General features: G+C 68.0%; 115 protein-coding genes, 1 tRNA gene and 1 riboswitch (2 of these 117 cut by a window edge). Of the genes, 54 read left to right on the top strand and 62 right to left on the bottom strand.

Annotation, left to right across the window (positions count from 1 at the left end; genetic code table 11):
- Together recQ and ASE75_RS09800 are read right to left on the bottom strand one after the other, a co-directional pair.
- Positions 1-1652 carry the 5' portion of a DNA helicase RecQ gene (gene recQ, locus ASE75_RS09805; RefSeq protein WP_055932680.1) on the bottom strand. 115 nt of this gene lie to the left of the window's left edge, so only the first 1652 of its 1767 coding nucleotides appear in the window; it begins with the start codon at positions 1650-1652; its stop codon lies off the left edge, out of view.
- A gap of 57 nt (positions 1653-1709) precedes the next feature.
- Positions 1710-3527 (bottom strand): ABCB family ABC transporter ATP-binding protein/permease, encoded by a 1818-nt coding sequence (locus ASE75_RS09800; RefSeq protein WP_055932677.1) that lies wholly within the window; start codon positions 3525-3527, stop codon positions 1710-1712.
- Positions 3528-3682: 155 nt separating this feature from the next.
- On the opposite strand from ASE75_RS09800, the gene ASE75_RS09795 reads away from it, so the two are divergent.
- The gene (locus ASE75_RS09795) at positions 3683-3916 is read left to right on the top strand and encodes a hypothetical protein (RefSeq protein WP_055932673.1); all 234 of its coding nucleotides are present in this window, start codon (positions 3683-3685) and stop codon (positions 3914-3916) included.
- 191 nt (positions 3917-4107) lie between these two features.
- Here the strand turns inward: ASE75_RS09795 and ASE75_RS09790 are convergent, their stop codons facing one another.
- The 5 genes from ASE75_RS09790 to crtY are packed head-to-tail and all read right to left on the bottom strand — an operon-like array spanning position 4108 to position 8701.
- Positions 4108-5070 (bottom strand): phytoene/squalene synthase family protein, encoded by a 963-nt coding sequence (locus ASE75_RS09790; RefSeq protein ID WP_055932670.1) that lies wholly within the window; start codon positions 5068-5070, stop codon positions 4108-4110.
- A gap of 10 nt (positions 5071-5080) precedes the next feature.
- Positions 5081-5662 (bottom strand): TIGR00730 family Rossman fold protein, encoded by a 582-nt coding sequence (locus tag ASE75_RS09785; RefSeq protein WP_055932667.1) that lies wholly within the window; start codon positions 5660-5662, stop codon positions 5081-5083.
- Positions 5663-5721: 59 nt separating this feature from the next.
- Complete coding sequence (locus tag ASE75_RS09780) at positions 5722-6033, bottom strand: hypothetical protein (protein WP_055932664.1); 312 nt, start codon at positions 6031-6033, stop codon at positions 5722-5724.
- A gap of 6 nt (positions 6034-6039) precedes the next feature.
- The gene (locus ASE75_RS09775; RefSeq protein WP_055932661.1) at positions 6040-7512 is read right to left on the bottom strand and encodes a phytoene desaturase; all 1473 of its coding nucleotides are present in this window, start codon (positions 7510-7512) and stop codon (positions 6040-6042) included.
- A 10-nt stretch (positions 7513-7522) separates the two neighbouring features.
- Positions 7523-8701, bottom strand: a complete 1179-nt coding sequence (gene crtY / locus ASE75_RS09770) for a lycopene beta-cyclase CrtY (RefSeq protein ID WP_055932658.1) — start codon at positions 8699-8701, stop codon at positions 7523-7525.
- 89 nt (positions 8702-8790) lie between these two features.
- Here crtY and ASE75_RS09765 point away from each other — a divergent pair, with 89 nt between their 5' ends.
- The 9 genes from ASE75_RS09765 (at position 8791) to ASE75_RS09725 (ending at position 16884) form a co-directional block, all read left to right on the top strand.
- Positions 8791-9363, top strand: a complete 573-nt coding sequence (locus ASE75_RS09765) for a GNAT family N-acetyltransferase (protein ID WP_055932655.1) — start codon at positions 8791-8793, stop codon at positions 9361-9363.
- Positions 9364-9435: 72 nt separating this feature from the next.
- Positions 9436-9765, top strand: coding sequence for a hypothetical protein (locus ASE75_RS09760; RefSeq protein ID WP_156340369.1), 330 nt, complete (start codon positions 9436-9438; stop codon positions 9763-9765).
- Positions 9766-9852: 87 nt separating this feature from the next.
- Positions 9853-10677 (top strand): sterol desaturase family protein, encoded by an 825-nt coding sequence (locus ASE75_RS09755; RefSeq protein ID WP_055933320.1) that lies wholly within the window; start codon positions 9853-9855, stop codon positions 10675-10677.
- A complete protein-coding gene (locus ASE75_RS09750; RefSeq protein ID WP_443025321.1) occupies positions 10634-11032 on the top strand; it encodes a DUF2141 domain-containing protein in 399 nt (132 codons plus the stop codon). The genes ASE75_RS09755 and ASE75_RS09750 overlap by 44 nt, the downstream gene beginning before the upstream one ends.
- Positions 11033-11139: 107 nt before the next feature.
- A complete protein-coding gene (locus ASE75_RS09745) occupies positions 11140-12003 on the top strand; it encodes a MipA/OmpV family protein (RefSeq protein WP_235512629.1) in 864 nt (287 codons plus the stop codon).
- 217 nt (positions 12004-12220) lie between these two features.
- Complete coding sequence (locus ASE75_RS09740; RefSeq protein WP_055932651.1) at positions 12221-13192, top strand: ferritin-like domain-containing protein; 972 nt, start codon at positions 12221-12223, stop codon at positions 13190-13192.
- A 32-nt stretch (positions 13193-13224) separates the two neighbouring features.
- Entirely contained in the window at positions 13225-14226 is a 1002-nt protein-coding gene (locus ASE75_RS09735; RefSeq protein WP_055932648.1) for a ferritin-like domain-containing protein, read from the top strand.
- 100 nt (positions 14227-14326) lie between these two features.
- A riboswitch (TPP riboswitch) is annotated at positions 14327-14438 on the top strand.
- 43 nt (positions 14439-14481) lie between these two features.
- Positions 14482-16326 (top strand): phosphomethylpyrimidine synthase ThiC, encoded by a 1845-nt coding sequence (gene thiC, locus ASE75_RS09730; protein WP_055932644.1) that lies wholly within the window; start codon positions 14482-14484, stop codon positions 16324-16326.
- Between the two features lie 12 nt (positions 16327-16338).
- Entirely contained in the window at positions 16339-16884 is a 546-nt protein-coding gene (locus ASE75_RS09725) for an HNH endonuclease (protein ID WP_082463902.1), read from the top strand.
- 58 nt (positions 16885-16942) lie between these two features.
- Here ASE75_RS09725 and ASE75_RS09720 read toward each other — a convergent pair whose 3' ends face one another.
- Positions 16943-17209, bottom strand: a complete 267-nt coding sequence (locus ASE75_RS09720; RefSeq protein WP_055932638.1) for a type II toxin-antitoxin system RelE family toxin — start codon at positions 17207-17209, stop codon at positions 16943-16945.
- On the bottom strand, positions 17193-17411 hold the full coding sequence (gene relB / locus ASE75_RS09715; protein ID WP_055932637.1) for a type II toxin-antitoxin system RelB family antitoxin: 219 nt from the start codon (positions 17409-17411) through the stop codon (positions 17193-17195). The genes ASE75_RS09720 and relB overlap by 17 nt, the downstream gene beginning before the upstream one ends.
- A gap of 101 nt (positions 17412-17512) precedes the next feature.
- Between relB and ASE75_RS09710 the strand changes: the two genes are divergently transcribed.
- The 4 genes from ASE75_RS09710 (at position 17513) to ASE75_RS09695 (ending at position 22046) form a co-directional block, all read left to right on the top strand.
- The gene (locus tag ASE75_RS09710) at positions 17513-18634 is read left to right on the top strand and encodes an 8-amino-7-oxononanoate synthase (RefSeq protein ID WP_055932634.1); all 1122 of its coding nucleotides are present in this window, start codon (positions 17513-17515) and stop codon (positions 18632-18634) included.
- A complete protein-coding gene (gene bioD, locus ASE75_RS09705) occupies positions 18631-19257 on the top strand; it encodes a dethiobiotin synthase (protein WP_055932631.1) in 627 nt (208 codons plus the stop codon). Before ASE75_RS09710 ends, bioD begins: the two co-directional genes overlap by 4 nt.
- Positions 19254-20513, top strand: a complete 1260-nt coding sequence (locus tag ASE75_RS09700; RefSeq protein ID WP_055932628.1) for an adenosylmethionine--8-amino-7-oxononanoate transaminase — start codon at positions 19254-19256, stop codon at positions 20511-20513. Before bioD ends, ASE75_RS09700 begins: the two co-directional genes overlap by 4 nt.
- Positions 20514-20633: 120 nt before the next feature.
- Positions 20634-22046, top strand: a complete 1413-nt coding sequence (locus tag ASE75_RS09695) for a sugar porter family MFS transporter (RefSeq protein WP_055932625.1) — start codon at positions 20634-20636, stop codon at positions 22044-22046.
- A gap of 13 nt (positions 22047-22059) precedes the next feature.
- On the opposite strand, the gene ASE75_RS09690 is transcribed toward ASE75_RS09695, so the two are convergent.
- Positions 22060-22998: a polysaccharide deacetylase family protein gene (locus ASE75_RS09690; RefSeq protein WP_235512627.1), complete on the bottom strand. Its 939-nt coding sequence runs from the start codon at positions 22996-22998 to the stop codon at positions 22060-22062.
- 104 nt (positions 22999-23102) lie between these two features.
- Between ASE75_RS09690 and ASE75_RS09685 the strand changes: the two genes are divergently transcribed.
- The gene (locus ASE75_RS09685) at positions 23103-24137 is read left to right on the top strand and encodes a cupin-like domain-containing protein (protein ID WP_055932622.1); all 1035 of its coding nucleotides are present in this window, start codon (positions 23103-23105) and stop codon (positions 24135-24137) included.
- Positions 24138-24153: 16 nt separating this feature from the next.
- On the opposite strand, the gene ASE75_RS09680 is transcribed toward ASE75_RS09685, so the two are convergent.
- Together ASE75_RS09680 and ASE75_RS09675 are read right to left on the bottom strand one after the other, a co-directional pair.
- Positions 24154-25962 carry a glycoside hydrolase family 9 protein gene (locus ASE75_RS09680; RefSeq protein WP_055932619.1) on the bottom strand — a complete coding sequence of 603 codons (1809 nt, stop codon included), beginning with the start codon at positions 25960-25962 and terminating at the stop codon, positions 24154-24156.
- A 61-nt stretch (positions 25963-26023) separates the two neighbouring features.
- Positions 26024-26635, bottom strand: a complete 612-nt coding sequence (locus tag ASE75_RS09675) for a hypothetical protein (RefSeq protein ID WP_156340367.1) — start codon at positions 26633-26635, stop codon at positions 26024-26026.
- Between the two features lie 372 nt (positions 26636-27007).
- On the opposite strand from ASE75_RS09675, the gene ASE75_RS09670 reads away from it, so the two are divergent.
- Positions 27008-27823 carry a shikimate 5-dehydrogenase gene (locus ASE75_RS09670; protein WP_055932616.1) on the top strand — a complete coding sequence of 272 codons (816 nt, stop codon included), beginning with the start codon at positions 27008-27010 and terminating at the stop codon, positions 27821-27823.
- A gap of 92 nt (positions 27824-27915) precedes the next feature.
- The gene (locus tag ASE75_RS09665; RefSeq protein WP_055932613.1) at positions 27916-29217 is read left to right on the top strand and encodes an Hsp70 family protein; all 1302 of its coding nucleotides are present in this window, start codon (positions 27916-27918) and stop codon (positions 29215-29217) included.
- Positions 29218-29331: 114 nt separating this feature from the next.
- Here ASE75_RS09665 and ASE75_RS09660 read toward each other — a convergent pair whose 3' ends face one another.
- The 4 genes from ASE75_RS09660 to mgtE form a co-directional block, all read right to left on the bottom strand.
- Positions 29332-30510 (bottom strand): NAD(P)/FAD-dependent oxidoreductase, encoded by a 1179-nt coding sequence (locus ASE75_RS09660; RefSeq protein ID WP_055932610.1) that lies wholly within the window; start codon positions 30508-30510, stop codon positions 29332-29334.
- 69 nt (positions 30511-30579) lie between these two features.
- A complete protein-coding gene (locus ASE75_RS09655; protein ID WP_055932607.1) occupies positions 30580-31707 on the bottom strand; it encodes a GGDEF domain-containing protein in 1128 nt (375 codons plus the stop codon).
- Positions 31708-31797: 90 nt separating this feature from the next.
- A complete protein-coding gene (locus ASE75_RS09650) occupies positions 31798-32211 on the bottom strand; it encodes a DUF1489 family protein (RefSeq protein WP_055932604.1) in 414 nt (137 codons plus the stop codon).
- Positions 32212-32252: 41 nt separating this feature from the next.
- Positions 32253-33650, bottom strand: a complete 1398-nt coding sequence (gene mgtE / locus ASE75_RS09645) for a magnesium transporter (RefSeq protein WP_055932600.1) — start codon at positions 33648-33650, stop codon at positions 32253-32255.
- A 109-nt stretch (positions 33651-33759) separates the two neighbouring features.
- On the opposite strand from mgtE, the gene ASE75_RS09640 reads away from it, so the two are divergent.
- Positions 33760-34218, top strand: coding sequence for a peptidylprolyl isomerase (locus ASE75_RS09640; RefSeq protein ID WP_055932597.1), 459 nt, complete (start codon positions 33760-33762; stop codon positions 34216-34218).
- A 106-nt stretch (positions 34219-34324) separates the two neighbouring features.
- On the opposite strand, the gene ASE75_RS09635 is transcribed toward ASE75_RS09640, so the two are convergent.
- Entirely contained in the window at positions 34325-35209 is an 885-nt protein-coding gene (locus tag ASE75_RS09635) for a LysR substrate-binding domain-containing protein (protein ID WP_055932594.1), read from the bottom strand.
- 295 nt (positions 35210-35504) lie between these two features.
- On the opposite strand from ASE75_RS09635, the gene ASE75_RS09630 reads away from it, so the two are divergent.
- Positions 35505-37802 (top strand): CDC48 family AAA ATPase, encoded by a 2298-nt coding sequence (locus tag ASE75_RS09630; protein WP_055932591.1) that lies wholly within the window; start codon positions 35505-35507, stop codon positions 37800-37802.
- 108 nt (positions 37803-37910) lie between these two features.
- Here ASE75_RS09630 and ASE75_RS09625 read toward each other — a convergent pair whose 3' ends face one another.
- On the bottom strand, positions 37911-39221 hold the full coding sequence (locus ASE75_RS09625; RefSeq protein ID WP_055932588.1) for an MFS transporter: 1311 nt from the start codon (positions 39219-39221) through the stop codon (positions 37911-37913).
- 47 nt (positions 39222-39268) lie between these two features.
- Positions 39269-39541, bottom strand: a complete 273-nt coding sequence (locus ASE75_RS09620) for an antibiotic biosynthesis monooxygenase family protein (protein ID WP_055932585.1) — start codon at positions 39539-39541, stop codon at positions 39269-39271.
- Positions 39542-39795: 254 nt separating this feature from the next.
- Here ASE75_RS09620 and ASE75_RS09615 point away from each other — a divergent pair, with 254 nt between their 5' ends.
- Entirely contained in the window at positions 39796-40422 is a 627-nt protein-coding gene (locus ASE75_RS09615; RefSeq protein ID WP_156340366.1) for a hypothetical protein, read from the top strand.
- A gap of 258 nt (positions 40423-40680) precedes the next feature.
- Positions 40681-41295: a class I SAM-dependent methyltransferase gene (locus tag ASE75_RS09610; RefSeq protein WP_055932579.1), complete on the top strand. Its 615-nt coding sequence runs from the start codon at positions 40681-40683 to the stop codon at positions 41293-41295.
- 73 nt (positions 41296-41368) lie between these two features.
- On the opposite strand, the gene ASE75_RS09605 is transcribed toward ASE75_RS09610, so the two are convergent.
- On the bottom strand, positions 41369-42535 hold the full coding sequence (locus ASE75_RS09605) for a phospholipase D-like domain-containing protein (protein WP_055932576.1): 1167 nt from the start codon (positions 42533-42535) through the stop codon (positions 41369-41371).
- Positions 42536-42653: 118 nt separating this feature from the next.
- Between ASE75_RS09605 and rpoZ the strand changes: the two genes are divergently transcribed.
- Positions 42654-42998 (top strand): DNA-directed RNA polymerase subunit omega, encoded by a 345-nt coding sequence (gene rpoZ, locus ASE75_RS09600; RefSeq protein WP_055932573.1) that lies wholly within the window; start codon positions 42654-42656, stop codon positions 42996-42998.
- Positions 42999-43162: 164 nt separating this feature from the next.
- On the opposite strand, the gene ASE75_RS09595 is transcribed toward rpoZ, so the two are convergent.
- Together ASE75_RS09595 and ASE75_RS09590 are read right to left on the bottom strand one after the other, a co-directional pair.
- Positions 43163-43423 (bottom strand): hypothetical protein, encoded by a 261-nt coding sequence (locus ASE75_RS09595; RefSeq protein WP_055932570.1) that lies wholly within the window; start codon positions 43421-43423, stop codon positions 43163-43165.
- Positions 43424-43445: 22 nt separating this feature from the next.
- Positions 43446-44060, bottom strand: coding sequence for a TlpA family protein disulfide reductase (locus tag ASE75_RS09590; protein ID WP_055932567.1), 615 nt, complete (start codon positions 44058-44060; stop codon positions 43446-43448).
- Positions 44061-44076: 16 nt separating this feature from the next.
- Between ASE75_RS09590 and argH the strand changes: the two genes are divergently transcribed.
- The 5 genes from argH (at position 44077) to ASE75_RS09565 (ending at position 48828) form a co-directional block, all read left to right on the top strand.
- A complete protein-coding gene (gene argH / locus ASE75_RS09585) occupies positions 44077-45441 on the top strand; it encodes an argininosuccinate lyase (RefSeq protein WP_082463923.1) in 1365 nt (454 codons plus the stop codon).
- Positions 45441-45680, top strand: coding sequence for a hypothetical protein (locus ASE75_RS09580; RefSeq protein ID WP_082463922.1), 240 nt, complete (start codon positions 45441-45443; stop codon positions 45678-45680). The genes argH and ASE75_RS09580 overlap by 1 nt, the downstream gene beginning before the upstream one ends.
- Entirely contained in the window at positions 45680-46942 is a 1263-nt protein-coding gene (lysA, locus tag ASE75_RS09575; protein WP_055932561.1) for a diaminopimelate decarboxylase, read from the top strand. Before ASE75_RS09580 ends, lysA begins: the two co-directional genes overlap by 1 nt.
- Positions 46943-47116: 174 nt before the next feature.
- Complete coding sequence (locus ASE75_RS09570; RefSeq protein ID WP_055932558.1) at positions 47117-47878, top strand: precorrin-2 dehydrogenase/sirohydrochlorin ferrochelatase family protein; 762 nt, start codon at positions 47117-47119, stop codon at positions 47876-47878.
- Positions 47875-48828 (top strand): zinc transporter ZntB, encoded by a 954-nt coding sequence (locus ASE75_RS09565; protein ID WP_055932555.1) that lies wholly within the window; start codon positions 47875-47877, stop codon positions 48826-48828. The genes ASE75_RS09570 and ASE75_RS09565 overlap by 4 nt, the downstream gene beginning before the upstream one ends.
- Before the next feature lie 374 nt (positions 48829-49202).
- Here the strand turns inward: ASE75_RS09565 and fghA are convergent, their stop codons facing one another.
- Genes fghA through ASE75_RS09550 form a run of 3 tightly spaced genes read right to left on the bottom strand, consistent with a single transcriptional unit; the run spans position 49203 to position 51543 of the window.
- The gene (fghA, locus tag ASE75_RS09560) at positions 49203-50030 is read right to left on the bottom strand and encodes an S-formylglutathione hydrolase (RefSeq protein ID WP_055933305.1); all 828 of its coding nucleotides are present in this window, start codon (positions 50028-50030) and stop codon (positions 49203-49205) included.
- Positions 50031-50035: 5 nt separating this feature from the next.
- The gene (locus tag ASE75_RS09555; RefSeq protein WP_055932552.1) at positions 50036-50419 is read right to left on the bottom strand and encodes a VOC family protein; all 384 of its coding nucleotides are present in this window, start codon (positions 50417-50419) and stop codon (positions 50036-50038) included.
- A 14-nt stretch (positions 50420-50433) separates the two neighbouring features.
- The gene (locus ASE75_RS09550) at positions 50434-51543 is read right to left on the bottom strand and encodes an S-(hydroxymethyl)glutathione dehydrogenase/class III alcohol dehydrogenase (protein ID WP_055932550.1); all 1110 of its coding nucleotides are present in this window, start codon (positions 51541-51543) and stop codon (positions 50434-50436) included.
- 245 nt (positions 51544-51788) lie between these two features.
- Here ASE75_RS09550 and ASE75_RS09545 point away from each other — a divergent pair, with 245 nt between their 5' ends.
- Positions 51789-54551 carry a hypothetical protein gene (locus tag ASE75_RS09545; protein WP_055933302.1) on the top strand — a complete coding sequence of 921 codons (2763 nt, stop codon included), beginning with the start codon at positions 51789-51791 and terminating at the stop codon, positions 54549-54551.
- A 108-nt stretch (positions 54552-54659) separates the two neighbouring features.
- On the opposite strand, the gene ASE75_RS09540 is transcribed toward ASE75_RS09545, so the two are convergent.
- Both ASE75_RS09540 and ASE75_RS09535 read right to left on the bottom strand, forming a co-directional pair.
- The gene (locus ASE75_RS09540; protein WP_443025336.1) at positions 54660-56177 is read right to left on the bottom strand and encodes an ABC transporter permease/substrate-binding protein; all 1518 of its coding nucleotides are present in this window, start codon (positions 56175-56177) and stop codon (positions 54660-54662) included.
- Between the two features lie 17 nt (positions 56178-56194).
- Positions 56195-56959 (bottom strand): ATP-binding cassette domain-containing protein, encoded by a 765-nt coding sequence (locus ASE75_RS09535; RefSeq protein ID WP_055932545.1) that lies wholly within the window; start codon positions 56957-56959, stop codon positions 56195-56197.
- Positions 56960-57006: 47 nt separating this feature from the next.
- On the opposite strand from ASE75_RS09535, the gene ASE75_RS09530 reads away from it, so the two are divergent.
- Positions 57007-57810: an SDR family oxidoreductase gene (locus tag ASE75_RS09530; protein ID WP_235512616.1), complete on the top strand. Its 804-nt coding sequence runs from the start codon at positions 57007-57009 to the stop codon at positions 57808-57810.
- Between the two features lie 4 nt (positions 57811-57814).
- Here the strand turns inward: ASE75_RS09530 and ASE75_RS09525 are convergent, their stop codons facing one another.
- Both ASE75_RS09525 and ASE75_RS09520 read right to left on the bottom strand, forming a co-directional pair.
- Entirely contained in the window at positions 57815-59173 is a 1359-nt protein-coding gene (locus ASE75_RS09525; protein ID WP_055932542.1) for a S41 family peptidase, read from the bottom strand.
- Entirely contained in the window at positions 59173-59466 is a 294-nt protein-coding gene (locus ASE75_RS09520; protein ID WP_055932540.1) for a 4a-hydroxytetrahydrobiopterin dehydratase, read from the bottom strand. Before ASE75_RS09520 ends, ASE75_RS09525 begins: the two co-directional genes overlap by 1 nt.
- Before the next feature lie 51 nt (positions 59467-59517).
- On the opposite strand from ASE75_RS09520, the gene ASE75_RS09515 reads away from it, so the two are divergent.
- The 3 genes from ASE75_RS09515 to ASE75_RS09505 are packed head-to-tail and all read left to right on the top strand — an operon-like array spanning position 59518 to position 61159.
- On the top strand, positions 59518-59961 hold the full coding sequence (locus ASE75_RS09515; protein ID WP_055932537.1) for a metallopeptidase family protein: 444 nt from the start codon (positions 59518-59520) through the stop codon (positions 59959-59961).
- Positions 59958-60518, top strand: a complete 561-nt coding sequence (gene ccmA / locus ASE75_RS09510) for a heme ABC exporter ATP-binding protein CcmA (protein ID WP_055932534.1) — start codon at positions 59958-59960, stop codon at positions 60516-60518. Before ASE75_RS09515 ends, ccmA begins: the two co-directional genes overlap by 4 nt.
- Positions 60515-61159, top strand: a complete 645-nt coding sequence (locus ASE75_RS09505) for a heme exporter protein CcmB (RefSeq protein WP_055932531.1) — start codon at positions 60515-60517, stop codon at positions 61157-61159. The genes ccmA and ASE75_RS09505 overlap by 4 nt, the downstream gene beginning before the upstream one ends.
- A gap of 141 nt (positions 61160-61300) precedes the next feature.
- Here the strand turns inward: ASE75_RS09505 and ASE75_RS09500 are convergent, their stop codons facing one another.
- From ASE75_RS09500 to thrC, 3 genes are all read right to left on the bottom strand, one after another.
- Complete coding sequence (locus tag ASE75_RS09500) at positions 61301-61678, bottom strand: hypothetical protein (RefSeq protein WP_156340364.1); 378 nt, start codon at positions 61676-61678, stop codon at positions 61301-61303.
- Between the two features lie 80 nt (positions 61679-61758).
- On the bottom strand, positions 61759-62628 hold the full coding sequence (locus ASE75_RS09495) for a class I SAM-dependent methyltransferase (RefSeq protein WP_055932524.1): 870 nt from the start codon (positions 62626-62628) through the stop codon (positions 61759-61761).
- Complete coding sequence (gene thrC, locus ASE75_RS09490) at positions 62625-64028, bottom strand: threonine synthase (RefSeq protein WP_055932521.1); 1404 nt, start codon at positions 64026-64028, stop codon at positions 62625-62627. The genes ASE75_RS09495 and thrC overlap by 4 nt, the downstream gene beginning before the upstream one ends.
- Positions 64029-64171: 143 nt before the next feature.
- Here thrC and ASE75_RS09485 point away from each other — a divergent pair, with 143 nt between their 5' ends.
- Positions 64172-65938, top strand: coding sequence for a hypothetical protein (locus ASE75_RS09485; protein ID WP_055932518.1), 1767 nt, complete (start codon positions 64172-64174; stop codon positions 65936-65938).
- 10 nt (positions 65939-65948) lie between these two features.
- Here ASE75_RS09485 and ASE75_RS09480 read toward each other — a convergent pair whose 3' ends face one another.
- The 9 genes from ASE75_RS09480 to coxB all read right to left on the bottom strand — a co-directional run bounded on the left by ASE75_RS09480 (position 65949) and on the right by coxB (position 73721).
- A complete protein-coding gene (locus ASE75_RS09480) occupies positions 65949-66563 on the bottom strand; it encodes an SURF1 family cytochrome oxidase biogenesis protein (protein WP_055932515.1) in 615 nt (204 codons plus the stop codon).
- A 13-nt stretch (positions 66564-66576) separates the two neighbouring features.
- Positions 66577-66930, bottom strand: coding sequence for a DUF983 domain-containing protein (locus ASE75_RS09475; protein ID WP_055933296.1), 354 nt, complete (start codon positions 66928-66930; stop codon positions 66577-66579).
- A 50-nt stretch (positions 66931-66980) separates the two neighbouring features.
- Entirely contained in the window at positions 66981-67892 is a 912-nt protein-coding gene (locus ASE75_RS09470) for a cytochrome c oxidase subunit 3 (RefSeq protein ID WP_055932512.1), read from the bottom strand.
- A 41-nt stretch (positions 67893-67933) separates the two neighbouring features.
- A complete protein-coding gene (locus ASE75_RS09465; protein ID WP_055932509.1) occupies positions 67934-68485 on the bottom strand; it encodes a cytochrome c oxidase assembly protein in 552 nt (183 codons plus the stop codon).
- Positions 68485-68625 carry a hypothetical protein gene (locus ASE75_RS15745; protein WP_200922342.1) on the bottom strand — a complete coding sequence of 47 codons (141 nt, stop codon included), beginning with the start codon at positions 68623-68625 and terminating at the stop codon, positions 68485-68487. The genes ASE75_RS09465 and ASE75_RS15745 overlap by 1 nt, the downstream gene beginning before the upstream one ends.
- Positions 68622-69533, bottom strand: coding sequence for a heme o synthase (locus ASE75_RS09460; protein WP_055933294.1), 912 nt, complete (start codon positions 69531-69533; stop codon positions 68622-68624). Before ASE75_RS09460 ends, ASE75_RS15745 begins: the two co-directional genes overlap by 4 nt.
- Positions 69534-69616: 83 nt before the next feature.
- Positions 69617-70579: a hypothetical protein gene (locus ASE75_RS09455; protein ID WP_055932506.1), complete on the bottom strand. Its 963-nt coding sequence runs from the start codon at positions 70577-70579 to the stop codon at positions 69617-69619.
- Between the two features lie 291 nt (positions 70580-70870).
- Positions 70871-72550: a cytochrome c oxidase subunit I gene (gene ctaD / locus ASE75_RS09450; protein ID WP_055932503.1), complete on the bottom strand. Its 1680-nt coding sequence runs from the start codon at positions 72548-72550 to the stop codon at positions 70871-70873.
- A 1-nt stretch (position 72551) separates the two neighbouring features.
- Positions 72552-73721, bottom strand: a complete 1170-nt coding sequence (coxB, locus tag ASE75_RS09445) for a cytochrome c oxidase subunit II (protein ID WP_055932501.1) — start codon at positions 73719-73721, stop codon at positions 72552-72554.
- Positions 73722-73941: 220 nt separating this feature from the next.
- Between coxB and pyrE the strand changes: the two genes are divergently transcribed.
- From pyrE to maiA, 6 genes are read left to right on the top strand one after another with little or no spacing between them, the layout of a single operon-like run.
- Complete coding sequence (pyrE, locus tag ASE75_RS09440) at positions 73942-74526, top strand: orotate phosphoribosyltransferase (protein ID WP_055932498.1); 585 nt, start codon at positions 73942-73944, stop codon at positions 74524-74526.
- Positions 74523-75275 carry a pyridoxine 5'-phosphate synthase gene (locus ASE75_RS09435; protein WP_055932495.1) on the top strand — a complete coding sequence of 251 codons (753 nt, stop codon included), beginning with the start codon at positions 74523-74525 and terminating at the stop codon, positions 75273-75275. The genes pyrE and ASE75_RS09435 overlap by 4 nt, the downstream gene beginning before the upstream one ends.
- Before the next feature lie 10 nt (positions 75276-75285).
- On the top strand, positions 75286-75705 hold the full coding sequence (gene acpS / locus ASE75_RS09430) for a holo-ACP synthase (protein WP_055933291.1): 420 nt from the start codon (positions 75286-75288) through the stop codon (positions 75703-75705).
- 8 nt (positions 75706-75713) lie between these two features.
- Positions 75714-76640, top strand: a complete 927-nt coding sequence (lepB, locus tag ASE75_RS09425; RefSeq protein WP_055933289.1) for a signal peptidase I — start codon at positions 75714-75716, stop codon at positions 76638-76640.
- Between the two features lies 1 nt (position 76641).
- A complete protein-coding gene (locus ASE75_RS09420; RefSeq protein ID WP_055932492.1) occupies positions 76642-77736 on the top strand; it encodes an AI-2E family transporter in 1095 nt (364 codons plus the stop codon).
- Complete coding sequence (maiA, locus tag ASE75_RS09415; RefSeq protein WP_055932489.1) at positions 77720-78361, top strand: maleylacetoacetate isomerase; 642 nt, start codon at positions 77720-77722, stop codon at positions 78359-78361. The genes ASE75_RS09420 and maiA overlap by 17 nt, the downstream gene beginning before the upstream one ends.
- A 19-nt stretch (positions 78362-78380) precedes the next feature.
- Here the strand turns inward: maiA and ASE75_RS09410 are convergent, their stop codons facing one another.
- From ASE75_RS09410 to ASE75_RS09395, 4 genes are all read right to left on the bottom strand, one after another.
- Positions 78381-79103, bottom strand: coding sequence for a CPBP family intramembrane glutamic endopeptidase (locus tag ASE75_RS09410; RefSeq protein ID WP_055932486.1), 723 nt, complete (start codon positions 79101-79103; stop codon positions 78381-78383).
- Positions 79104-79153: 50 nt separating this feature from the next.
- Positions 79154-80125, bottom strand: coding sequence for a class II fructose-bisphosphatase (glpX, locus tag ASE75_RS09405; RefSeq protein WP_055932485.1), 972 nt, complete (start codon positions 80123-80125; stop codon positions 79154-79156).
- Positions 80126-80224: 99 nt separating this feature from the next.
- Positions 80225-81115, bottom strand: a complete 891-nt coding sequence (locus ASE75_RS09400) for a sulfotransferase family protein (protein WP_055932483.1) — start codon at positions 81113-81115, stop codon at positions 80225-80227.
- 145 nt (positions 81116-81260) lie between these two features.
- Positions 81261-81731: a DUF6456 domain-containing protein gene (locus ASE75_RS09395; protein ID WP_055932480.1), complete on the bottom strand. Its 471-nt coding sequence runs from the start codon at positions 81729-81731 to the stop codon at positions 81261-81263.
- A gap of 100 nt (positions 81732-81831) precedes the next feature.
- On the opposite strand from ASE75_RS09395, the gene ASE75_RS09390 reads away from it, so the two are divergent.
- Positions 81832-82398, top strand: coding sequence for a helix-turn-helix domain-containing protein (locus tag ASE75_RS09390; RefSeq protein WP_055932477.1), 567 nt, complete (start codon positions 81832-81834; stop codon positions 82396-82398).
- 17 nt (positions 82399-82415) lie between these two features.
- Here the strand turns inward: ASE75_RS09390 and ASE75_RS09385 are convergent.
- From ASE75_RS09385 to ASE75_RS15150, 7 genes are all read right to left on the bottom strand, one after another.
- Positions 82416-82491: transfer RNA gene (locus ASE75_RS09385), tRNA-Val, on the bottom strand.
- A gap of 63 nt (positions 82492-82554) precedes the next feature.
- Entirely contained in the window at positions 82555-83454 is a 900-nt protein-coding gene (locus tag ASE75_RS09380; protein WP_156340362.1) for a MarR family winged helix-turn-helix transcriptional regulator, read from the bottom strand.
- Between the two features lie 28 nt (positions 83455-83482).
- Positions 83483-84961, bottom strand: a complete 1479-nt coding sequence (locus ASE75_RS09375; RefSeq protein WP_055932471.1) for an NAD(P)(+) transhydrogenase (Re/Si-specific) subunit beta — start codon at positions 84959-84961, stop codon at positions 83483-83485.
- A 40-nt stretch (positions 84962-85001) separates the two neighbouring features.
- Positions 85002-85307: an NAD(P) transhydrogenase subunit alpha gene (locus ASE75_RS09370; RefSeq protein ID WP_055932468.1), complete on the bottom strand. Its 306-nt coding sequence runs from the start codon at positions 85305-85307 to the stop codon at positions 85002-85004.
- 2 nt (positions 85308-85309) lie between these two features.
- On the bottom strand, positions 85310-85654 hold the full coding sequence (locus tag ASE75_RS09365; RefSeq protein WP_235512613.1) for an endonuclease domain-containing protein: 345 nt from the start codon (positions 85652-85654) through the stop codon (positions 85310-85312).
- A 101-nt stretch (positions 85655-85755) separates the two neighbouring features.
- Positions 85756-86886 carry an NAD(P) transhydrogenase subunit alpha gene (locus ASE75_RS09360; RefSeq protein ID WP_055932462.1) on the bottom strand — a complete coding sequence of 377 codons (1131 nt, stop codon included), beginning with the start codon at positions 86884-86886 and terminating at the stop codon, positions 85756-85758.
- A gap of 5 nt (positions 86887-86891) precedes the next feature.
- Positions 86892-87029, bottom strand: a complete 138-nt coding sequence (locus tag ASE75_RS15150; RefSeq protein ID WP_443025317.1) for an aa3-type cytochrome c oxidase subunit IV — start codon at positions 87027-87029, stop codon at positions 86892-86894.
- Between the two features lie 164 nt (positions 87030-87193).
- Between ASE75_RS15150 and ASE75_RS09355 the strand changes: the two genes are divergently transcribed.
- The 3 genes from ASE75_RS09355 (at position 87194) to ASE75_RS09345 (ending at position 89944) form a co-directional block, all read left to right on the top strand.
- A complete protein-coding gene (locus ASE75_RS09355) occupies positions 87194-88606 on the top strand; it encodes a sigma-54-dependent transcriptional regulator (protein WP_055932459.1) in 1413 nt (470 codons plus the stop codon).
- 105 nt (positions 88607-88711) lie between these two features.
- Positions 88712-89098 carry an EF-hand domain-containing protein gene (locus ASE75_RS09350; protein WP_055932456.1) on the top strand — a complete coding sequence of 129 codons (387 nt, stop codon included), beginning with the start codon at positions 88712-88714 and terminating at the stop codon, positions 89096-89098.
- A 99-nt stretch (positions 89099-89197) separates the two neighbouring features.
- A complete protein-coding gene (locus tag ASE75_RS09345; protein WP_055932453.1) occupies positions 89198-89944 on the top strand; it encodes an HAD-IIB family hydrolase in 747 nt (248 codons plus the stop codon).
- Between the two features lie 95 nt (positions 89945-90039).
- Here ASE75_RS09345 and ASE75_RS09340 read toward each other — a convergent pair whose 3' ends face one another.
- Complete coding sequence (locus ASE75_RS09340; RefSeq protein ID WP_055932450.1) at positions 90040-91038, bottom strand: LLM class flavin-dependent oxidoreductase; 999 nt, start codon at positions 91036-91038, stop codon at positions 90040-90042.
- Positions 91039-91122: 84 nt separating this feature from the next.
- Here ASE75_RS09340 and ASE75_RS09335 point away from each other — a divergent pair, with 84 nt between their 5' ends.
- From ASE75_RS09335 to ASE75_RS09320, 4 genes are all read left to right on the top strand, one after another.
- The gene (locus tag ASE75_RS09335; RefSeq protein ID WP_055932447.1) at positions 91123-91788 is read left to right on the top strand and encodes a pyrimidine 5'-nucleotidase; all 666 of its coding nucleotides are present in this window, start codon (positions 91123-91125) and stop codon (positions 91786-91788) included.
- Complete coding sequence (gene dapD, locus ASE75_RS09330; protein WP_055932444.1) at positions 91785-92606, top strand: 2,3,4,5-tetrahydropyridine-2,6-dicarboxylate N-succinyltransferase; 822 nt, start codon at positions 91785-91787, stop codon at positions 92604-92606. The genes ASE75_RS09335 and dapD overlap by 4 nt, the downstream gene beginning before the upstream one ends.
- A 139-nt stretch (positions 92607-92745) precedes the next feature.
- Positions 92746-93117 carry a hypothetical protein gene (locus ASE75_RS09325; protein ID WP_055932441.1) on the top strand — a complete coding sequence of 124 codons (372 nt, stop codon included), beginning with the start codon at positions 92746-92748 and terminating at the stop codon, positions 93115-93117.
- A gap of 88 nt (positions 93118-93205) precedes the next feature.
- Positions 93206-93484, top strand: coding sequence for a DUF3297 family protein (locus tag ASE75_RS09320; RefSeq protein WP_055932438.1), 279 nt, complete (start codon positions 93206-93208; stop codon positions 93482-93484).
- Here the strand turns inward: ASE75_RS09320 and ASE75_RS09315 are convergent.
- Both ASE75_RS09315 and ASE75_RS09310 read right to left on the bottom strand, forming a co-directional pair.
- A complete protein-coding gene (locus ASE75_RS09315; protein ID WP_055932436.1) occupies positions 93481-94878 on the bottom strand; it encodes a sensor histidine kinase in 1398 nt (465 codons plus the stop codon). The two genes, ASE75_RS09320 and ASE75_RS09315, sit on opposite strands and share 4 nt — an antisense overlap.
- Positions 94875-95543, bottom strand: a complete 669-nt coding sequence (locus ASE75_RS09310) for a response regulator (protein ID WP_055932434.1) — start codon at positions 95541-95543, stop codon at positions 94875-94877. The genes ASE75_RS09315 and ASE75_RS09310 overlap by 4 nt, the downstream gene beginning before the upstream one ends.
- 136 nt (positions 95544-95679) lie before the next feature.
- Between ASE75_RS09310 and ASE75_RS15475 the strand changes: the two genes are divergently transcribed.
- On the top strand, positions 95680-96375 hold the full coding sequence (locus ASE75_RS15475; RefSeq protein ID WP_443025316.1) for a hypothetical protein: 696 nt from the start codon (positions 95680-95682) through the stop codon (positions 96373-96375).
- A 69-nt stretch (positions 96376-96444) separates the two neighbouring features.
- Here the strand turns inward: ASE75_RS15475 and ASE75_RS09300 are convergent, their stop codons facing one another.
- Entirely contained in the window at positions 96445-97125 is a 681-nt protein-coding gene (locus ASE75_RS09300) for an RBBP9/YdeN family alpha/beta hydrolase (RefSeq protein ID WP_055932432.1), read from the bottom strand.
- A gap of 186 nt (positions 97126-97311) precedes the next feature.
- Here ASE75_RS09300 and ASE75_RS09295 point away from each other — a divergent pair, with 186 nt between their 5' ends.
- Together ASE75_RS09295 and ASE75_RS09290 are read left to right on the top strand one after the other, a co-directional pair.
- Positions 97312-98835, top strand: coding sequence for a fumarate hydratase (locus ASE75_RS09295; protein WP_055932429.1), 1524 nt, complete (start codon positions 97312-97314; stop codon positions 98833-98835).
- Positions 98836-98872: 37 nt separating this feature from the next.
- A complete protein-coding gene (locus ASE75_RS09290) occupies positions 98873-99343 on the top strand; it encodes a YjjA family protein (RefSeq protein ID WP_156340360.1) in 471 nt (156 codons plus the stop codon).
- Between the two features lie 30 nt (positions 99344-99373).
- On the opposite strand, the gene ASE75_RS16105 is transcribed toward ASE75_RS09290, so the two are convergent.
- Together ASE75_RS16105 and ASE75_RS09280 are read right to left on the bottom strand one after the other, a co-directional pair.
- The gene (locus ASE75_RS16105; protein WP_327196312.1) at positions 99374-100669 is read right to left on the bottom strand and encodes a methyl-accepting chemotaxis protein; all 1296 of its coding nucleotides are present in this window, start codon (positions 100667-100669) and stop codon (positions 99374-99376) included.
- Positions 100670-101193: 524 nt separating this feature from the next.
- Complete coding sequence (locus tag ASE75_RS09280) at positions 101194-101751, bottom strand: hypothetical protein (RefSeq protein ID WP_235512609.1); 558 nt, start codon at positions 101749-101751, stop codon at positions 101194-101196.
- 109 nt (positions 101752-101860) lie between these two features.
- On the opposite strand from ASE75_RS09280, the gene ASE75_RS09275 reads away from it, so the two are divergent.
- Positions 101861-102235, top strand: coding sequence for a PRC-barrel domain-containing protein (locus ASE75_RS09275; protein WP_200922341.1), 375 nt, complete (start codon positions 101861-101863; stop codon positions 102233-102235).
- Between the two features lie 52 nt (positions 102236-102287).
- Here ASE75_RS09275 and uvrB read toward each other — a convergent pair whose 3' ends face one another.
- Positions 102288-104477, bottom strand: a complete 2190-nt coding sequence (gene uvrB, locus ASE75_RS09270; RefSeq protein ID WP_055932424.1) for an excinuclease ABC subunit UvrB — start codon at positions 104475-104477, stop codon at positions 102288-102290.
- Between the two features lie 68 nt (positions 104478-104545).
- Between uvrB and ASE75_RS09265 the strand changes: the two genes are divergently transcribed.
- Positions 104546-105091, top strand: a complete 546-nt coding sequence (locus ASE75_RS09265) for a DUF3617 domain-containing protein (protein WP_162233723.1) — start codon at positions 104546-104548, stop codon at positions 105089-105091.
- A gap of 1 nt (position 105092) precedes the next feature.
- On the opposite strand, the gene ASE75_RS09260 is transcribed toward ASE75_RS09265, so the two are convergent.
- Positions 105093-106256 (bottom strand): MBL fold metallo-hydrolase, encoded by a 1164-nt coding sequence (locus ASE75_RS09260; protein WP_055933275.1) that lies wholly within the window; start codon positions 106254-106256, stop codon positions 105093-105095.
- Between the two features lie 123 nt (positions 106257-106379).
- Between ASE75_RS09260 and ASE75_RS09255 the strand changes: the two genes are divergently transcribed.
- Positions 106380-107939, top strand: a complete 1560-nt coding sequence (locus ASE75_RS09255; protein WP_235512607.1) for an amidase — start codon at positions 106380-106382, stop codon at positions 107937-107939.
- Between the two features lie 10 nt (positions 107940-107949).
- Here ASE75_RS09255 and ASE75_RS09250 read toward each other — a convergent pair whose 3' ends face one another.
- Both ASE75_RS09250 and ASE75_RS09245 read right to left on the bottom strand, forming a co-directional pair.
- A complete protein-coding gene (locus tag ASE75_RS09250) occupies positions 107950-108339 on the bottom strand; it encodes a DUF4345 domain-containing protein (protein ID WP_055932418.1) in 390 nt (129 codons plus the stop codon).
- The gene (locus ASE75_RS09245) at positions 108336-108791 is read right to left on the bottom strand and encodes a DUF2721 domain-containing protein (RefSeq protein WP_055932415.1); all 456 of its coding nucleotides are present in this window, start codon (positions 108789-108791) and stop codon (positions 108336-108338) included. The genes ASE75_RS09250 and ASE75_RS09245 overlap by 4 nt, the downstream gene beginning before the upstream one ends.
- 97 nt (positions 108792-108888) lie before the next feature.
- On the opposite strand from ASE75_RS09245, the gene ASE75_RS09240 reads away from it, so the two are divergent.
- A protein-coding gene (locus ASE75_RS09240; RefSeq protein ID WP_055933270.1) for a GNAT family N-acetyltransferase crosses the window boundary here: on the top strand, positions 108889-109551 show its 5' portion. Its footprint extends 429 nt past the window's final position; only the first 663 of its 1092 coding nucleotides appear in the window; its start codon is at positions 108889-108891; its stop codon lies off the right edge, out of view.

Below are 109551 nucleotides of genomic sequence, written 5' to 3'. Positions count from 1 at the left end.
TCGCGCAGCACCGAATCGTGGAAGATGACGTAAGGCGGCACGCCGCCGGCCTTGGCGAGTTCGCGCCGGCATTCGCGCAACGCCTCGAACAGCGGGTTGTCGGCGGCGTTGCCCGCCGCCGGGGCTGCGCCACGCCTGCGCGCCACGCGCTTGGGCGGCACGACGATCGCCAGCCGGTCCTCGCCCTTCAGCAGTCCGCGCGCGGCCGGCCCGAACTCCAGCCCGCCATGCGCGTTCGTCCGCACCGCGTCGCGCAGCGCCAGCGCGCGCGCCACCGGCTTGATGAGTGCGGCCTCCTCGCCCTCGACGATGCCCCAGACAGAGAGTGATTCATGCCCGTTGGTCATGCTGCGTTCGGTCGACTGGGCCAGCAGCACCTGTTCGATATAGGTCGCGCCAAACATCTGTCCGGTGCGGAACACCGCCGACAGGAATTTCCGCGCGGTTTCGGTCGCGTCGACCGCGTCGGGGGATCCGAGGCAATTGTCGCAATTGCCGCAATCCTCCTGCAGCACATCGCCGAAATGCTTCAGCAGGATGCGGCGGCGGCATCCCGCCGTCTCGACCAGCGCGCCCAGCGCCGCCAGCCGCGTGCGCTCGCCCGGCTGGCGCTCCGGCTCGACCTCGGCGATCCGCTGGCGGGCGCGGGCGAAATCTTCCGCACCCCAGAACAGGTGGGCGATCGCCGGGTCGCCGTCACGCCCCGCACGCCCGGTTTCCTGATAATAGGCCTCGATCGACTTGGGCAGGCCGGCATGCGCGACGAACCGCACGTCGGGCTTGTCGATGCCCATGCCGAACGCGACCGTGGCGCAGATCACCATGTCCTCACTCGCCACGAAATCGGCCTGGTTCTTCTGGCGGATATGCGGGTCGAGGCCGGCGTGATAGGCGCGCACCGGTCGTCCCATCCGGCCAAGCTGTTCGGCCAGCTTCTCGGTTGCCGCGCGGGTCTGGGCATAGACGATGCCGGGGCCTGGCTGGCTGGCGACGACGTCGGCGATCTGCTTGGTCGTGTTCGCCTTGGGGCTGATGAGATAGCGGATGTTCGGCCGGTCGAAACCCGACACGATCAGCCCGTCCTGCGGGATGCCGAGCTGGTCGAGGATGTCGGCCCGCGTATGCGCGTCGGCGGTCGCGGTCAGCGCGAGGCGCGGCACGTCCGGAAAGGTGTCGAGCAGCGGTCGCAGCAGCCGGTAGTCGGGGCGGAAATCATGCCCCCATTCGCTGACGCAGTGGGCCTCGTCGATCGCGAACAGGCTGAGCCTGGCCTGCCCCAGCAGGTCGCGAAAGCCGCTGCCCGACGCACGTTCGGGCGCGATGTAGAGCAGGTCGAGGTTGCCGGCGCGAAACCGCTCGATCGTCTCCGCGCGGTTCTGGTCGACGCTGGTCAGGGTGGCGGCGCGGATGCCGACCGCCTCGGCCGCGCGCAACTGGTCGTGCATCAGCGCGATCAGCGGCGAGACGACGACGCAGCACCCGTCCATGATGACCGACGGCAATTGATAGCACAGCGACTTGCCGGCCCCCGTCGGCATCACCGCCAGCGTCCGCTCCCCCTCCAGCACGCGCGAGACGACATCGGCCTGGACACCGCGGAAATCGGGAAAGCCGAACACGCGTTGCAGGGTGGGGCGGGGGTCGGCATGCATCGGCGTGGACCTAAGGCGCGGGGACGTGGTCCGCAATGGGCGGTGGGCGGCGATGGGTCAGGCCGCCACGTCCTCCGCCGCCTTTTCCTGTGCCTGCCGCGCCCACATTTCCGCATACAGCCCGCCCATGCGCAGCAGTTCGGCGTGGGTGCCGCGTTCCGCCACCGTACCGGCGTCGAGGACGACGATCTGGTCGGCGTTGACGATGGTCGACAGGCGATGGGCGATGACGATGGTGGTGCGGCCGCGCTCGATCGCCTCCAGCGTTTCCATGATCTCCGCCTCGGTCCGGCTGTCGAGCGCGCTGGTGGCTTCGTCGAGGATCAGGATCGGCGGGTTCTTCAGCAACGTGCGGGCGATGGCCACGCGCTGCTTCTCGCCGCCCGACAGTTTCAGGCCGCGTTCGCCGACGCGGGTGTTGTAGCCGTCAGGCTGGCGTTCGATGAAGCCGGCGATGGCCGCGCCGCGCGCCGCATCCGCAATCTCGGCCGGGCCGGCTCCCTCGCGGCCATAGGCGATGTTGTAGCCGATGGTGTCGTTGAACAGCACGGTGTCCTGCGGCACGATGCCGATCGCGCTGCGCAGGGAGCTTTGCGTGACCCGCGCGATATCCTGTCCGTCTACGGTGATCCTTCCGGCGGTCAGATCCCAGAACCGGTACATCAGCCGCGCGAGCGTCGATTTGCCAGCGCCCGACGGCCCGACCACCGCGCAGGTGGTGCCGGGCAAAATGTCCAGGTCGATACCCTTCAGGATGTCGCGGCCCGGATCATAGCCGAAACGGACGCCCTCGAACCGGATATGCCCGCCGCCGACGGCCAGAGTCGTCGCACCGGCCACGTCGACCACCTCGGCCGGGGTGTCGATCAGGTCGAACATCGCGGCCATGTCGATCGCGCCCTGGCGGATCGTGCGATAGACCATGCCGAGCAAGTCGAGCGGGCGGAACAGCTGGCTGAGCAGGGTCGAGACGAACACGACGTCGCCGGCGGAAAACCGGCCATTGCCCCATCCCCACGCGACGACGCCCATGCCGATCGCCAGCATCGTCGCGGTCAGGAACGACTGACCGACATTCAGCCAGGCGAGCGAGTTCTCGTTCTTGATCGCGGCATTGGCATAGGCGGCAATGGCCTGGTCGTAACGTTTCGCCTCGCGCTCCTCCGCGCCGAAATATTTCACCGTCTCGAAGTTCAGCAGCGAATCCACCGCGTGCGCGACCGCGCCGGTGTCGAGATCGTTCATCGCCGCGCGCAGGGCGTTGCGCCAGTCGGTAACCTTCTGCGTGAACACGATGTAGAGCACGACCATCGCAACCGTCGCCGCGACCAGCCATGCGCCGAAACTGGTCCAGAAGATGCCGATCACCAGCCCCAGTTCGAGGATCGTCGGGGCGATGTTGAACAGCAGGAAGTACAGCATCGTGTCGATGCTCTTGGTGCCGCGCTCGACCACCTTGGTGACGGCACCGGTGCGGCGTTCGAGATGGAAGCGCAGCGACAGCTGGTGCAGGTGGCGGAAGACGCTGGCGGCCAGCCGGCGCGTCGCATCCTGGCCGACGCGTTCGAAAATGGCGTTGCGCAAGTTGTCGAACAGCGTGCCGGCGAACCGGGCATAGGCATAGGCGACGACAAGCCCGATGACGATCGGCGTCAGGCTGCGGTCGTTGGCCGCCATCCGGTCGACCGCGAATTTCAGCGTGTAGGCTGCGCCGAATACCTGCGTCAGCTTCGATGCGATGACGAGCAGCATCGAGCCGACGACGCGCAGCTTCAGGCCCGGCTCGCCCGCCGGCCAGAGATAGGGCAGGAACCGGCGCAGCGTGGGCAGCAGGGGGCGGTCGGGGCGGGTGGCGCTGGTAAAATCAGGGGGCATGCCGGCCCCATGTCGGCGTATCGGCGGACGACTTCAATGGCCGATGGGACCGGTGCAGCCCTTGGGGTCAGGAAGGCGGTGTCAATAGTATAATTTACAGTACAGGAACCGTTCGTCGCAGCGACGGGTTGATATGGCGTGAGAGGGAGCGACGTATGGAACCGATGTTTTTCGTGATGGCGATTCTGGGATGTGGCGATGGCAACATCGCCTGCACCGAAGCCCGCGTCGAACCGGCACGCTATGAGACGCTCGCCCAGTGCCGCGCGGACCTGCCCGCCGCCCTGTCACGCAACACCGACTTGTCGTTTCCGGTCATCAATGCGGATTGCCGCGCGCAGGGCGTTCGGATTGTGACCAAGGGCACGAACGCCGCAACGCGCGGGTAACGTGCCAAACGCCGGGGATCGGGAAGGGTAGTCTGAACCAAAGCCCGGTGCATATCGACCTGGACTCCGTTTGAACCCGCTCCCGCACAATCGACGGCCTTCAGGTTTTTACCTGAAGTCGAAAGCAAGCAAGTTTGTCGCTTGTGGCTGTGGATGCCGGGTCACTGCCGACATGGTGGCGGACCTTCTATTCAGCGTGGGCGTTGCCAAAGGCCCTCCTGGCGCGGCTGGCGCGGGTATAACACTTCCCGCCGCATCGCTTGTCGACCAGCGGCCGCAATAAAGCGCACCTTCTCGACCTTCGTCGTCGTTACCCGCTGGCTGAACGCCTTTTCCCCCTTTGTGGCGACACGCCGCCCGATCGCACCGTAGATGTTGGCCGCCGCCAGCACCGCCCAGGCCGACCGGCCCGGCAGTGCAGGTGTCCCCTCGCGCGCACTGGCCTCGAACTGTACCGATCGCGCCGCCAGACGGCTGGCCAGCACGGCGAGACGCGGGCGATAGGGGGGCTTCATGTGCTCGCCCGGCGGAATATCCATTTCCACCAGCCATTCGACCGGCAGGTAGCAGCGGCCGACCGTATCGTCCTCGGCGATGTCGCGGGCGATGTTCGACAGCTGGAAGGCCATGCCAAGGTCGCAGGCACGGTCCAGCGTGTCGTCGTCATCCGGATCGACGCCCATGGCGACCGCCATCATGCAGCCGACGACGCCGGCGACGTGGTAGCAATAGCGATAAAGGTCGTCCTCGCTGCGCGGTCGCCAGTCCTCGGCATCCAGCGCGAAGCCGGCGATCAGGTCGTGCGCGAACCGGTGCGGCATTCCTGTTTCGGCGGCGACGATGCGCAGCGCGTCGAACGCCGGATCGCCGACGACCCGCCCCGCCAGCGCCGCATCGGTCATCGCTGACAGCTGGATCAGGCGCGCGGGCGCATCGTCGACCCGGGTCATGCCATGGCCGTGGTCCTGCCCGTCGGCGATGTCGTCGCATTTGCGGCACCACGCGTAGAGCAGCCATGCCCGCTCGCGCGTCCGGCGGTCGAACAGCCGGCTGGCGGCGGCGAAGCTCTTGGATCCGCGCGCGATCGATTCCTGTGCGGTCGCGACGATCGCATCGCGGGTGGGCAGTTCGCGGGCGGGCGGGGCGTCGCTCATCGGCCAGCCATCACAGGTCGGACGCGGCCATCTTCACGATCGGCTGCGTCGGCACATGCGCGGCCATCCGGTCGAGCAGCACGTCCAGCGTATCGGCGACGATGAGCAGGTCGCGGTGTTGCGGGCGCAGGAACCCCACGTCGCCCATCTTGTCCCAGAACGCGATCAGATGGTCGTAATAGCCCGCCGTGTTGAGCAGCCCGACCGGGTCGGCGTGATAGCCAAGCTGTGCCCAGCTCAGCGCCTCCCACAATTCGTCCATCGTGCCGGTGCCGCCAGGGATAGTGACGAACCCGTCGGACAGGTCGGTGAACAGGGCTTTGCGCTGATGCATGCCGCTGACGACGTGGAGTTCGCTCAGCCCGCGATGCGCGACCTCGGCATCGACCAATGCCTGCGGAATCACGCCGATCACCTCGCCGCCGGCCGCCAGCGCGCTGTCGGCGATCGCGCCCATCAGGCCAAGGCGTCCGCCGCCATAGACGACGCCGATGCCGCGTTCCGCAAGGGTCCGGCCGACCAGGCGGGCGGCGTCGATGTACGTGGTGTCGGCCGGTGTGGCCGACCCGCAATAGATGGCAAGACGTTTCATGGCGTCAGTCGCTACGCGAGCGATACGGGTGGAGCAAGGCACACCGGACCGTTTGCGGTTCAGTCCGGGCCGGTGGTCTGGCGGTCGAACGCGACGACCCATTGCGGGTGTCCGCCCGCCGTCCTGACGGTGTCGGGACGGCCAACAGGATCGCTGCCGGTCTCGATCCAGCCGGCCCCCTGGCACCGGTCGCAGATGGTGCGCTTGCACCGGAAGCTGACGAGATCGAGTTCAGCATTCCACTGCCCCCGGCCCTGACAGACCGGGCACAGCGCATCGAGCGTGCCGTGCCGGGGCAGTACGGGGACGTTGTCGAAAGCGTGCGGGCTGTCCGGCCCGGTGCAAAGCACGATGTCGCTGGCGTGGGGCATGAACGCTTATTGCTCCAGCATCAGCTTGGCGGTTGCCTTGGCACTGCCGACGACGCCGGGGATGCCGGCACCCGGATGCGTGCCCGCGCCGACGAAGTACAGGTTCGGGATGTGGTCGTCGCGGTTGTGGACGCGGAACCATGCGCTCTGCACCAGCGTCGGCTCCAGCGAGAAGGCGGAGCCGAGATGCGCGTTCAGGTCGGTCGCGAAGTCGCTTGGCGCATAGGAGAACTTCGTCACGATCCGTTCGTGGATGTCGGGGATCAGCCGGCGGCCGACCTCGTCGAGGATGCGCTTTTCCAGGATCGGCGTGATCTCGTCCCAGTTGACCGGGAACTTGCCCATGTGCGGCACCGGGGCCAGCACATAGAAGGTCGACATGCCCTCCGGTGCCAGCGCAGGATCCGTCACGGTCGGGTGATGCAGGTAGAGCGAGAAATCCTCCGCCAGCACGCCGTGATCGTAGATGTCGGTCAGCAGGCCCTTATAGCGCGGGCCGAACAGGATCATGTGGTGCGGGATGCCCGGCCACGTCCCCTTGATGCCGAAATGGGTGACGAACAGCGACGGCGAATAGCTTTTCTTTTCCAGCCGCACCTTGGTCCGTTGCGCGCTGCGCGAGGTGGACAGCAGGTCGCGGTAGGTATGCATGATATCGGAATTGGCGGCGACCATGTCGGCCGGGCTGGACCAGCCGCTTTTCGTCACCACGCCGGTCGCGCGGTCGCCCAGCGTCTCGATCTGCACGACCGGATCGTTCAGGCGCAGGACACCGCCGATCCGCTCGAACTGCGTGACCATGGCCGCCACCAGCCGGTTGGTGCCGCCGCGCGCGAACCAGACGCCGCCGTCCTTTTCCAGCTTGTGGATCAGGGCATAGATCGCGCTGGTCGTGAACGGATTGCCGCCGACCAGCAGCGTATGAAAACTCAACGCCTCGCGCAGCTTTTCCGATTTCACATAGGACGACACGATCGAATAAACCGACCGCCACGCCTGATATTTGGCCAGCGCCGGTGCTGCCTTTATCATCGACGCGAAGTCGAGGAAGGCGACATGGCCGAGCTTTTCATACCCCTCGCGGAACACGCCGGCGGAATATTCGAGGAACTTCGCGTAGCCCGCAACGTCGTCCGGGTTCAGCTTGGCAATTTCGGCGTTCAGCACCGCCTCGTCATTGGTGTAGTCGAAATTGGTGCCGTCGGGCCAGTTGAGGCGATAGAAGGGGGTGACCGGATCGAGCGTCACGTCCTTGGCCATGTCATGGCCGGACAGCGCCCATAACTCGCGCAGGCAGTCGGGATCGGTGATGACGGTCGGCCCGGCGTCGAAGATGAAGCCGTCCTTTTCCCAGTAATAGCCACGCCCGCCGGGCTTGTCGCGCGACTCGACGATGGTCGTCTGTACGCCGGCCGATTGCAGGCGGATGGCAAGCGCGAGGCCGCCAAAGCCTGCGCCGATGACGATCGCGGTCTTCATGCGCCAGACTTCATGCGGGTGTTCCTGTACGGTGTGTGTCGCGGATCGCGCGGATCGCGCGGGTGATGGGCACGGGCGGCTTGCCCATCAGGATGCGAGCCTTGTCGCGCATGGTCGAATGTCCTGCATAGAAACGGCCGATCAGCCGCGGGTCCAGCGTGTAGAAGCGTTCCAGCACCCGGTAGCGTTCCTCGGGATCGGCCGCACGGAACAACATGGTGTCGAGCAGGCGATAGAAACCGCGCGCGTCCCAGGTCTTTCGGGCGTGGGCATGAGTCGCCTCGTGCAGGGCGGCGCCGGTGAAATCGGTGCGGTCGGCGATCATCGCGGCGCTGCGGATCGCATCGGGCAGCGAATAGCCTGTGGTCGGGTGGAACAGGCCGGCGCGCATCCCCGCCTTGGCCACGCGCGCGCCGCCCGACCGCCAGTACGCCTCGAAATCGCCGCCCATCGCCACCGGCAGCACGCCCGATTCCTCGCGCGCGGCCTGCGCCACCTGCCAGCCACGCGCGTCGGCATAGGCGTGGATGCGTTTGGTCAGCACCTCGGTATCCAGGTCGGGGGTGTCGCTGTAATAGGTGTCCTCGACGAACATCCGGTCGTCGGCGAAGGGCAGGCAGTAGACGAAGCGATAGCCGTCCAGTTGCGCGACGCTGGCGTCCATCACCATCGGTCGGGGCGATCCATGGGCCGTGGACAGGGTCAGTTCGCGGCCGACGAACTTCTGCCAGCCGAGATCCAGCGTCGACAGGTCACCGGTGCCGCGCGTGTCGACGACGCCCCTGGCTTCCATCCGGTCGCCGTCCGCGAAGACCACGGCGGTCGCCGACGCGCCCGATACCTTGCGGCCGAGCATCAGCGCGTGTGCCGGCAGCGTGCGCCGCACGACCCGGTCCAGCCGCTCGCTTTCGATTGAATAATAGGTCGCGTCGATCGTGCGCGCATGGGCCGGGAAATGGACGTCGTATCCGCGCCACGCATGGGCGACGAGCGGCGCGACGATCCAGCGGTCCTGCTGCGCCACGTCGCTGCCGAAGAACGACCAGAGGTGGTTGCCGCCGACGACCGCCGCGGCGTCGATCAGCCGCACGTCGAGTGTCGGATGCCGGCCCTTCAGCGCCAGCGCCAGTAGCCCGCCGGCCAGTCCAGCGCCGACGATCGCGACGTCACAGGTTTCAGTCGATGCCATTGCCGGATGGCGTAGTACAAACCGGACGACGCGAGAACCGCCGTCGCGCCACTTGCGACATTTTGTCCATCGTCTGTAACCCATGTTGCATGACCGCGATCCGCCCCGCCATCGACCCCGCCATCCCCGGGACACCGACCATCGTCACCGACCGGCTTACCCTGTCACCCTACGGCCCCGCCGACCTGGACGACTATGCCGCGATGCTCGCCGATCCCGTCGTGTGCCGTCACGTCGGCGGCCGGACCTTCACGCGTGAGGAAACGTGGCACCGCATCCTGCGCTATATCGGGCATTGGCAGGTGGTGGGCCATGGCAACTGGGCGGTGCGCGACACCGCGACCGGCCGGTATCTGGGCGACGTCGGACTGATGGATTCGCGCCGCGCCACCGACCCCGGCTACGAAGGCACGCTCGAGGCCGGCTGGATGTTCACCACCGCAGCACAAGGGCGCGGGATCGCGGGCGAGGCGGTGGCGGCGATGCTCGGCTGGGCGGACGGGCAGGGGATGGCGCGAACCGTCTGCATCATCGCGCCTGGCAACGCCGCGTCGATCCGGCTGGCCACGCGGATGGGCTATGCGCTGGTTGCGGCGGGCACCTACAAGGCCGAACCGACCCTTGTGTTCGAGCGCCCGAGACGATCCGGATCCGTCGCGTGAGGCCGTGCATCTCCCGTTCATCCCGCTTATATAGGATACCGTATAAGTAAACGATCCAAGTGAGACCCTGTGATGAAGATCATGATCCTGACACTTCTGGGTGCCGTCGTTGCCCTGCCCGCGTCGGCGCAGGATGTGCCGTCCTCGCCGCAATGGCCGCTTGAAGGCCCGGTAAAGACCCCGTCCAAGGCCCTGCAGGTTCCGACGAAGCTGGACCCGGTCAACCAGTCGCTGACCGACATTTTGAACAGCGGTGGCAGGATCGTCAGTTCCTACATCGGCCGGACCGGTCCGGTCGTGACGGTGATGGCCAAGGGCAAATACACCGTTTGCGTCCTGGTCGGGCAGAACCCGCAGACCGATCAGAACGTCGCCACCTCGGAATGCTACGCGCTGAACTGAGGGTCGCCGGTCGGGCTGTGGCGCAAGGCGACGCCCGATCGCGCATTCCCCCGGCGGCCGTGATCCGCTACACGGGCCGTCGTGACCATCCTGCTTGCCATCCTCGCCTCCGCCGCCGCGATGACGGTGATCGTCGGCGTCCGCTATCTGATCGTGTCGGGCGCGTTCGCCGCGGCGACGCGGGTGCGGCATCCGGGTCTGTACCGCGGGCTGGACGCACAGATGCGGCGTGAACTGTGGTGGAGCCTGGCATCGGCGGCGATCTATGGCGTTCCCGCCGGAATCGTTGCCTGGGGCTGGCAGAACCGGGGCTGGACGCGGATCTATACAGATGTCGCCGACTATCCGTTGTGGTACCTGCCGGTGTCGGTGCTGCTGTACCTGTTCGCGCACGATACCTGGTTCTACTGGACGCATCGCTGGATGCACCGGTCCGGGCCGTTCAGGCTGGCCCACGCCGTCCACCACGCCAGCAAGCCGCCGACCGCCTGGGCGGCGATGGCGTTCCATCCGATCGAGGCGTTGACCGGGGCTGTGGCCATTCCGCTACTGGTGTTCGCGATTCCGATCCATGTCGGCGCGCTTGGTTTGGTATTGACGGTCATGACCGTTATGGGAGTGACCAATCACATGGGGTGGGAGATTTTCCCCCGGTTCATGTGGAGTGGCCGATTGGGCGGCTGGCTGATTACCGCCAGCCATCACCAGCGGCATCACGACCAGTATAGGTGTAATTATGGGCTGTATTTCCGCTTCTGGGACCGGGTATGCGGCACCGATCGGGGCATCGGCGATTTCGCCCGCGCCCATGCTAGGGCGGCCGGGCGCCCGCTGGCTGAACGTCCGGCGGCTGGCCGGCCTGACGGCCGTGCTGGCGACCCTCATCGGGGCAACGCCGGTCGCACGGCTTGATGTCGATGTCACCGGCATGCGGTCGGCCAAGGGCAGCCTGCGCGTCTGCCTGACAGCGGATCCCGACAATTTCCCGGCCTGTGTCGACGATGCCAATGCGGTCACGCGCACGGTGGCCGCCGGTGTCCATGCGATCGACTTCACCGGACTGCCGCCGGGTGGCTATGCCGTCGCGGTGATCCACGACGAGAACAACAACGCCAGGCTGGACACGTTCGCCGGCATTCCGAAGGAGGGCTTCGGGTTTTCCCGCAATCCCGTGATCCGGTTCGGTCCGCCCAAGTTTGCCGCCGCCCGTTTCACCATCGCCGGTGATGCCAATGTGCAACAGGTGACGATGCGTTACATCCTGTGATGACGTTGTAACGGACCCAAAACGATGGGTCCGGCGTTGCCAGATTAACTTGCCGATCAATTTTCCCCGACATTCCCCCGATATTCCGGAGCCGTCCCTTGCGCGTATTGACCCTTTCCCTGACCGCCGCCGCCGCGATGGCCCTGGCCACACCGGCTTTGGCACAGACGTCGGAGCCGAATACCGCGCCTGCGACGCCCGCGCCGGATGCGCCCGCGGACACCAGCCGTGTCACGGTCGGCATCGGTGTCGCCACTCTGCCCGATTACGAGGGTGCCGACAGCAATTCCATCACCCCCGGCGCGGTCGCGATCGGCAAGGTCAAGGGATTCGATTTCTTCACGCGCGGTACGCAATTGTACGTCAACCTGATCCCCAATGCGGGCGGTGTCGGCATCAATTACGAACTGGGTGTGATCGGCGGCGTTCGGCTGGACCGTACCAACCGCGTCGACAATGCGCAGGTGCGGGCGCTGGGCAAGCTGGACACCGCCTATGAACTTGGCGGCTATGTCGGCATCGGCAAGACCGGCGTCATCACCAGCGATTATGACACCGTGACCGCGCGCGTTGCCTTCGTCCACGACGTGTCGGGTGCTTATGACAGCTATGTCATCACGCCCCAGCTGAATTACACGACGCCGCTGTCCTACACGACATTGGTATCGCTTGGCGCGTCGGCCGATTATGTCGGCAAGGGTTATGGCCGCACCTATTTCGGCGTGACACCGATCGGCGCGTTGTCCAGCGGGTTGCGCGTCTACGATATCGACGACAGCGGCTTCAAGCGCGTGAACCTGTCGTTCTTCGCGTTGCAGAGCCTGTCGGGCGATCTGCGGCGGGGCTTTGGCGTCGGTGCCGGCGTCCTCTACGGAAAGATGCTCGGCAAGTACAAGGACAGCCCGATCGTCTCCGACGTGGGCGATGCCGACCAGTGGGCTGGTGCCGTCGGCCTGACCTACACCTTCTGATCCCTGCTCCGGCCGCTCCCCTCTCATGGGAAGGCGGTTCGGGATTGCGAGAAAAAAAACCATGCATCGGTGCATCCGGTGCGTGGTTTTTTGCGTAGCTGCGGCTGGAAGGACGCCGGTCGACGGACGACACGGGCCATTTTGTCGAGAAAGTTCAGGAACTTTCCTTGGCTGGGCGGTTTGGGCGTTAGAGTAAAACCATAAGGGGATGCCAGACATGACCGAAAGCGCACACCTGATCGAGGCTCTCGATTCCCGCGTTCGGCGACGCGACGAGCGCCGCGACTTCTTCAAGGCAGCACTGGGCGCGGCAGCGGTCGGCGCGACGGCCTTGTCCTTCTCCTCCTCTGCCCGTGCGCAGTCGGTGACTGATGCCGACGTCCTGAATTTCGCGCTGAACCTCGAGTATCTCGAAGCGCAGTTCTATTCCTACGCCGCATTCGGCACCGGCCTTGCCAACAACCTGCTGACCGGTACGGGCACGCAAGGCGCCGTGACCGGCGGTCGCCGTGTCAACTTTACCGACCCGGTCGTTGCCGCCTATGCCAAGGAAATCGCCAACGACGAGATCGCGCACGTCGCGTTCCTGCGCACGGCGCTCGGCACCTCGGCCGTGGCCCAGCCGGCGATCGACGTCAGTGCCAACGCGAACGGTGCCTTCAGCGCCGCCGCACGCGCGGCCGGTCTTGTCGGTGCCGGACAGGCGTTCGACCCCTATGCAAGCGACGAGGCATTCCTGCTGGGCGCGTTCATCTTCGAGGACGTGGGCGTCACCGCCTACAAGGGTGCGGCCCCGCTGCTGACCAACAAGACCTTCCTGGAGGCCGCCGCCGGCCTGCTGGCGGTCGAGGCGTATCACGCCGCGCTGGTCCGCACGACGCTGTACGGCAAGGGCATCGCCACGCCGTCGCTGCGTACATCGGCCGACGCCATCTCCAACGCGCGTGACTCGCTGGATGGCACGACCGATCTGGATCAGGGCATTTCGGCCACGACCACGACGATCAACGGCGGTACGGCCACCGCCACCGCGTCCAACATCGTGCCGCTGGATGCGAACGGCATCGCATACAGCCGCTCGGTCGGTCAGGTTCTCAACATCGTCTACCTGACCAACACAGCAGCCAGCATGGGCGGATTCTTCCCGGCGGGCGTCAACGGCAACATTCGGACCAGCACGGCCAATTGAGCCAGATGCCAGTTTTCAGGGGAGACAGTCTCATGAACGATATCGACACACAGACCCAGGTTCTCGACGCGATCGACAAGCGCCGGACCGATCGCCGCCGGTTCCTGAACCTCGCCGGCACCACCACGCTGGCCGTCGGCGGCCTCTCGCTGCTCGCGGCGTGCGGCGACGATGGCAACGACACGCCGGCACCCACGCCGACGCCGACGCCCGATGGCGCGGCAACGGCGGCACAGACCGACATCGACGTGCTGAACTATGCGCTGAACCTCGAATATCTCGAAGCGCAGTTCTATCTGTTCGCAGTCACCGGGTCGGGCCTGACCGCCAGCCAGACATCGGGCCTCGGCCTTGCCGGCGGCGTTACCGGCGGACGTCAGGTGACCTTCACCGACCCCGTCGTTCGCGAATATGCGCGGGAGATCGCGGCCGACGAACTGGCGCACGTTCTGTTCCTGCGGTCGGCGCTTGGCTCTGCGGCCTTTGCCATGCCGGCGATCAACATCGACGGCGGCGCGACGGGTGCCTTCACCGCGGCGGCCCGCGCCGCCGGGGTGGTCGGGGCGACCGGCACGTTCGACCCCTATTCGTCGGACGAGAACTTCCTGCTGGGCGCGTACATCTTCGAGGACGTGGGCGTGTCGGCCTACAAAGGCGCGTCGCCGCTCATCACCAACAAGACCTTCCTGGAGGCAGCGGCCGGTATCCTGGCGGCCGAGGCCTATCATGCCGGTCTGGTTCGTACCGTCCTGTACCGCAAGGGTATCGCGACGCCGGCCCTGATTACCGCCGCAGGGCAGATCAGCAACGCCCGCGACAGCCTGGATGGTACGTCGGATATCGACCAGGGGCTGACGATCGGAACGGACGCCAACATCGTCCCGACCGACTCGAACGGCCTGGCCTACAGCCGGAGCATCGCGCAGGTGCACAACATCGCGTACCTGACGAACACGGCGCGCATCGGCGGCGGCTTCTTCCCCAACGGGACGAACAACCGGACCGACGCGTTGCGGACCAGCGGCGCGAACTGAGCCGCGCATCATTCCCGTCCCCCCGGGGAAGGAAGGGGTCGTACAGTTGTCTGTACGGCCCCTTTTTCGTTGGCGCTCGGCGCGCGAGGGGCGTATCATGGCCGCATCCCCGGGGGACCGCTGATGCGCGGTTGAGAGGTGGCCAGTTCAGGCCACGACCCGCTGAACCTGATCCGGTTGACACCGGCGGAGGGAGGGAGCGGCTTTCGCCTTAGGAAACCGTGCCCGCACTCCGTACCTCCTGGAGTGCATGATATGGCCGACATCCCCGCCCGTACCGAAATCGGTGTGACCACCGGCCCGATCCGGGGCAGCAAGAAGATTCATGTCGGCCCGCTGAAGGTTGCGATGCGTGCGGTGCATCTGGATCCGTCGAGCGGCGAGCCGCCGCTGAACATCTACGACACGTCCGGCCCGTACACGGACCCGGACGCCGTCATCGACATCGACGCCGGCCTGCCGCAGTTGCGCCGCGACTGGATTGTCGCACGCGGTGATGTGGAAGAGTACGACGCGCGCGATTTGAAGCCCGAGGATAACGGCCAGCTCGGCCCTGACCGGTCGGGCGGTGTGAAGCCCTTTCCGAACGTCATCCGCCGCCCGCTTCGCGCGAAGGCCGGCGCGAACGTCAGCCAGATGCACTATGCCCGGCGCGGCATCATCACGCCCGAAATGGAATATGTCGCCACGCGCGAGAATATCGGTCGTGAGATGATCGCCAACCACATTCGCGACGGCGAGGATTTCGGCGCGGAAATCCCCGATTTCGTCACGCCCGAGTTCGTCCGCAGCGAGATCGCGCGCGGCCGGGCGATCATCCCCAACAACATCAACCACCCCGAATCCGAACCGATGGCGATCGGCCGTAACTTCCTGGTCAAGATCAACGCCAATATCGGCAACAGCGCGGTCGCCAGCAACGTCGCGGCCGAGGTCGACAAACTCGTCTGGTCGATCCGCTGGGGCGCGGACACGGTCATGGACCTGTCGACCGGCCGCAACATCCACGACACGCGCGAATGGATCATCCGCAACTCGCCGGTGCCGATCGGCACGGTGCCGATCTATCAGGCGCTGGAAAAGGTCGGCGGCATCGCCGAGGACCTGACGTGGGAGATCTTCCGCGACACGCTGATCGAACAGGCCGAACAGGGCGTCGATTACTTCACGATCCACGCCGGCGTCCGCCTCGCCTATATCCCGATGACCGCGAAGCGCGTGACCGGCATCGTCTCGCGCGGCGGGTCGATCATGGCGAAATGGTGCCTGAGCCATCACAAGGAATCGTTCCTCTACGAACGCTTCGACGAGATCACCGAGATCATGAAGGCGTATGACATCGCCTATTCGCTCGGCGACGGCCTGCGCCCCGGCTCGATCGCCGATGCCAATGACGAGGCGCAGTTCAGCGAGCTGTACACGCTGGGCGAACTGACCAAGCGTGCCTGGGAACAGGACGTGCAGGTGATGATCGAAGGCCCCGGCCATGTGCCGATGCACAAGATCAAGGTGAACATGGAAAAGCAGCTGGAGTCGTGCGGCGAAGCGCCGTTCTACACGCTCGGGCCGCTCACCACCGACATCGCGCCGGGATACGACCACATCACCAGCGGCATCGGCGCAGCGATGATCGGCTGGTTCGGCTGCGCGATGCTCTGCTACGTCACGCCCAAGGAGCATCTGGGCCTGCCCGACCGCGACGACGTGAAGGTCGGCGTGGTGACCTACAAGCTGGCCGCCCACGCCGCCGATCTGGCCAAGGGGCACCCGGCCGCGAAACTGCGGGACGACGCGCTCAGCCGCGCCCGCTTCGACTTCCGCTGGCGCGACCAGTTCAACCTGTCGCTCGACCCCGACACGGCGGAGGACTATCACGACCAGACCCTTCCGGCCGAAGGCGCCAAGACCGCGCATTTCTGTTCGATGTGCGGCCCGAAGTTCTGCTCGATGAAGATCACGGCGGAGGTCCGCGAATTCGCGGCCAAGCAGAACGCGCCGGCGGACACGTTCATCGCGGCGGGTGACGCGGAGAAGGGCATGGCGGAAATGAGTGACAAGTTCCGCGAGAAGGGCGGGGAGATTTATCTGCCGGCGGAGTGAAAAGGGCCGGGCATGCCTGATCCGAGACTCAATACGCTGCGTGAAGCATTGGCTTGGTCCTACGCGAACCTTGCCTGCACACACTCGGCGTTGAAAGCCGGTCATATCAAGCATGCCCAAATCGACTGGATCATCAGGGCCAAACTTTTTCGCGGTTTAAAAACCGGAGAGATGCAGCTTGGTAGCTTGTTCGATGACGAGCGCCTGACGCTTATTGCACAGCCTAACTGCGTCTATTGCGGTGTCGATGGTGCGCTATCGATCGATCACATTGTTCCGCGCGGGGCGGGAGGTGGGCATGAGGCCCATAATCTGGTTCGTGCGTGCCGACCTTGCAACAGCAGCAAAGGAAAGCGCGACCTGCTGGAGTGGTTCAACCAGCAAGGGCGCTTTCCGCCCATACTGCTTCTGCGGCGCTATTTGAAATTGCTCGACCTTTATGCGTGTGCCGCCGGGCTTTTGGATTATGCTCTAACGGACGACCGATTGATGGAGCTGCCGTTCGCGATCGATCGGCTGCCAGGCAAGTTCCCCGATCTTCGGGAGCTTCGGCTTTAGATGCATCCATTTGTTGATGGCGTACCCGAAGACCGAAGTCGGTCGATCGGCAAGCTATTCAACGATAAACCTCTCGTCGGTGGGCGACGCGCACTACCAAAATCGTGATCCACTCATCCTCGATCCGCGCGACGACGCGATAGTCTCCGACCCGCCATCGCCATAACCCGGCACGATCGCCGACCAGCGCGCTGCCGATCGCGCGCGGGTCATCGAGCGGTGCGATCCGGTCTTCCAGCGTCTTGATGATCCGCGCTGCGGCCGTGCGATCGAGCTTGCGCAGTTCCTTCGCCGCATCGGGCAGGAACTCAATCGCCCAGACCAAGCTCGGCCTTCAGGTCTGCGAGGGGGATGGCGTCGCCTGCGCGAAAATTGCGCAGACGTTCTTCGGCGAGATAGAAATCCTCAAGGTCGTCGAGATGCGCCTCAATCGCTTCACGGGCGTAAAAGGTCTTCGTCCGCCCGGTTCGCGCCGCCAGGGCGTCGAGCCGTTGTTCCGTGTCGCTGTCCAGTCTGATCGCAAGCATATCGACCTCCTGCTATACAGATATAGCGCGATCTTCACAGACGTTCAATCGGCACGCCATCCTCGCTCGCCCCGCCCGCCAAACCGCGCTAGGGCGCGGGCATGTCGGGATTTGCCTTTCATGCCGCGCATCTGGACGGGCTGGCCGCCGTTGATCGGTTGCGACGGCTGCGCCCGCGGGATGGCGTGGATTTCGCGTCGAACGATTATCTGGGGTTCGCACATGGGCGCGCGCTGGTCGCGGCGGCGCGGGCGGCGCTGGATCGCGGCGTGGCGGTCGGGTCGGGGGGATCGCGGCTGCTGCGCGGCAACGACCCCGAGCATGAGGCGCTGGAGGCCGAGGCGGCCGCCGTGTTCGGGAGCGAGAGCGCGCTGTATTTCTCCAGCGGATACGCCGCCAATGTGGCGCTGTTCGCGACCCTGCCGCAGCCGGGCGACCTGATCGTGCATGACGCGCTGGTCCATGCCAGCGCGCATGAAGGGATGCGGCTGGCGCGGTGCGATGCGGTCGGTGTCGCGCATAACGATGCGGCGGCGTTCGACGCGGCCATCGTCCGCTGGCGCGGGGGCGGTGGACGCGGGCGGCCCTGGCTGGCGGTCGAGAGCCTGTACAGCATGGATGGCGACAGCGCGCCGCTCGATGATCTGGTGGCGGTTGCCGCGCGGCACGACGGCGTCCTGCTGGTGGACGAGGCGCATGCGACCGGCGTGTTCGGCGCGGCTGGGCGCGGCCTGTCGGCGCATGACGGGCGGGGCGACGTCATCACGCTGCGGACGCTCGGCAAGGCGCTGGGGTGCGAGGGTGCGCTGGTGTTCGCGCCGACCGTGATCCGGGACTTCCTGGTCAATCGCGCGCGCGGACTGATCTTTTCGACCGCGCCGTCGCCGTTGATGGCGGCGGTCGGTCGCGCGGCGCTGGTGCTGAACGGGCACGCCGATGCGACGCGCGAGCGGTTGCATACGCTGGTGGATTACGCCGCCACCCGGCTGGCGCGGCACGGCGTGGTGGCGACGGGGTCGCAGATCCTGCCGCTGGTGCTGGGCGACGACGCGCGGACGATGACGGTGGCGGGCGCCCTGGCGGTGGCGGGCTGCGACGTGCGCGGCATCCGCCCGCCGACGGTCGCGCCGGGTACGTCGCGGCTGCGGATCAGCATCACCGCCACTATCGACGAAGCGGCGATCGACCGACTCGACGCCGCCTTGGGAGACGCGCTTCGATGACCCGCATTATCGTGACCGGGACCGATACCGATGTCGGCAAGACGGTGTTCGCCGCTGCCCTGACCGGCGCGCTGGACGGCTGCTACTGGAAGCCGGTGCAGGCCGGGCTGGATGGGGGCGGCGACCGCGCCAGCGTCGCGCGGCTGGCGGGCATCGCCCCCGACCGGGTGCTGCCCGAGGCGTATCGGCTGACGACACCCTGTTCGCCGCACCTGGCCGCCGAGATCGACGGCGTGACGATCGACCCTGCGGCGCTGTCCCCCCCCGGTTGCGACCGGCCGCTGGTGATCGAGGGGGCGGGCGGCGCGCTGGTCCCGCTGACCCGCAACCTGCTCTACGCGGACGTGTTCGCACGGTGGCGCGCGCCGGTGGTCATCGTCGCGCGCACCGCGCTCGGCACGATCAACCACAGCCTGCTGACGGTCGAGGCGTTGCGGCACCGCGGCGTGCCGATCCTCGGCCTCGCCTTCGTCGGGGAGGCGATGCCCGACAGCGGGGACACGATCTGCGCCGTCGGCTGCGTGAAGCGACTGGGGCGGTTGCCGGTGCTGCCCGACCTCACGCCCGCGACGCTGGCCGCCGCCTTCGCCGACAATTTCCGCATCACGGATTTCACCGCATGACCTCGCCCGTCTGGCATCCCTTCACCCAGCATGGCCTGAACGAACCGATTCCGCAGGTCGCGCGGGGCGAGGGCGCGGTGCTGTGGACCGGGGACGGGCGGCGGGTGATCGACGCGATTTCGTCCTGGTGGGTGACGACGCACGGGCATGGCCACCCGCGCATCATGGCGGCGATCGCCGATCAGGCGCAGCGGCTGGATCAGGTCATCTTCGCCGGCTGGACGCACGAACCCGCCGAGACGCTGGCGCGCGGGCTGGTCGACATCATGCCGCCCGCGCTGGCGCATGTGTTCTTTTCCGACAGTGGGTCGACCGCGGTCGAGGTCGCGCTGAAGATGGCGCTGGGTTTCTGGGCCAATACCGGACATGCGCGCGATCGCATCGTGGTGATGGAGGACAGCTATCACGGCGACACGATCGGCGGCATGTCAGTCGGCGCGCGCGGCGTGTTCAACCGCCCCTATGCGCCGTTGCTGTTTGACGTCGACACCTTGCCCTTCCCGGTGCCGGGGGCCGAGCAGGCGACGCTGGATGCGCTGACCCGGCTTGCACGGTCGCCGGTGCCGCCGGCCGCGCTGATCGTCGAGCCGCTGGTGCTGGGCGCGGGCGGGATGCGCTTCTACCCGGCATGGGTGCTGGCGGAAATGCGGGCGATCTGCGCGCGCGCGGATATCCTGTTCATCGCCGACGAGGTGATGACCGGATGGGGTCGCACCGGCACGTTGCTGGCGTGCGAGCAGGCGGGCGTCGTGCCCGACATCCTGTGCCTGTCCAAGGGGCTGACCGGGGGCGCGATGCCGCTGGCGGTGACGATGGCGACGTCCGCGATTTTCGAGGCACACCGGTCGACCGATCGCGCGCGGATGTTCTTCCATTCCTCCAGCTATACCGCCAACCCGATCGCCTGCGCCGCGGCCAACGCGAACCTCGCCATCTGGCGCGACGAGCCGGTGCGCGGGCGGATCGACATGCTGGCGCAGGCACAGGCACGGCATCTGGAGGCCCTGCGCGATCAGCCGGCGATTACCAATATTCGCCAGATGGGGACGATCGCCGCGCTGGATTTCGCCGGTGAAGGCACGGGCTATCTGTCCGACCTGGCACCCCGGTTGCTCGCGTTCTTCGCCGCACGGAACGTGCTGCTGCGGCCGCTGGGCGATACCGTCTATGTCATGCCGCCCTATTGCATCGACGCGGACGATCTGGCGGCGGTCTATGACGCAATCGACGAGGCGGTGACGACGTTCGGTCGATAGCGGCAGGCCGACCTAGTCCGACAAAAGGCTTGACGCGACGGGTCGGCGTGTCATGTTACCGCTAACAGACATGGGTCTATCCGGCCGCAGAGCTGGAACGACCACAGGAGGGACGCAAGGATGACCAAGGTGCGCGACGACCGCGTCAATTACGCTTTCATCGCCGCGATCGTCGCGGTCGCGACGATCGGCGGATTCATGTTCGGCTATGACAGCGGCGTCATCAACGGCACGCAGAAGGGGCTGGAATCGGCGTTCGCACTCGGCAAGCTGGGCGTCGGCGTGAATGTCGGCGCGATCCTCGTCGGATCGTCGATCGGCGCGTTCGGGGCGGGCCGGCTGGCCGACCGGATCGGCCGGCGGTCGGTGATGATGCTGGCGGCGGTCCTGTTCCTGGTCAGCGCGGTGCTGGCGGGTGCGGCGAGCAGCTCGGCGGTGTTCATCATCGCGCGCATCATCGGTGGGCTGGGGGTGGGCGCGGCCAGCGTCATTTCGCCGGTGTACATCTCCGAAGTCACCCCGGCGGCGATCCGCGGGCGGTTGTCCAGCGTGCAGCAGGTGATGATTATCTCCGGCCTGACCGGCGCGTTCGTCGCGAACTTCGCGCTGGCGCGCTATGCCGGCGGGTCGACCGCCGATTTCTGGTGGGGCTATTCGGCCTGGCGCTGGATGTTCTGGCTTCAGGCGATCCCCGCGCTGATCTATCTCGCGGCCCTGCTCATCATCCCCGAAAGCCCGCGCTATCTGGTCGCCAAGGGCCGCAAGGCCGAGGCCGAGGCCGTGCTGACCCGCCTGCTCGGCCCTACGGAGGCCGCGCGGAAGGTGGAGGAGATAGACCGGTCGCTGGCGGGCGACCACCACCGCCCGAAACTGTCCGACCTGGTCGACAGGACCACCGGCAAAATCCGCCCGATCCTGTGGGCCGGTATCGGCCTTGCCGTGTTCCAGCAGCTCGTCGGGATCAACGTCGTGTTCTATTACGGCGCGACCCTGTGGGAGGCGGTCGGCTTTACCGAGGACAACGCGCTGCAGATCAACATCCTGTCGGGCGTGCTGTCGATCGGCGCGTGCCTGCTCACGATCGCGGTGGTCGACAAGGTCGGGCGCAAGCCGTTGCTGCTCGTCGGGTCGGCCGGCATGGCGGTGACGCTGGCGATCGTCGCCTATGCGTTCTCGACCGCGGTCACCGGGGCCGATGGCGCGGTGACACTGCCGGGCAACAACGGCCTGATCGCGCTGGTATCGGCCAATCTGTACGTCATTTTCTTCAACCTCAGCTGGGGACCGATCATGTGGGTCATGCTCGGCGAGATGTTCCCCAACCAGATCCGTGGATCGGGGCTGGCGGTCGCCGGCTTCGCGCAGTGGATCGCCAATGCCGCGATCTCGGTCAGCTTCCCGTCGCTGGCGGTGTCGCCCGGCCTCGCGATGACCTATTTCGGCTATGCCTTCTTTGCGCTGGTGTCGTTCTTCTTCGTGCAGAAGATGGTGGTCGAGACCAAGGGCCGCGAACTGGAAGACATGCCCGGCTGAGGGGCCGCCGCCGTCAGCTACACAGGCTGGCGGCGGGTTCGGCGACGGCGGGTTTCGGCACGGCAATGCCCCTGGCCGCCGCCGCGCGTTCCAGCGAGGGCGACAGGTCGGCGAGACCCAGGTCGTTGGCGGTGACGTAGAACGGATCGGCCTGCGCGGTGGCGAGATCCACGAAGCGGAAGCCCATGTCGCGGTACAGCGCGATCATCCGCGCCATCACCCGCGCGTCCAGCGCACCGGCGTGCATCAGCAGGACATAGGGCACGTCGCGCCCCAGCGTCGCCCGTGACAGCGTCCGGGCGCGGATCGCCGCATCGCGCGCCGCCGCCAGATAGGTGTCCTCCAGCGATGCGACCGCCGCCATGTCGCCCTTTGCCATGCAGCGCGCAAAAGGCGGGTTCCAGGCATAGTCGGCAAAGCCCATCGTCACCGCCGCCACACGGTAGCCGCGCGCCTTCAGCCCGGCGCGGACCGTATCGCGGGTCGCGGCGGTCGCGCCTTCCGCCAGGAAGGGATAGCGGAACCAGCGCGCCGACCCCGCCGGCACGAAGGGTTCGTTGCGGTCGATATCGGCGAGGAACGCGGCCGGCGTGCCGGCGTCGATGTTGCCGTGCGAGAAACTGTGGTTGCCCAGCGGCAGGCCGGCGGCGTGCCACGCGGCGAGAACGCCGGGCGATTGCGGGTGGTCGGCACCGAACCCGCCGTTCACGAATCCCTGCGCGGGCACGTTGGCGGCCCGCAGCGCGGCGATGATCGTGTCGATCACCTGACGGCGGTCGGTGCCCGGCGGCAGCGGCCCGTGCGCGGGCAGGTCGTCGATGGTGATCGCGATCATCGGCCCGTCCGGGGCGGCCGGCGTCGACGCGGCCGGCGTGGTACAGCCGCCCAGCGCACCGGCCAGCGCCACCGCGCCCAGCATCGGCCCCGCCATCATCCCGTATCGTGCCCGCATGTCGCTCGCTCCCCTTGGCGTCCGATCCCGTCTTACCGGGCCGATGGCACCGCCGAAACCGGAAACACTGGTGCGATCCGGCGCCGGGCGATAGGTTGCGGGCAATGTTCACCGACCATCCCGCCGCCACCACGACCCGCGTTGCCGAACGTCCGGCCGTGGATGCCGCGACCTTCCGCCGCGAGATCGCCGGCGGCTTCGAACCCGTCATCCTGCGCGGACAGGTCGCCGACTGGCCCGCCGTCGTTGCCGGGCGCGGGGGCGTGCGACCCATGGCGCGGTATCTGGCCGAGATGGGCGGCGATGCACCGCTCGACGTCCGGATCGGCGCGCCCGACATTGGCGGGCGCTTCTTTTACAATCACGATCTGAGCGGGTTCAATTTCGCGAAGCAGAAGGTGGTGCTGACCGCGCTGCTGACCGAACTGGTGCGGCTGGCGGAGGACAAGGTGTCCGATCCGCACGCGCTGTACGCCGATGCGGCGGCGGCGGCGCGGCACATGCCCGGATGGGCGGCGGCCAACCCGCTCGACCTGCCGCCGCCCGATGCGTTGCCGCGGCTGTGGATCGGCAACAAAACCGTCGTGGCGACGCATTACGACGGGTCGCCGAACCTCGCCTGCGTGGTGGCGGGGCACCGGCGGTTCACGCTGTTTCCGCCCGAACAGCTCGCCAACCTGTATGCCGGCCCGCTCGACAACACCATCGCCGGCCCGCCGGTCAGCATGGTCGACCCGGAAGCCCCCGACATGGCCCGTTATCCCCGCTTCGCCGAGGCGCTGGCCCATGCGCAGGTGGCGGAACTGGGACCGGGCGACGCGCTGTTCATGCCGGCGATCTGGTGGCACCATGTCCGCGCGTTCGGGCCGCTGAACGTGCTGGTCAATTACTGGTGGGCGCAGGACGCAACGTCGACGCCGTTCCTGGCGATGGTCCATGCGCTGGGCAGCGTCCGTGACCTGCCGCCGGCCGAAAAGGCGGCGTGGAAGATGTGGTTCGACCATTATGTCTTCGCCGACACCGCCGCCGACGTCGCCGCGCATCTGCCGGTGGCGGCGCGCGGCGTGCTGGGGGCGGCCAGCCCGGCGCGGACCGCGCGGATCCGCGCCTATCTGCTCGGCAAATTGCAGGGGCGCTGAAGGACAGGGGGACCGATCAGCGTGCCATCGCCAGATCGGCCGCGATCCACAGCAGCGGCGCGTTCCAGTTGATCGTCACCTCGTTCAGCTCATAGGCGTCGATCGAATCGCGCCAGCAGCGTTGCGGCGCGCAGCCCTTCAGTCTGGCCCCAAGCCCGTCCGCCGACGCGCCCGAGTTCGGCCCGCCCGACACGACCCCCGGTGGCGGACCGGGCAGGCGCGGATCCTTTTCGTGCGCCCAGAACCGGTGATGCGGATTGCGCAAGGGTTTCCAGCCGAAGCCCGAGACATAGGACTGGTCGATCGGATTGCGGCCCAGCACATAGTCCATCGCGTCAATCTCGGCGGTGCGATACGCCGGCTTGCTGGTGAACCGCGCCGCCAGCCCGAGGATCATCGCCCGGTTCAGGATCGCCGAGTTCGATCCCCAGTCGTATTTCAGCGATGCATAGGGCAGGCGATAGCCGGTCTGCGCGGCTTCGGCGACATAGCGGTCGGCCGCCGCCACGATCAGCGCGCGCTGCTTCGCCTGTTCGGCCGGGGCCAGCGCGGTGGGCACGGTCGCCAGCGTGATCGTGCCAAGCGCGGCGACGCCGCCCCAGCCGGGTTCGGACACCGGATCGGCAAAGGGCGGCAGGCGCTTCAGCGCGGCCAGGATCTGCGCGTCGCCGGTGGTCGCGAACAGCTCCGCCGTCGCCCAGTAGAATTCATCGCCCAGCGCCGTGTCGCCATAGCTGCCGCTGCCGGTGAACGTCTCCGGCGCATAGACGCGCGGGTTGCGCAGGGCGGCGGCATAGGCGCGCTTGGCCGCCTCCAGACAGCGGGTAGAATAGGCTGGGTCGATCGTCTTCCACACCCGCGCGCCTTGCGCCGCCGTCGCCGCCAGGTTCAGCGTGGCGGCGGTCGTCGGCGGGTACAGCAGCCGGTCCTCGCGGTCCTCGGCCGGGATCGTCGGAATGCCGGTCCAGTTGCGGTCGGCAACCTTGTGATGGGCCATGCCCGATGCGTCGATGGCGGTCATGGTCAGCTTCTGGCCCGCCGGCTGCGGCCCGACCGGCACCTGCGCGCGCGCGCCGTCGGGGGCCTGCATCGCCAGCAGGAAGTCCATTTCCCACCGCGCTTCGTCCAGCAGGTCGTTGATGTCGTTGCCCGCCTCCGGCAGCTTCGCCGTTCCGTCGGCGAAGGGCGGACGCGCGGCGTTCAGCTCGTACAGGTTCAGCAGCGTCCACAGCGATATGCCGCCGTTGACGACATACTTCCCCTGGTCGCCCGCATCGTACCAGCCGCCGGTGACATTGCGGGTGTAGTTGCAGCCTGGCCAGACATTGCCCTTCGTGTCCGCGCCGGAAAAGCACGGCACGATCTCGTTCGGGTGGCCCGCCGCGCGCGCCCACTGTTTGCCGCCGGCATGGCGCGCCTCGATCGCGATGCCGGCGCGGGTCTGGTAGAAATAGTTGAGCGCGGCGGATGCGAGCGGTGCGTAGAGGTCGGCGGCGACCGCGAACGGCCGGCTGGTCGTGCCGCCCACGCGCAGCCGGTAGGTGCCGGGGGCCGTCACGCGGTCGAAGCCGACCTGATGAAGGTGGTCGCCCGACGCGGCGTCGTCACCGGTGACGACCGTCTCGCCTGTCGCGACCACCCCGCCACCGGCGTCCAGCACGACCCACGGCAGCGGCGTCGTCGCCGGATCGGTCACCACCGCACGCTTGGGTCCGTCGGGCAGGAATCCGATCTGGTTCAGATGAATGGCGGGCGCGGCGTCGGCGGCGGCACCGGTGACAATCAGCGCGAGGGCGGCAAGGCGTGTCGGGACAGGGCGGCGCATGGTCACTCCGGCAACGTGGCGGGACAGGGTCGGATCGGGCCGCGAGGGACGGCCCGGTCGGTCAGTTCTTCGGCAGCTTGGCGGGGTCATGGCCTTGCCCGAAATCGAGGACGAAGACGGGGCCGAGATCAACGACGTGTTTCGCCGCGGCAAGGTGCAGCGTCACGCGCGCGGTGCCCGGCGCAAAGACCTTCGGGGCCTTGCCCGAGGCATAATATAGTTTCCACTGGTTGCCGATGTCGACCGACGTGTTGGCGATCGGCGCATAGGGTTCGACCGAATCGGTCGCGCCGAGGAAGGCGATCGGCGTCGTCTCGCCGTCCTTCAGCATCGGCGCGCGCAGGTACACCGCGACCAGGATCGTATCCCCGGCGGCGATGCCCTTCTGGACCGGCGACGATCCACCGACGTCCCAGGCGTTCGCGCCCTTTTCCTTCACGGTCACCCGGACCGCCTGTCCACCGGGGACACCGTCCGACTTCACCGCCTTGCTGGTCTGGGTCGCGCCGTAGAAGGACCAGTTCGCGCCGGGCACGTTGATCGCCTTTTGCAGGATGTCGGGCGCGGCCGCCGCCGGTTTGGCGGGCGCGGGCGCAGGAGGGGCCGTCTGCGCCAGGGCGGGGGGCGACGCCAGCAGGACGAATCCGGCGGCGATGCGTGCAATATTCCTCATCATGCTCTCCCTTTTCGACCGCGCTGACGGCGGCCTTGTTGAAAACCGTGTCGGATCAGGCCGCGCGGCGGCGGTCAGCGCACCGGCTTCGGCCCGGAACCGCGCGTCATCGGGGCAGGGGCGGCGGCGTGGCCGGTCGGCGCGGCCAGACCGGTCGCGGTGACGCGCGGCCAGCGTCAGCCCCTTGCGTCGCGTCCAGTCCTCCATGCCCCCCGCTCTCCCGCCGGTCATGCAGGGCTGCCCCTGTCGTTGTTCCGGTTGCCTGTTAGCGCTATCGTGGCGCGGGCCTGCGTCAGCGTCAACGGGGTTGGTCGCCCGTCGTCAAAGCCGGTACAGGGGGCAGGATAGTCCTCTGATGGCGAAAGACCCCGCATGAAACCTCCGATCGGTCGCGACACCCGGCTGTGCATGTCGCTGGCTGCGCGCCCCGGCAATTTCGGGTCGCGGTTCCACAACCGGCTCTACGAGCTGCTGGGACTCGATTATGTCTACAAGGCGTTCACCACCACCGACCTGACCGCCGCGATCGGTGGCATCCGCGCGCTGGGGATTCGCGGCTGCGCGATCTCGATGCCGTTCAAGGAAGCGGTGATCCCGTTGCTCGACGGACTCGATCCGTCGGCGGCGGCGATCGACAGCGTCAACACCATCGTCAACGACGACGGCGTCCTGACCGGCCACAATACCGATTACAGCGCGGTCCGCGACCTGCTGGCGGCGAGCGACGCCGACCGTGCCGCGCCGTTCATCCTGCGCGGATCGGGTGGCATGGCCAAGGCGGTGGCGGCCGCCCTGCGCGATTCCGGCTTCGCGACCGGCACCATCGTCGCGCGCAACGAGGGAGCCGGTCGCGCGCTCGCCGGGCTGTACGGGTATGACTGGGCGGCGGACGTGGCCGGGCTGACCGCGCCATTGCTGGTCAACGTCACCCCGATCGGCATGGCCGGAGCCGATGCAGACGCGCTCGCGTTCCCGCCCGAGGCGATCGCCGCCTGCGCCACCGCGTTCGATGTCGTGGCGATCCCGGCCGAAACGCCGTTCCTGATCGCGGCGCGCGCGGCCGGCAAGCCGGTCGTCACCGGCGAACAGGTCGCGACGTTGCAGGCGCTGGCGCAGTTCGTCCTCTACACCGGCGTGACCCCGACCAAGGCCCAGGTGGCCGACGCCGCCGCCTTCGCGCGGGGCTGAAGTTCCGCCGGCTGTCATCGGCGTCTGGCCCTTGCGCCGGGGGCGGGGCCTGCGCATAGCCCGGCCCGACGTCTCCGATAAGGCCAACGACCATGACCAGCATCGCAGACGGCCCGGTTCTGGGCCTTGATTTCGGCACCACCAACAGCGTCGTCGCCCGGCTGGACGCGGGCGGCGTGCCGCAGATGGTGGCGTTCGACGCGCCGGAGGGCGTGGATACCGTGTTCCGCTCCGCCCTGTGCTTCTGGCAGGACGATGCGGTGAAGGGCGGCCTTGCGGTCGATGCCGGACCGTGGGGCATCGCCGAATATCTCGCCTATCCTCAGGACAGCCGCTTCATCCAGTCGTTCAAGTCGGTCGCGGCCAGCGCCACGTTCGAGCACGCCTCGATCTTCGACAAGCGTTACCGGTTCGAGGAACTGGGGCGGATGTTCCTCGACAAGTTGCGCGCGCGCAGCGGCAGCGCGATGACGCCGGCCCCGTCGCGGATCATCGTCGGCCGCCCGGTTGAATATGCCGGGTCGCGTCCCGATCCCGACCTTGCCCGCCGGCGGTACGACCTGATGTTTGCGGGCGTGGGCGCGGAAATCCATTACGTCTACGAGCCGCTTGGCGCGGCTTTCAGCTATGCGTCGCGGCTGGATGCGCCGGCGACGATTCTGGTCGCCGATTTCGGTGGCGGCACCAGCGATTTCTCGGTGGTACGGGTGGCAGAGCCGGGCGCGGCCACCCGCTGCGTGCCGCTGGGCCATGCCGGTATCGGCATCGCCGGCGACCGGTTCGACTACCGCATCGTCGACCGGCTGGTCCTGCCGATGCTGGGCAAGGGCGGGCTGTACCGCTCGTTCGGCAAGGAGCTGGAGATTCCGCGCAGCTATTTCGCCGACTTCGCCGACTGGTCGCGCCTTGCGCTGATGCGCAACCGGCGGACGCTGGCCGAGCTCGACAAGCTGGCGCGCGCCGCGCTGGATCCGGCGGCGATCGAACGGATGATCGCGGTGATCGACCAGGAACTGGGCTATCCGCTCTACGCGGCGGTCGGCGAATTGAAGCGGGCGCTGTCCGCCGACGACGCCGCGCATTTCCACTTCGCCGGGGCCGACCTGACGATCGAGGCCGACGTGACCCGCGCCGAGTTCGAAGGCTGGATCGCCGATGACGTCGCGCGCATCGCCGCCACCGTCGACACCGCGCTGACGGCGGCGGGCGTGGCCGATGGTGCCATCGACCGGGTGTTCCTGACCGGCGGCACCTCGCTCACCCCGGCGGTCCGCGCGATCTTCACCGCCCGCTTCGGCGAAGACCGGATCGCCAGCGGCGGCGAACTGACCTCGATCGCACACGGCCTGGCGCTGATCGGCGCGGAGCCGGACGTGGCGGCGTGGGCTGTGTGATCCTCCATAATCCGTCATTGCGAGCGTAGCGAAGCAACCCAGGGCGTTACGCGAGACTCTGGATTGCTTCGCTGCGCTCGTGATGACGGGAATGCGGCGTGTCGGGTTGCTGCCCTACAACGCCTGTCCCGCCGCCCAGCCGCTCGCCCACGCCCACTGGAAATTATACCCGCCCAGCCAGCCGGTGACGTCGACCGCCTCGCCCAGCGCGTACAGGCCCGGCATCTTGCGCGCCTCCATCGTCCGTGACGACAGGCCGTCGACGGCGATGCCGCCTGCCGTCACCTCGGCCTTGGCGAAGCCTTCGGTGCCCGACGGCGTGAACGGCCAGTCGGCCAGCTGCGCGCCCGCCGCCGCCAGCGCCTTGTCGGGCAGGTTCGCCAACTCGCCGGTCAGCGCAAGCCGCTCGGACAGCACCTCGGCCAGCCGGGCGGGCAGGGCGCCGCCCAGCACCGACCGGATGCCGGCGCGCGGTCGTACCCGCTTTTCCTGCACCAGCCAGTCGGGCGCGTGGGCTGGCACGAAGTCGATGCCGATCGGCTGGCCGTGCCGCCAATAGGACGACACCTGCAAAATCGCCGGGCCGGACAGGCCCCGGTGCGTGAACAGCGCCGCCTCGCGAAACGCCACCTTGCCACAGCGCGCGGCAACCGGCGCGGCGACGCCCGACAGCGACCGGAACAGCGTCTGCTCGCCGCCCAGCGTCAGCGGAACCAGTGCCGGGCGCGGCTCGACGACTTTCAGCCCGAAGCGGCGCGCCACGTCGAACGCGAAGCCGGTCGCGCCCATCTGCGGAATGGCGGGGCCGCCGGTCGCCAGCACCAGTGCGGGCGCGACCAGCGTGCGGTTGCCGACCGTCACCCGGTACAGCCCGTCGGCATGGTCGATCGCGCCGACCGGGCTGCCCAGCAGCCAGTCGACCCGGTCGGGCGGACATTCGGCGACCAGCATCGCCACGATCTGCCTGGCCGACCCGTCGCAGAACAACTGCCCCAGCGTCTTTTCGTGCCAGGCGATGCCATGCCGGTCGACCAGGTCGATGAAATCCTGCGCGGTGTAGCGGCCCAGCGCGGATTTGGCGAAATGCGGGTTGGCCGACAGGTATCGGTCGGGTGCTGTGTGGATGTTGGTGAAGTTGCAGCGCCCGCCGCCCGAAATCAGGATCTTCTTGCCCGGCGCATCGGCGTGATCGACCAGCGCGATGCGCCGCCCGCGCTGGCCGGCGACGGCGGCGGCCATCATCCCCGCCGCGCCGGCCCCCAGAATGATCGCGTCATGCGTGATGTTGGTCATGGGGCCGCCCCATGCCACGCACGGGGGGCGGCGCAAACCCGGCGTGGTCGTCCGTCTGCGATCGACGGATCAGGCCGCGATCCTGTTGCGCCCGCCGTTCTTGGCCAGATACAGCGCCGCATCGGCGCGCTCGATCACATCAAGGATGGCCGTGTCGCCGTCCCGCGCATGGGCGATGCCGACACTGATGGTGAACGGAATTGCGTCGTCCTTCCACCGGGACGGCAGCGCCTCGATCTGGCGGCGCAGCGATTCCGCCGTGCGGAGCGCGTCCGCCGGCGTCGATCGGGCCAGCACGACCGCAAACTCCTCCCCGCCATACCGCGCCACGAAATCACGCCGATCGGTCAGTTGCGCCCGACTGCGGCGGACGAAGTCGACCAGCACGGCATCGCCGGCGGAATGGCCGTGGCGGTCGTTGATCGCCTTGAAGTGGTCGAGATCGACCAGCAGCACCGCAACCGCACCCGCGGGGTTCGCCAGCGATTCATCGCCGCGCGCGATCAGTCCGCGCCGATTGACCGCGTCGGTCAGGGGATCGGTGAAACTCAGCCTCTGCAATTCAAGGCGATGGCGATCGTTGGCGGTGACCATCAGGCCGAAGAAGGTCAGGACGGTCAGCACCGGGTCACCGGCATAGGGCAGCAGCGAGAACGTCTCCGCCAGAAGACCGCCGGGGACCACGTTCGGCAGCAGATAGCCGCTGAAATAGCACGGGATGCTGCCCGCGATGGCCCACCCCGCCAGCCGCCGGGCGATGCTGCCGTCACATCCCTTCAGCACGGCGAACGCGGCCACGCCGACCAGGGCCAGCCATGCCAGGTCGCTCGCCACCCTTCCCACCGTCGGGTCGATGGCGTCGCCGATCGTCAGCATGATGCCGGGTGCGACGAACATCGCAGCGGGTATCCAGATCCGCACGGGCCGATCATCGAAACGGCGGATGCCGACCCACAGCAGGATGATGGCGAGACCGGTGACGGAAAAATAGGCCGGTCGCCCGATCGCCGCCGTCACCAGCGTGTCCTGGCACATCAGGACGAAGTTGATCGCGTTCCACCCGACGCTGGCCGACCAGTACAGGAAATGGATGTCGTCGCGCCGGCCGCCCCACGCCAGCGCAAGGGCGACGCACAGCGAGAAGTTCATCAGCACGCCGAACAGGACGAGCGTCGTCAGATCAATAATCTGTGGCATACGATCTCGCGCGGACAACGGAACACGACGCCGACCTAACCGCGAAGTCTTAAAAATCGGTCGTATCCCGGGCATGGTGCCCGGGGCGGTTCAGATCAGCGCCAGTTCCGCCAGCCGGCCGACCAGCGCGGGCGGCATGTCCGCCAGTCCGCTCGCGGCACCGCCCAGATCGACAGGCGCGTCGGCATCCTCCAGATACCGCCAGCCCTGGTGCGCCCGCTTGGGTCGTGCCTGCACCAGCACCAGCTTGGGGTCGATGTGAATGGCGACCCGGCCGCCCTCCGCCTCGCCAAAGCCGAGGATCGGCGAACGGGCGATCAGCTGGTGTTTCAGGATCCAGTACATCGACCCCTGACCCGCAACCTCCGCATGCCGCTTGGGCAGGTAGCGGGTGGTCAGGAACACCGGGCCTTCCTCGCCGCGCACCCGCAGGCGCTCGGCCAGCGCCTCGACGCTCTCCGCGCCGAACGCGACCTTGGTCAGATGCAATGCCACGGCGTCCATGTGGGGCCGGGCGGTGCCGGATCAAGTCAGCCGGCCGGCCGTCACCCACTAAGTCCAGCCAGCGTCGCCAGCCCCAGGAACGAGAAGAACCCCATGCAGTCGGTCATCATCGTCACGAACACCGCCGACGACACCGCCGGGTCGACGCCCGACCGCTCCAGCGTCACCGGCACCAGCACGCCGGCCGTGCCCGCGACCAGATTGTTGATGAGGATCGCGGCCCCGAACACCAGGCTCAGCGTCGGATTGCCATAGATCAGCAGCGTGCCGATACCGATCAGCGTGCCCAGCACCAGCCCGTTGGTGCCCGCGATGCGGAACTCGCGCACGATCATGCGCAGCGTGTTGGAACTGGTCAGCTGGTTGGTCGCCATCGCGCGCACGACCACGGCCAGCGTCTGCGTCCCCGCGTTGCCGCCCATGCCCGACACGATGCCCATCAGCGCGGAGAGCAATGCGAACTTGGCGATCGTGCCCTCAAACAGGCCGACGACCGACGCGGCCAGCATCGCAGTGCCCAGATTGACGACCAGCCAGGTCAGGCGGGTGCGCACCGTCAGCCGGATCGGTTCGTTGATGTCGCCTTCGCCGGCACCCGACAGGCGCAATATGTCCTCGCCCGCTTCCTCGGAAATGATGTGGACGATGTCGTCGACCGTTATCATGCCGACCAGCCGCCCGCCCTGGTCGACCACCGCAGCCGAGATCAGCGCGTATTTCTGGAAGCGGAGCGCAACCTCCTCCTGGTCCATGTCGACCGGGATCAGCGTCTGTTCGCGCTTCATCACATCGGCCATCGCGATCCCGCGCGGGGTGCGCAGCATCCACGACAGCTGGCAGGTGCCGATCGGCTTGTGCGCGGGGTCGACGATGAAGATTTCCCAGAAATCGGTCGTCAGTTCCTCATGCCCGCGCAGGAAGTCGATCGCGTCGCCGACGGTCCAGTGTTCGGGCACCGCGATCAGCTCGCGCTGCATCAGACGACCGGCGGACTCCTCGGGGTAGGACAGTGCCTCCTCGATCGCCGCGCGATCGTCGGGGTCGAGCGCGCGCAGCACCGCGCGCTGCTCGTCCTCGTCCATGTCCTCGATGATCGCGACCGCGTCGTCGGTGTCCAGCTCCGACGCGATGTCGGCGACCTCGTGCGGTTCCAGCGCGTCGATCAGCGTTTCGCGGACGTAATCGTTCATCTCGGCGAACACGTCGCCGTCGAGCAGGTCGGTGATCGCCAGCGCCAGGCCCGCGCGCTGGTCGGCGGGCGTCAGCTCGAACAGATCGGCGATGTCGGCGGGGTGCAGCGGTTCGACCAGCGAGCGTGCGCCTTCGGGATCGCCATCCTCGACCGCGTCCAGCACCGCGCGGACGAACTCGGGCTTCAGCCGGTCGTCCTCATCGAGCTGGGTTTCGCCCTCGACCTCTGGAAGTTCCGTTTCGCTCACTCGCCGGCCTCCCATGCTGCGCCGCAAACGCCCTAACCCGGCGTGGACCGGTTTGCCAGCGGGCCAGTGGCTCCCTATCTGCACCCCATCAATATCCAGGAGACCGATTATGGCCGATACCCCCGAGACGCTGACGATGACGCTGGACAGCGGCGACGTGACCATCAAGCTGCGCCCCGACCTTGCGCCAAAGCATGTCGAGCGGATCGTCGAGCTGGCGAACGAGGGCTTCTATGACGGCGTGCCGTTCCACCGCGTCATCCCCGGCTTCATGGCGCAGGGCGGCGACGGCGGGCGCGGCGACGGCACCGGGGGTTCGTCCAAGCCTAACCTGAAGGCCGAGTTCAACGCCGAGCCGCATGTCCGCGGCGTCTGCTCGATGGCACGCACCAACCAGCCCGACACGGCGAACTCGCAGTTCTTCATCGTGTTCGACGACGCGCGCTTCCTCGACAAGCAGTACACCGTCTGGGGCCAGGTCACCGACGGCATGGACCTGATCGACGCGCTGCCCAAGGGTGAGCCGCCGCGCAATCCCGGCAAGATCGTCAAGATGCGCGCCGCCTGAGCCTGTGCCCCTCCCGCCCGGCGGGAGGGGCGGGGGAGGGGGCGACCGCCAAAGGGATGCCCCCCCGACCCCTTTTTTACGTTTTTCGGGACGGAAACGGTCGCGGTTACCCCGCGCCCAGCGTCGCGATCAGCCAGTCGTGGAACAGCCGCACCGGCCTGGTCTGGAGCGCACGCGGGCGGCAGACGAACCAGTAGCTGTACGGGCTTTCGACATCGATATCGAACAGCCGGACCAGCCGGTCGTCGTTCGCATCCTCGAAATGGCTTTCCAGCATGAAGGCGATGCCAAGGCCTTGCGCTGCCGCCTCCAGCATCAGCGCGCCCGAATCGAAATGGTCGATCGCGATCGGTTCGATATTTTCCAGTCCCGCCGCCTGACGCCATGCGGTGAAGGTGTCGGGCATGTCGCGGTGCAGCAACGCCGTGAGTTGTGACAATTGCGCCGGCCGCGTCACCGGATCGGGGCGTTCCAGCAGCGATCGGGCGCCGATCACATAGACGCGGTTGCGGTCCAGCCGCCGCGCATACAGGCCGGGATCGATCTCGCGCGCCAGCACGATCGCCACGTCCAGCCCCTCGCCCAGCCGCGAGACGCCGTGGCCGGCGGTGTCGATGTCGAGATGCAGTTCGGGATGCGCGGCGCGCAACCGCCCGAGTTGCGGGAACAGCCGCTGTGACGCGAACAGCGGCAGGATGCCGAGTCGCAGGCGCAGCACCTCGGTCCCGCTGGTCAGCGATTCGACCGCGTCGGACAACTGGTCGAGCACCGGCGCGATCTGCGTCAGCAGGCGGTCGCCATCGGCATTGGGCACCATCGCCTGATGCCGCCGGTCGAACAGGGGCTTGCCGATGAAGCGTTCCAGCGACTGGACCCGGCGGCTGAGCGCGGGCGCGGACAGCGCCAGTTCCTGCGCGGCGGTTTTCACCGATCCCAGCCGGGCGACCGCGACGAACGCCTCGATCGCGCCGAGCGGTGGCAGCCTACGCATCGTTCTGGCCCCTCATCGCGTTCCCTCCCCCTCGTTGCACCCCTCCGACGCCATTATCTAAAATGGATTGCAATAATTGCAATCGTTGTCACTCTTTTCGCACTTGCAACATATTCTGCACCGCCGCAAAAGGAACCCGCCTTTCAGGCATCCTCTCCTAAAAACTTTTACGGCCGGTCCCTTGGGATCGGCCTTTTTTTTGGGTTTCGTCCAGCGCCATCGGCACGGTTCCCCTCGCATATCGCTGACCTGTGCCTATCTCGTCCGCTTCGAGGTTTTACGCAAAGGATGGTTCATGGCCGACGGCGCCGATGAGGAAGGTCGCAAGATCCAGGTGGCGAATGCCCGCCCGGAGGATAGCGGCCGGGGTCTGGCCCATGTCCCGCGCGCGCTGATGGCGGCGTTGCAGATCGCCGAGGGCGACGTGATCGAGATCGTCGGCAAGAAAATCACGCCCGCGCGCGCGGTCGGCCCCTATGCCGAGGACGAGGGCCTCGACCTGTTGCGCATCGACGGGTTGCAGCGCGCCAATGCCGGCGTCGGATCGGGCGATTTCGTCGCGATCCGCAAGATCGAATCGAAGCCCGCGACTCGCGTCGTCTTCGCGCCCGCCCAGCAGAACCTGCGGTTGCAGGGATCGAGCGTCGCGTTGAAGCGCGTCTTCATCGGTCGCCCGCTGTGCCAGGGCGATATCGTCGCCACCGCCGGCCACCAGCGCGTGGATCAGATGAACCCCGGCATCCAGCGGTTCGTGCAGGCCCCGGCCTATGCGCTGCAGGAGGTCCGTCTGGTCGTCGTGTCGGCCAGCCCCAAGGGCGTCGTCCATATCGACGAATCGACCGAGGTCGAGCTGCGCCCCGAATATGAGGAGCCGCAGGCCGCGCGCCGCGCCGACGTCACCTATGACGATATCGGCGGCATGGCCCAGACGATCGACCAGCTGCGCGAGATGGTCGAGCTGCCGTTGCGCTATCCCGAACTGTTCCAGCGGCTTGGCGTCGATCCGCCCAAGGGGGTTCTGCTGCATGGTCCTCCCGGCACCGGCAAGACGCGCCTCGCGCGCGCGGTCGCCAATGAATCGGATGCGCAGTTCTTCCTCATCAACGGGCCCGAGATCATGGGATCGGCCTATGGCGAGTCGGAAGGCCGTCTGCGCGAAGTGTTCGAGGAGGCGGCCAAGGCCGCGCCGTCGATCGTCTTCATCGACGAAATCGATTCGATCGCGCCCAAGCGGGGTCAGGTGTCGGGCGAGGCGGAAAAGCGGCTCGTCGCGCAGTTGCTGACGCTGATGGACGGGCTGGAGGCGCGCGCGAACCTTGTGGTGATCGCCGCGACCAATCGGCCCGAGGCGATCGACGAGGCGCTGCGACGGCCCGGCCGGTTCGACCGTGAAATCGTCGTCGGCGTCCCCGACGAGCGCGGCCGGCGCGAGATCCTCGGCATCCACGCGCGCGGCATGCCGCTGGGCGAGGGGGTCGACCTCGACGAGCTGGCGCGCACCACCTTCGGCTTCGTCGGCGCGGATCTGGCGGCGCTGGCGCGCGAGGCCGCGATCGAGGCGGTGCGGCGGATCATGCCGCGCCTGAACCTGGAGGAGCGGACGATTCCCGCCGACGTGCTCGACACGCTGTCGGTCACGCGCGAGGATTTCCTCGGCGCGCTGAAGCGGGTTCAGCCCTCGGCGATGCGCGAGGTGATGGTGCAGGCCCCGAACGTCGGCTGGGGCGATGTCGGCGGGCTGGACGATGCGCAGATGCGGCTGAAGGAGGGCGTCGAACTGCCGCTGAAGGATCCGGACGCGTTTCGCCGCCTCGGCATCCGTCCGGCCAAGGGCTTCCTGCTCTACGGCCCGCCCGGCACCGGCAAGACCCTGCTCGCCAAGGCGGTCGCGCGCGAGGCGGAGGCGAACTTCATCGCCACCAAGTCGAGCGACCTCCTGTCCAAATGGTATGGCGAGAGCGAGCAGCAGATCACCCGGCTGTTCGCGCGCGCACGACAGGTCGCGCCCTGCGTCATCTTCATCGACGAACTCGATTCGCTGGTGCCCGCGCGTGGCAGCGGGGCGGGCGAGCCGCATGTGACCGACCGGGTGGTCAACACCATCCTGGCCGAAATGGACGGGCTGGAGGATCTGCAGGCGGTCGTCGTGATCGGCGCGACCAATCGCCCGAACATGATCGACCCGGCGTTGCTGCGGCCCGGCCGGTTCGACGAGTTGGTCTATGTCGGCGTGCCCGACAAGCCGGGTCGCCGCCGTATCCTGTCGATCCAGACGCAGAAGATGCCGCTGGACGCGGACGTCGATCTCGATTCGGTCGCCGCGCGGACCGACCGGTTCACCGGGGCCGACCTGGAGGACGTGGTGCGCCGCGCAGGACTGGTCGCGCTGCGCCGGTCGCTGGCGGTGCAGGCGGTGACGATGGCCGATTTCGACAAGGCGCTGACCGAATCGCGCGCCTCGGTCACGCCCGAACTGGAACGCGACTATGCGCAGATGGCCTCACGGCTGAAGCAGGACGCCAACGCTGTCCAGCCGATCGGCTTCATCTCGCCCGGCCAGTTGCAGCCGCGTGGGCCGAAGGGGACGGATTGAGGGGAGGGGGCGCCCCCGCGATCTCCAAAACCTTTTCCTCGGCCTCCGCCGGGGAAGACGCGAGTTGGAGGCCAGTGCACCGTTGGGCGATGCATGAGACCATATGGTTCAGCGCGATGATGCCCCCACATCCCGCAACGCGCCCCACGCATAGCCCAGCAACACCACCAGCCCCGCCCCCGCGATCACATAGGGCAACCGGTGGTCGACTTCGTACAACCCCACGCCGATCGACGGCCCCAGCACGAACGACGCGCCGTTGACCGACGTGATCTTGCCCGCCACCGACCCCTGCGCCGCCGGTCCCACCGCCAGCGACGCGCCGGCGGTATAGCCCGGCCGGCTGAATCCGAACCCCAGGCTGGCCAGCGCATAGGCCGTCGCGATGCCGTATAGCGAATCGGCAAGGCCGGTCAGCGCGCATCCCACCGCCGACATCGCCACCCCGGCAAGGATCAGCGCGCGCGGCTTCAGGTTCAGCAGCGGGATGATACCCCATTGCGCCAGCAGGGCCGCACCCGCGCCCATCATCAGGACGATGCCGGTCGGCTGCAACGCGTCGGCCGGCGCGACGCGCAGCCGGTCGATCACCAGAAAGCCGATCGCCTGGCCGGTCATCGCCTGCGCATGGCCGACGACGAGGCCGACGATCACCCACGCCCTGATCCGCCGGTCGAGATAGCCGACCGGCTCGACATGGCTCTGCGTCGACGCGGCGACCGTCGCCCCGGTCGGCTGCCCGCCGATGGAAGGATAGGCGCTGGCGGTGCCGTGCGCCTCGCCCTGCGGCACCCGGTCGTCGGGCAGCATCCGCCGTACCGCGATCCACACCGCCACCCCGAATGCGGCGGCGAAGAAGGCGGGGCCGGCCAGCCCGATCGTCACGCCGCCGACGCTGCCCAAGATCAGGTACGGCGCGATCGCCGGCCCCAGGATGGTGCCAAGCCCGAACGCGCTGGCCAGCAGCGTCAGCGCGCGCGTCCGCTCCTCGCGCGTCGTCTCGCCCGCGACCAGCGCCTGTACGGCGGGCGGCGCGGCGGATCCGAACGCGCCATAGATCAGCCGCCCGGCGATGAACGCCAGGAACGCGGCGCTGCCGCCAATCCAGCCATTGATCCCCGCCGCCAGGAACACCCCGCACAGCAGCAGCGACACGGTAAAGCCGCCCAGCCCCAGCAGGATCATCGTCCGTCGCCCGTGCCGGTCCGACCGGTTGGCCCAGAACGGGGCCGCGATCACCCACAACAGCGCGGACACCGAAAACGCGGCCGCGACCCCACTGTCCGCCACCCCCAGCGACCGCCCGAGCGCGGGCAGCACCGATTGCAGCGCGGTGTTGCCCGCCGCGATGGTCAGCATCACCAGGAACAGCAGCACGAACCGCCGGTCGACGCCTTCGCCGGTCCCCGCCGCGTTCATGCCCGCGTCCAGCCATAGCCGCGCGTGACGGTCGCGATCGTCATCGTTTAGGACCGGTACCAGCGGTCGCGCCCGGCGTCGCGAATTGCCGCATGATCGGGCTGGTCGCGCCACGCGACCGCCGCCGCATCGTCGACCCAATAGCTGACCGTGATCCCGACGCCGTCACCACCGCGAACACTGTCCACGCCGCGATACCCCAGCTGTGCAGAGGCCAGCGCCGCCATCGCGTCGGCTGCGGCGGCATAGCCGGCCGCGTCGTCCTCAGCGCGCTCGGACAGGAAAATGACGGCCGTCTGGCCCCGGCGATCGTCGTGCATGGGCACGGTGTACCGGGGCGGCGGGGGGAGGCAAGGGGCGTGGTTTTGATCGGGGGGCTTTGTAGGGGGTGTCGCCATTCATCCATGTGCTGTGCGGTCCCGTCCACGTCATGCCTGACTTGTGCATCGGAGTTCTGCATCAACAAAATGCTTGAAATCCGCCCGTCTTTCGTTCGATGCACAACCTGTGATTTTTGCATCACGGACGCGAAAAGTTCGTGGAAAGCAGGCGTTGCCGCGGTAGCAATGTCTGCATGAGCGACACATACAGCAGGATCATCGCTGCCGCCGCGAAAACCGAGCTAGCTTCGCTCGGTTTTCGGCAGAAGGGTCAATCTCGACTGTGGCTTGCAGATCGTGGCTCGTGGCTCAACGTGGTGGAGTTCACGCCAAGCAGATGGTCCAAAAGCGTATCTCTGATGAACGCGGCTCACTGGCTCTGGGTGGGTGCTGGTTTCATGAGCTTCAATGAGGCCGTCTCATCGAACTGCTATGCGGAGTTTGAGACCGAAGACCAGTTTAGAAGTGCGGCCGGCGAGATCGCCAAGACAGGGCGCGCAAATGCCCTGGCGATGGATGAGCAGTTTGCATCCTTCGAGATGATCGCCGATTTCGTCATCGAACGTGCCCGAAGTAGCCCTGAGAGGATGGCACCGAGCTGGTGGGGTTACGAAGCCGGAATCGCCTCGGGACTGATCGGCAGTTTCGAAGAAGCAGGCACCTTCCTGCATGGCCTGACTGATGACAGGGTCACCGGACGTGCCGCGCCTCTGTTGGCGCTCATTGCCAATCCCGAGGGATTCAGGGGCAAGGTGAACGATGTCGTTGCGCAAGAGCGTACAAGACTGAAGCTCAAGGCGCTGGCGCGTCCAGCGTTCTGACGCCCGTAAATTGCAGTCAGCCAATCGTCGCTGCCTGATGCAAAACTTCTAAGTTTTGCATCATGGCACGCGGTTGTCATTGGGCAGGGGAAATGGCGTGGTCGAGCGCAGGGATGTGTGTCAGCACCCCATCCCCGCATACAGCCCACACCCTCGCATTTCGTCGCAATGCAACCGGCGCGCTTGAACAACGTTCGGTAAACGTGCGACGGGGGGAATCCCGCGTCCGCGCGGAAAACAGGAACGTGAAGGATCCCGATGCCCGTCTCGACCAGCGCCGCGCGGCGTGTGCGTAACCGCCCGGCCGGCATGCCATCGCCATGGGGCATGTTCCTGCAAGGGTTCTTCAAGCATCCGGTGATGGTCGGCTCGGTCGTGCCGTCGTCCGACCGGCTGATCCGCAAGATGCTGGGTCCGGTCGACTGGGCGAACTGCAAGCTGTTCGTGGAATATGGTCCCGGCGTCGGCACCTTCTGCCGCCCGATCCTCGATCGCATGGCCCCCGACGCCAAGCTGATCGTGATCGACACCAATCCCGATTTTATCCGCTATCTGCGCCACACGATTACCGACCCGCGCTTCGCCGCGGTCAGCGGGTCGGCCGCCGACGTGCAGCAGATCATTGCCGATCACGGGTTCGAATCGGCCGACTATGTCCTGTCCGGGCTGCCGTTCTCGACCCTGCCGGCCGGCGTCGGCCCGGCGATCGCGGCGGCGACCAAGGCGGTGCTGCGGCCCGGCGGCGCGTTCCTGGTCTATCAGTTCTCGCCCAAGGTGCGCGTGTTCCTCGACCCGCATTTCCCGCGCATGGACCATGCGATGGAATGGTGGAACGTGCCGCCGGCGCAGCTCTACTGGGGCTGGAAGGACTAGTACGAAACCATAACGGTATCGAAACGAACCACGGGTCACCCCCCCCTGCGGGCGTAACCTTTGACACCTTCCGCTATTCCTCCGGCGTCTCGATCCCGAAATTCAGCCCGCGCGACAGGCCGGGGTCGAGTACCGCGACGATGAAATAGGCGACGAACTGCCGCACGCGCTGCACCCAGTTGGTGCGCGCCTTGTACAGCGCCGGCGTGATCGCCTCCGACTGCGCGATCTCGCCGTCGATATAGCCGCGGACATGCGCGGCGAAGGCGGCGTCTTCGATCCGCACCATCAGTTCCATGTTCAGGAACAGGCTGCGCATGTCGAAATTGGCCGACCCGACATGGACGATATCGTCCATTACATAGAGTTTGGTGTGCAGCTTGGTCGGCTGGTATTCGAACAGGCGGACGCCTTTTCGCAACAGGCCGGCATAGGTGAAGCGGGCCGCCGCGATCGTCGCGTTGTTGTCGGATTTGGCGGCGGTCACGATCCGCACGGCGGCACCGACCCGGCCCGCCTTGTCCAGCCGCCGCAACAGGCCGGGGCTTGGCGTGAAATAGGCGGCGATGATGTCGATCCGCCGCGCCGACCGCATGTCGTCGCGCACCGTCCGCGCCCAGGGCGACAGTTTTCGCGTGGGGCCACCGACCAGCCAGTGGACGGGGCCGACCGGCTCGCTCCACTGCGCCAGCGACTTGCGCAGTTTTCGCAGGCGCGGCGGGTTGTCATGCGTCCATTTGGCCAGCGCGTCGAAATAGGGCGCGATCCGGCCCGCCGCCGGCCCCTCGATCAACAGGCCCAGGTCGCGCCAGGCCTGGTTTGCCGGCGTGCCGAAATAATCATCCTCCACGTTGAAGCCGCCGACGATGATCCGCGTGTCGTCGGCCAGGGCCAGCTTCTGGTGGTTGCGCAACAGGAAGCGGCGGCCGAACCGGGGCAGGAACCGGCACATCGCGATACCGGCATCCTCCAGCGGCTGGAAGAACGCGGCGTCGGCCGCGTCGCTGCCGAACCCGTCGACGATCACCGCGGTCCGCACGCCGCGCCGCGCCGCCGCGATCAGTGCCGCATTGACCCGCTGACCCGATGTGTCGTCGGCGTAGATATAGTACAGGATCCGCAGGGACGTCTGCGCGCCGTCGATCAGGTCGATCAGCGCCTGCAACCGGCCCGGACCCGTGTCGAGCAGGGTCAGGCGATTGCCGTCGACGGTGAAGCTGGGCTGGTCGGGTACGGTCATGGCGGCGGGAATGACGGCTCGCGGGCGGGGCGGCAAGCCACAATCCTTGACTTTCCGCGCCGTGGCGGGTAGTGGCCGCAACTTACTTTCATCGTCGCTCTATCCAAGGAAGCGTTGCATGGCGCGTGTCACTGTCGAGGATTGCGTCGACAAGATCCCGAACCGGTTCGATCTGGTTCTCTTCGCCGCCCAGCGCGCGCGCCAGATTTCGGGTGGGGCCGACCTGACGGTCGATCGTGACCGCGACAAGAACCCGGTCGTCGCGCTGCGCGAGATCGCCGAGGAGCGGGTGAAGCCGAAGCATTTGCAGGAGTCGGTCATCTCCGGCCTGCAGCGCGTGCAGATCGACGACGAGGACGAGGCGGACGCCATCGGCTCGCTGTCGGCATCGGCAGAGGCGCTGCGCCTCACCGCCGCCGCGCCGCCGCGCAACCAGAATCTGGGTGCCGACTACGACGGCTGAGCCTTCGCTGGTTTGCCGGGTATGAACACGCCGCCGGACCTTTGGGTTTCGGCGGCGTTTTCGTGTCCGCCGATCCGCCGCCATCCGGGCGAAAGCCGCAATCCATAGACGCAAAGATTGCTCGTGGCTCTGGATTCCGGATCAGGTCCGGTATGACGGACTATTCACTCCGCCATCCCGCGCATCGCCCCCAGATACGCCACCGCATTGCGGCGCAGGTCCGGCTCCTTGGCGAACGCATCCTCCGGCCGGGGCGCGCAGTCGAGCGCGTCCATCATGACCCACAGGGCGAAGCGCCGACCGGGATCGCGCTCGATCGCGAAATCCAGGATCAGCCGATCGCGCCCGTCGGCAAACGCATCGGGACCACGCTCATGCGGATCGTCCGATCCGAAATAATGGTGCAGCAGGTGGTCGAGATCCATGTCGGGTACGCCTTTTGGGCCGTTACTTGGCCTCCGCGATCAACGTGGCGGCGGCGGGCGTGTTCCACTCGTAACCCCCTGTCATCCGCCAGACTTCCTTGCCGGCCGAATCGTACAGGATCGTCGTCGGCAGGTTCGCGCCATAGGCGGTGCTCAAGCCGATCTTTGGGTCGAGATAGGGTTGCAGCGTCGTGAACTGGCGCGCGGCGAAGAACGGCGCGACCTTGGCCTTGCCCTCCAGATCCTGGCTGACCGCGACGACGCGGACCGTGCCGGCCAGCGATTTCGCGGCGGCGTCCAGCGTCGGCATCTCGGCCACGCACGGCCCGCACCACGTCGCCCACAGGTTCAGCAGCAGCGGCTTGCCCTTGAACGCGGCGATCGTGACGGGCTTGCCGTCGGGGGCCTCGAACGCGGCGGTCGGCGCGGCCTCGCCCTTGTGGCTGCGGTCCAGCGTGCCGCCCGCCGGCGGGGCCATGGGGGCAGGGGCGGCGGTCACCTCGTCCGGCGATGCGGCGGGGGCGGCGGCGGCGTCCGTGTTCGCGGTCGCTTGCTCCGGCGCGGCGCTTTGCCTATCGCAGCCAGCGACCAGCAGGTTGATCCCGAGGAGAAGTACGATCGCCGAGCGCGAGGACATGGGCAGTTCCAATGCGATGTGGGGTGGACGGTTCGCCGAAGGACCAGCCGCCGTCATGCGGGAGATAAATGCCTCCATCCCCTTCGACAAGCGATTGTGGCGACAGGATGTCGCCGGATCGAAGGCGCACGTCGCGATGCTGGGTGCGACCGGCATCGTCGCAGCCGATGACGCCGCCGCCATCGCGGCGGGACTCGACCAGGTCGCCGCGTATTACGAAGCGAACGGCGTGGCCGAGGACATGGTCCTCGAAGACATCCACATGCAGACCGAGGCGCGGCTGGCCGACGCCATCGGGCCGGTCGCCGGCCGCCTGCACACCGCGCGCAGCCGGAACGATCAGGTCGCGACCGATTTCCGCCTGTGGGTGCGCGACGCGATCGACCAGGTGCTGGGCGCGCTTGGGGCCCTGCGCGAGGCCCTGCTGACCCGCGCCGAGGAACACGCCGCCAGCGTCATGCCGGGCTTCACCCATCTGCAAAGCGCGCAGCCGGTGACCTTGGGCCATCACCTGATGGCCTATGTCGAAATGACGATGCGCGACATCAGCCGCTTTGCCGATGCGCGGGTGCGGATGAACCGCTGCCCGCTGGGGTCCGCCGCGCTGGCCGGCACTGGCTTCCCCGTAGACCGCGACGCGACCGCTTCGGCGCTTGGTTTCGACGGGCCGACGCGCAATTCGCTGGACGCGGTCAGCGACCGGGACTTCGCGATGGATTACCTGATGGCGGCGGCGCAATGCTCGCTGCACCTCAGCCGGCTGGCCGAGGAGTTCGTGCTGTGGGCGTCGCAGCCCTTCGGCTTCGTCTCGCTCAGCGACCAATGGTCGACCGGCAGCTCGATCATGCCGCAGAAGCGCAACCCCGATGCGGCCGAGTTGGTGCGTGGGCACAGCGGCCGGATCACCGGCTGCCTCGTCGCGCTGATGGTGACGATGAAGGGCCTGCCGCTGGCCTATTCCAAGGACATGCAGGACGACAAGCCGCCGGTATTCGAGGCGCACGACCTGCTGGGCCTGTCGATCGCGGCGATGACCGGCATGATCGAAAGCGCCACCTTCCGCACCGACCGGATGCGGCAGGTGGCGGAGGCCGGTTTCTCGACCGCGACCGACCTGGCCGACTGGCTGGTGCGCGAGGCCAACCTGCCGTTCCGCGAGGCGCACCACGTAACGGGCCGCGCGGTGAAGCTGGCGGAAGGTCGCGGCGTCGCACTGGATGCGTTGTCGCTCGACGATCTGCGCGCCATTGATGACCGGATCGACGCGCGGGTCTACGGCGTGCTGTCGGTCGATGCCTCGGTCGCCAGCCGCACCAGTTTCGGCGGCACCGCGCCCGCCAATGTCCGCGCGGCGATCGCCGCGGCACGGGAGACGACATGATGACGCGGTGGATACCCGTGTTTGCCACGACGCTGGCACTGGCCGGCTGCGGATCGGCGGGGCAGTTGAAGCCGGCAAAGGGCGACACCCTGCCGGTCGCCCCTTACGGCGCGCGGGCCACGCCGACCCCGGCGCAGTTGCTGACGCCGACGACGCAGCAGCGCCCGACGCGCAGCGACGAACTCCTGAAGAACTCGACCGAGCGCCGCCCGGACGATTTCGACCTGCCGCCAAACTGATGGATCATTTTCACACGCAGAACGGCGTTCTCCACTGCGAGGACGTCGCGCTCCCCACCATCGCCGACGCGGTCGGCACGCCGGTCTATGTCTATTCGGCCAACACGTTCCGTCGCCACGCGCAGGTGTTTCGCGAGGGACTGAAGGATTGCGGCCGGGTGCATCTGGCCTATGCGATCAAGGCCAATCCGAACCTTGCCGTCCTGCGCGTGCTGGCCGACGAGGGATATGGCGCGGATGTCGTGTCGGCCGGCGAGATGGCGCGCGCGCTCGCCGCCGGTATCCCCGCGATGGACATCGTGTTTTCGGGCGTCGGCAAGACCCGCGACGAGCTGACCGCGGCGCTGGCCGCCGGCATCGGCCAGTTCAACCTTGAGCTGGAGGAGGAGGGCGAGGTTCTCGCCGACATCGCCGCCGCGCAAGGACTGGTCGCGCCCGCGGTGCTGCGCGTGAACCCGGACGTCGACGCCGGCACCCATGCCAAGATCTCGACGGGCCGCGCCGAGAACAAGTTCGGCATCGCCATCGACCAGGCGCTGGCCATGTTCGACCGGCTCGCCGGACGCCCGGGCCTGAACCTGCGTGGTGTCGCGATCCACATCGGCAGCCAGCTGGCCGATCTGGCCCCGCTGGAGGCCGCCTACAGCCGCATCGGCCGTCTGGTGGCGGATCTGCGCGCGGCGGGGCATATGATCGACCGGGTGGACCTTGGCGGCGGTCTGGGCGTGCCCTATCGCCCCGACGACGTGATGCCGTCGCCCGCCGACTATGGTGCGATGGTCGCGCGGGTGACGAAGGGCTGGGACGTCGAGCTGATGTTCGAGCCGGGCCGGGTCATCGCCGGCAATGCGGGCGTGCTGCTGACCAAGGTCATCTGGGTGAAGCCCGGCGTGACCAGCCCTTACGTCATCGTCGATGCGGCGATGAACGATCTGGCGCGCGTGGCGATGTACGACGCCTATCATGATTTCGTCGCGGTGGAGCCGACCGGCGCGCGGATGATGGCCAACATCGCCGGGCCGGTGTGCGAGACGGGGGACACCTTCGCGATGGGCCGCGATATCGACGTGGTGGCGTCGGGCGATCTCGGCGTGTTCCGTACCGCCGGCGCGTACGGCGCGACGATGGCCAGCACCTACAACAGCCGCGCGCTGGTGCCCGAGGTGATGGTCGACGGCGGCCGTTACGCGATCGTTGCCGACCGGATTTTGCCGGAAACGATTCTGGCCGCCGAGCGCGTGCCGGAGTGGCTGGATACGTGAGGGGCGCGGGCCTTGGCACGGTTCCAGCCCCTTCCTGTTTCCCCGCGAAGGCGGGGATCCAGGGTCAGGCAATAACACGGCTGTTGGCGCTTCTGGCTCTGGACCCCCGCCTGCGCGGGGGAACGGCAGGGGGCGTCGTAACGGCGGGGGGCGAGATATCGTGAGCCACGCCCGATGACCCTGCACAGCATCCCCATCTTCGTCCGGCTTGCCGGTCGCCCGGTCATGCTGCTGGGTGAGGGCGAGGCGGCGGATGCCAAGCGGCGGATCCTCGAACGCGGCGGCGCGGTGATCGTCGGCGAGGACGCGACCGCCGCGCTGGCGATCATCGCGATCGAGGAGGAGGACGCGGCCGTCGCCGCCGTCGGCCGGCTGCGCGCGCGCGGGCTTCTGGTCAACGCGGTCGACCGGCCGGCCTTGTGCGACTTCACCCTGCCGGCGATCGTCGACCGCGCGCCGCTGTTGCTGGCGATCGGCACCGGCGGTGCATCGGCGGGGATGGCGGCGGCGGTGCGTCAGCGGCTGGAGGCGTTGCTGCCCGCCGATCTGGGCGCGCGGGCCGACGCGCTGTTCGCCGCGCGGGGGGCGTTGAAGGCGCGGTTTCCCGATGGCGGCGAGCGGCGGCGGGCGCTGGCGGCGGCGATGGCGGCGGGCGGTGCGCTCGACCCGCTGGCCGATGCGGTCGACGTTGCTGGCTGGATCGCGGGGACGGGTGCTGCCACCGGCTTGGGCATGCACATCGTGTTGCGCAGCGGCGACCCGGACGACCTGACCATCCGCGAGACACGCGCGCTGGCCAGCGCGGACTGCGTCTGGCACCGCGCCGACGTGCCGCTGGCGATCCTGACGCGCGCGCGGGCCGACGCCGCGCGGATGCCGTGCGACGCGGCTCCACCGATCGAGCCGGGCACGGTCTTTCTGGAGATGGGGGTTTGAGCGGCTTTGCGTACCGGCTGAAGGACGGCCAGGCCGAACGCGTCGATCTGGCCGCCGCGCTGGCGGATGGCGCGGACATGGTCTGGGCGCATCTGAACACCAACGAGGCGCGCGCGCAGGCATGGCTGCGCGACCGGGCCAAACTGACCGACTATGCGATCGATTCGCTGACCGCGGCCGAGACGCGCCCGCGCTGCGACGCGGTCGGCAACGCCGCGTTCCTGAACCTTCGCGGCCGGTCGAAGGACGAGACGACCTCCACCGACCCGCTGTCGTCGGTCCGCATCTGGGCGACGAAGGGCCGGGTGTTCTCGGTCACACGCCAGCCGCTGTTCGCGCTCGACGCGGTGGTGTCGGCGGTCGAGGGCGGACAGATCCGCGATCCCGGCGACCTGATCGCGCAGTTCGCCGCCGCGATCACCAGCGACCTCGACCCGCAGGTCGCGGCGCTGGGCGATGAACTGGACGATTGCGAGGAACGGCTGGACCCGAACCGGGTGTTCGAACTGCGCCACGCGGTCACGCAGGTCCGGGTCGCGGCGATCGGCTACCGGCGGTTCCTGTCGCCGCAGCGGCAGGCGCTGGAAAAGCTCGCCGCGCTGCCCGGCGACTGGTTGCAGGACGACGACCGCCTGCACCTGGCCGCCGCCGCCGACCGCGCCGCGCGCATGGCCGAGGAGCTTGAGGCGATCCGCGAACGATCCTCGCTGATGCACGAGGCGCTGACCGACCTGCGCGCCGAGCAGATCGACCAGCGGTCGCTGCTGATCTCGATCGTCGCTATGGTGTTCCTGCCGTTGACCTTCCTGACCGGCCTGTACGGCATGAACGTCGAGGGGCTGCCGTTCGCCAAGGAACCCTGGGCCTTTGCGATGGTGGCGGGGATGTGCGTGGTCATCACCATCGGTATCGTCGGCTATTTCGTGAAGCGGCACTGGTTCACGCGGTAGGCGTCAGTCGTAGGCGCGATGGGGGCGCTTTCGGCCGATCGTTGTTGCGTTCTCAGTGACGGGGCACCTTGCACGACCCCCGTTCCCCCGCGCAGGCGGGGGGCCAGGGCGGCATGTTCCAAGGCGTGTTGTGTTGCTTGGCTCTGGATCCCCGCCTGCGCGGGGAAACGGGGTGGCTTGGCGGGTTAATGGAGCGAGCGATGCGTTGGTCGGATCATGGTCTTCCTCCCTCCCACAACCTCCCCGGCGGAGGCCGGGGTCCAGTTGGGTTGAGGTGGGTATGATTTTACTGCCGCCTGCCCGACTGGACCCCGACCTCCGCCGGGGAGGTACGATAGGACGTTTGTCCTTCCTGCCCGGCATACCGCGCGCCCCTAAACCCGCGCGGCGTGCCAGCGCAAATGGTCCGCCATGAAGGTCGAGATGAAGTAGTAACTGTGGTCGTACCCCGGCTGCATCCGCAGTGTCAGGTCGATGCCGGCATCGGCGCAGGCCTTCTCCAGTAGTTCCGGTTTCAACTGTTCGGCAAGGAACTGGTCGGCATCGCCCTGATCGACCAGCAGGGCCGGGACGCGCGCGCCATCCTCGATCAGCGCGACCGCGTCATGGGCGCGCCATGCCGCCCGGTCGTCGCCGAGATAGCCGCCGAGCGCCTTGTGCCCCCACGGCACCTGACCGGGCGCGACGATCGGCGCGAAGGCGGACACCGCCTTGTACCGGTCGGGGAAGGTCAGGCCGATGGTCAGCGCGCCGTGGCCGCCCATCGAATGGCCCATGATCGACTGGCGATCCATGTCGGCGGGGAAGTGCCCGGCGATCAGCGCGGGCAGTTCCTGCGTGATGTAGGACCACATCCGGTAATGCCCGGCGAACGGGCTTTGCGTCGCGTCGACGTAGAAGCCTGCGCCCTTGCCGAAGTCGTACGCATCATCGTCGGCCACGCCGTCGCCGCGCGGCGAGGTGTCGGGCGCGACGAGAATCAGCCCCAGTTCGGCGCAGGTCGCGCGAAACTCGCCCTTGTCGGTGACGTTGGCATGGGTGCAGGTCAGGCCCGACAGATACCAGACGACCGGCAGCGTGGCGCCGGCCTCATGCGGGGGGACATAGACCGAGAAGGTCATGTCCGTGCCGGTCGCGTCGGAGGCATGGGTGTATACGCCCTGCGTCCCGCCATGCGCGACATTGGTCGATACCGTCTTCATGCCGGTCACGCGGCCGCGCGGTGCATGGCGCACAGCTTGTTGCCGTCGGGATCGCGCAGATAGGCGAGGTACAGGTCGCCCATCGGCGTGGAGCGGACGCCCGGCGCATCCTCGATCGCGGTGCCGCCGGCGGCGACGCCGGCGGCATGCCACGCATCACCCTGCTCGGGGCCGTCGACCGCGAAGCCGATCGTCGCGCCATTGGCCGGGGTGGCCGGCTGGCCGTCGATCGGGGTGGTGACCAGAAAGACGCTGCCGGCGTGCAGGTACAGCAGCCGCCCCCTTGGATCGACCCGCCCCGGCCGACCGCCCAGCGCGGTGAACAGCGCGTCGTAGAACGTCTTCGAGCGATCCAGGTCGTTGCTGCCGACCATCATGTGACTGAACATGCTACTATCTCCGATCAGTATACGACGACGCTGCGGATGCTCTCGCCCGCATGCATCAGGTCGAAGCCTTTGTTGATCTCGTCCAGCTTCAGGACGTGGGTAATCATCGGGTCGATCTCGATCTTGCCGTTCATGTACCAGTCGACGATCTTGGGCACGTCGGTGCGGCCCTTGGCCCCGCCGAACGCGGTGCCGCGCCAGTTGCGCCCGGTCACCAGCTGGAACGGCCGCGTGCTGATCTCCTTGCCCGCCTCGGCCACGCCGATGACGATGCTGGTGCCCCAGCCGCGATGGCACGCCTCCAGCGCCTGGCGCATGACGGTCGTGTTGCCGGTGCAGTCGAACGTATAGTCCGCGCCGCCATCGGTCAGCGCGACCAGGTGCGCGACGATATCGCCGCTCACGTCCTTGGGGTTGACGAAATGGGTCATGCCGAACCGGCGGCCCCACTCCTCGCGGTCGGGGTTGATGTCGACGCCGACGATCATGCTCGCGCCCGCCATCCGCGCGCCCTGCAACACGTTCAGGCCGATGCCGCCGAGGCCGAAGACGATGACGGTGTCGCCGACCTGCACCTTGGCGGTGTTGACCACCGCGCCGACGCCGGTCGTCACGCCGCAACCGACATAGCAGCTCGTCTGGAACGGCGCGTCCTCGCGGATCTTGGCGACCGCGATTTCGGGCACGACCGTGAAGTTCGAGAAGGTCGAGCAGCCCATGTAATGGAAGATCGGCTGCCCCTTGTAGCTGAATCGGGTCGTGCCGTCGGGCAGCAGGCCTTTCCCTTGCGTCGCGCGGATCGCGGTGCACAGGTTGGTCTTGCCGGACAGGCACGACTTACACTGGCGACATTCGGGGGTGTAGAGCGGGATCACATGGTCGCCGACCGCGACCGAGGTGACACCGGCGCCGATCTCGCGGACGATGCCTGCGCCTTCATGGCCCAGCACGCTGGGAAACAGCCCCTCGCTGTCGAGACCGTCGAGCGTATAGGCGTCAGTGTGGCAGATGCCGGTCGCCATGATCTCGATCAGCACCTCGCCCGCCTTCGGGCCTTCGAGGTCGAGTTCGACGATTTCGAGCGGCTTCTTCGCCTCGAACGCGACGGCGGCGCGGGTCTTCATGGTCGGGTTTCTCCGGGAGAATGATCGTATGCCCGCCAACCTAGACGGTCGGCCGCACCGCGATAAGCCTTGTTTTCGCCGAAACCGCCGTCGGCGTGGGCGATTGGTGCGAACCCATCTTCGTTCAGACAAAGTTTTGCGACAAATCGGCAATAGGGAAGGGTTACAGGCATATCGCCTGTGCCCCGTGCCGATTCGCCCGCCGACCGATGTGCCCCTTCTTTCAGATCTGGATGACTGTCCCCATGCGTAAAACCGCTCTCGGTCTGGTGCTGACCCTTGGTGCCGCACCGGCCTTTGCGCAGACGGCGACGCCAGCCGCCCCAGCGCCTACCACCACGTCCCCCCAGGCGACGCCGTCGGAGCTGGAGGAAGACGAAGGCCCCGAGATCGTCGTCACCGGATCGCGGCGACAGCCGGGCGCGGTGGTCGGCGACATTCCGCCCGAACTGCAACTGACCCCGGCCGATATCCGCTCCTACGGCGTCAGCTCGGTCGCCGACCTGCTGACCGAACTCGCGCCGCAGACCGGCAGCGGGCGTGGCAGCGGCGGCGCGCCGGTCGTGCTGCTGAACGGGCGGCGCATTTCCAGCTTCGCCGAAATCCGCGACCTGCCGACCGAGGCGATCCAGCGCGTCGACATCCTGCCCGAGGAAGTCGCGCTGAAATATGGCTACCGCGCCGACCAGCGCGTGGTGAACTTCGTCCTGCGCCGCCGTTTCCGCGCGACCACGGTCGAACTGGTTGACCGGTTCGCGACCGAGGGCGGGCGCAACACGCCGCAGGGGCAGCTCGACCTGCTGTCGATCCGCGGCACCGGCCGGTTCAACCTGCACGTCGATTACCAGCAATCCTCCGCGCTGACCGAGAACGAGCGCGGGGTGGTCGGCCAGGCCAGCCCGTTCGCGATCGGCGGCAACGTCGTCGGCGTGAACGGCGGCGCGATCGACCCGGCGCTCAGCGCGGCCGCCGGTTCCGCCGTGACGATCGCCGGGGTGCCCGCCGGCGTGACCGCACCGACCTTTGCCAATTTCGTCGGCACGGCGGGGCAGGCTAACAGCAGCGACGTCAGCCGGTTCCGCACGCTGCTGAACGAAACCCAGTCGCTGTCGACCAACCTCGTCTATGCCCGCAACATTTTCGGGAATATCGGCGCGACCTTCAACGCACGCGGCGAGGCGACGAGCAGCCGGGGGTTGCAGGGTCTGGCGACGGGTGCACTGACGCTGGCGGCGGGCAATCCGTTCAACCCGTTCGCCAGTACCGTGGTCGTCGACCGCGCGTTCGACCAGCTGCTGCCGCTGCAACAGCGGACGTCGGGGCTGACCGGGCATCTCGGCACCAGCTTCAACGGGACGCTGGGCAAGTGGCAATGGTCGCTGAACGGCAATTACGACCGGGTCGAGAGCAAGACCGTCACCGATACCGGCATCGACCTGACCGATCTTCAGTCGCGGCTGAACGCGGGCGATCCGACCGCCAATCCGTTCGCGGTACCGGCCCCCGGCAGCCTCGTCGGATTGCCGGCGAACCGCGCCAATTCCACCTCGTCGATCGGTGCGGTGGACGCGCTGGTCAACGGGACGCTGTTCGCGCTGCCAGCGGGCAATGTGTCGACCAGCATCCGCGTCGGCGCATCGACCAGCAGCTTCGACAGCCGCTCCGACCGCGCCGGCCTGACCCAGCGCGGGAACGTCGCGCGCGACATCGTCAACGGCCAGGTCAATCTCGACCTGCCGGTGGCGGACCGGTCGTCGGGCGTGCTGCCGTTCCTGGGTGACCTGTCGGTCAACGGCAACGTCGCGGTGGAGGACTATTCGGACTTCGGCACGCTGACGACGGTCGGCTATGGCGCGAACTGGGAGCCGCTGAGCGGGTTCCGGCTGATCGCCTCGACCACCCATTCGGAGGATGCGCCGAGCGCGCAGCAGCTGGGCAACCCGGTCGTCACCAACCTGAACGTCCGCGTGTTCGACTATGTGCAGGGAACGACCGCCACCGTCTCGACGATCAGCGGCGGCAACCCGAACCTGATCGCCAACAACCAGCGCGTGACGAAACTGGGCGCGACCTTCAAGCCGTTGAAGGACAAGGATCTGACGATCACCGCCAATTACGTCACGGCGACCGTGCGCGACCCGATCGCCGGTTTCCCGACCGCGACGGCGGCGATCGAGGCGGCGTTCCCCGACCGGTTCACCCGCGATGCGGCGGGCAACCTGCAACGGATCGACCTGCGCCCGATCAATTACGACCGGACCGACCGGTCCGAGCTGCGCACCGGCATCAACTTCTCGATGCCGCTAAAGTCGAAGATCCAGCGCGATCTGGAGGCGTTTCGCGCCGGCACCGGGCCGAACCCGTTCGCCGGACTGCGTCCCCCCGGTGGCGGCGATCGGCCGGGCGGTGGTGCCGGCCGGCGTGGCGACGGGGCGGGAGCCGGGGCCGGCGGGCCGGGTGGTCCCGGTGGCGGCGGACGGGGCGGCTTTGGCGGCGGCGGCGGGCGCGGCGGCCCTGCCGGTGGGCGGCTGCAATTCGCGCTGTACCATACCTATCACTTCACCGATTCGGTGACGGTGTTGTCGGGCGGGCAGAAGCTCGACCTGCTGAACGGTGATGCGATCGGGGCGAATGGTGGTCAGGCGCGGCACGAGCTGGAGGCGCAGGCGGGCTATTTCAACAACGGCCTCGGCGCGCGGCTGTCGGCGAATTACCAGAGCGGGACGACCGTGAATGGTGGAACGGCGGCGGCCCCGGAGACGCTGAACTTCGGCAGCCTCGCCACCGCCAACCTGCGGCTGTTCGCCGATTTCGGCGGACGGATCGACCTGGTCCGCAAGGCGCCGTGGTTGCGCGGGATGCGGGTCACCGCCTCGGTCGACAATCTGTTCAACACGCGCCAGCGGGTGACGGACGGGACGGGTGCCGTACCGATCAGCTATCAGCCGGCCTATCTCGATGCGCTGGGCCGGACGGTACGGATTTCGGTTCGGAAACTGTTCTTTTAATCCGCCGTCATTGCGAGCGTAGCGAAGCAATCCAGCGCGTCCTGTTTGGCCCCTGGATTGCCTCGTTTGCGCTCGCAATGACGGAGCAGAGCGGCGAGACGGTCAGGCCTACAACCCGATTCGCTTGGCCAGCCACGCCGCCGCCGCTTGCGGGGTCGCCTTGTCGGCCTCGCGATCGACCTGATAATTGGCCGCGCGCATCGCATCGACCGGCACGCGGCCGACCAGCGGTTTCAATGCAGCGAGGAACCGCGCATCCTTCGCGCGATCCGGCGCGACCAGCAGGATCGCGTCATATCCGGGGATCGCGCGGCGCGGATCGGCCAGCACCGTCAGTTTCTCCGCCGCGATCCGCCCGTCCGACGAAAAGGCGGAGATGACGTCGACGCGTCCGCTGGCCAGCGCCTGATACATGAAGGTCGGGCTGTACGGCGTCGTCGCCTTGAACCGCAGCGGATAGGCGCGCTTGACCGCGGCCCATTCCGGTCGCTCCAGAAATTCCAGGTCGCTGCCCAATGTCAGGCGCGGCGCGACCCGGACCAGATCGTCGAGCGTCTTCACGCCTGCCTGTGCGGCATCCCGCCCGCGCATCGCAAAGGCATAGGCGTTCTCGAACCCCAGCGCACCGACCAGCCCGACCCCGTGCTTCTCGCGCGCCCAGTCACCGATCGCCGCGACCATCGCCAGCCGCGCGGGCGCCTCGCCGCGCTTCATTGCGTTGGTCCAGATCGTGCCGGCATAATCGACATAGACGTCGACGTCGCCGCCGGCGACCGCGCCGAAGATCACCGCCGACCCCAGCCCGTCGCGATACTCGACGCGGTAACCGGCGCGTTCCAGCCGGTCGCCGATCAGCCTTGCGAGGATATATTGCTCGGCAAAGTTCTTCGCGCCCACCACGACGGTTCGCTCATCGCCGCCGCGCGGCCAGAGCGGCGCGGTCGCCGCCGCCATGCCGATCGCCAGCACCGCCGCCGCCGCGATGACCAGCCAGCGGCGGCGACGTTTCAGCCCCGTCTCGATCCCGCCGATCAGCAGGTCGACCAGAATCGCCAGCGCCGCCGCCGACGCGCAGCCGGCCAGCACCAGCGCCCAGTTCTGCGTCTGCAAGCCGGCAAAGATCAGGTCGCCAAGGCTCGGCTGGCCGACCGTGGTCGACAAAGTCGCCGCGCCGATCGTCCAGACCGCCGCGGTGCGGATGCCGGCAATCAGGACCGGCGCGACTAGCGGGGCCTCGACCAGCCGCAGTTTCTGCGCGGGCGTCATGCCGACACCGTCCGCCGCCTCGATCACCGCCGGGTCGATGCCGTCCAGCCCGGCGACGCCGTTGCGCAGGATCGGCAGCAGCGCATAGAGCGTCAGGGCGATCAGCGAGGGCAGGAAGCCAAGCGCGGGAATGCCGCCGCCGACCAGCGCCGACAGGCTGAGCAGTACCGGATAGAACAGCGCGAGCAGCGCAAGGCTCGGGATCGTCTGGACGAGGCTGGCGAAGCCCAAGGCGATCCGCCCGACGGTGCGGTTGCGCGCGGACCACACGCCAAGCGGCAGGCTGATGACGATGCCGATCGCAAGGGCGGTAAAGCTGAGCAGGACATGCTGCGCGAGCAGCGGCGGCACCCGGCCCATTGCCTCCCAGAACGCGCTCACGACGCGAGCCTCCGCAACCGCTCGGCCTGATCGCGCGGCACCGCGACCAGCGCCTGCGCCTCGCGCCCGCCCTTGCCGGCGAGCAATTCGGCCGGGGTCGCGTCGGCGACGATCCGCCCGGCGGCCATCACCAGCACCCGGTCGGCCAGCAGCAACGCCTCCGCCATGTCATGCGTGACCAGGATGCTGGTCAGGCCAAGCCGGTCGTGCAAAGCGCGGATCGCGGTGCCAAGCGCATCGCGCGTGACCGGATCGAGCGCGCCGAACGCCTCGTCCATCAGCAGCAGTTTCGGTTCGGTCGCCAATGCGCGCGCGACGCCGACCCGCTGGCGCTGGCCACCCGACAGCGCGTCGGGCATCCGGTCGGCCAGCGAGCGCGGCAGATCGACAAGGTCGAGCAGGTCGCCGACACGCGCGCCTGCCGCACGTCCGGCGATACGCAGGCCGATGGCAATGTTCTGCGCGACCGTCATGTGCGGGAACAGGCCGGTGTTCTGGAATACATAGCCTATCCGCCGGCGCAGCAGCGGCGCGGGGCCGGCGGTGATGTCCGCGCCGTCGATCAGCACCCGGCCATCGCTTGGCTCGATCAGCCGGTTGACCATCTTCAGCAGGGTCGACTTGCCCGATCCCGACCCGCCGACGAGCGCGACGAAGCTGCCGGCGGCGATGGTCCGGTCAACGGCGTCGACCGCGACCGTCCCGTCGGCGAAGCGTTTCGAGACATGCTCGAACGTCAGGGCGGGCGATTGTGCTGGCATTGTGGCCGGTGATGCGGGACGTTGACGCAAACGTCAAACGAGGAAAAATGACGATGGGAGAGGTGCCTGTGGGCGAACGCCGTGCGATCTTCATTACCGGTGGCGGATCGGGCATCGGCCGCGCGATCGCGATCCTGTTCGCGGGGCGCGACTGGCAGGTCGGGCTGGGCGATGTCGACGCGCGCGGAATGGCCGAAACGGCGGCGCTGCTGCCCGGCGGAGCGATGACCTGGGTTCTCGACGTGTGCGACCGGCCGGCATGGGCGCGGGTGCTTGGTGATTTCGTGCAGAAGGCCGGGCGGCTCGACGTGCTGGTCAACAATGCCGGGATCGCGACCGGCGGCGCGCTGGCCAGCATGAGCGAGTCCGATATCGACCGGGTGATCGCGATCAACTTTACCGGCGTCGTCAACGGCGCGCGTGCTGGCCACGCGTTCCTGAAGGCGACGCCCGGGTCGGTCCTGCTCAACGTCGCGTCGGCGTCGGCAATCTGGGGGTCACCGGGCCTGTCGGTGTACTCGGCGACCAAGTTTGCGGTACGCGGACTGACCGAGGCGCTGGACGGTGAATGGACGGCGGACGGGATCAAGGTCGCGTCGCTGATGCCGGGCTTCATCGACACGCCGTTGCTGCGGGTCAACGTCTCGGGATCGAACCGCACCGCGCGCGACGGGGTGGTCGCCGGCGGCTTCGAGTTCACGCCCGTCGAGCGGGTGGCGGAAGCGGCGTGGGACGCGGTACACGGCGACCGGCTGCACACACCGGTCGGGCCGACCGCCAAACGGCTGACCTTCGCCGCGCGCTGGCTGCCGGGCAAGCTGCGCCGGCAGATGAAGGCGCGGCGGCGGTAGAACGTCACTGGTTCAGGCGGCGGGCGGCCTCCACGATCATCGCTGTGTGGTCGGGCGCAAAGGCGGGGATCGGTTCGGCGGGGGTGATGCCGATACCCTCCTGCGATTGGCCGGCGGGGTCGCGGTAGCGTTCGGCCGGCAGCGTCAGCGTCCAGCCGTTGGGCAGTGGCTTGGCCAGTTGATCGGACAGGGCGCCGCGCGTGGTCGCACCCATGTGCCGCACAGTGGGCAGGGCGCGCATCGCCAGCGTGAAGGTCTCGCCGGCACTGACGGTAATGTCGCTGGTCAGCAGCGCGACCGGCCCGGTGTAGCGCGGGCGGGGCGAGGGGGTGACGGCGAACCGCTGGTCGGCCCCGGCTACCCCTGCCGGTCGTTTGATAAAGGCCGGCCGCGTGCGATCTGCGAACCGGCCGGCAATGTGCAGGCTGATGCTGTCATAGCCGCCCCGGTTGTTGGTCACGTCGACGATCACGCCGGGCAGGTCCCGGAACGCGGCGATCGCGCCGTCGAGGGCGGTATCGAGCGCCGTCGTATCGTCCGGGCCTGCGTCCGGGTCGAAGGCGCCCATCGCGACGATGTTGATATAGCCGATCCGCCCGATCCGGCCCCACAGGATGCGCCGGTTGGCAACGGTCTGCGCGCTGTCGCCGAGCAGGTCGAGAATGCCCTGCCGATAGGCGGTCGACCAGCGCTTCTCGCGCATGGCGGGATCGTCGCCCAGCCGGGGATCGGCGCGGGCGGCCAGGATCGTCGGGGCCTCGCCGCCCTCGAAACTGCGGTCCTCGCCGTCGATCGACGCCTCCAGCCCGACATGCGCGTCGTCCAGCCGGCCCAGCGCGGTAGTGAGGCGCGCGTACAGCGCCGCATCGGTCGGGGATTTGCCGGCATCGGTCAGGGCCGCCGTCAATTCCGGCACGGTCCGCCCGCGGGGACCGAAGCCGGGATACAGGTCGGCGAAGGTCGCGGCGACGACGTCGGCGATCGCCTGCCGGCTCCAGTCGCGCGGCGTGGCGCAGGCGGCGGGCAGCGCGCCGATCCGGTCGAACGCATAGTCCGTCGTGCCCGGCGCGACGGTGAAGGCGATGCGGTCGCGGTTCGTGACCGAGACCAGCCTGTAGCTTTCATCCTTGCCCGCGTCGGGCGACGGGTCGCGGTAACACTGGGTGCCGGCGACATGGTACACGCGCGGTACGCCGCGCGCGATCGTCAGGATATGGCCATAGCCGCGCGACCGCCACACGCCGTCGATCCGCGCGCCGGCCGAGGCGGTCGGCACCCAGTCGCGCGCCACCACCGGCGATGCGGCCAGCGCACCCGCCACCAGCATCGGGATCGCCCGTGTCGCCGTGAGCATGGCCCGCATCAGTCCCCCAGAATGGCGTCTATGCGTTCGGCCAGTTCGATGTCGCGCGGTGACAGGCCGCCGGCATCGTGGGTGGTCAGCAGGATTTCGACCCGGTTCCAGACGTTCTTCCATTCAGGGTGATGATCCGCCTTTTCGGCGATCAGCGCGACCTGCGTCATGAAACCGAACGCCTCGGCGAAATCCTCGAACACGATCGAGCGGGTGATCGCGTCGCGGCCGTCGTCATAATCCCAGTCGGGCAGGCCATCGAGCGCCTCGGCCCGTTCGGTCTCGTTCAGCGCCTCGATCATGGCCTTGCTCCCATCGTCGTAGTTTCTTGCCGGTTCAGGACCGGGAGGGGTATGGCGGTCGCGATGGAGCGGCAAGAGACAATCGGCCCCGGGCGGGAGGCGACCTTCGGTACGGCACCCGATGCCGACTGGATCGAGGGGGTCGCGCGCGCGACGATCGCCAGATTGCCGGCGGCGTTTGCCGCGCACCTGGGCGACGTGCTGCTGCTGGTCGAGGAGTTTGCCGACGACGAGACGCTGGCCGCGGTCGGACTGGAGCATCCGCTCGACCTGACCGGCCTGTATCACGGGCGACCGGTCGGCGAGAAATCGTCGATGGATACAGCGACGATGCCGGACCGGATCCATCTGTATCGCCGGGCGATCCTGGAGGAATGGATCGAAACCGGCGTGCGGCTCGACGATCTGGTCGCGCATGTGACGGTGCACGAGATCGGCCATCATTTCGGCCTGAGCGACGACGACATGCATGCGCTGGAGGACGCGGTCGCGTGACCGCAGGACTGGCGTTCGACCGGGTCGCGTGCCTGCGCGGCGGGCGGATGCTGTTCGAGGAGCTGTCGTTCGCGCTGCAACCCGGCGACGCGGCGCTGGTGACCGGCCCGAACGGCGTCGGCAAGTCGAGCCTGGTGCGGATCGCCGCCGGACTGCTCGCACCGACCCAGGGCAGGGTCACGCGGTGCGGCGGTATCGCCCTGCTGGGGGAGGCGCACGCGCTGGACCCGGAACGGCGGCTGGGCGATGCGCTGGGTTTCTGGGCGGGGCTGGACGGGGGCGCGGCGGTGCTGGAACCGCTTGGGTTGGCCGATCTGGCGGCGGTACCGGTGCGGCTGCTGTCGACCGGCCAGCGGCGGCGCGCGGGGCTGGCGCGGGTGCTCGGCAGTGGCGCGGGCGTGTGGTTGCTGGACGAGCCGGCCAACGGGCTGGACAGCGATGCCGTTGCGATGCTGGAGGCGCTGGTCTCCGATCACCGGGCCGGCGGTGGTATCGCGCTGGTCGCGACGCATACGTCGGTCGCATTGCCCGGCGCGGTACGGGTGGCGCTGGCATGAGCATCGTTGCGGCGCTGGTGATCCGCGACGCTCGCCGCGCCTATGCCGGTGGCGGGGTGGTGTGGCCGGTCGCCTTCTTCCTGCTGGTCGCCACGCTGTTTCCCTTTGCGATCGGGCCGGATGCGGGCGTGCTGGCGCGGGTCGGTGGCGGGGTGATCTGGGCCGCCGCGCTGCTCGCCGCGCTGCTGCCGGTCGAGCGGCTGGTCGCGCCGGACCTAGAGGCGGGGGTGATCGACCAGCTGGCGGTACGCGGCGTGTCGCTGACGCTGGTCGCGGCGGGAAAGATGGTCGCGCACTGGATCGCGTTCGCGCCGCCGCTGATGGCGGCGGCGGTGGTCGCGGGCGGCCTGCTCGGACTGTCGAGCCGGACGCTGGCGGCGGTCGAGTTGGGGTTGCTGATCGGTACGCCGGGGCTGGCCGCGCTGGCGGTGGCGACGGCGGCGCTGGTCGCGGGGTTGCGCGGTGCGGGCGCGATCGCGGGGTTGCTGATGTTGCCGCTGGCGGTGCCGCTGCTGATCTTCGGGGCCGGGTCGATCGAGGGGGGGGCAGGGGCGCTCAAGCTGCTCGGCGCGGTCACCCTGCTGCTGGTCGCCGGCACCCCGTTCGTGGCGGCGGCGGCGATGCGGGCGGGGATGGACTAGCGCGGAAAGTGCCAAAGGTTACACCGGCACGGGGGGGGGGATATTTGGTTTCCTATTGAAACCGAATGTCGTAATAGCGCCTGTTCCGAATGTCTTGCAGGCGATGCGGGCGCTGACCGGACGCGGGATGATCCGGCTAAATCACCGCATCCGTCCGCTGCCACGCAGGCGCTGCACGTTCACCTGATCGCGCAACACGGTCGCGCGGGTGTCGAGTTCGGCGCGTTCCGACGTGGACAGGCCATCCCGGCCATAGCGGTCGGCCAGCCTTTCGACCTGGTGCACGTCACGCCGGTACGACCGGGCGTCGCGTCGGGAAAGCGTGCCCGCGTCGCGCCCGTCGTCGATCCGCGCGCGGATATCGGCAAGATCGCGTCCGACGTCCGGCGCGCGGGGCACGCTGCCCGGGCGATAGGGGGCGGGTGGACGCCCCTCATTTGGGGGGGAGGACGGCACGAACTGCGCGGTGGCGATGCCGGAAACCAGGGCGAGCAGCGCAGCGGTCAGTCTCCGGTACATCGACGATCCCCATCGCAGGATTTTTGGCGCAGAGTTTCAGCGCAGGGATCGCCCGCCGGCACTGAACCGCTGGTGAACGGCTATCGGCTCCAGCGCGCCCAGATTGCGGTCGGCAGGACAAGGCCGCGGGCCTCCTCGCGGACGCCCAGTTCGCCCGCCTCGACCGTGCCGGGCAGGTCGGCGAACGCCTGTTTCAGCATCTCGCCGATCGCCAGCGCCGACATGCGGACCGCATAGACGGTCAGGAACAGGAACCGCGAATCGGCGTCGAGCAACCGGCGGCAATTGGCGATCAGGCCGGGCAGATCCTCCTCCAGCCGCCAGACCTCGCCCTCCGGCCCGCGCCCGTATTTCGGCGGATCGAGCAGGATACCGTCATAGCGGCGTTCGCGCCGGACCTCGCGCGCGACGAACTTGGCGGCGTCGTCGACGATCCAGCGGACTGGGGCCTGTCCCATGCCCGACAGCGCGGCGTTGGCGCGTGCGGCCTCGACCGATTTCTTCGACGCGTCGACATGGACCATCTTCGCGCCCTTGCTTGCCATCGCCAGCGTGCCGACGCCGGTATAGCCGAACAGGTTCATGCAATCGGGCGTGTCGACGCCGTCAATCTGCTGGTGGATCCAGTCCCACACAGGGGCCATGTCCGGGAAAAAGCCCAGATGGCGGAACGGCGTGGTCTGCGCGGAAAAGGTGACGTCGCGCCACTTCAGCGGCCAGCCGTCGCGCGGGGTCGCCTCGTTATAGATCCACTTGCCGCCGCCATCCTCGTCCGCGCCGGGAATGAACTCGCCGGTCGCGCGCCAGTCGGTGCTGTGCGGCGCCCAGAGCGCCTGCGGTTCGGGGCGGATGAAGCGGAACCGGCCATAGCGTTCCAGCTTGCGACCGTTGCCCGAATCGACCAGCCCGTAATCCGCCCACGGTTCGCCGATCAGCGTATCGAGTTTCATGCGCGAACCGCCGCCGGCGTGGCGTGCTCGGCGATATAGGCGGTTACCGCGTCGAACGTGCCGGGCAGGCTGACATAGCGTTCCTCGCGCTCGAACAGGTCGCCGACCCGCGCGGGCAGGGGCGATCCTTGCCCCGTCGCGCGCTCCACCGCGTCGCGAAACTTGGCCGGGTGGGCGGTGGCCAGCGTCACCATCGGCGTATTCCCGCCAGCCCGGCGCGCGGCCGCCAGCGCGATGGCGGTATGCGGGTCGATGATCTGCCCGGCGCGCTCGTGCGCCCAGCGCATCGCCAGCGCCATGTCGTCCAGGTCGACCCGGTCGCTGACGAACAGCCCGGCCGCACCCTGGCTCTGCGCGTTGGTCAGCCGCATCGCGCCGGTCGATTCGAACCCCGCCATCTGCGCCGCCAGCGCGTGCCCGTCGCGCCCGCCGAGATCGAACAGGAGCCGTTCGAAATTGGAGCTGACCTGAATGTCCATCGACGGAGTCGGCGTCTGCTGCACCTGCCCCTTGGAATAGTCGCCGAGCGTCAGCGCGCGGTGGAGGATGTCGTTGACGTTGGTCGCGACGATCAGCTTGGCGATCGGCAGGCCCATCCTCGCCGCGACATAGCCGGCGAACACGTCGCCGAAATTGCCGGTCGGGACCGAGAAGGCGACCGGCCGGTCGGGTCCGCCGAGCCGCACGGCGGCGTAGAAATAATAGACCACCTGCGCCATCAGCCGCGCCCAGTTGATCGAATTGACCGCCGACAGCGCGAACCGGTCGGAAAAGGCGGGGTCGTTGAACATCGCCTTCACCAGCGCCTGCGCGTCGTCGAAACTGCCGTCGATGGCGATGTTGTAGACGTTGGGGGCAAGGACCGTCGTCATCTGACGCCGCTGCACGTCGGACACGCGGCCCGCCGGGTGGAGCATGAAGATGTCGACCCCGTCGCGCCCCGCCAGCGCGTCGATCGCGGCCGACCCGGTATCGCCGCTGGTCGCGCCGACCACGGTCAGCCGGTCGCTGCGCCCTTTCAGGAATTTTTCGAAGAACAGGCCCAGCGCCTGCAACGCCACGTCCTTGAACGCCAGCGTCGGCCCGTGGAACAGTTCCAGCAGCCACTGGTCATGATCCAGCTGCACCAGCGGCGTGACGGCGGCGTGCGAAAACCGGCCATAGGCGGTGGTGCATAGCTCGCGCAGTTCGTCGGTGGTCAGCGCGTCGCCGACGAACGGCGTCATCACCGTGACCGCGGTCTCGACATAGGATTTGCCGGCCAGCCCGCGGATCGTGTCGAGGTCCAGCTTTGGCCAGGATTCGGGCAGGTACAGGCCGCCATCACCGGCAAGGCCGGCGAGCGTGACGGCGGCGAAATCCAGGACCGGCGCGGTCCCACGGGTACTGACATAGCGCATGGGCACGCGGGGTAGCCCGGTCGCCCGGTCGGCACAACCATGGATGGCGGCAGCTTTATGGCGTGCAATTGAATCTTTGCGCCCGAATCGTACAAGGGTGGACCGAACGACCCGTATTTTCCGTAACGACAGGACAGACCCCCGTGACCATTCAGCGCGCCGCCGCGATCGTTCAGCGCGTGGGGCCATGCCGGATCCTGATCGACGCCGACCAGCACGGCGACCTCGCGCGTGAACTGGCGCTGATGGGGTGCGTGACGGGGGCGGGGGCGGGCGCGCGCCCGGCCCTGGGCCGCGCGGTCGCGGTCATCGCGCTGCCGGACAAGGTGACGCCGGTGACGCTGGGCGCACGGCTGGCCCCGATCGAAAAGGCCGGGGCCGGGACGCTGGTCCTGCTGGCGACCGGACAGGCGCGCGCGCCAGTGGAGGCGGCGCTGTTCGCGCGCGGCTGGCGGCGGCACCCCGGCGGCATGACGACCGGGGAGTATGCGCCGCGCGACCAGCCCGCGCTTGCGCCGCTGACCTTCTACGACCGTACCCATGGCGGGGCCGGGCTGCGCGGCGTGGACGATCCGCTCAGGCGTGGCGACGGGGCGGCGGACGCGCATCTGGCGTTGCTGGCGCTGGCGGCGGAGCGGATCCGGCATGGCGACCGGGTGCTGGTCTGCGGCGACGGACAGGCGGCCGACGCGGATGTGCTGATGACGCAGTCGCGCTGTCATTCGGTGGAGGTGCTGGCGCGGGGTGGGCTGGACGCGCTGGCCCCGCACAGCTTCGATTTCGTGCTGGCGCTGGACGGCGATGTCACCGGGCTGGACTGGGCAGCGCAACTGGCGGTGTTCGCCGCGCTGCTGCGGCCCGATGGCCGGATCATGACCGGCTGGTCGCAGGATGGACCGGCGGCCCCGCGCGATTGGGCGGCGCTGGTCGACGCGCTGGCGACCCGGTTTCTGGTCGAGGCGCGGTTCGTGCTGGCCGCCCCCGGCAACCCGACGCCGACCGCGCCGCGGGTGATCTATGGCGTGTCGACCGAGGGCGACCACGCGTCGGGCTGGCTGATCGCGCTGGCGTCGTGCAATCCGCTGGCGGCGGCGGGCCGTGAGGACGACGGGGCGGTGCCGTTCGCCCATCCGGCGTTTCCGCTGCCCGCCGGCGACGCGCCGCCGGTGGTCGATTTCGGCGCGGCCTATGACAATCCGTGGTTGTACCGGACGATGGTACAGATGGGCGAGCGGCTGACCGACGACGTGCTGCTGGCGCGACTGGCCGAGGTGGTGGTCAGCGATTCCGACCCCGCGTCGGCGGATCGCGGCGCGGCGCTGGCGGTGCTGGGTTACCGCGTGATCGAATTGCGCATGACCGGCGCGCTGGCCGGGCTGATGCCGCTGATCGACGCCTATTGCGCGCAAGCCGCCACCGCGCCGCACGTCGTGCGCTGGCAGATCTCGCTGGCGTTCCTGGCCGGGCGGTTGCGCGAACTGGCGGGCGATCCGGCGGCGGCTTTGGACTGGTATGCACGCGCGGCGGCGGGCGACTACGCCGCGTTTTCGCCGATTCTGGCAACCAAGGTGGTGGCGGCCTGCTTCCATGCCGCGCGGCTGCATCTGGCGCTGGGCGATGTGGCGGCGGCGGCGGACCGGTTCCGGCGCGGCGTCGCGGTCGCGCTGGCGGCGGCGGCGGCCCCGCATGCCGCGCAGATGGGCGATCCCGACCGACCCACGCCCTTCTACCTGACCGAACTGGCCGAGGTGATGGACATGGGGTCGCAATGCGCCAACGCGCTCGCGCACCTGCCGCTGTGGGAACGGGATCCCGGGCTGTTCTGGCGACAGGTCGATATCCGCCGGTTCGGGCTGGCCTCCTGGGCGCGCGATCTGGAGCAGGAGAACCGGCGGCTTGCCGGGGGATGAGGGGAGCGGTCTACGCTTGCGGCCTGACCGGCCTGACCGGCCTGCGCCACAGCACCGCCAGCGCATAGATGATCGTGGCGATTGCGGCGAACGCGAACCACTGGACACCATACGCCAGATGATTGTTCGGAACCGCCGACAGGTCCGGCCGCGCGTTCGCTGACAGCCCGGCGGGGGGCGTATCGGCGACCAGGATCATCGGTGCCGCGCCCGATGCGGCAAACGCCGCGCCGATCACCGACTGGCCGGTCGGCGCATGGCTGAGATAGCCGGTAACCATGCCGCCGGCCCACGCGATCTGCGCGGTCGGATCGCGGGTCGTGCCAAGCTGGACGGTCATGTCCGACCCGCTGCAATCGGCGATGATCCGATAGCCGGCGGACCCGGCACCGGCCCGGCGGGTCGTGACCGGCGGCCGGCATTCCCCGGTCGCGCGGCGGAACAGCAGCCGGTCGTCGGGGGTCGCCGGAAAGGCGATCGGCGGCTTGGCCGGGTTGGCGGCTAGCTGCGCCAGATACGCTTCCTTGCGCGGCAGCCGGTCGAAGATCTGCCACCAGCCAAGACCGATCATGATCGCGACCGCGATGGCGACGACGAGGGTGGGGAGGACGGGGACGCGCTTCATGGCGATGTCCGGGTCATTCGGGCCTCTGGTCGATCCGCCCCTCGCGCGCGGCATTGCGGTACTCGGCGGCCATCAGTGCGCCCTTCGCCAGCCGCAGACAGCCGATCACGCCGATGGCGGTAAACGGAATCCAGATGAGCATGTGCAGCCACAGCGGCGGGTGCATCGTCAGTTCCAGCATGATCGCCAGTGCCACCACGACCGCGCCCAGGATCAGCGTCAGGAAAGCGGCCGGCCCGTCGCCGACGTTGAACCCGGAAAAGTTCAGGCCGCAGGCGGGGCAGGTGTCGGCAAAGCGCAACATGCCCGCGAACAGCGTCCTGGCGCCACAACGCGGGCACAGCCCGCCAAGCCCGCACTGGACAATCGTGGGCGACGATGCGGGGACGGGCGGGGTCGCCGCCCCCGGATCGTCGGTCAACCGCCGTGGACCGGCGCGCCCCAGCCGCCCCAGACATAGACGGTGACGAACAGGAACAGCCACACGACGTCGACGAAATGCCAGTACCAGGCCGCCGCCTCGAACCCGAAATGCTGGCGCGGGGTGAAGTCGCCGCGATAGGCGCGCACCAGGCAGACGATCAGGAAGATCGTGCCGATCAGGACGTGGAAGCCGTGGAACCCGGTCGCCATGAAGAAGGCGGAGGTATAGTTGATCCCCTTGAACGGGAATGGCGCGTGGGCGTATTCATATGCCTGGATGCTGCTGAACAGCACGCCGAGGATGACCGTCAGCCACAGGCCCTTGAGCACGCCGTCGCGATTTCCCACGCCCAGCAGACCCCACAGGCCCGTTTTCTCGCCGCCACGCTCGTTGTGGATCAGCGCATGGTGCGCCCAGGTGACGGTGGTGCCCGAGGTCAGCAGGATCAGCGTGTTGAGCAGCGGCAGCTCGAACGCGTTGATGACGGTCAGGCCCTTGGGTGGCCAGGACGCGGCGATCGCTGCGGCCCCTTCGGCCGCGCGCTCGACCTGTCCATCGACGATCTGCATCGCGGTGGGGAACAGGGAAAAGTCGAAGAACGCCCAGAACCAGCCGACGAAGAACATCACCTCCGACGCGATGAACAGGATCATGCCATAGCGGAAATGGAGCTGGACGACGGGCGTATGGTCGCCCGAATGCGCCTCGCGCACGACATCGGCCCACCAGCTGTACATCGTGAACAGCACGCCGGCGAGACCGGCCAGGAAGATCCAGCCACCACCGGCCGCCTCGTGCATCCACATGATGCCGCCCGCCGCCATCGCCAGCGACGACATCGACCCCATCAGAGGCCAGATGCTGGGTGGCAGGATATGGTAATCGTGGTTCTTGGCACCGGCCATGGTCGCTCCCCTGTATTTTTCGACCCGTATTTTGGTGCAGCTTAGCTCGGGGTCGCGGCGGAATCCACCGGGTAAAACGTATAGCTGAGCGTGATGGTCTGGATATCGCGCGCGTCCGGATCCTGCGCGATCTTGGGATCGACGAAGAAGATGACCGGCATCCGCGCGGTTTCGCCCGCCTTCAGCGTCTGCTGGGTGAAGCAGAAACACTGGATCTTGGTGAAATACTTGCCCGCCTGCGCCGGGGTCACGTTGAACGTGGCGGTGCCGGTGACGGGCTTGTCCGACCGGTTGGTGGCGGTGAAGAACACCATGTCGCGCGCGCCGATATCGACCGTCTCCGAAGGGTTTTCCGGGCGGAAGGTCCAGGGCAGCTTCGGGTTCACGTTCGCGTCGAAATCGACCCGCACCTGACCGCCGGCCGCGCCGGGAGCCTGCAACCCGCGCTGGGTCGTGCCGTTCAGGCCGGTCACCTGGCAGAACAGGCGGTACAGCGGCACGCTGGCCCAGGCGAGGCCGGTCATGAAGCAGATGCCGAGAACCGCCAGCAATGCGGTGCGTGTGGTGCGTTCCATCGCCCGGCGCGCGGCCATCAGTGCATCGCCAGACGGATCTTGGCGATCGAGATCGCGAAGATCAGGATCACCAGCCCGCCGAGCAGCAGGGCCAGCACCAGCGCCCGGCTTTTCTGGCGGCGACGGATGAGCCGGAGGTCGCTTTCGGGATCGGTCATGACAGCCACCGGTCGACGACCAGCGCGCCGAAAAGAAGGAACAGGTACAGGATGGAGTATTTGAACAACCGCTTTTCCGGCTTCATCGCGTCGGCATCGCCGGCCCGCGTGCGCAGGGTGACGACCAGCGCCATCCAGCCGAACAGTGCGGTGCCAAGCGTGGCGATGATGCCGTAGATCGCGCCGGTCAGCCCCACCGGCCACGGCGCTATCGCCACCGCCGCCATCGGGATCGTGTACAGGCCGATCTGGGTCCGCGTCATCCGCTCGCCCGCGACGACGGGAAGCATCGGCACCCCGGCGGCGGCGTAATCGGACTTCATGAACAGCGCGAGCGACCAGAAATGCGGTGGCGTCCACAGGAACACCAGGCTGAACAGCAACACTGGCAGCAACGCGATGTCGCCGGTCGCCGCCGCCCAGCCGATCAGCGGGGGAAATGCGCCGGCGGCCCCGCCGATGACGATGTTCTGCGGCGTCCGCCGCTTCAGCCAGACGGTGTAGACCAGCACATAGAACAGGATCGACAGCGTCAGGATCGCCGCGGCCGGAATATTGACCGCAAACCCCATCAGCAGCACCGAAAACGCGGCCAGCCCGACCCCGAAATGCAGCGCCGCCTGCCGGTCCATCCGTCCATCCGGCAGCGGCCGCTTGGCGGTGCGGCGCATGATCGCGTCGATGTCCGCCTCATACCACTGATTGAGCGCCCCGGCCGCGCCCGCGCCCAGCGCGATGCACAGGATCGCGGTGAAGCCCAGCACCGGGTGTATGGCGACAGGGGCCGCCAGCATCCCGCACAGGCCGGTGAACACGACAAGGGTCATCACCCGTGGCTTCGTCAGCGCCAGGAAATCACGCCAGTCTGCTGGTGGCAGAAGGGGGGGCGGCAGCAGGGGGGCGGTCATGGTCATCGTCGCATTGGACTATACGCGCTGGCTGGCCGCTGCGAAAGGGTTGTGATCGGCAACCGGTGGCAACGAAATTGCGGTCACCGCCGGATCGTCACGGTCGCGCCCAGCACGGTGCCGGTGGCGTTGACCAGCCGGATCGCCAGCCCGCCATTGACCGCCGCCGGCCCGTACAACTGGCCGATGACGTCGCCGGTATAGCCGTTGGTGATCGGCGCGCCGCCGTTCGCGTCGACCTGTACCGCGTTGCCGCGAATCGTGCCGCTGGTCCGGTCGAAGGTCGCGGTCACGCGGATCGTCGTGACCTGGTCGTCGGTCGACCCGGCCGCGCGCAGCGTCAGCGTGACCGGCCCGGCCAGCGTACCGAGCGGCCAGCTTGCCGCCAGCGCAACGGCGCTGACCCGGCTGTCCAGCGCCAGGCCGGACGGGGTGGCGGCGATGACCGCGGCGTCACCGGTGAAGGCGGCCACGCCGGTCGACGGCACATTGCCGCTGGCGGTACGCGTGCCGAACACCACCCGGCGCTGTACCGACTGGCGGCCGTTGGTCGTGGCGTCGGCGGGCTTCGTATCCCACTGCATCCGGCCGACATAATCCAGCCCACCGTCGAGGCCGCTGGTCCCGTTGACATTGCTGCGGGTGAAGATCGTCCGTGCGTCGCTGTAGCTGTCGAATATCGACGTCACCGCGCCGCGTGAGGATTGCAGCGTCGTCGTCGCGACGGTCAGCGTGTCCGAATCATAGCGCGCACGGTAGGTGGTGGTCGCGGCGGTATAGTCGAACCCGATCGCGCTTTCGATCGGTTGCAGGACCACGACCGGCGAATGGACCTCGCCGGCCCCGCTGCCCGTGATCGTGTCGACGACCCGGACGCCGAGGCCGGTGACGCTCTGGTCGCGGCCGAAATGATAGGCCGGCGCATAGCTGATCGGCGTCGCGGTCGCGCTTGGCGTGGGGGTGGGCGTCGGAGTCGCGCCCGGGATGATCGTCACCCCGCTGATCGACACGCCGTCCCCGCCACCGCAGGCCGCCAGGGTCAGCACGGCCGCGCCCAGTGCAAGTCGAAACCGATTCTGTCGTCGCACGATGCATTGCCCCGAAGCGCCCCGCCGGCGCGCGGACGTGACATGACAGATCGGCGGGGATGCGGAAATCCTCCGTGGCCCATCCTACAAAAAAACCCCGCTTTTGAGACGGGGCGCTTGGTATGGGGTGGTGGTCGGTCCGGGCGGGGACGACACGGGAGTAAATCCGGTGTCGTCGGTCGCGGCCGGGCCGCGCCGGCCGGTCGAAAAAGGGGCAGGAAGCGTCTGCCTCCTGCCCCTTCATCCGGCTCAGTCGATCCGCGGCAGCGTCTCGAACTGGTGGTACGGCGGCGGCGAGGAGATCGTCCACTCCAGCGTCGTGGCACCATCGCCCCAGGGATTGTCGCCCGCCTTCTTGCCGGCCATCAGCGACCAGATCAGGTTGACGAAGAAGATCGCCATGCCAAGCCCCATGATCATGTAGCCGACGCTGGCGACGGTGTTCCAGTGTTCGTAGGCGTCCGGGTAATCCGGGTAGCGCCGCGGCATGCCCTGCAGCCCCAGGAAGTGCATCGGGAAGAACATGACGTTCACGCCGATGAAGAATACCCAGAAGTGCAGCTGGCCGAGGAACTCGTTGTACATCTTGCCCGACATCTTCGGGAACCAGTAATAGAAACCGGCGAACAGCGAGAAGACCGCACCCAGCGACAGGACGTAGTGGAAATGCGCCACCACATAATAGGTGTCCTGCATATAGTCGTCGATGCCGCCATTGGCGAGCACGACGCCGGTCACGCCGCCGACCGTGAACATGAAGATGAAGCCGATCGACCACACCATCGGCGTCTTGAAGGTCATCGACCCGCCCCACATCGTCGCGATCCACGAAAAGATCTTGATGCCGGTCGGCACCGCGATGACCATCGTCGCCGCGGTGAAGTACATCTTGGTGTTCACGCTGAGGCCGGTGGTGAACATGTGGTGCGCCCACACGACGAACCCGACCACGCCGATCGCGACCATGGCATAGGCCATGCCGAGATAGCCAAAGACGGGCTTGCGGCTGAACGTCGAGATGATCTGGCTGACGATGCCGAAGCCCGGCAGGATCATGATGTACACTTCCGGGTGCCCGAAGAACCAGAACAGATGCTGGTACAGCACCGGATCGCCGCCGCCGGCCGGATCGAAGAAGGTCGTGCCGAAATTACGATCGGTCAGCACCATCGTGATCGCGGCAGCCAGCACCGGCAGCGCCAGCAGCAGCAGGAATGCGGTGACGAGCATCGACCACACGAACAGCGGCATCTTGTGCAGCGTCATGCCCGGCGCGCGCATGTTGAAGATGGTCGTGATGAAGTTGATCGCGCCCAGGATCGACGACGCGCCGGCCAGATGCAGCGCCAGGATCGCCATGTCGGTCGACGGCCCCGGCTCGCCATAGGTGGAGAGCGGTGCGTAGAGCGTCCAGCCATTGCCCGCGCCACCGAAGAAGGGCGAGGCGACCAACAGCGTGAAGGCGGGGATCAGCAGCCAGAACGACACGTTGTTCATGCGCGGGAACGCCATGTCGGGCGCGCCGATCATGATCGGCACGAACCAGTTGCCGAAACCGCCGACCATCGCCGGCATCACCATGAAGAACACCATGATGAGGCCGTGCGCGGTGATGAGCACGTTCCACAGATGCAGCGACTGGTCGAGACTCTGCGGCCCGCCGTGGAGCAGCGAGGCCCATTCGCCGAGATACTGGATGCCCGGATGCGCGAGTTCGGCGCGCATCAGCCCGGAAATGCCGCCCCCGATGATCCCCGCGACGATCGCGAAGATCAGGTACAGCGTGCCGATGTCCTTGTGGTTGGTCGACATGAACCAGCGGGCGAAGAACGCCGGCTTGTGATCCGTGTCGTGGGCGTGGCCATGATCGTCATGCGCCACGAAAGCCGAAGGGGGGAATGCGGAGGGGGGGAGCGCGGTGTCGGTCATATCACTGTCCAGCGTTGCCGGCACCGGCCGGATTGGAGGTGGCACCCTGCGCCGACGCCGGAGCGGCCGTCGTCACGTTTTCGACCGGGCCGGTCGTGTTGGCGGTCGCCGCGGCGTCCTCCACCTTGGCGGCGGAGCCATCGGCTCCCGGCTGCGGGATCACCTTGTCGGAGGCCTTGCCCGGGGTCGGCATCGTGCCGCCCTTGGCGCGGACCCATGCGGCGAACTGCGCCGGCGAAACCGCCTCGACCGCGATCGGCATATAGGCGTGACGCGCGCCGCACAGCTCGGAGCACTGGCCGAAATACAGGCCGGGCTTGTCGATCGTGAAGCTCGTTTCGTTCAGGCGGCCGGGGATCGCGTCCAGCTTGATCCAGAAGGCGGGCACGGCCCAGCTGTGGATCACGTCGTTGGCGGTGGTGATGAGGCGGATCGGCACGCCGACCGGCAGGACGATGCGGTTGTCGGTGGCCAGCAGGCGCGGACCGTCGGCGTCGGTGCGGAACCGTTCGCCAGCCGCAACATCGGCCTTTTCCTTCAACAGGTTGGCGGTGATCTCGAACCCGCCATGGTCGGGATATTGATAGGTCCAGTACCACTGGTTGCCGATCGCCTTCAGCGTGACGGCACCGGCCGGCGCGGGCTTGAACTGCGCCTGCAACAACCCGATCGACGGCACCGCGATCAGCACCAGGATGACGACCGGCAGCAGCGTCCACAGGATTTCGATGAAGGTGTTGTGGCTGGTCTTGGACGGCACCGGGTTGGCGGCGCGGCGATAGCGGAAGGCGACCCAGAACAGCAGCGCCAGCACGAACAGCGAAATGACCGTGATCGTCGGCAGCAGGATCGAATCATGCATCCAGTGCGCGAATTCGCCGTTGCGCGTCACCTGCGTCTGCAACCCGAAGACGCCGTCGGTCGGCTGGCCGATGCCGGCGACCGGCGCCAGCGTCGGTGCGCCGTCCTGCGCGAGCGGGGCGGACGAGGCGGTGGACGATACCGCCGCGCTCTGCCCGGGGGCCGGGGCGGTCGAAACCGCGGGTGCCGCCGGCTGGGTGGCAGCCTGCGCCTGCGCCACCGGCTGGGCGGCGTGGCTGGCAACGCCCGACAGGCCGGCAATCGCCAGTCCCGCCGCCATCGCGATGGATTTCAGTCCCGTCATGCGCATCGTCGCCCGTCACCCCGTCCTGAATATGCCCGCCCGGATGTCCTGCACGTCAAGTGCGTACGGCATCCCTTTTGCCATGGCTATACGCGGGCGATCCCCCGTCCTCAAGCGGCGGTTGCGAAAATCGCCGATACGCGGCCCGTTGCCGGGTGACGGCGGCAGGTCTAAGGGCGGCTGAAGCCACCGAGGCGGCCCCCCGAAAGCGGAGCAACGGACCATCATGACCGAAGACGACGTACTGGCGGAGTTCCGCGCGGCCGATGCGCTGCTGGAGGGACATTTCATCCTGTCGTCGGGCCTGCGGTCCTCGCGCTACCTGCAATGCGCGCGGGTGCTGATGAACCCGGCGCGCGCCGCCCGGCTGTGCGCGGCTTTGGTCGCGAAGCTCCCCGACGAAATCCGCTCCGCGATCACCGCCGTCGTCGCGCCGGCGATGGGCGGGGTGATCGTCGGCCATGAAATGGCGCGCGCGCTGGGCGTCGACGGCATGTTCGTCGAGCGGCCGACCGGCACCTTCGAACTGCGCCGCGGCTTCCGGCTGGAGCCGGGGCAGGCGGTGCTGATGATGGAGGACGTCGTCACCACCGGGCTTTCGAGCCGCGAGGCGATCAAGGCGATCACGGCGGCGGGCGGCCGGGTGATCGCGGGCGCGTCGCTCGTTGACCGGTCGAACGGCACCGTTGATCTGGGCGTGCCGTTCTTCCCGCTGATCCGGCTCGACGTGCCGACCTATGAACCCGACGCGCTACCGCCCGAACTGGCGGAAATCCCGGCGATCAAGCCCGGCAGCCGGAGCGCCGCATGACCAGCGAGCCGCGGAGCATCGACGAAGATCGCCTTCGCCTGGGCGTCAACATCGACCATGTCGCGACCGTGCGCAACGCACGCGGCACGACCTATCCCGATCCGGTCGCCGCCGCGCTGATGGCGGCAAAGGCCGGCGCGGACGGCATCACCGCACATCTGCGCGAGGACCGGCGGCACATCACCGATGGCGACATCGCCCGGCTGTCGGCCGAGCTGACCGTGCCGCTGAACCTGGAAATGGCGGCGACCGACGAAATGCTGGCGATCGCGCTGCGCCACCGCCCGCACGCCGCATGCATCGTGCCCGAAAAGCGCGAGGAACTGACGACCGAGGGCGGGCTGGACGTCGCCGGCCGGTTCGACCTGCTCGCGCCCATGGTCGCGCAGCTGGTCGCCGCCGGCATCCGCGTCTCGCTGTTCGTCGAACCCGACGCGCGCCAGATCGACGCCGCACTCCGGCTCGGTGCGCCCGTCGTCGAGCTGCACACCGGCCGCTATGCCGAATTGCCGGCGGACGGGGTCGCCGACGAACTGCGCCGCCTGTCCGATGCCGCAGCCCTTGCCGCCAAGAACGGGATCGAGGTTCATGCCGGCCACGGCCTGACCACCGCCAATGTCGGCCCCGTCGCCGCGATCCGCCAGATCCGCGAACTGAACATCGGCCACGCGCTGATCGCCGACGCGTTGTTCGTCGGGCTTGGCGACGCGGTGCGGGCGATGCGCGATGCGATGGACGCCGCGCGATGAAGGCTGGCGCATGATTATCGGCCTCGGTTCCGACCTGTGCAATATCGAGCGGATCCAGGCGTCGCTCGACCGGTTCGGCGAGCGGTTCGAGGCGCGCGTGTTCACCGACGCCGAACGCGCCAAGGCGGCGCGGCGGCCGTTCACGAAAGCGGGCACGCTGGCCAAGCGGTTCGCCGCCAAGGAGGCGTTTTCCAAGGCGGTCGGCACCGGTTTTCGCGCCGGCGTGTTCATGAAGGACATCGGCGTCGTCAACGCCCCCTCCGGCGCGCCGACGCTGGCGCTGAGCGGCGGGGCCAAGGCAAGGCTTGACGCGATGGTGCCGGACGGCCACGTCGCGCGTATACATCTGACATTGACCGACGATCATCCCTGGGCGCAGGCGTTCGTGATTATCGAGGCGGTTGCGACGGGCGGCGGAACCAGCGAATGAACGAGACGATGCGCGAGCCGGATGCCATGCCGGCCAATAACCCGACAACCGACAGGCCCGCGCGCCGCGGCACCGACTGGTGGGGCGAGGTCAAGGGCATCTTCTGGCTGATCGTCGTCGTGCTCGGCTTCCACAGCTTCATCGCCAAGCCGTTCTACATCCCGTCCGAATCGATGCTGCCGGGCCTGCGCATCGGCGACCGGCTGGTCGTCAGCAAGTTCGCCTATGGCTGGTCGTTCGTCTCGCCGACGATCCCGAACCCGATCGCGATCTTTCGCAGCGTGATCCTGCGCGAACAGGTCGAGAGCTGGACCGTCGGCATCCCGCCGATGCGGGGGCGGCTGTTCGGGTCGCTGCCGACGCGCGGCGACGTCGTGATCGTCACCCCGCCGGGCACGCGCAACGACTATATCAAGCGGGTCATCGGCCTGCCGGGCGACCGGTTGCAGGTCGCGGGCGGCGTCGTCATCCTGAATGGCAAGCCCGTGGCGCGTGGTGCGCTGCACTACACCGACATCCCGGTCGACACGAACAGCCCGTGTCTCGATCGCGAATATCCCGGCGCGCAGGTGACGAAGCCCGACGGCCGCGCCGTCTGCCACCTGCCGACGATCACCGAAACGCTGCCCAATGGCCGCCGCTACGACACGGTCGATCTGGAAAGCGACAGCCAGGGCGACACCTACGGGCCGATCACCATCCCGGCCAACCATGTCTTCCTGATGGGCGACAATCGCGATCGCAGCGCCGACAGCCGCTTTCCGCTGTCGTCGCTTGGCCTCGGCGGGCCGGTGCCGTGGGAGAATCTGGGCGGTCGCGCCGAGTTCATCACCTTCAGCCTCGACGGCGACACGACGCTGAACCCGCTCAGCTGGTTCGCCTCGTTCCGCAGCGACCGTGCCGGCACCTCGCTGCACCCGCAGGAAACGCGCTGACATGGGCGATGTCCCGCGCAGCGTGACCGAGGCCAGCCCGAACGAGCTGCGCGACCCGTTCACCCGGCGCGAGCTGCGACGGGCCGGCATCTGGCTGGGGCTTGCCTGCGCCATCGCGCTGGTGGTGACGCTGGCCCAGCCGCTGCTGGTCATCTTCGGCGGGCTGGTCTTTGCCGCGCTGCTCGACGGCGGCGTCCGCCTGCTCGGCCGGATCCTGCCGATCGGGCGCGGCTGGCGGCTGCTGATCGTCGTCCTGCTGACGCTCGCCTTCCTGATCGGCACCTTCTACCTCGCCGGCGTGCAGGTGACCGAACAGGTCATGCAGTTGCGGTCGACGCTGGAAACGCAGGCGGGTCGCCTGTCCGGCTGGCTGACGCAGCAGGGGATGATGCCCGGCCCGTCCGATCTGAACGGCATTGCGCGGCAGGCGATGAGTTCGCTCGGGCGGATCGGGTCGTGGGTCGGCACCGTGTTCGGCGGGCTGACGACGATGTTCATGATCCTGGTCATCGGCCTGTTCGTGGCGATGGACCCCGGCACCTATGCACGCGGGCTGGTGTGGATGGTCCCCCGCGCCAACCGGCCGGAGTTCGCGACCACCATCGACCGGATGAGCCGCACGCTGCGCCGCCTGCTGTTCGGGCGCATCCTGGGCATGATCGCGGAAGGGGTGCTGACCTGGGTCGCGCTGATGCTGGGCGGGGTGCCGATGGCCATGATCCTGGGCATCCTGACCGGGCTGCTCGCCTTCATCCCCAATATCGGCGCGTTCGTCTCGGGCGCGCTGATGATCGCGGTCGGCTTTTCGTCGGGCACCGACACCGGCCTGTGGGCGATCGGCACCTACATCATCGTGCAGGGGTTCGACGGCTATGTCCTGCTGCCGATCGTCGCCAAGAAGACGGTCGACATGCCGCCCGCTTTGACGCTGGGAACCCAGATCCTGGCCAGCGCGCTGCTCGGCATCATGGGGCTGGCGCTTGCCGACCCGATGACCGCGATGATCAAGGCCGCGCTGCACCGCAGTTCGGAGCGCGAGGACGAATTGGCCGAAGCGGACAGCGACGGGGCGGACGGCGATGCTGCGACTGCATGACTATTGGCGGTCGTCGGCCGCCTATCGCGTCCGGATCGCGCTGAACCTGAAGGGTGTCGCCTATACCGCGGTGCCGGTCGATCTGGTGGCCGGCGCGCAAGGGGCGGCCGGGAACCGCGCGGTCAATCCGCAAGGGCTGGTGCCGACGCTGATCCTGGCCGACGGCACCGCGCTGACGCAGAGCCTGGCGATCATCGACTGGCTCGACGCGACATATCCCGACCCGCCGCTGTACCCGGTCGATCCGGTCCTGCGCGCGCGGGCGCTGGCGATGGCGCTGAGCGTGGTGGCGGATATCCACCCGATCGACAATCTGCGCGTGCTGCGCCGGCTGGAGGCGCAGTTCGGCGCGGATCAGGCGGGCCGGGACGACTGGTATCGCCACTGGGTCACGCTGGGCCTGACCGCGCTGGAGGAACAGGCCGGCTCCCGGTCCGGGGCGGGACCGTATCTGGGTGGCGACGCGCCGGGGATCGCCGACCTCTGCCTGGTGCCGCAGATGTACAACGCCCGCCGGTTCGCGGTGCCGCTCGATCGCTATCCCCGGCTGGTCGCGGCCGACGCGGCTGCCTGCGCGCTGCCCGCCTTCGCCGCCGCGCATCCGGATGCGGTCAAGCCGCAATGAGGGGGTAACGCGCTGCGCGTTACCGCTGCGCCAGACGCGCGGCCATCGGCCGGACGATCAGCGCGTTCAGGTCGATGACGATGTGGAACAGCATCGCCACCCACAGCGCACCGGTGCCCAGATACACGAACGCCAGCACCGAGCCGCCCAGCGTGGTCGCCACCACCCCGCGCACGCCCTGATAGCGATGGACGGCCCCGAACAGCAGCGCGGCGACGCCGAACCCGGCCGGCGCGCTGCCGCTGACCAGCGCGATCAGCAGGGGTAGGAGCAGGCGGAAATACAGCTCCTCCGACACGCCCGCCGACACCGACAGCAGGATGGCGGGGAGCACCTCGCGGCCTGTCTGCGGCCGTATATCGGGGAAATGCCCGATCTGGATTGGTCGCCGCCCGGTTCGCGCGCGCCAGACGCTGATGCCGGCATTCGCCACCGTGCCGGCGACCATGCCGACGATCAACGGCGTGACGGACAGGTACAGGCCGGCATCGTACAGCGTATGGGCCATGGTCCAGAACGGGCGGGGCGGCACGTCCCACGGCGCCGGCCCGCCCAGCAGGGCGAGGCCGATCACCGCCGGCAGCCCGAACGTGACCGCCACCCCCATCGCCCAGCCGCGCAATACCGCCGCTCGGCCATGAAGATCGCGCGACCGACCGACCGAACCCCGGAACGCCCGTCCTCGCCACAGGATCATGGCCATATGCATCGCGACCAGCGCGAGCAGGATCGCGGCTGTCATGGCGACACGCCCCCCATATCATGCAACCGGGCAGGGCATCCCCGCCCGGATCAGTCCAGCCGGTGCTCGCCCTTGACCCAGCGCACGGTCCCCGACGACGCGCGCATGACGACGCTTTCGGTCGTCATCTTGCCGGACTTGCGCTTCACGCCGGCCAGCAGCGATCCGTCGGTGACGCCGGTCGCGGCGAAGATGCAGTCGCCCTTGGCCAGTTCGGTCAGGTCGTACTGCTTGTCGAGGTCGGTCACGCCCCATTTGGCGGCGCGCGCGCGCTCGTCGTCGTTGCGGAAGATCAGCCGGCCCTTGAACTGCCCGCCGACGCAACGCAGCGCCGCGCAGGCCAGCACGCCCTCCGGCGCGCCGCCCGAACCCATGTAGATGTCGATGGTGGTGTCGGGGTCGCTGGTCGCGATCACGCCGGCCACGTCGCCGTCACCGATCAGCATGATGCCGCAACCCAGCGCGCGCAGCTCGGCGATCAGCGCCGAATGGCGCGGCCGGTCCAGCACGCAGGCGATGATGTCGCCCGGCTCCACGCCCTTGGCGGCGGCCAGCGCGCGGACGTTCTCGCTCGGCGACTTGTCCAGGTCGATCAGGTTGTCGGGATAGCCCGGCCCGATCGCAATCTTCTCCATATAGACGTCCGGCGCGTTCAGCAGCCCGCCCTCTTCGGCGATCGCCAGTACCGCGAGCGCGTTCGGCCCGGCGGTCGCGCAGATCGTCGTACCCTCCAGCGGGTCGAGCGCGATGTCGATCTTCGGCCCCTTGCCGATCGCGGATCCGACCTTCTCGCCGATGAACAGCATCGGTGCCTCGTCGCGCTCACCCTCGCCGATGACGACGGTGCCGTCCATGTACAGCGAGTTCAGCGCCTCGCGCATCGCCTCCACGGCGGCGGCATCGGCGGCCTTCTCGTCGCCGCGCCCGACCAGCTTGGCCGCGGCGATCGCCGCCGCCTCGGTGACGCGCACCATTTCGAGCACGAGTACACGGTCAAGCACCTGGCTGGCGGTCGCGGTCATGGATGTCCCCTCGGATTTTATTGCGTCAGCGGATACGGGCGGGTGCCGGCGTTGTCGACCCTGTTGGCGGGGCATTGGACGGATCGTGCGAAGACGATGCTATTTGCGACGGCGGCGGGCGCGCTTGCCGCCGCCATGGCGCGCCGACGGTGCCGGGGGCTTGGGCGCGGAACTTGCGGGTTTTACGGGCACTTCCGCCACGGTGGCGGCGTCGTCTGCAACGGGCGGAGCCGGGTCGGCCTTGGCGTCGTCGGCGCTGGCCTCGGGCGGCGCGGGGGACGGCGGGGGGGACGGCGCGGGGGGCGGGGTGGTCGATGTCGCGGGGGTTTCGGTCTTGCGGCTGATGTGGCTGTCGAACTGGCCCTGATAGAAGCTGGGCGTCGGTTCGATCATCGTGATCGCCTTGGCGATGGCCTCCTCCGACGTGATGCCCAGGTAGCGCGCGATTTCGTTGACCACTTCGGCGGTGTTCAGCATCAGCTTTTCATACGACATCACGATCGCGCTGCGCTTGGTCAGCACCGGCATGCGGCTGACGAGTTTCACCGTCGACTTTGCCGCGGCCAGCGTTTCGGCGAGAATATCGGCGGATCGCAGGGCGGCATTGCGGGCGGCGATGTTCAACGGATCGCGGACGATGACCAGAACGCCGATATCGTCGGGGATCATCGACAGGAACGGGTCGAACGTCGGCACCCAGATCTTGGGATCCTTCCAGAACATCCGGTCTTCGCTGGTGGACCAGGACTTCAGATGTTCGGCCGCCGCCGCCCCGTTGCCGTCGCGGATATATTCGAACAGATGCTTGGATTCGCGGTAGAGGTTGGCCCCCTCGGCCTTGAAGCCAAGCGCCTCGATCATGCAGGCCGCGGCGGTCGTGCCGCCGCGACCGACACCGGTAACCAGCATGTGCCGCGGTGGCGGAGTTTCGGTCTGCACCGCCGGATCGACGATTTCACCGTTGTGATAGAAGAACAAGCCGCCGAACATACCCAGTACCCTATTGCTGTTACGCCGTTGATCGGATCCCGTTTTTCGCCCGATGTCGGCACCCGTTTGAGCAGTATTGCGAGGGCGCAGCAATATTTATGTCACTTTTGTCACGTTGCAGGCGGCATATCCGTGACGTGTGGCCTCAACACATGCCGTAATGATCGGCCAGCCGGTCCAGTGCGAAGGTCAGGACCAGCCGCCCGGCCCGCGCGGGCCAGCCCATCGCCTTTTCCGCCGCCGGCATGCCTTCGCCGGCGCAGACTACCCGCCACGCGACGTCGCGCAGGCCAGGACCGACCGCGACCATCGCCGCGTCGAAACGGCGCTTGGCCGCGATCTGCGCGGTGGTCGGATCGCCGCCGGCACCGTCCCCGCCGTCGACGCGCGGGGTCCAGCGCATCGTCACGCTGGGCGCCAGGCAGGCACGTTCGTAATCCCCGCGCAGCCGTTCGCCCGCCTCGAACTGGCGCGGCGTGACCAGCCCGCGCGCCCTCAGCCAGCCGAGCGGCGATTCGGCGACGTTGACCGTCACGCTGCGCCCCCGGGTCCGCTCCCGCATCCGCTGACTGCCGGTTGCACCGCCACCGACCACTGTTTCGACCAAGTCCTGCATCGCATTGTTCCCTGTTTGTCCCGAGTCGCAATGTCCTTGCCACAAACGCATGGTTGTAGGACAGAGAAGAAACCGATCTGGTTTGAGGGGGCCGTCGATCATGATTACCGCGATCCGTCAGGTGCGCCGGGCCAAGGGCCTGACGCTGGAGGATGTCGCCGCGCGTTGCACCCCGCCGACCACCGCGCAGACGATCGGCCGGCTGGAGACGGGGACGCGCACCGTGTCGATCGGCTGGCTCAACCGGATCGCCGATGCGCTGGGCGTCACCGCCGCCGAACTCGTGACCCTGCCCGACCGTCCCGACCTGCCGGTGGCGGCCACGCTCGATTCGCACGGGGTCAGCGCGCCGCGCCGGACGCAGAGCGTCGTGCCGCCGCTCGCGACCCCCGGACTGGTCGCGGTCACCGTCACCAGCGGCGTCGGGGATTATCGCGCGGGCGATGCGATCTGGTGCGAAACGCTGGCGGTGGACCGGTTCGCGACCGCGCTGCACCGCGACGTGCTGGTGCCGCTGCCGGCGGGGCGATTCGTCTTCGGCCGGCTGCTCGATATCGCACCGGACGGCACGCTCGGCGTCCTGCCGCCGACGGTCGGCGCCCGGCCACAGGCGATCGCCAGCCCGCCCTGGATCGCGCGCGGCATCCGGCTGGTCCGCGATCTGTAAGGGGGATCTGTAGGGGGTGGTGGGCGATGACGGGCTCGAACCGCCGACATTCTCGGTGTAAACGAGACGCTCTACCAACTGAGCTAATCGCCCCCTGCCGCTGCCGATGCCAAAGACTGCGCGTTTGCGCAAGGCTTCAGGCGATCGCCCAAGGCTTCAGGCGATCGAAAGTCCCGCCGACCGCACCGCCGCGACATAGCCGTGCATCGCATCGTCCGCGCGCGGCGACAGGGCGATGAACACGCGCCGCCGGTCCTGCGGGTCGGCATGGCGGACGAACAGCCCGGCATCGACCATCCGCCCGATCCAGCGCAGCGCGGTGGTCGGGGCCACGGCGGCGGCGATGCACAGGCTCGACACCGACACGCTGCGCCCCTCCAGCGCGGCGGCGAACAGGTCGAGCAGCATGTCCCAGGCCGGATCCTCCAGCAGCCCGTCGGCAAAGAACCGCTCGCGCAGCCGCCGGGCGCGGATGACGGCGCGGATGTCGTCGGCGGTGACGTGCGTTTCGGCCGGACGCGCGGCGAAGCCCATCGCCGAACTGGCGACATGGTCCTTCGGCGCGTCGTCGCGCGCCAGCCGTTGCAACAGGCCGGCGATCCGCGTGATCTCGGATTCCAGCACCGCGACCCGGGCCGCGTCGTCGCTGCGGACGCGGGCGGGCTGGTCAGACTGTCCGGCGGCGATCACCAGCGCGGCGAGACAGTCCAGCCGCGTCGGCGCGCACAGCAACTGGACGTCCGGCCCCATCAGGCCGGCGGCAAGGTCGATCCAGTCGGCATCGAACGCGACCACGACCGGCGTCGCGGGCGGCACGATCCGCGCGAACAGGTCCGTGACGATATCGTGATCGGCCCCGTCAAGATCCAGCGCCAGCACGTCATGCGCATCGGCCGCGATCGGGTCGTGCCAGCCATATCGGGTCAGCCGCCCGCCGATCGCCGCGACCGCGTGCGTCAGCCGGTCGGACGCGGCCGGCCCCGCCACCAGCGCCACGCGCGGGCCGCTGCCCTGTCCGGAACCACCCGGCCCGAAATCACCATCTGCAAATGTCACGCCGCGCCCCGTTGAAACCGGCGGCGAATCAGTCCAGCGCCTTGACGATCTCCTCGACCATCTTCTTGGCATCCGCCAGCAGCATCATCGTGTTGTCGCGGTAGAAAACGTCATTGTCGACGCCGGCATAGCCGACCCCGCCCATCGACCGCTTGATGAACAGCACGGTCTTGGCCTTTTCCACATCGAGGATCGGCATGCCGTAGATGGGGGAGGATTTGTCGGTCTTGGCCGCCGGGTTGGTCACGTCGTTCGCGCCGATGACGAACGCGACGTCGGTCTGCGCGAACTCGCTGTTGATGTCCTCCAGCTCGAACACCTCGTCATACGGCACGTTCGCCTCGGCCAGCAGGACGTTCATGTGGCCCGGCATCCGCCCGGCGACGGGGTGGATCGCGTATTTCACGCGGACGCCGTGCGCCTTCAACTTGTCGCCCATTTCACGCAGCACATGCTGTGCCTGCGCGACCGCCATGCCGTATCCGGGAACGATCACGACCTGCTCGGCCTGGGCCATCAGGAACGCCGCGTCCTCCGCCGATCCGCGTTTCCACGGCCGGTCGGCGGCGGCGGCCGGGCCAGACCCGGCGTCGCTCGATCCGAACCCGCCGGCGATGACGCTGATGAAGCTGCGGTTCATCGCCTTGCACATGATGTAGCTCAGGATCGCACCCGACGACCCGACCAGCGCGCCGGTGATGATCATCGCGCTGTTGTGCAGCGTGAAACCCATCGCCGCCGCCGCCCAGCCCGAATAGGAATTCAGCATCGACACGACGACCGGCATGTCCGCTCCGCCGATCGGCACGATCAGCAGGAAGCCGATCGCGAAGCTCAAGCCCGTGATCGTCCAGAACACCCACGGGCTCTGGTCGACGGTAAAATACGCGACCAGCCCGATGATCCCGGCCAGCACCCCCAGGTTTATGACGTGACGGCCCGGCAGCAGGAGCGGCTTGCCGCCCATGTTACCATTCAGCTTCAGGAAGGCGATGACCGACCCGGAAAAGGTGATCGCGCCGATCGCGATGCCAAGGCCCATTTCGATCCGGCTGACCGGCAGGATCGTCCCGTCCGCGCCGACGATGCCGAATGCGTCGGGGTTCAGGAACGCGGCGGCGGCGACGAGCACGGCGGCCAGACCGACGAGCGAATGGAACGCCGCCACCAATTGCGGCATATCGGTCATCGCGATCCGTCGCGCGGTTGTCAGGCCGATCACCGCGCCGATACCGATTGCGGCCAGGATCTCGACGATCGTGATCCAGTCGACCACGGGACGATCAAGGATCGCGCAGGCCCCAATACCGAGCGGACAGCCGTTCATCTGCATCGGCACATGCGTCACCAGCGTCGTCACGACCGCGATGGTCATGCCGATGATGCCGTAGCGGTTGCCCTTCTGGCTCGACGCCGGCGACGACAGCCCGCGCAGCGCGAGGATGAAGCACACCCCCGCGACCAGATAGGCGAGCGATGCCCAGGGGCTGACCGTCAGTTCGTGCATCGTGCGTCCCCCGCCCTAATCGTCGTCGTTACCAGCCCGCTCATTTGGCGACCGGCCGCTCTTTTTTCTTGTACATCGCCAGCATCCGCGCGGTGACCGCGAAACCCCCGAAGATGTTGACGCTGGCCAGCACGACGGCCAGCAACCCCAGCCATTTCGACACGCCCGAGCCTGCCCCAACGCCGGCCGCCGCCGCCGCGATCAGCGCGCCGACGATGATGACGCTGGAAATCGCGTTCGTCACCGCCATCAGCGGCGTGTGCAACGCCGGGGTGACCGACCAGACGACGAAATAGCCGACGAAGCACGCCAGCACGAAGATCGACAGGATCGCGATGAAGTCCATTTTCATTCCTCCCCGGCACGGGGAGGGGGACCAGCCGCAGGCTGGTGGAGGGGGTGGGCCGCACAGGACACGATCCGTGTCACGACGGCATCCACGTCTCTCAGCACATCGCCTGCGGCCAGCCGCAATACCCGGAAGCCGTTTTGCTCGAAAAATTGGTCGCGAACGATATCGCGCTCTGGTCGATCGCCGCGACCATGTCCCTCGCCGTCGATCTCGATGGCCAGTGCGGCCTCGCGGCAGAAGAAGTCGTAGAGATAAGGACCGACGGGATGTTGTCGGCGAACCTTGAAACCCGCGCGGTAGGCGCGCAACCGCTCCCACGACACCACCTTGGGCAACGTCATCACGCGACGCAAGGCACGGGCGGTCGCAACTTCGGGCCTAAGCATGCGTGGCACACCTCCTCCACCGGCTGCGCCGGTCCCCCTCCCCGTACCGGGGAGGATCAAGTGAGCAACCGCGGATTCGCCACCGCGCCGCCGCGCGTCAGGCGGACCGCGTCGCCGATCTCGTCGCCGTTGGGCAGGACCGGGCGACCCGTGTCCTTGTCCCAGAACGCGCTCAGGAAATTGTACAGGTTGCGCGCGAACAGCGCCGATGTGTCGGTGGCGAGGCGACTGGCCATGTTGCGCGCGCCGATGATCTTCACCCCGTGGCGCACCACCGTCTCGCCCGATACCGCGCCCTCGACATTGCCGCCCTGTTCGGCGGCAAGGTCGACGATGACGCTGCCGGCGCGCATCGACGCGACCTGCGCATCGCTGACCAGACGCGGGGCGGCGCGGCCGGGGATCAGCGCGGTGGTGATGACGATGTCCTGCCTGGCGATATGCGCCGAGACCAGATCGGCCTGCGCGGCCTGATATTCGGGAGACATCTCGCCGGCATAGCCGCCGGTGCCTTCGCCCTCGATCCCGGCGACATTCTCCACGAACACCGGTTTCGCGCCCAGCGACTGGATCTGTTCCTTCGTCGCCGACCGGACGTCGGTGGCCGATACCTGCGCGCCCAGCCGCCGCGCGGTGGCGATCGCCTGCAACCCCGCCACGCCGACGCCCATCACGAACACCTTGGCCGCGCTGACAGTGCCCGCCGCGGTCATCATCATCGGAAAGGCGCGGTCATATTCGGCCGCGGCGTCGAGCACCGCCTTGTAGCCCGACAGGTTCGACTGCGACGACAGGATGTCCATCGACTGCGCGCGGGTGATTCGCGGCATGAACTCCATGGCCAGCGCCTCAAGTCCCGCAGCGGCATAGCCGTCGATCTTCGCGCGCTCGCCAAACGGATTCATCGCCGCGACGATCCACGCGCCGGAGGCGGTCCCGGCGATGGTGGCGGCATCCGGTCCCTGTACGCCCAGCAGGATGTCGGCGGCCGCGACGGTCGCGGCCCGGTCGCCGATCTGCGCGCCCGCATCGGCAAAGGCCTGGTCGGTATAGCCGGCCGCCGCGCCCGCGTCGCGTTCGACCGCCACGACGGCGCCGAGCGCGATGAACTTCTTCACCGTTTCCGGCGTGGCGGCCACCCGCCGTTCGCCGTCGACATGCTCCCTGAGGACGGCGATCCGGACCATCGCGGTCAGGCGATCAGATAGATGATGATCGCGACCAGCACCGCGCAGGCCAGCGACCCCCATTTCAGCATGCCGATCATGCTGGTGTAGGTCGCCTCATGCGTCTTCAAATCACCGTTTCCGGCCATTGATCCTGCCCCCATGCGAACGTGCGTGTAATCTTGTTGCGGATAACCATAGCCAGCACGCACGCTTCGCTCAACCCCGTTGCGCCTGTCGGGATCGGTCGCGGTGACGGCTCCGGTGCTTAAGTCGCCCTTTACCCCGCCGCGCGTATCACGATGGCCGAAGCGAACGGGGTGGATGAATGACGCGCAACGGGCAGCGCCTGCTATTGCTGATCGACAACGAACAGGCCCAGCGCCGGCTCGTCGCCGCACTCGCCGCGCGGGCCGGCTGGCGATCGGTCTTCGCCGATGAGGGCGAGATGGCGATCGCTACGCTGGGGACGCAGGACGGGATGCAGCTTGACGCGATCATCATCGATTCGCCCGCGCCTGATGCCGATGTCGCCGCGCTGATCGCCGCGTTGCGCGAACGCCGGCCCGCCCTGCCGATCCTGATGCTGACCGCCAACGGATCGGTGTCGCACGCGGTCAGCGCGATGCGCGCCGGCGCGACCGATTTCCTGGTGAAGCCGATCGCCCCCGACCGGCTGCTCGCCGCGCTGGAGGCCGCCGTTGCCGGCACCGCCGCCGGCGAACTGCGCCCGCTGACCGAGAAGATCCCTGCGCTGCTGGCGTTCGACGAGATCGTCGGGTCGTCCCCCGATTTCCGCGCTGCGCTCGCCATCGCCGCCAAGGCCGCGCGCGCCCGCGTGCCCTTGCTGCTGGAGGGCGAAAGCGGTGTCGGCAAGGAAGTCGTCGCCGAGGCTGTCCACGCCGCCTCGCCCCGCGCCAAGAAGACGATGGTGGCGATCAACTGCGGCGCGATTCCGCAGAATCTGGTCGAAAGCGAATTGTTCGGCCACGAAAAAGGCGCGTTCACCGGCGCGTTCGAGCGCAAGGTCGGGCGCTTTGCCGAGGCGGACGGTGGCACGGTTTTCCTCGACGAGATCGGTGAGATGCCGCTCGACGCGCAGGTCAAGCTGCTCCGCGTGCTGCAATCGGGCGAGGTCCACGCGATCGGCGCACGCCATCCGCGTACCGTTGACGTCCGCGTCATCGCCGCGACGAACAAGAAACTGATCGAGGAGGTCGAGGCGGGGCGTTTCCGTGAGGACCTGTATTACCGGTTGAACGTCGTGCAGGTGACGATCCCGCCGCTTCGCGAACGCATCGCCGATATCCCCGCACTTGCCCGGCACCTGCTCGCGCGGATCGCGCATCAGCCGGGGCTGCGTCCGCTTGGCATCACCGAAGACGCGCTGACGCTGCTGTCCGACTATGACTGGCCGGGCAATGTCCGCCAGTTGCAGAACGCGCTCTTCCGGGCGGCGGTGCTGTGCGAGGGCGCGGCGCTGACGGCGGCCGACTTCCCGCAGATCGCCAGCCTTGGCGCGCGGCGGGTGGGGCCGGCGGCGATTCCATCCAGCGGCGGCGTCACGCTGTTCCGCCCCGACGGCAACATGCGGATGCTGGAGGAGATCGAGGCCGACGTCATCCGCCTCGCGATCGGCCATTATCGCGGGCGCATGACCGAGGTCGCGCGCCGGCTCGGCATCGGCCGGTCGACCCTGTACCGCAAGCTGGGCGAACTGGGCATCGACAACGCGGCCTGAGCTATCGGCGCGGGGACGGGTGGACCCGAGCGGCGGCGTGGACGTTCATGGCGGGTACAAGCGGCGGGCGCTACCCGCCGCGCCCCATCTGGAGTACCCCCGGTCATGTTCCGTTTCGCCATCCCCCTGCTGACGCTCGCTATCATCGCCGGCCCGGTCGCCGCGCAGGAAACGCGCGCCACCGCCACCGCCAAGTTCAGGGCCGAATTCGCCGCGTCCGATACCAACAAGGACGGCTTGCTGACCCAGGCCGAGGTGCAGGCCCGGATCCAGCGGATGCGCGCTGGCAAGACCAAGACCGATCCGGTCCACGCAAAGCGTCTCGCCGGCCTGTGGTTCAGCAATGCCGACGCCAACAAGGACGGCAAGGTGACCGAGGCCGAGGGGCAGGCCCTGCTGGTCGCGACCATGGACCGTTACGACGCCAATCGCGACGGCAAGGTCGGCACCGGCGAAAAGGCGCAGGCGAAAAAGGCGATACTGGGTCGCTGAACCGATCGGGCGGCGCTTCGTTACACCCCCGTCGCACGTCTTGCGCGCTGCCCGCCCGTCGCTAGGACGGGCGGCCAAAGTCCCCTGCTGGAGTACCCCATGAAAGACCTCGTCGCCTTCGATCTCGACGGAACGCTCGCGGAGAGCAAGCAGCCGCTGAAGGAGCCGATGGGGGAAGCCCTGGCCGACCTGCTGGGCGTCGCGCATGTCGCGGTCATTTCGGGCGGCGACTGGCCGCAGTTCCAGAAGCAGGTGGCCAGCCGCCTGCCAGCGCGCGCCGACCTGAGCAAGCTGTGGCTGATGCCGACCACGGGCACCAAGCTGTACACCTGGCGCGACGGCGCATGGGGGTCGGTCTATGCCGAACTGTTCGACGACGAACTGAAGGCCAAGATCCTGACCGCCTTCGATGAATCGCTGGAGGCGACCGGTTTCAAGCCCGAGCAGACCTGGGGCGAGCGGATCGAGGATCGCGGCAGCCAGATCACCTTTTCGGCGCTCGGCCAGCAGGCCCCGATTGCGGAAAAGGAGCATTGGGATCCCGATTTCGCCAAGCGCAAGATCATCCAGGCCGACCTGCGCCAGCGCCTGCCGGGCCTGTCGATCAACATGGGCGGCGCGACCTCGATCGACATCACCCGCGAAGGCGTCGACAAGGCGTACGGGCTGAAGAAGCTGCGCGACGAAAGCGGCATCGCGCTTGAGGCGATGATGTTCATCGGCGACGCGATCTTCCCCGGCGGCAACGATTACCCGGCCAAGGAATTGGGGCTGGATACGGTCCGCGTTCGCGACCCGGAGGAAACGCTGTCGGTGATCGCCGCGATCGTCGCCTGCCAGAAATAATGGTCCTGTCGTCATCCCGGACCTGACCCGGGGTCCAGAGCCACGAGCATCATTGCCTGTGGCTCTGGACCCCGACGTCCGCCGGTACGATGTGACTACGCCGCGATGCGCGACTCCCGCAGCGCGTCTGCCGCAATGCCGATGCTCCGCTTGCGGGCCTCATGGTCATAGATCGCGCTGCTGATGAGCAGTTCGTCGACCCCGGTCCGCTCGACGAACGCCGCCATCTGGCGGGCGACCGTGGCGGGGGATCCCACCGCCGAACACGACAGCACCTGATCGAGAATGGCCGCACCCTGCAGTCCCAGGGACTCGCGATAGCCCGCGACCGGCGGCGGTAACTGACGCGGCCGGCCGGTGCGCAGGGCAACGAACGATTGCTGCTGCGACGATGCCAGCAATTCGCCCTCCGCATCGCTGTCGGCCGCAAACACGTTCATCGCCGCCATCGCGTAAGGCCGTGCCAGCGTCGCCGAGGGCCGGAAGTCGCGACGATAGACAGCCAGCGCCTGATCGAGCGCGTCGGGCGCGAAGTGCGAGGCAAAGGCATAGGGCAGGCCGAACGCGGCGGCCATCTGTGCGCCGAACAGGCTGGATCCGAGGATCCACAATTCGGGCTTCGCGCCCGCGCCCGGCGTCGCGACGATCCCTGTCTGGCCATCGTCGGCGAAATAGCTCTGCAACTCCAGCACGTCCTGCGGAAAGGCGTTGGAATCCGTTTCCAGCGTCCGTCGCATGGCGCGCGCGACCCTCTGGTCCGATCCCGGTGCGCGGCCAAGCCCCAGGTCGATGCGACCGGGGAACAGCGCGTCCAGCGTCCCGAACTGTTCGGCGATCGCCAGCGGCGCGTGGTTGGGCAGCATGATCCCGCCCGACCCGACGCGGATCGTCTTCGTCGCCGCGGCGACATGGCCGATCACGACCGAGGTCGCGGCCGACGCGATGCCGGTCATGCCGTGATGTTCGGCCACCCAGTACCGGGTATAGCCATGCGCCTCGGCATGGGCGGCCAGGTCAGCGGCATTGGCAAGGGCCTGTCCCACGGTGCCTCCTTCGACGACAGGGACCAGATCGAGCAGGGAATAGCGTGTCATGCGCTGGATATGGGGTTTGCGTTGCGTTTCGCTACCCTTTGCCCCGCTTGCTCCGACCATCCGCTGTCCGTAGAGCCTGCCGCCATGCAGTCCCGCCTGTCCCACATCCGCAACTGGGTCTTCGACCTCGACAACACGCTGTACCCGGCGGGGGCGGACCTGTTCGAGCAGGTCGATGCGAAGATGACCGCGTTCATCGGCGACTATCTGGGGCTGGACCCGGTCGCGGCGCGGCGGGTGCAGAAGGGCTATTTCATGGGCCACGGCACGACGCTGGCCGGGCTGATGGCCGAACACGATGTCGATCCGCACGTTTTCCTTGATTACGTCCACGACATCGAGATGGACGTGCTGGAGTATGACGCGCCGCTGGTCGCCGCGATCGCCCGGTTGCCGGGGCGCAAGCTGGTCTTCACCAATGGCGACCTGCCCTATGCACTAAAGGTGCTCGACCGGCTGGGTCTTGGCGGCAGCTTCGAGGCGGTGCACGACGTCCATGCGATGAACCTGGTGCCGAAGCCTGCCGCCAGCGCCTATCGCGGGATCTGCGACCGGTTCGACCTTGATCCCACAGCGACGCTGTTCGCCGACGACATGATGCGCAATCTCGCGCCGGCCAAGGCGATCGGCATGACGACCGTCTGGGTCGACAACGGGTCGGAACAGGCCCCCGATGCGGGCCGCGACTTCATCGATTTCACCACCCCTGACCTGAGCGCGTGGCTGCACGCGATACTGGAGGACCAATGACCGATCTTGCCACCACGATCGACGCCGCCTGGGACGCGCGCGACGGGCTGGGCCTGACCACCACCGGGCCGTCGCGTGACGCGGTGACCGAGGCGCTGGCGATGCTGGACGCCGGCACCGCGCGCGTGGCCGAGCCGGACGGTGCCGGCGGGTGGCGCGTCAACCAGTGGCTGAAGAAGGCGGTGCTGCTGTCGTTCCGGCTGAACGACAATGTCGTGATGGACGGACCCGGCGGGGCCAACTGGTTCGACAAGGTGCCGTCGAAGTTCACCGGATGGGGCGAGGCCGAGTTCCGCGCCGCCGGTTTCCGCGCGGTGCCGGGCAGCATCGTCCGGCGCGGCGCGTTTGTCGGCAAGGGCGCGGTCCTGCTGCCCAGCTTCGTCAACATCGGCGCCTATGTCGGGGAAGGGTCGATGATCGACGCCTGGGCGACGGTCGGATCCTGTGCGCAGATCGGCAAGGGTGTCCACATCTCGGGTGGTGCCGGCATCGGCGGCGTGCTGGAACCGTTGCAGGCCGATCCGGTCATCATCGGCGACGGCGCGTTCATCGGCGCGCGCGCGGAAGTGGCGGAGGGCGTTCGCGTCGGCGAGGGCGCGGTCCTGTCGATGGGCGTGTATCTGGGCGCGTCGACCAAGATCGTCGACCGGGCGACCGGCGAAGTGCATATGGGCGCGGTGCCGCCCTATGCGGTCGTCGTGCCGGGCAGTCTGGGCGGTGGAGACGGTAAGCCCGCCTTGTACTGCGCCGTCATCGTCAAGACGGTCGACGCGCAGACCCGGTCGAAGACGGGCATCAACGACCTGCTGCGGGATTGAGGACGCACCCCGGCTAAACCCCAGCTTAACACCCCATTCGGAACCCGTTCAGCGCGAACCGGTTATCTCCATCCTCACGATCCGATCCCGATTCGTCGGGGTTTCTAGCGGACCGGCGTATCTGTTGAGGAGGTTCGGCATGACGGGAATGTTCAGGAAAGCAGGTTTGGGGTTCGCACTGGCGGCGACCGCGCTGGCGAGCGCGGCACCCGCGGAGGCGCAGCGCTGGGGCGGGCGGCATTATGATCGTCGCGGCGGCGGTGATGCGGTCGCCGGCGCGGTGATCGGTGGCATCCTCGGCCTTGGCGTCGGGGCCGCGATCGCCAGCAGCAACCGGCCGCGCTACGTCGATCGCGGCTATTACGATCAGGGTTATTATCCCGCGCCACCGCCACGCGCCTTCTATCGCCCGCGCGCCTATGTCTACAACGACTACCGGCCCCGCTGCTTCGACCAATGGCGCTATGATCCCTATTATGGCGATCAGGTCCGGGTGCGGGTCTGCAACTGACCCGACCGGGTGATCGGACAAGCGCGGGGGGCAACTCCCGCGCTTTTTTTGTAGCCGTTCGCCGCCGGAACGGGCTAAGCGCGCGAACATGACCGATACGCCCCCCGATCGCCTTTCGACCAACCCCGACAGCCCGTTCTTTCAGCAGGAGTTGCTGGAACGCGGGATCGGCATCCGTTTCAAGGGTGTCGAGCGCCGTGACGTCGAGGAATATTCGCGGTCCGAGGGCTGGATCCGTGTCGCGCTGGGCAAGAAGGTCGACCGTCACGGCCGCCCGCTGACCCTGAAGCTGAACGGCGAGGTCGAGGCGTGGTTCGAGCGTCCCGCCGCCGGTGACGACACCGCGACCGACACCGACGCCGCCTAAACGTCGGCCGCGCGCGGCAACCGGACGGCGGCGACAAGGCCACCGCCGGATGCCGCGTCCAAATCCAGCGCGCCGCCGTACAGCACGGCCAGATCGCGCACGATCGCCAGCCCGAAACCGTGACCATCGCCACGCTCGTCCAGCCGCAGGCCGGGGGTCGTTGCCCGCGCCCGGTCGCCGGCGGCAATGCCGGGGCCGTTGTCGGTAACGCACAGTACCACCTGCGCGCCTTCCCGCTTTGCCTCGATCCAGACTCGGTCGCGTGTGTGGCGAAACGCATTGTCGAGCAGGTTGCCGGCGATTTCGTCGAGATCATGCGCGTCGACCGCGACCGCCAGATCATCGGCGATCGTCTGGACCAGGTCGATCGCGCGATCGGCGTGAAGCCGGCCGAGCATCGCTGTCAGATCGGTGATCGCTGGCGCGAGCGGGGTCGCAACGCGGCCTGACGCCAGCACACTGCGCGCACGACCAAGGTGATGGCGGATGGTCGCATCCAACTGTGCCGCCAGTTCCGCAAGCCGCCCGTCCGCATCGCGCCCCGGTTCGGCCAGCGCCAGCCCAAGCGTGGCCAGCGGTGTTTTCAGCCCGTGCGCCAGATTGGCGGCGCTCGACCGGGCGACGGCCAGCGCGGCGGCGTTATCGGCGAGCAGCGCGTTCATTTCCGTCACCAGCGGTTGCAACTCGCGCGGCTGGTCGGCGGGCACGCGGTCCACGCGCCCGGCGCGCACGGCGGCAATCGCGGCACGCAGGGTCGCAAGCGGGGCAAGACCGATCCGCAGCTGCACCAATGTCGCCAGCGCCAGCGCAACGCCCAGCACGGCGAGTGACAGCAGTAGCGGCACCATCGCCCCCCGGATCGGACTGGCGACGACCGATCGCGGCGCGGCGGCGGTGATCGTCACGGGACCGGCATCGGTCGGAACGATCGCCTGCCGCGCGTGAAGCCGCGTGCCGTCGCGATCGTTCCAGTCAAACGCGGCGGGGCCGTCCGGTCGGTCGGGACCGGGCGGCGGGCCAGCCATGTCCGGCCGGTCGTCTCGGCCGGTTTCCGGCCCCGGATGGTGCTCGCCCCGCCGCCCGGGTGTCGGCAGCATGGCGGGCGGCGCGTCGGTCGAGGCGATGGTGCGGCCCGGGGACTCGATCCGCCAGCCATAGCCCGGCGTGGCCAGTGCGCGCGTGGCGGCGATCCGCGCGGTGTCGATCCGGCCATCGGGCGTGACCGCGCTGCCCAGCAGCGCCAGTTCGGCGTCCAGCCGCTGGTCCAGCCCCTGCGTCACGAACCGTTCCAGCACATGGCCGATGGCGAAGGCGGCGATCAGCAGCGCAACCGCGATGGCGATCGCCGACAGGCCGAGCATCCGGCCATAGAGCGATCGGGGCAGCCGCCTCATGCCGCATCGCCGGCGGTCAGGCGGTAGCCGCGTCCGCGCACCGTCTCGATCCGGTCGCGACCGATCTTCTTGCGCAGGCGGCCGACGATGACCTCCAGCGAATTGGAATCGACGTCGGCATCACCCTCATACACCCGCTCCATCAGGTCGAGCCGCTCGATCACCGTGTCCTTTCGCAGCATCAGCGCCGACAGCACACGCCACTCGAACGCGGTCAGCTTCAGCGGCAGGCCGTCCAGCTCGAACTGCCCGGTCTGCGTCTCGAAGCCGATCGGCCCGCATTCCAGCCGGGTGGCGGCGTGGCCGGCGGCGCGGCGGACCAGCGCGCGCAGCCGCATGACGAGTTCCTCGACGCGGAACGGCTTGGTCAGGTAATCGTCCGCGCCCGCCTTGAACCCGGCCACCTTGTCCGACCAGGCATCGCGCGCGGTCAGGATCAGCACGGGCAGGTCGCGCCCCGCCGCGCGCCAGTCGCGCAGGACCGACACGCCATCCCTGTGCGGCAGGCCGAGGTCGAGCACGGCGGCGTCATAGGTTTCGGTTTCCCCCAGATGCCCGGCGTCGATCCCGTTGGCGGCGATGTCGACCGCGAAATGCTCCGCCCGCAACGCGCGCGCGATGGCCGGCCCCAGATCGGCGTCGTCCTCGACCAGCAATATCCGCAAAGGTCCGCGCTCCCTTCGTTCCTACGGCGTCTGCGGTAGGCACCGTCGCTAAACCCAAACTGAACGGCAAGGTTCAGCGGGGCGTGGGTAAGAATCGGTAGAAGGGCCGCAGCAAACACGCTGAAGGAGACATGTTGTGGTCGCTTTGAAATCTTTCGCACCCCGTCTGAGCCGCAGGGGCCAGCTGGGCCTTGGTGCCGCCGTTCTGGTCGCGGTCGGCGCGCTGGGCGGGGCTGGCGCGGTCGCCGCCACCCGCCCGTCGGTCGAAATGGCCCCGCGCGTCGCGACACCGATCGCCGCCTTGCCCAAGGCGTCGGGCGTGGTGACGGTCAAGGGCCGGGTGACCGAGGTCTATGGCGACCGCTTCGTCGTCGCCGATGCCAGCGGCAAGACGATGGTCGCCGCCGGCCGTGACGGACGCGGTGCGGTGACCAGGGGGCAGCCGGTGCTGGTGCAGGGCCGCTATGACGACGGTCAGCTGCGCGCATCCTATCTGGTCGACAGTGCCGGCCGGGTCGAGGCGGTCGGTCCCGGCGGACGCCCGCCGCACCCGGGCGATGCGCGTGGCCCCAAAGGACGCGGCCCCGACGGGCGCGGTCCCGGCGGCCCCGGCGGCCCCGGCGGTCCGGGTGGTCCCGGCCCACGCGGGCCTGGCGGGCCCGGCGGACCCAATGCCGGCATGGCCCCGCCACCGCCGCCCGCAGGCTGCGCACCCGGCACCGGGGCAGGCATGACTCCACCCCCGCCTGCGATCAACGGTCAGCAGCCGCCGGCACCGGTCGCCGGTCAGATGCCACCGCCGTCTGCCGCAACCACGGTTCAGCGTCGGTGAGCGCGATATCCCCGGGTTCTGTCCCGGACCCGGGGATATCCGCAGACCGGGATCGCGTGATGTCGGGCGTCAGATCGCGCTCTGCCCCAGATAATGGCTCTGCGCCGCGTCGGTGGCGTTGACCGCCAGGATCGACCGAGCCTCGCTCGGGTGGCGGGCGCGGCCGCGCCGGTCGCTGCTGGCGGCGATCACCCGGTCGAGCAGATCCTGTCCCTCGCGCCACCAGCCATTGCCGCTGGCGGCGTTCAGATGCCCCTGCGGTCCCGCATCGACGAAGTGGCTGCCCCAGTCGACCGCCAGACTGTGCGCGCGGTCGATGGCGACCCACGGGTCGTCGCTGCTCGCCACCACGATCGACGGGAAGGGCAGCGGCGTTCGCGGGGAGGGGGCAAAGCCCTTCAGCTCGGCTGCGGCACCGTCGCGGTCGACATCCGCCGGCGCGACCAGCAGCGCGCCCGCCACCGGCCAGCCATAAGGTTGCGGCGACAGCTCGGCCCACCACGCGACCGCCAGGCAGCCCAGACTGTGTGCGGCCAGGATCACCGGTGCCTGTGCCTGCCGGATCGCCTCGTCCAGCCGGGTCACCCAGGCATTGCGATGCGGCGTGTTCCACATGCCCAGTTCGACGCGGATCGTGTCGGGGCGGGCATCCTCCCACAAGGTCTGCCAGTGGCTGGGACCGGATCCGCCGAGGCCCGGCACGGTGAGGATGGTCGGATTGACGGCGTCGTACGGTGCAAAGGAACCCATCGCGCTTTCTCCTGTCGTTCCCCGAGTCCGCGCCCACGCGGCTCGATCTCGATGATGTAAAGATATTCCCATTGAATTGATAGGCAATGGGGCTTGCGGTAGGTCGACGACGCAATGCGACTAGCCGCTTTCGCCCGCGCGCCGTTGGCCATACAACGGCAGGCCAGACGACACGGGATCCCCTGCATGACCACCATCATCCGCGAAGCCGACCTGATCGAAAGCGTCGCCGACGCGCTCCAGTTCATCAGTTACTACCACCCGATGGACTATATCCGCGCGCTGGGCGTCGCGTATGAAGCGGAGCAGGGACCGGCGGCCAAGGACGCGATCGCGCAGATCCTGACCAACAGCCGGATGTGTGCGGAGGGCCATCGCCCGATCTGCCAGGATACCGGGATCGTCACGATCTTCATCAAATGGGGCATGGACTGCCGCCTCGATTCGACCGCGCGGTCGTTGCAGGAGGTCGTCGACGAGGGTGTGCGCCGGGCTTACCTCCACCCCGAGAACAAGCTGCGCGCGTCGATCCTCGCCGATCCGGCCTTCACCCGCCGCAATACCAAGGACAACACGCCCAGCGTCCTGAACGTCGAGATGGTGCCCGGCAATACCGTGTCGATCGACGTCGCGGCCAAGGGCGGCGGCAGCGAGAACAAGTCGAAGTTCAAGATGATGAACCCGAGCGATTCGATCGTCGACTGGGTGCTGGAGATGATCCCGCAGATGGGGGCCGGCTGGTGCCCGCCCGGCATGCTCGGCATCGGCATCGGCGGCACGGCGGAAAAGTCGATGCTGCTCGCCAAGGAATCGCTGATGGGCGCGATCGACATGGCGCAGCTCAAGGAACGCGGGCCGAAGAACGATATCGAGGCGCTGCGGATCGAGATTTACGACAAGGTCAACGCGCTGGGTATCGGCGCGCAGGGGCTGGGTGGCCTGTCCACGATCCTCGACGTCAAGATCGCCGACTGGCCGACCCATGCCGCGTCGAAGCCGGTGGCGATGATCCCGAACTGCGCCGCGACCCGCCACGCGCATTTCACGCTCGACGGGTCGGGTCCGGCCTATCTGGAGGCACCGAAGCTGGAGGAATGGCCCGACGTCCACTGGACGCCGGACAAGGCGGCGATCCGCGTCGACCTCGATACGCTGACGCCAGAGGTCGTGCAGGGGTGGAAGCATGGCGACCGCCTGCTGCTGAACGGCAAGATGCTGACCGGGCGCGATGCCGCGCACAAGCGGATCGCCGACATGCTGGCCAGGGGCGAGCCGCTGCCGGTCGATTTCGCCGGTCGCGTCATCTATTATGTGGGGCCGGTCGATCCTGTGGGTGAGGAAGTGGTGGGGCCTGCTGGTCCGACCACCGCGACCCGGATGGACAAGTTCACCCGCATGATGCTCGATCAGGGCCTGCTGGCGATGGTCGGCAAGGCGGAACGCGGGCCGGACGCGACCAGGGCGATCGCGGAAGGCAAGTCGGCCTATCTGATGGCGGTCGGTGGTGCCGCCTATCTGGTCGCGCGCGCGATCAAGGGGTCGAAGGTCGTCGGGTTCGAGGATCTGGGCATGGAGGCGATCTACGAGTTCGAGGTCAGCGACTTTCCCGTCACCGTCGCGGTCGATTCGGCCGGCGAGAACGTCCACACGCTCGCGCCGCTGGTATGGCGCGACAAGATCGCGCGCGAAGGCCTGCTGGTCGGCGCGTGACCACATATCTGCCATTCGCCCGTTGGAGGATTCGACCATGACCAGGATTTTGGCGGGCATCGCTGCCGTCGCGTTGGCGACCACTGCCCCGGCCCAGAGCACCCAGAACACCCAGAGCACTCAAAACACCCAGACGCCCGCGCCCGCGCCCGCGCCGCAATCGGCCCCGACGATCCAGAGCCGCCTTGGCGCGCTGGGTGGTCTGCTTGGCGGTGGTAGCGGCGGTGTCGCCGGCCTGCCGAACCTGGGGGCAGCGGGTGCCGGCAATGTCGCCGGGCTGCTTGGCTATTGCGTCCGGAACAAGCTCACCAGCGGAACCGGCGTCGCCTCCGTCCTTGGCAAGCTGACCGGCAAGCCGGGCGTGACGACGTCGAGCGACTATGCCGCCGGGCAGCAGGGGCTGTTGCAGGGACGCGACGGCAAGGGCTTCTCGCTCGATGGCGCGAAGACGGGCCTTCGTACCAAAGTCTGCGATCTGGTGCTCAGCCGCGCCCGGTCCTTCCTGTGACCCCGGTCTTTCCTGTGACGGTGTAGCGCGTCAGGCGGCGACGCTGGCCGCGAACCGCCCCGCGCTGGCCTTCAGCGTGTCGAGCAGGGTGTCGAGCGTGTCGAACCGGTGGCTGACGTCCTCGATCTCGGAGGCCATTGCCTGGCTGTCCTTGCTGATCGTCGCGATCGTCGACGACATGGCATTGGCCGCCAGCGCGGTTTCGTCGACCGCCGCCGTGATCGCGGTAACGGTGCGCGCCTGCGTTTCCATGGCCTGACGGATCCGGCCGGCCGACCCCTGAACTTCGTCCACCGTGGTGCGGATCAGCGCGTTGGTGTCGACCGTGCTGCGCGTCGCCGACTGGATGGCGATGATCCGGGCGGCGATGTCGTCGGTGGCGCGCGCGGTCTGGCTGGCGAGCGACTTCACCTCCTGCGCGACCACGGCAAAGCCACGGCCGGCATCGCCCGCGCGCGCCGCCTCGATCGTGGCGTTCAGCGCCAGCAGGTTCGTCTGGCCGGCAATGTCGCGGATCAGGCTCAGGATCGTTTCGATCGACTGGGCATGGTCGGACAGCACCGCCGACATGGCGACCGCGTGGCCGGCCTGTTCGGCGGCGCGGGTCGCGATATCGGCCGCGATCTCGACTTCGCTGCGGGCCGCGTCGATCGCCTGGATCAGGCCGGCGGCGGTCCGGGCCGCGTCGCGCATCGCGACCGCCGACTGTTCGGCCGCATCGGCCACCTCCGACGTCTTGCCGAGCATGCCGCGCGCCGACAGCGCGCTGTGCACGGACTGGGCGCGCAGCCGCTGCCCTTCGCTGTTCGCATTGTCGACCAGCCCGGCGATGCTGCCGCGGAAATCGACGGACAGCGCGTCGCGGGCGTGGTGCGCTTCGAAATCGAGGAAGGCGGCATGCAGCGTCGCATGGACATCGCATTCCAGCGATCGCATCCGCGTGAAGACGCTGTTGATCTGCTGGCGCTCCTCCTTGGAACATTCGTACCGCCGGCTCAGGATATCCAGCGTCTCCGACGCGCCGGCCGATGTCGCCGCCAGCAAGGTCGTGAGCGGAACACCGGCAAGATAGGCCCGGCCGATGGCCCGTTCCGCACGCTGGATCCAGCTGGGCTGGTCGGTCGCGGTGTAGCGTTCGCGCAGATACTCGGCATCGAGATCGCCCAGGCCGTCGAACGATCCGTGGCCCCCGCTTGCCTGCGCGTCCGCGACGCCAGCGGCGTCCGGCATCACGATCGACCAGATCAGGCGTCCGACGGCGAAATCATCGTCGGTAAAGCCGAACAGCCTTAGCCGTTCGGACAGGTCGATTGATGCCGTGACCACCCCATGTACGGGCAGATGCCTGTTGACGATCCTCACTGCAGTACAACCTCCCCGATCCCGACCGATCGAGTGGAACCTTGGCGGGCAAACACCAAGATGCTCTTAATACTCCGTGTTATTCCCGGGTAACGGCGTATTTTGTATAAGACGACGTCCGCCGGGGCACGTCAGACAGGAAAAGAGGTTGCCGGGCGCGCCCGCAGGCGACCCGACAACCTCCTGACATGGTCAGCGGCCGGAGAGCTCCAGCCCGGAGGACCATGCATACCGCAAGGTCTGTGTCCTCATGCGTTGACCGGGACAGGAATGTCCCCGCACGAGATCTACAGCCTTAGCGGCGAGTCCCCCGAACGAACCGAACCGAACTCACTGCTGAACCATGAGACATCGGATCACCTCCTTTCGCTAGTTGATTACGCGTGGCGGCCAGGGCTGGCCGCGACCGCAATGTGTGCGGTACGCGGCCGCGATACAAGTCTTGAAATGCAGGGCGGTTTGCGTCAGCTTTTCGCCCCGCGATACGGTTACCCCCGGCAGTCCTCGGTGACGCGTCCGATCTCCGCCCAGGCGGGGATCACCAGCGTCGGTGCGCCGGCCTGTTCGACCACGAACCGCCCGCGACTGAAGCCCATCGCCTCCAGCAGCGTATCGCCGGTCGCCAGCGCGGTCGCGACATAGGCGGGCGTGCCACCGGTCGGCTGGACGCCGAGGCTGCGCAGCATCGTGCTGGTACGGATCGTCAGCGGCGTCGTGACGCTGCCTGACCGCGACAGATACAGGCGACGCGCACCCAGGTCGCAACGCAGCGTCAGCGCGGCGTCGGCGCCCGCAGGGCCGAACAGCGCGATCGACCCGCGCGCGTCCCGCCGATAGCTCCATGTCCCCGGCGTCAACGGCCAGTCGCGCCAGTCCGGGCCGGGGGCCGGTGCGGGCGGAACCGGGCGCGGCAGGGGGCGCGGTTGCGGCGTGGGGGCCGCCGGTTCGGGCGGACGCGACGCGGGCACGCAGGCCACGGCAAACGCGGCCAGCGACAGGGCGGCCATGAGCGAACCACGGCGGGCGAGAAGATCGGAAAAATACATCACCCAATGCTATGCTATAGCCGGACGCGACGCTCAAGGACGGCGCGACGGAGTGTGCCGGGAACCGCTGGCGTTGAGGGCGGTTCACTCGACAAACAAGGAGAATATCATGTCCAATACCGTCGACGCCCCCACCCTGCTGCTCGTGCAGGCCAATATCGCCAACACCATGAAGGTCGACAGCCGCGACGGCGATTCGATCGGGTCGGTTTATTCGTTCATGGTGCACAAGGGGTCGGGCCGGGTCACGCACGCGGTCCTGAGCCTTGGCGGGTTCCTTGGCATGGGCAAGAGCTTCTATCCGGTCCCGTTTTCGGTGCTGCAGTTCGACGCCGTGCGCGACCAATATGTCATCACCACCGACCGTCGCCTGCTGGAAGGCGGCCCGAGCTGGTCCAACAACGCGCCAGTCTTCGACCAGGCCTATGCCGACCGCGTGGCGAGCTATTACGGCGTCGGCACGGAAAACCTGAGCGCGGAGTAACCGATCAGGCGACGTGCCGGGAACGAAGCCCCGGCACGCCGCCTGTTATGCCTTATGCCTTGCGACCGGACTTGAACTTCTGGCTCTTGCCATAGCGTGTCTTGCGCGTGCCGGGTTTACCCTCGTTCGACCGGCCCATGACCGGGGCTTTTTGCTGGTCGACCGGCAGCCCGAGTTCCTCGTTTTCGAGTTGGCGGATTTCGTCGCGCAGGCGGCCCGCGGTTTCGAATTCCAGATCCGACGCGGCCTTGCGCATCTGCTTTTCCAGATCCTCGATATAGGCGCGCAGGTTGTGGCCAACCATGTGCGGCCGGTCCTCGTCGATCTCGACCGTCACCTGATCGCCGCTGGCGACGTGCGCGATGATGTCGCCGATGTTGCGCTTGATCGTGGTCGGCGTGATGCCGTGCTCGGTGTTGTACGCGATCTGTTTCTCGCGGCGGCGATTGGTTTCGTTCATCGCGCGCTCCATGCTGCCCGTCACCCGGTCGGCGTAGAGGATGACCCGCCCGTCGACGTTACGCGCGGCGCGGCCGATGGTCTGGATCAGCGAGGTTTCGCTGCGCAGGAACCCCTCCTTGTCGGCGTCGAGGATCGCGACCAGCCCGCATTCGGGAATATCCAGCCCCTCGCGCAACAGGTTGATGCCGATCAGCACGTCGTACACACCCAGCCGCAGGTCGCGTATCAACTCGATCCGCTCCAGCGTCTCGACGTCGCTGTGCATGTAGCGGACCTTGATACCCGCCTCGTGCATATATTCGGTCAGATCCTCCGCCATCCGCTTGGTCAGCGTGGTGACGAGGGTGCGGTATCCAAGCGCGGTGGTCTTTTGCGCCTCGACGATCAGATCCTGCACCTGTTCCTCGACCGGCTTGATCTCGACCGGCGGGTCGATCAGCCCGGTGGGACGGATGACCTGTTCGGCGAAGACGCCGCCCGTCTGCTCCATTTCCCACGACCCCGGCGTTGCCGAGACATAGGTCGTCTGCGGCCGCATCGCGTCCCATTCGTTGAACCGCAGCGGCCGGTTGTCGATCGCGGAAGGCAGGCGGAAACCGTATTCGGCCAGTGTCAGCTTGCGCCGGTGATCGCCGCGCGACATGCCGTTGATCTGGCCGATCGTCACATGGCTTTCGTCGATGAACAGCATCGCGTTTTCGGGCAGATATTCGAACAGCGTGGGCGGCGGTTCGCCCGGCATCCGCCCGGTCAGGAAGCGGCTGTAATTCTCGATCCCCGCGCAGGATCCGGTCGCGGCGATCATCTCCAGATCGAAGTTGGTGCGCTGCTCCAGCCGCTGCGCCTCCAGCAGCTTGCCCTCGCTGACCAGTTCCTTCAGCCGCTCGGCCAGCTCATGCTTGATCGCCTCGCCCGCCTGTTTCAGCGTGGGGCCGGGCGTGACGTAATGCGAATTGGCATAGACGCGGACCGAATTGAGGCTCGCGACCTTCTTGCCGGTCAGGGGATCGAACTCGACGATGTCCTCGATATCATTGCCGAAGAACGAGATGCGCCACGCGCTGTCCTCGTAATGCGACGGGAAGATTTCGAGGTTGTCGCCGCGCACGCGGAAATTGCCGCGCTGGAACGCGGCGTCGTTGCGCTTGTACTGCAGCGCGACCAGCTTGCGGATGATCTCCGACTGATCGACCGAGGTGTCCTTCTTCAGGTCGAAGATCATCGCCGAATAGGTTTCGACCGATCCGATGCCGTACAGGCACGATACCGAGGCAACGATGATGACGTCGTCACGCTCCAGCAGCGCGCGGGTCGCCGAATGGCGCATCCGGTCGATCGACTCGTTGGTCGAGGATTCCTTCTCGATATAGGTGTCCGACCGCGCGACATACGCCTCGGGCTGGTAGTAATCGTAATAGCTAACGAAATATTCGACCGCGTTTTCGGGAAAGAACGACTTGAACTCGCCGTACAGCTGCGCCGCGAGGATCTTGTTGGGGGCAAGGATCAGCGCGGGCCGCTGCATCGCCTCGATCACCTTGGCGACGGTGAAGGTCTTGCCGGAGCCGGTGACGCCCAGCAGCACCTGATCGCGCTCGCCCGCCCTGGCCGCTTCGACCAGTTCGGCGATCGCGCCGGGCTGGTCGCCGCTGGGGGTATATTCGGTGACCAGCTTGAAGGGCTTGCCACCCTCGACCTTTTCGGGCCGTGCCGGGCGGTGGGGGACGAAGCTCTGACCCGTTTCGGGCTCGGCGAGGTTGGTGCGAATCTGGATTGCCATCGCGCATGAATATGGGTCTGACACCGCATCCGCGCAACGAAGCCGCGCGCCCAAGATGGAGTATGTGCATGCGCCGTATCGCGATCCTGCTGGCCGCCCTGCCGCTGGCCGCCTGCAATCAGGGCATCGACCTGACCAATGCCTCGATCGAACAGGTGGTGGACGCGTCGAAAAACGCCGAGACGCCGGAACCGGGCATGTGGCAGACGACCACCACGCTGGCGGCGATGGACCTGGGTCCGATCGCGGCCGGTAATCCGCAGGCGGCGGCGATGATGAAGCAGCAGATCGGCAAGACGCAGACGATCAGCGCCTGCCTGACGCCGGACAAGGCACAGTCGCCGGTACTTGCGGGTATCGAACAGTTGAAGAACTCCGGCTGCCGGTTCGACACCTTCAAGCTCGGCGGGGGCACGCTGGACGCGACAATGGCCTGCCAGCGGCCGGGTGGACGGATGACGGTCAGCCAGAAGGGCACCTATTCCTCCACCGCCTATGACCTGCAGTCGACCGTGGCGCAGGGGGACGCGGGCAAGCCAGCGACGTCGATGACGGTTCACGTCGTCGCCAAGCGCACCGGAGCGTGCGAGGCCGGGACACCGAAGACGTCGTAACTTACGGCAATGCACGCACCGCCGGCGTGTCGAGGCAGCGGAGCAACGCCGCGCGGGTCACGCCCCTGCGCGGCGCTGGCGGGCTATAGGCCGGGATAGCCGTCGGCACGCCGATCGGCACTGCATCGAACCCGGTCTGCCCGGTGCAGCGGGTCGCGGCGGCGAGCAGGGCGGGCGGTGTCTCGCGCCCTTCATAGGACAGATGGAACGTCCCCCAGTGGATCGGGATCGCCCGTGTCGCGCCGAGCAGCCGGTCGACCTCGACCGCGTCAACCGGGCCGATATGGCTGCCCGACTCCATCTGACCCGGCTGGAACCGGAAGGCGCCGATCGGCAGGATGGCGAGGCGCACCGGACCCAGCGCCGCCGCCTCGACCGGCCAGCGACCGTCGCCCATGCCGGTGTCGCCCGCGAAGAACACATTGCCGCCGGGCAGGCGGATCACGAAACTGGACCATAAGGCGCGGTTGCGATCGGTGAACCAGCGGCTGCCCCAATGGTGGTTGCGCGTCACCGCGACCTCGACGCCGGGGGCCAGCGCGACGCGCCCGCCCCAGTCCAGCGCGGTCGCGGGTACGCCCGCCTGACGGATGACGCTGTCATTGCCCAGGCTGGTGACGATGCGCGGTTGGTCGCGCGTCCACAGCGTTTTCAGCGTGGCCAGATCCATATGATCGTAATGATTGTGGCTGACGACGATCAGGTCGATCTTCGGCAGGTTGGCAAGCGCGATGCCGGGGGCGGTGACCCGCTTCGGCCCGACGCCGAACGGGCCGGCGGTGTCCGCCCAGACCGGATCGGTCAGGATGTTCAGCCCGCGCGTCTGCACCAGCATCGTCGCGTGACCGACCCAGGTCGCCACCATATGCTCGCCCTCGACCCGCGCGGCCGGCCTCGACGTGGCGGTGGCGACCCGCTCCGGCCAGACCGGGCGACCGTCATTGCCGGTCAGGAAGCGCCAGAGGAAACCGGCCCGCCCGCCGCCGGGGGTGCCGGTATCCTCGCCGTCCGGATTGGCGAACCGCGCGCCGTCGAAATGGTCGGTGGGGGATCCGCGATAATAGATCCGGTCGAGGAAACGCGGGACGATCGTCGCCGCCAGCCCGATCGCGACGAGGGCGAACAGGACGATGGTGCCGATGATCTTTGCTGCGCGCCGCACGATGGTTCGTTCCCCCCGGTTGAACTCCCCTAACGCGCCACGGCGGCGCATGGTCCACGACGCTGGACATTGGTCCCCGGAACGGTGCCTAATCGGGTCTTGAGGGCAAAAGCGGGGATGACGGCGATGCGGGCATGGATGACAGGACTGATGATGGCGGGCGCGGTGCTGCCAGCCACGGTCGCCGCGGCGGCCGCCGATCCGGTGGTCGATGAGCGCAGCGTCGCGGATTTGCAGGCGACAATGACCGCCGGCACGGCGTCGAGCGTCGATCTGGTCCGGGCCTATCAGCGGCGGATCGCCGCGATCGACCGCAAGGGACCGACCCTGCGCAGCGTCATCATGCTGAATCCCGATGCGCTGGCACAGGCGCGCGCACTGGACGGCGAACGGCGGCGCGGGCGAATCCGCGGGCCGCTGCACGGCGTGCCGATCCTCATCAAGGATAATATCGAAACCGCCGATCGCATGCCGACCACCGCCGGCAGCCTGGCGCTGAAGGACAACATGACCCGCCGCGATGCGCCGGTGGTGGCGGCCTTGCGCGCGGCCGGCGCGGTGATCCTGGGCAAGACCAACCTGTCCGAATGGGCGAACATCCGATCGACGCGGTCGATGAGCGGATGGAGCGCGGTTGGCGGCCTTGTCCGCAATCCGTACGCGCTCGACCGGACCGCCTGCGGATCGTCGAGCGGATCGGGCGCGGCGGTCGCGGCCAGTCTGGCGGCGGCGGCGGTGGGGACGGAGACCGACGGATCGGTCGTCTGTCCCTCCTCGGTCGCGGGACTTGTCGGCATGAAACCGACGATCGGGCTGGTCAGCGGCGTGCATGTCGTGCCGATCAGCCACAGTCAGGATACGCCGGGGCCGATGGCCAAGAGCGTGGCCGATGCGGCGGCGCTGCTGTCGGTCATGGCAGTGCCCGGGCCGGGACGCCGGGACTATGCCGCCGGCCTGTCGCGCGCGGCACTGTCCGGCCTGCGCGTCGCGGTACTGCGCCCCGACATGACGCCCGATCTGGCGGCGAAATATCAGGTGGCGCTCGATGTGCTGAAGGCGGCGGGGGCGGTGCTGGTCGAGGTCGAGCGCCCCAAGCTGGAGGGGCTGGGCGAGGCCGAGTTGCTGGTGCTGAAGACCGAATTGAAGGCCGATCTCGACGCGTATCTGGCGACCACGCCGGCGGCGGTGAAGACGCGGACGCTGGAACGGGTCATTGCCTTCGATACCGCCAATGCCGGCACCGAAATGCCGTTCTTCGGCCAGGAGCTGTTCGAGGACGCGGTCAAGACCGGGGGGCTGGACGATCCGGCCTACAAGGCGGCACGCGCCAAGTCGCTGCGGCTGGCAGGCGTCGAGGGCATCGACGCGATGTTGAAGACCGCGCGCGCGACCGTGCTGGTGCAGCCGACCTATGGCCCGGCCTGGCTGTCCGATACGGTGTATGGCGACCAATATGGCGGGCCGAGCGCGAGCGAACTGCCAGCGGTTGCCGGCTATCCGCACCTGACCGTGCCGATGGGGCTGGTCGACGGCCTGCCGGTCGGGCTGTCGTTCATCGCGACGAAGTTCGGCGATGCGACCGTGCTGGGCGCGGGTTATGCCTATGAACAGCGGGCGAAGGCGCGGGTCGCCCCGCGCTACCTGCCGACGGCGGATGCCGGGCCGGGGCTGGACGGGGTGCGGTAAGCCGGAGGGATCAGCGCGCCATCCGCCGGGCCAGCGCCGCCTGCCACAGCATCAGGAGCGGCACGACGCCAAGTTCCATCGCCAGCCCGAACAGATGCCCCTTGGACGGCATGCCGACGCTGGCGAGCGACACCACGCGCGCAAGGCCGCCGACGACCACGAGACTGCCGAGCAGGCGGAACCGCGCGCCCTTCGTCTCGATGTTCGGGATACAGGTCGTGAACCACAGCCCGACCGCGAAGAAGATCCCCGATATGTACCGGAAATGGCTGTCCAGATCGACCGGCACGACCGCGTGGTCGAGGAATCCGGGGCCGCGCAGGATGCTGGTCCCGCCTGTGACGATCGGCACGATGCAGGCGGCGGCGACCACCAGTTGCAGCAGGCGTTTTTCGATCATGGCCGCAACAGTTCCTCGCGCACGTGAATCGCGCGCAGCGACACGCGCACCTCGATCATGAACGAGATCAGCGATGCGACCAGCAACACCATCGCCAGAATGAAACAGATCGCGACGATGGTGCCGAAATGCAGCCCCGCCAGCACCGCGACGAACAACAGGCCGATCAGCGTGCAGACCGCGATCGCGCTGCTGACCGACAGAAACAGCGCGGCGTTGATGATCGACATCCGCCGGTCGAGCAACTTCAGTTCCATGACGTAGCGTTCGCGTTCCGGGCCACTCGATCGCGGGTGCAGATCCTCCAGCTTGCGCGATCGGTCGATGACGCGCGACAGGCGTCCGGCCAGAACGTTCAGCAACTGGCCGATCGCGGCCAGCATGAAGACCGGACCAAGCGACAGCTGGATCGTCTGGGCGATGGTGGCAACGGCGGGGATCATTGGAATCATGCGCCCATGATGTGGCGGTGGTCGGCGTTGCGAGCAAGGTCTAAGACGTATGGCGCATGGGCGCGACGGGCTGTCGGCGACCGGGGAAGGGACGAAGATGCGGGCGATGCCCCTGGCCGATTTCGAGCGACTGACACCCGGCGTCCAGGTGACGGTCGATGTCGGCCTGTCGGGGGCGATCGACGTGGTCGCGGCAGCGGCACTGTCGTCGCATCGGTTCCTGCGGTATCAGTGGTTCGCCGCCGCCCTGTCGGCCGGCGGCACGGCGGTGCGGACCATCGTGGCGCGGGTCGCGGGGCGGCCGCAACTGGCGCTGCCGATCGTGGCGACGGGACCGGCCGCGCTGGGGCTGGTGTCGATCCCGGGCAGTTACTGGCCCTTTCGCGGGTTTCCGGTGGCGGCCGATGCCGACCCCGCGATCCACGCGCCTGTTCTGGCCGCGCTGGCGGGTGCGGCGCGGGGGGTGCGGATCGGCCCGGTGATCGACGGCGATCCGGCGGTCGGGCCGCTGATCGCGGCGGCGCGCGCGCGCGGCTGGGTGGCGATCGACCGGTACATCGCCGACAGCTGGGTGCTGGATCTGGCCGCGGTGCAGGCCGAGGGGCCTTGGCCGCGCGGATCGACGCTGCGCAAGAACCGGTTTCACGAAAAGCATCTCGGTGCCCACGGCCGGCTCGACTGGGATTTCGTCACGGGCGACGAGTGGCCGGTGGGCTTCGATGCGATGGCGCGGGTCGAGGCGGCAAGCTGGATCGCGGCG

This window comes from Sphingomonas sp. Leaf17, from assembly GCF_001421505.1.
Taxonomy (GTDB): domain Bacteria; phylum Pseudomonadota; class Alphaproteobacteria; order Sphingomonadales; family Sphingomonadaceae; genus Sphingomonas.
The sequence above is the reverse complement of the archived record's forward strand: the minus strand, read 5'-3'. Positions and strand labels throughout refer to the sequence as shown.

Excerpts from the sequence above, each read along its gene's own strand:
- lepB (WP_055933289.1), top strand. The coding sequence starts at position 75,714 with ATGCGCGAGCCGGATGCCATGCCGGCCAATAACCCGACAACCGACAGG.
- ASE75_RS09420 (WP_055932492.1), top strand. The coding sequence starts at position 76,642 with ATGGGCGATGTCCCGCGCAGCGTGACCGAGGCCAGCCCGAACGAGCTG.
- ASE75_RS09610 (WP_055932579.1), top strand. The coding sequence starts at position 40,681 with ATGCCCGTCTCGACCAGCGCCGCGCGGCGTGTGCGTAACCGCCCGGCC.
- crtY (WP_055932658.1), bottom strand. The coding sequence starts at position 8,701 with ATGGCATCGACTGAAACCTGTGACGTCGCGATCGTCGGCGCTGGACTG.
- ASE75_RS09795 (WP_055932673.1), top strand. The coding sequence starts at position 3,683 with ATGGAACCGATGTTTTTCGTGATGGCGATTCTGGGATGTGGCGATGGC.
- ASE75_RS09530 (WP_235512616.1), top strand. The coding sequence starts at position 57,007 with ATGACGATGGGAGAGGTGCCTGTGGGCGAACGCCGTGCGATCTTCATT.
- ASE75_RS09625 (WP_055932588.1), bottom strand. The coding sequence starts at position 39,221 with ATGAACGCGGCGGGGACCGGCGAAGGCGTCGACCGGCGGTTCGTGCTG.
- ASE75_RS09725 (WP_082463902.1), top strand. The coding sequence starts at position 16,339 with ATGCCTGATCCGAGACTCAATACGCTGCGTGAAGCATTGGCTTGGTCC.
- ASE75_RS09525 (WP_055932542.1), bottom strand. The coding sequence starts at position 59,173 with ATGCGGGCCATGCTCACGGCGACACGGGCGATCCCGATGCTGGTGGCG.
- ASE75_RS09545 (WP_055933302.1), top strand. The coding sequence starts at position 51,789 with ATGCGTAAAACCGCTCTCGGTCTGGTGCTGACCCTTGGTGCCGCACCG.
- ASE75_RS09660 (WP_055932610.1), bottom strand. The coding sequence starts at position 30,510 with ATGACCAACATCACGCATGACGCGATCATTCTGGGGGCCGGCGCGGCG.
- ASE75_RS09650 (WP_055932604.1), bottom strand. The coding sequence starts at position 32,211 with ATGGACGCCGTGGCATTGCATCTGACCAAGGTCGCGTTCGGCGCGGAG.
- ASE75_RS09245 (WP_055932415.1), bottom strand. The coding sequence starts at position 108,791 with ATGATTCCAATGATCCCCGCCGTTGCCACCATCGCCCAGACGATCCAG.
- ASE75_RS09390 (WP_055932477.1), top strand. The coding sequence starts at position 81,832 with ATGATTACCGCGATCCGTCAGGTGCGCCGGGCCAAGGGCCTGACGCTG.
- ASE75_RS09790 (WP_055932670.1), bottom strand. The coding sequence starts at position 5,070 with ATGAGCGACGCCCCGCCCGCCCGCGAACTGCCCACCCGCGATGCGATC.
- ASE75_RS09290 (WP_156340360.1), top strand. The coding sequence starts at position 98,873 with ATGACCAGGATTTTGGCGGGCATCGCTGCCGTCGCGTTGGCGACCACT.
- ASE75_RS09370 (WP_055932468.1), bottom strand. The coding sequence starts at position 85,307 with ATGGACTTCATCGCGATCCTGTCGATCTTCGTGCTGGCGTGCTTCGTC.
- ASE75_RS09325 (WP_055932441.1), top strand. The coding sequence starts at position 92,746 with ATGACGGGAATGTTCAGGAAAGCAGGTTTGGGGTTCGCACTGGCGGCG.
- ASE75_RS09680 (WP_055932619.1), bottom strand. The coding sequence starts at position 25,962 with ATGCGCCGCCCTGTCCCGACACGCCTTGCCGCCCTCGCGCTGATTGTC.
- ASE75_RS09655 (WP_055932607.1), bottom strand. The coding sequence starts at position 31,707 with ATGCCACAGATTATTGATCTGACGACGCTCGTCCTGTTCGGCGTGCTG.
- relB (WP_055932637.1), bottom strand. The coding sequence starts at position 17,411 with ATGCTTGCGATCAGACTGGACAGCGACACGGAACAACGGCTCGACGCC.
- ASE75_RS09690 (WP_235512627.1), bottom strand. The coding sequence starts at position 22,998 with ATGCGGGCACGATACGGGATGATGGCGGGGCCGATGCTGGGCGCGGTG.
- lysA (WP_055932561.1), top strand. The coding sequence starts at position 45,680 with ATGGATCATTTTCACACGCAGAACGGCGTTCTCCACTGCGAGGACGTC.
- ASE75_RS09550 (WP_055932550.1), bottom strand. The coding sequence starts at position 51,543 with ATGAAGACCCGCGCCGCCGTCGCGTTCGAGGCGAAGAAGCCGCTCGAA.
- ASE75_RS09375 (WP_055932471.1), bottom strand. The coding sequence starts at position 84,961 with ATGCACGAACTGACGGTCAGCCCCTGGGCATCGCTCGCCTATCTGGTC.
- ASE75_RS09685 (WP_055932622.1), top strand. The coding sequence starts at position 23,103 with ATGTTCACCGACCATCCCGCCGCCACCACGACCCGCGTTGCCGAACGT.
- maiA (WP_055932489.1), top strand. The coding sequence starts at position 77,720 with ATGCTGCGACTGCATGACTATTGGCGGTCGTCGGCCGCCTATCGCGTC.
- ASE75_RS09320 (WP_055932438.1), top strand. The coding sequence starts at position 93,206 with ATGACCGATACGCCCCCCGATCGCCTTTCGACCAACCCCGACAGCCCG.
- ASE75_RS09780 (WP_055932664.1), bottom strand. The coding sequence starts at position 6,033 with ATGCCCCACGCCAGCGACATCGTGCTTTGCACCGGGCCGGACAGCCCG.
- ASE75_RS09495 (WP_055932524.1), bottom strand. The coding sequence starts at position 62,628 with ATGAAACTCGATACGCTGATCGGCGAACCGTGGGCGGATTACGGGCTG.
- ASE75_RS09675 (WP_156340367.1), bottom strand. The coding sequence starts at position 26,635 with ATGAGGAATATTGCACGCATCGCCGCCGGATTCGTCCTGCTGGCGTCG.
- ASE75_RS09265 (WP_162233723.1), top strand. The coding sequence starts at position 104,546 with ATGCGCCGTATCGCGATCCTGCTGGCCGCCCTGCCGCTGGCCGCCTGC.
- ASE75_RS09360 (WP_055932462.1), bottom strand. The coding sequence starts at position 86,886 with ATGGTCCGGATCGCCGTCCTCAGGGAGCATGTCGACGGCGAACGGCGG.
- ASE75_RS09400 (WP_055932483.1), bottom strand. The coding sequence starts at position 81,115 with ATGTTCGGCGGCTTGTTCTTCTATCACAACGGTGAAATCGTCGATCCG.
- ASE75_RS09500 (WP_156340364.1), bottom strand. The coding sequence starts at position 61,678 with ATGTACCGGAGACTGACCGCTGCGCTGCTCGCCCTGGTTTCCGGCATC.
- ASE75_RS09395 (WP_055932480.1), bottom strand. The coding sequence starts at position 81,731 with ATGCAGGACTTGGTCGAAACAGTGGTCGGTGGCGGTGCAACCGGCAGT.
- ASE75_RS09800 (WP_055932677.1), bottom strand. The coding sequence starts at position 3,527 with ATGCCCCCTGATTTTACCAGCGCCACCCGCCCCGACCGCCCCCTGCTG.
- argH (WP_082463923.1), top strand. The coding sequence starts at position 44,077 with ATGTGGGGTGGACGGTTCGCCGAAGGACCAGCCGCCGTCATGCGGGAG.
- acpS (WP_055933291.1), top strand. The coding sequence starts at position 75,286 with ATGATTATCGGCCTCGGTTCCGACCTGTGCAATATCGAGCGGATCCAG.
- ASE75_RS09635 (WP_055932594.1), bottom strand. The coding sequence starts at position 35,209 with ATGCGTAGGCTGCCACCGCTCGGCGCGATCGAGGCGTTCGTCGCGGTC.
- ASE75_RS09630 (WP_055932591.1), top strand. The coding sequence starts at position 35,505 with ATGGCCGACGGCGCCGATGAGGAAGGTCGCAAGATCCAGGTGGCGAAT.
- ASE75_RS09435 (WP_055932495.1), top strand. The coding sequence starts at position 74,523 with ATGACCAGCGAGCCGCGGAGCATCGACGAAGATCGCCTTCGCCTGGGC.
- ASE75_RS09345 (WP_055932453.1), top strand. The coding sequence starts at position 89,198 with ATGAAAGACCTCGTCGCCTTCGATCTCGACGGAACGCTCGCGGAGAGC.
- glpX (WP_055932485.1), bottom strand. The coding sequence starts at position 80,125 with ATGACCGCGACCGCCAGCCAGGTGCTTGACCGTGTACTCGTGCTCGAA.
- ASE75_RS09590 (WP_055932567.1), bottom strand. The coding sequence starts at position 44,060 with ATGTCCTCGCGCTCGGCGATCGTACTTCTCCTCGGGATCAACCTGCTG.
- ASE75_RS09710 (WP_055932634.1), top strand. The coding sequence starts at position 17,513 with ATGTCGGGATTTGCCTTTCATGCCGCGCATCTGGACGGGCTGGCCGCC.
- ASE75_RS09735 (WP_055932648.1), top strand. The coding sequence starts at position 13,225 with ATGAACGATATCGACACACAGACCCAGGTTCTCGACGCGATCGACAAG.
- ASE75_RS09365 (WP_235512613.1), bottom strand. The coding sequence starts at position 85,654 with ATGACGTTGCCCAAGGTGGTGTCGTGGGAGCGGTTGCGCGCCTACCGC.
- coxB (WP_055932501.1), bottom strand. The coding sequence starts at position 73,721 with ATGCGCATGACGGGACTGAAATCCATCGCGATGGCGGCGGGACTGGCG.
- ASE75_RS09340 (WP_055932450.1), bottom strand. The coding sequence starts at position 91,038 with ATGACACGCTATTCCCTGCTCGATCTGGTCCCTGTCGTCGAAGGAGGC.
- ASE75_RS09700 (WP_055932628.1), top strand. The coding sequence starts at position 19,254 with ATGACCTCGCCCGTCTGGCATCCCTTCACCCAGCATGGCCTGAACGAA.
- thiC (WP_055932644.1), top strand. The coding sequence starts at position 14,482 with ATGGCCGACATCCCCGCCCGTACCGAAATCGGTGTGACCACCGGCCCG.
- ASE75_RS09515 (WP_055932537.1), top strand. The coding sequence starts at position 59,518 with ATGGCGGTCGCGATGGAGCGGCAAGAGACAATCGGCCCCGGGCGGGAG.
- ASE75_RS09295 (WP_055932429.1), top strand. The coding sequence starts at position 97,312 with ATGACCACCATCATCCGCGAAGCCGACCTGATCGAAAGCGTCGCCGAC.
- fghA (WP_055933305.1), bottom strand. The coding sequence starts at position 50,030 with ATGAAGACGGTATCGACCAATGTCGCGCATGGCGGGACGCAGGGCGTA.
- ASE75_RS09670 (WP_055932616.1), top strand. The coding sequence starts at position 27,008 with ATGAAACCTCCGATCGGTCGCGACACCCGGCTGTGCATGTCGCTGGCT.
- ASE75_RS09480 (WP_055932515.1), bottom strand. The coding sequence starts at position 66,563 with ATGAAGCGCGTCCCCGTCCTCCCCACCCTCGTCGTCGCCATCGCGGTC.
- ASE75_RS09765 (WP_055932655.1), top strand. The coding sequence starts at position 8,791 with ATGACCGCGATCCGCCCCGCCATCGACCCCGCCATCCCCGGGACACCG.
- ASE75_RS09740 (WP_055932651.1), top strand. The coding sequence starts at position 12,221 with ATGACCGAAAGCGCACACCTGATCGAGGCTCTCGATTCCCGCGTTCGG.
- ASE75_RS09620 (WP_055932585.1), bottom strand. The coding sequence starts at position 39,541 with ATGCACGACGATCGCCGGGGCCAGACGGCCGTCATTTTCCTGTCCGAG.
- rpoZ (WP_055932573.1), top strand. The coding sequence starts at position 42,654 with ATGGCGCGTGTCACTGTCGAGGATTGCGTCGACAAGATCCCGAACCGG.
- ASE75_RS09505 (WP_055932531.1), top strand. The coding sequence starts at position 60,515 with ATGAGCATCGTTGCGGCGCTGGTGATCCGCGACGCTCGCCGCGCCTAT.
- ASE75_RS09570 (WP_055932558.1), top strand. The coding sequence starts at position 47,117 with ATGACCCTGCACAGCATCCCCATCTTCGTCCGGCTTGCCGGTCGCCCG.
- ASE75_RS09250 (WP_055932418.1), bottom strand. The coding sequence starts at position 108,339 with ATGATCGAAAAACGCCTGCTGCAACTGGTGGTCGCCGCCGCCTGCATC.
- ASE75_RS09615 (WP_156340366.1), top strand. The coding sequence starts at position 39,796 with ATGAGCGACACATACAGCAGGATCATCGCTGCCGCCGCGAAAACCGAG.
- ASE75_RS09350 (WP_055932456.1), top strand. The coding sequence starts at position 88,712 with ATGTTCCGTTTCGCCATCCCCCTGCTGACGCTCGCTATCATCGCCGGC.
- ASE75_RS09410 (WP_055932486.1), bottom strand. The coding sequence starts at position 79,103 with ATGACAGCCGCGATCCTGCTCGCGCTGGTCGCGATGCATATGGCCATG.
- ASE75_RS09775 (WP_055932661.1), bottom strand. The coding sequence starts at position 7,512 with ATGAAGACCGCGATCGTCATCGGCGCAGGCTTTGGCGGCCTCGCGCTT.
- ASE75_RS09535 (WP_055932545.1), bottom strand. The coding sequence starts at position 56,959 with ATGCCAGCACAATCGCCCGCCCTGACGTTCGAGCATGTCTCGAAACGC.
- ASE75_RS09665 (WP_055932613.1), top strand. The coding sequence starts at position 27,916 with ATGACCAGCATCGCAGACGGCCCGGTTCTGGGCCTTGATTTCGGCACC.
- ASE75_RS15745 (WP_200922342.1), bottom strand. The coding sequence starts at position 68,625 with ATGACCGATCCCGAAAGCGACCTCCGGCTCATCCGTCGCCGCCAGAAA.
- ASE75_RS09280 (WP_235512609.1), bottom strand. The coding sequence starts at position 101,751 with ATGTATTTTTCCGATCTTCTCGCCCGCCGTGGTTCGCTCATGGCCGCC.
- pyrE (WP_055932498.1), top strand. The coding sequence starts at position 73,942 with ATGACCGAAGACGACGTACTGGCGGAGTTCCGCGCGGCCGATGCGCTG.
- uvrB (WP_055932424.1), bottom strand. The coding sequence starts at position 104,477 with ATGGCAATCCAGATTCGCACCAACCTCGCCGAGCCCGAAACGGGTCAG.
- ASE75_RS09580 (WP_082463922.1), top strand. The coding sequence starts at position 45,441 with ATGACGCGGTGGATACCCGTGTTTGCCACGACGCTGGCACTGGCCGGC.
- thrC (WP_055932521.1), bottom strand. The coding sequence starts at position 64,028 with ATGCGCTATGTCAGTACCCGTGGGACCGCGCCGGTCCTGGATTTCGCC.
- ASE75_RS09470 (WP_055932512.1), bottom strand. The coding sequence starts at position 67,892 with ATGGCCGGTGCCAAGAACCACGATTACCATATCCTGCCACCCAGCATC.
- ASE75_RS09760 (WP_156340369.1), top strand. The coding sequence starts at position 9,436 with ATGAAGATCATGATCCTGACACTTCTGGGTGCCGTCGTTGCCCTGCCC.
- ASE75_RS09255 (WP_235512607.1), top strand. The coding sequence starts at position 106,380 with ATGCGGGCATGGATGACAGGACTGATGATGGCGGGCGCGGTGCTGCCA.
- ASE75_RS15150 (WP_443025317.1), bottom strand. The coding sequence starts at position 87,029 with ATGGGGGCAGGATCAATGGCCGGAAACGGTGATTTGAAGACGCATGAG.
- ASE75_RS09640 (WP_055932597.1), top strand. The coding sequence starts at position 33,760 with ATGGCCGATACCCCCGAGACGCTGACGATGACGCTGGACAGCGGCGAC.
- ASE75_RS09460 (WP_055933294.1), bottom strand. The coding sequence starts at position 69,533 with ATGACCGCCCCCCTGCTGCCGCCCCCCCTTCTGCCACCAGCAGACTGG.
- ASE75_RS09785 (WP_055932667.1), bottom strand. The coding sequence starts at position 5,662 with ATGAAACGTCTTGCCATCTATTGCGGGTCGGCCACACCGGCCGACACC.
- ASE75_RS09300 (WP_055932432.1), bottom strand. The coding sequence starts at position 97,125 with ATGGGTTCCTTTGCACCGTACGACGCCGTCAATCCGACCATCCTCACC.
- bioD (WP_055932631.1), top strand. The coding sequence starts at position 18,631 with ATGACCCGCATTATCGTGACCGGGACCGATACCGATGTCGGCAAGACG.
- ASE75_RS09695 (WP_055932625.1), top strand. The coding sequence starts at position 20,634 with ATGACCAAGGTGCGCGACGACCGCGTCAATTACGCTTTCATCGCCGCG.
- ASE75_RS09335 (WP_055932447.1), top strand. The coding sequence starts at position 91,123 with ATGCAGTCCCGCCTGTCCCACATCCGCAACTGGGTCTTCGACCTCGAC.
- ASE75_RS09315 (WP_055932436.1), bottom strand. The coding sequence starts at position 94,878 with ATGAGGCGGCTGCCCCGATCGCTCTATGGCCGGATGCTCGGCCTGTCG.
- ASE75_RS09555 (WP_055932552.1), bottom strand. The coding sequence starts at position 50,419 with ATGTTCAGTCACATGATGGTCGGCAGCAACGACCTGGATCGCTCGAAG.
- ASE75_RS09355 (WP_055932459.1), top strand. The coding sequence starts at position 87,194 with ATGACGCGCAACGGGCAGCGCCTGCTATTGCTGATCGACAACGAACAG.
- ASE75_RS09465 (WP_055932509.1), bottom strand. The coding sequence starts at position 68,485 with ATGGCCGCGCGCCGGGCGATGGAACGCACCACACGCACCGCATTGCTG.
- ASE75_RS09605 (WP_055932576.1), bottom strand. The coding sequence starts at position 42,535 with ATGACCGTACCCGACCAGCCCAGCTTCACCGTCGACGGCAATCGCCTG.
- dapD (WP_055932444.1), top strand. The coding sequence starts at position 91,785 with ATGACCGATCTTGCCACCACGATCGACGCCGCCTGGGACGCGCGCGAC.
- ASE75_RS09520 (WP_055932540.1), bottom strand. The coding sequence starts at position 59,466 with ATGATCGAGGCGCTGAACGAGACCGAACGGGCCGAGGCGCTCGATGGC.
- ctaD (WP_055932503.1), bottom strand. The coding sequence starts at position 72,550 with ATGACCGACACCGCGCTCCCCCCCTCCGCATTCCCCCCTTCGGCTTTC.
- ASE75_RS09540 (WP_443025336.1), bottom strand. The coding sequence starts at position 56,177 with ATGGGCCGGGTGCCGCCGCTGCTCGCGCAGCATGTCCTGCTCAGCTTT.
- ASE75_RS09595 (WP_055932570.1), bottom strand. The coding sequence starts at position 43,423 with ATGGATCTCGACCACCTGCTGCACCATTATTTCGGATCGGACGATCCG.
- ASE75_RS09275 (WP_200922341.1), top strand. The coding sequence starts at position 101,861 with ATGTCCAATACCGTCGACGCCCCCACCCTGCTGCTCGTGCAGGCCAAT.